108 protein-coding genes and 4 tRNA genes (1 of these 112 running past the window's edge) are annotated in these 112,511 nt (G+C 67.2%); 43 read left to right on the top strand and 69 right to left on the bottom strand.

The window, feature by feature from the left end:
* The 3 genes in view from ACK4SC_RS04040 to pcaH are tightly spaced (each overlapping or abutting the next) and all read right to left on the bottom strand, a layout consistent with a single transcriptional unit that may run on beyond the window.
* Positions 1-718: the 5' portion of a lyase family protein gene (locus ACK4SC_RS04040; protein ID WP_409615041.1), read on the bottom strand. It extends 563 nt beyond the left edge of the window; the window shows 718 of its 1,281 coding nt (coding positions 1-718); its start codon is at positions 716-718; its stop codon lies beyond the left edge, outside the window.
* Entirely contained in the window at positions 708-1,295 is a 588-nt protein-coding gene (gene pcaG, locus ACK4SC_RS04035; RefSeq protein ID WP_409615040.1) for a protocatechuate 3,4-dioxygenase subunit alpha, read from the bottom strand. Before pcaG ends, ACK4SC_RS04040 begins: the two co-directional genes overlap by 11 nt.
* Positions 1,292-2,104: a protocatechuate 3,4-dioxygenase subunit beta gene (pcaH, locus tag ACK4SC_RS04030; protein ID WP_409615038.1), complete on the bottom strand. Its 813-nt coding sequence runs from the start codon at positions 2,102-2,104 to the stop codon at positions 1,292-1,294. The genes pcaG and pcaH overlap by 4 nt, the downstream gene beginning before the upstream one ends.
* 100 nt (positions 2,105-2,204) lie before the next feature.
* On the opposite strand from pcaH, the gene ACK4SC_RS04025 reads away from it, so the two are divergent.
* The 5 genes from ACK4SC_RS04025 (at position 2,205) to ACK4SC_RS04005 (ending at position 8,986) form a co-directional block, all read left to right on the top strand.
* Positions 2,205-2,957 carry an IclR family transcriptional regulator gene (locus tag ACK4SC_RS04025; protein WP_409615036.1) on the top strand — a complete coding sequence of 251 codons (753 nt, stop codon included), beginning with the start codon at positions 2,205-2,207 and terminating at the stop codon, positions 2,955-2,957.
* A 126-nt stretch (positions 2,958-3,083) separates the two neighbouring features.
* Complete coding sequence (locus ACK4SC_RS04020) at positions 3,084-4,259, top strand: 4-hydroxybenzoate 3-monooxygenase (RefSeq protein WP_409615034.1); 1,176 nt, start codon at positions 3,084-3,086, stop codon at positions 4,257-4,259.
* Positions 4,260-4,344: 85 nt separating this feature from the next.
* Complete coding sequence (locus tag ACK4SC_RS04015) at positions 4,345-7,248, top strand: aminotransferase (protein WP_409615032.1); 2,904 nt, start codon at positions 4,345-4,347, stop codon at positions 7,246-7,248.
* 524 nt (positions 7,249-7,772) lie between these two features.
* The gene (locus ACK4SC_RS04010) at positions 7,773-8,039 is read left to right on the top strand and encodes a hypothetical protein (protein ID WP_409615031.1); all 267 of its coding nucleotides are present in this window, start codon (positions 7,773-7,775) and stop codon (positions 8,037-8,039) included.
* A 323-nt stretch (positions 8,040-8,362) separates the two neighbouring features.
* Positions 8,363-8,986 carry a DUF1349 domain-containing protein gene (locus ACK4SC_RS04005; RefSeq protein ID WP_409615029.1) on the top strand — a complete coding sequence of 208 codons (624 nt, stop codon included), beginning with the start codon at positions 8,363-8,365 and terminating at the stop codon, positions 8,984-8,986.
* Between the two features lie 118 nt (positions 8,987-9,104).
* Here the strand turns inward: ACK4SC_RS04005 and nagA are convergent, their stop codons facing one another.
* The 10 genes from nagA to ACK4SC_RS03955 all read right to left on the bottom strand — a co-directional run bounded on the left by nagA (position 9,105) and on the right by ACK4SC_RS03955 (position 19,095).
* On the bottom strand, positions 9,105-10,250 hold the full coding sequence (gene nagA / locus ACK4SC_RS04000) for an N-acetylglucosamine-6-phosphate deacetylase (protein ID WP_409615027.1): 1,146 nt from the start codon (positions 10,248-10,250) through the stop codon (positions 9,105-9,107).
* 101 nt (positions 10,251-10,351) lie between these two features.
* A complete protein-coding gene (locus tag ACK4SC_RS03995) occupies positions 10,352-11,314 on the bottom strand; it encodes a sugar kinase (protein WP_409615025.1) in 963 nt (320 codons plus the stop codon).
* Positions 11,311-12,012 (bottom strand): bifunctional 4-hydroxy-2-oxoglutarate aldolase/2-dehydro-3-deoxy-phosphogluconate aldolase, encoded by a 702-nt coding sequence (locus tag ACK4SC_RS03990; RefSeq protein ID WP_409615023.1) that lies wholly within the window; start codon positions 12,010-12,012, stop codon positions 11,311-11,313. Before ACK4SC_RS03990 ends, ACK4SC_RS03995 begins: the two co-directional genes overlap by 4 nt.
* A 40-nt stretch (positions 12,013-12,052) precedes the next feature.
* The gene (gene nagB, locus ACK4SC_RS03985; protein ID WP_409615021.1) at positions 12,053-12,823 is read right to left on the bottom strand and encodes a glucosamine-6-phosphate deaminase; all 771 of its coding nucleotides are present in this window, start codon (positions 12,821-12,823) and stop codon (positions 12,053-12,055) included.
* 51 nt (positions 12,824-12,874) lie between these two features.
* The gene (locus tag ACK4SC_RS03980; RefSeq protein WP_409615362.1) at positions 12,875-14,299 is read right to left on the bottom strand and encodes a xylulokinase; all 1,425 of its coding nucleotides are present in this window, start codon (positions 14,297-14,299) and stop codon (positions 12,875-12,877) included.
* A gap of 17 nt (positions 14,300-14,316) precedes the next feature.
* A complete protein-coding gene (locus tag ACK4SC_RS03975; RefSeq protein ID WP_409615019.1) occupies positions 14,317-15,261 on the bottom strand; it encodes a sugar phosphate isomerase/epimerase family protein in 945 nt (314 codons plus the stop codon).
* Between the two features lie 75 nt (positions 15,262-15,336).
* Positions 15,337-16,068 (bottom strand): SIS domain-containing protein, encoded by a 732-nt coding sequence (locus tag ACK4SC_RS03970; protein ID WP_409615359.1) that lies wholly within the window; start codon positions 16,066-16,068, stop codon positions 15,337-15,339.
* Between the two features lie 20 nt (positions 16,069-16,088).
* Complete coding sequence (locus ACK4SC_RS03965) at positions 16,089-16,952, bottom strand: carbohydrate ABC transporter permease (RefSeq protein WP_409615017.1); 864 nt, start codon at positions 16,950-16,952, stop codon at positions 16,089-16,091.
* Complete coding sequence (locus tag ACK4SC_RS03960) at positions 16,949-17,824, bottom strand: carbohydrate ABC transporter permease (RefSeq protein ID WP_409615015.1); 876 nt, start codon at positions 17,822-17,824, stop codon at positions 16,949-16,951. Before ACK4SC_RS03960 ends, ACK4SC_RS03965 begins: the two co-directional genes overlap by 4 nt.
* 83 nt (positions 17,825-17,907) lie before the next feature.
* Positions 17,908-19,095, bottom strand: a complete 1,188-nt coding sequence (locus ACK4SC_RS03955) for an ABC transporter substrate-binding protein (protein WP_409615013.1) — start codon at positions 19,093-19,095, stop codon at positions 17,908-17,910.
* Positions 19,096-19,411: 316 nt separating this feature from the next.
* On the opposite strand from ACK4SC_RS03955, the gene ACK4SC_RS03950 reads away from it, so the two are divergent.
* Positions 19,412-20,110, top strand: coding sequence for a GntR family transcriptional regulator (locus tag ACK4SC_RS03950; RefSeq protein ID WP_409615011.1), 699 nt, complete (start codon positions 19,412-19,414; stop codon positions 20,108-20,110).
* A gap of 32 nt (positions 20,111-20,142) precedes the next feature.
* Here ACK4SC_RS03950 and ACK4SC_RS03945 read toward each other — a convergent pair whose 3' ends face one another.
* Positions 20,143-21,375 carry a pyridoxal-phosphate dependent enzyme gene (locus ACK4SC_RS03945; RefSeq protein ID WP_409615357.1) on the bottom strand — a complete coding sequence of 411 codons (1,233 nt, stop codon included), beginning with the start codon at positions 21,373-21,375 and terminating at the stop codon, positions 20,143-20,145.
* A gap of 29 nt (positions 21,376-21,404) precedes the next feature.
* Between ACK4SC_RS03945 and ACK4SC_RS03940 the strand changes: the two genes are divergently transcribed.
* Genes ACK4SC_RS03940 through ACK4SC_RS03930 form a run of 3 tightly spaced genes read left to right on the top strand, consistent with a single transcriptional unit; the run spans position 21,405 to position 23,874 of the window.
* On the top strand, positions 21,405-22,691 hold the full coding sequence (locus ACK4SC_RS03940; RefSeq protein WP_409615009.1) for a M20 family metallopeptidase: 1,287 nt from the start codon (positions 21,405-21,407) through the stop codon (positions 22,689-22,691).
* A complete protein-coding gene (locus tag ACK4SC_RS03935) occupies positions 22,688-23,122 on the top strand; it encodes a RidA family protein (protein WP_409615007.1) in 435 nt (144 codons plus the stop codon). Before ACK4SC_RS03940 ends, ACK4SC_RS03935 begins: the two co-directional genes overlap by 4 nt.
* Positions 23,119-23,874 carry an MBL fold metallo-hydrolase gene (locus tag ACK4SC_RS03930; protein ID WP_409615006.1) on the top strand — a complete coding sequence of 252 codons (756 nt, stop codon included), beginning with the start codon at positions 23,119-23,121 and terminating at the stop codon, positions 23,872-23,874. Before ACK4SC_RS03935 ends, ACK4SC_RS03930 begins: the two co-directional genes overlap by 4 nt.
* On the opposite strand, the gene ACK4SC_RS03925 is transcribed toward ACK4SC_RS03930, so the two are convergent.
* The 3 genes from ACK4SC_RS03925 to ACK4SC_RS03915 form a co-directional block, all read right to left on the bottom strand.
* The gene (locus tag ACK4SC_RS03925; RefSeq protein ID WP_409615004.1) at positions 23,864-24,901 is read right to left on the bottom strand and encodes a Gfo/Idh/MocA family protein; all 1,038 of its coding nucleotides are present in this window, start codon (positions 24,899-24,901) and stop codon (positions 23,864-23,866) included. The genes ACK4SC_RS03930 and ACK4SC_RS03925 overlap by 11 nt on opposite strands.
* Position 24,902: 1 nt before the next feature.
* Positions 24,903-25,709, bottom strand: coding sequence for an IclR family transcriptional regulator (locus ACK4SC_RS03920; protein ID WP_409615002.1), 807 nt, complete (start codon positions 25,707-25,709; stop codon positions 24,903-24,905).
* A gap of 382 nt (positions 25,710-26,091) precedes the next feature.
* Positions 26,092-26,460 carry a hypothetical protein gene (locus ACK4SC_RS03915; RefSeq protein WP_409615000.1) on the bottom strand — a complete coding sequence of 123 codons (369 nt, stop codon included), beginning with the start codon at positions 26,458-26,460 and terminating at the stop codon, positions 26,092-26,094.
* A gap of 173 nt (positions 26,461-26,633) precedes the next feature.
* Between ACK4SC_RS03915 and ACK4SC_RS03910 the strand changes: the two genes are divergently transcribed.
* From ACK4SC_RS03910 to ACK4SC_RS03890, 5 genes are all read left to right on the top strand, one after another.
* Complete coding sequence (locus ACK4SC_RS03910) at positions 26,634-26,747, top strand: helix-turn-helix domain-containing protein (protein WP_409614998.1); 114 nt, start codon at positions 26,634-26,636, stop codon at positions 26,745-26,747.
* 155 nt (positions 26,748-26,902) lie between these two features.
* Positions 26,903-27,943 carry an adenine-specific methyltransferase EcoRI family protein gene (locus ACK4SC_RS03905; protein WP_409614997.1) on the top strand — a complete coding sequence of 347 codons (1,041 nt, stop codon included), beginning with the start codon at positions 26,903-26,905 and terminating at the stop codon, positions 27,941-27,943.
* A complete protein-coding gene (locus tag ACK4SC_RS03900) occupies positions 27,940-29,022 on the top strand; it encodes an HNH endonuclease family protein (protein WP_409614995.1) in 1,083 nt (360 codons plus the stop codon). The genes ACK4SC_RS03905 and ACK4SC_RS03900 overlap by 4 nt, the downstream gene beginning before the upstream one ends.
* Positions 29,023-29,126: 104 nt before the next feature.
* Positions 29,127-29,651 (top strand): SLATT domain-containing protein, encoded by a 525-nt coding sequence (locus ACK4SC_RS03895; RefSeq protein ID WP_409614993.1) that lies wholly within the window; start codon positions 29,127-29,129, stop codon positions 29,649-29,651.
* Entirely contained in the window at positions 29,629-30,519 is an 891-nt protein-coding gene (locus tag ACK4SC_RS03890) for an SMODS domain-containing nucleotidyltransferase (protein ID WP_409614991.1), read from the top strand. The genes ACK4SC_RS03895 and ACK4SC_RS03890 overlap by 23 nt, the downstream gene beginning before the upstream one ends.
* A 157-nt stretch (positions 30,520-30,676) precedes the next feature.
* Here ACK4SC_RS03890 and ACK4SC_RS03885 read toward each other — a convergent pair whose 3' ends face one another.
* From ACK4SC_RS03885 to ACK4SC_RS03850, 8 genes are all read right to left on the bottom strand, one after another.
* Entirely contained in the window at positions 30,677-31,345 is a 669-nt protein-coding gene (locus ACK4SC_RS03885; protein ID WP_409614989.1) for a hypothetical protein, read from the bottom strand.
* Entirely contained in the window at positions 31,342-32,022 is a 681-nt protein-coding gene (locus tag ACK4SC_RS03880; RefSeq protein ID WP_409614987.1) for an HAD domain-containing protein, read from the bottom strand. The genes ACK4SC_RS03885 and ACK4SC_RS03880 overlap by 4 nt, the downstream gene beginning before the upstream one ends.
* Positions 32,023-32,140: 118 nt before the next feature.
* On the bottom strand, positions 32,141-32,749 hold the full coding sequence (locus ACK4SC_RS03875) for a hypothetical protein (protein ID WP_409614985.1): 609 nt from the start codon (positions 32,747-32,749) through the stop codon (positions 32,141-32,143).
* A gap of 98 nt (positions 32,750-32,847) precedes the next feature.
* Positions 32,848-33,459 carry a hypothetical protein gene (locus tag ACK4SC_RS03870; protein ID WP_409614983.1) on the bottom strand — a complete coding sequence of 204 codons (612 nt, stop codon included), beginning with the start codon at positions 33,457-33,459 and terminating at the stop codon, positions 32,848-32,850.
* A gap of 67 nt (positions 33,460-33,526) precedes the next feature.
* Positions 33,527-34,114: a hypothetical protein gene (locus ACK4SC_RS03865; protein WP_409614981.1), complete on the bottom strand. Its 588-nt coding sequence runs from the start codon at positions 34,112-34,114 to the stop codon at positions 33,527-33,529.
* A gap of 48 nt (positions 34,115-34,162) precedes the next feature.
* A complete protein-coding gene (locus ACK4SC_RS03860) occupies positions 34,163-34,516 on the bottom strand; it encodes a hypothetical protein (RefSeq protein WP_409614979.1) in 354 nt (117 codons plus the stop codon).
* Between the two features lie 330 nt (positions 34,517-34,846).
* A complete protein-coding gene (locus ACK4SC_RS03855) occupies positions 34,847-35,146 on the bottom strand; it encodes a hypothetical protein (RefSeq protein ID WP_409614978.1) in 300 nt (99 codons plus the stop codon).
* A gap of 236 nt (positions 35,147-35,382) precedes the next feature.
* Positions 35,383-35,754, bottom strand: a complete 372-nt coding sequence (locus tag ACK4SC_RS03850; protein ID WP_409614976.1) for a hypothetical protein — start codon at positions 35,752-35,754, stop codon at positions 35,383-35,385.
* A 240-nt stretch (positions 35,755-35,994) separates the two neighbouring features.
* Here ACK4SC_RS03850 and ACK4SC_RS03845 point away from each other — a divergent pair, with 240 nt between their 5' ends.
* The 3 genes from ACK4SC_RS03845 (at position 35,995) to ACK4SC_RS03835 (ending at position 39,890) form a co-directional block, all read left to right on the top strand.
* Positions 35,995-36,921 (top strand): hypothetical protein, encoded by a 927-nt coding sequence (locus tag ACK4SC_RS03845; protein ID WP_409614974.1) that lies wholly within the window; start codon positions 35,995-35,997, stop codon positions 36,919-36,921.
* Between the two features lie 141 nt (positions 36,922-37,062).
* Positions 37,063-37,965: a hypothetical protein gene (locus tag ACK4SC_RS03840; RefSeq protein WP_409614973.1), complete on the top strand. Its 903-nt coding sequence runs from the start codon at positions 37,063-37,065 to the stop codon at positions 37,963-37,965.
* Positions 37,965-39,890 (top strand): hypothetical protein, encoded by a 1,926-nt coding sequence (locus ACK4SC_RS03835; RefSeq protein ID WP_409614971.1) that lies wholly within the window; start codon positions 37,965-37,967, stop codon positions 39,888-39,890. Before ACK4SC_RS03840 ends, ACK4SC_RS03835 begins: the two co-directional genes overlap by 1 nt.
* Positions 39,891-40,124: 234 nt before the next feature.
* Here the strand turns inward: ACK4SC_RS03835 and ACK4SC_RS03830 are convergent.
* Positions 40,125-40,215: transfer RNA gene (locus ACK4SC_RS03830), tRNA-Ser, on the bottom strand.
* Positions 40,216-40,287: 72 nt separating this feature from the next.
* Here ACK4SC_RS03830 and radA point away from each other — a divergent pair.
* Positions 40,288-41,634 carry a DNA repair protein RadA gene (radA, locus tag ACK4SC_RS03825; protein WP_409614970.1) on the top strand — a complete coding sequence of 449 codons (1,347 nt, stop codon included), beginning with the start codon at positions 40,288-40,290 and terminating at the stop codon, positions 41,632-41,634.
* A 74-nt stretch (positions 41,635-41,708) separates the two neighbouring features.
* Here radA and ACK4SC_RS03820 read toward each other — a convergent pair whose 3' ends face one another.
* The 4 genes from ACK4SC_RS03820 to ACK4SC_RS03805 form a co-directional block, all read right to left on the bottom strand.
* On the bottom strand, positions 41,709-42,182 hold the full coding sequence (locus ACK4SC_RS03820; protein WP_409614969.1) for an SseB family protein: 474 nt from the start codon (positions 42,180-42,182) through the stop codon (positions 41,709-41,711).
* A gap of 55 nt (positions 42,183-42,237) precedes the next feature.
* A complete protein-coding gene (locus tag ACK4SC_RS03815) occupies positions 42,238-42,900 on the bottom strand; it encodes a hypothetical protein (RefSeq protein WP_409614968.1) in 663 nt (220 codons plus the stop codon).
* 80 nt (positions 42,901-42,980) lie between these two features.
* The gene (locus ACK4SC_RS03810; RefSeq protein WP_409614967.1) at positions 42,981-43,493 is read right to left on the bottom strand and encodes an amino-acid N-acetyltransferase; all 513 of its coding nucleotides are present in this window, start codon (positions 43,491-43,493) and stop codon (positions 42,981-42,983) included.
* Positions 43,494-43,591: 98 nt separating this feature from the next.
* Entirely contained in the window at positions 43,592-46,090 is a 2,499-nt protein-coding gene (locus ACK4SC_RS03805) for an ATP-dependent Clp protease ATP-binding subunit (RefSeq protein ID WP_409614965.1), read from the bottom strand.
* On the opposite strand from ACK4SC_RS03805, the gene ACK4SC_RS03800 reads away from it, so the two are divergent.
* Positions 46,089-46,220 (top strand): hypothetical protein, encoded by a 132-nt coding sequence (locus tag ACK4SC_RS03800; protein WP_409614963.1) that lies wholly within the window; start codon positions 46,089-46,091, stop codon positions 46,218-46,220. The two genes, ACK4SC_RS03805 and ACK4SC_RS03800, sit on opposite strands and share 2 nt — an antisense overlap.
* Positions 46,221-46,261: 41 nt before the next feature.
* Complete coding sequence (locus ACK4SC_RS03795) at positions 46,262-47,257, top strand: pirin family protein (protein WP_409614961.1); 996 nt, start codon at positions 46,262-46,264, stop codon at positions 47,255-47,257.
* Positions 47,258-47,260: 3 nt separating this feature from the next.
* Here the strand turns inward: ACK4SC_RS03795 and glsA are convergent, their stop codons facing one another.
* From glsA to tilS, 16 genes are all read right to left on the bottom strand, one after another.
* Positions 47,261-48,538 (bottom strand): glutaminase A, encoded by a 1,278-nt coding sequence (glsA, locus tag ACK4SC_RS03790; RefSeq protein ID WP_409614959.1) that lies wholly within the window; start codon positions 48,536-48,538, stop codon positions 47,261-47,263.
* Between the two features lie 68 nt (positions 48,539-48,606).
* Entirely contained in the window at positions 48,607-48,792 is a 186-nt protein-coding gene (locus tag ACK4SC_RS03785) for a hypothetical protein (RefSeq protein WP_096423197.1), read from the bottom strand.
* An 86-nt stretch (positions 48,793-48,878) separates the two neighbouring features.
* Entirely contained in the window at positions 48,879-49,457 is a 579-nt protein-coding gene (locus ACK4SC_RS03780; protein WP_409614957.1) for a hypothetical protein, read from the bottom strand.
* Positions 49,458-49,666: 209 nt separating this feature from the next.
* A complete protein-coding gene (locus ACK4SC_RS03775) occupies positions 49,667-49,831 on the bottom strand; it encodes a hypothetical protein (RefSeq protein ID WP_409614955.1) in 165 nt (54 codons plus the stop codon).
* 19 nt (positions 49,832-49,850) lie between these two features.
* A complete protein-coding gene (lysS, locus tag ACK4SC_RS03770; protein WP_409614953.1) occupies positions 49,851-51,380 on the bottom strand; it encodes a lysine--tRNA ligase in 1,530 nt (509 codons plus the stop codon).
* 655 nt (positions 51,381-52,035) lie between these two features.
* The gene (gene panC, locus ACK4SC_RS03765; protein ID WP_409614951.1) at positions 52,036-52,908 is read right to left on the bottom strand and encodes a pantoate--beta-alanine ligase; all 873 of its coding nucleotides are present in this window, start codon (positions 52,906-52,908) and stop codon (positions 52,036-52,038) included.
* Positions 52,905-53,651 (bottom strand): Rossmann-like and DUF2520 domain-containing protein, encoded by a 747-nt coding sequence (locus ACK4SC_RS03760; RefSeq protein ID WP_409614950.1) that lies wholly within the window; start codon positions 53,649-53,651, stop codon positions 52,905-52,907. The genes panC and ACK4SC_RS03760 overlap by 4 nt, the downstream gene beginning before the upstream one ends.
* Positions 53,648-55,303, bottom strand: coding sequence for a PH domain-containing protein (locus tag ACK4SC_RS03755; protein ID WP_409614949.1), 1,656 nt, complete (start codon positions 55,301-55,303; stop codon positions 53,648-53,650). The genes ACK4SC_RS03760 and ACK4SC_RS03755 overlap by 4 nt, the downstream gene beginning before the upstream one ends.
* Entirely contained in the window at positions 55,300-55,863 is a 564-nt protein-coding gene (locus ACK4SC_RS03750; RefSeq protein ID WP_409614947.1) for a PH domain-containing protein, read from the bottom strand. The genes ACK4SC_RS03755 and ACK4SC_RS03750 overlap by 4 nt, the downstream gene beginning before the upstream one ends.
* A 13-nt stretch (positions 55,864-55,876) precedes the next feature.
* On the bottom strand, positions 55,877-56,344 hold the full coding sequence (locus ACK4SC_RS03745; protein WP_409614945.1) for a DUF3180 family protein: 468 nt from the start codon (positions 56,342-56,344) through the stop codon (positions 55,877-55,879).
* Positions 56,341-57,231, bottom strand: coding sequence for a 2-amino-4-hydroxy-6-hydroxymethyldihydropteridine diphosphokinase (gene folK / locus ACK4SC_RS03740; protein ID WP_409614943.1), 891 nt, complete (start codon positions 57,229-57,231; stop codon positions 56,341-56,343). The genes ACK4SC_RS03745 and folK overlap by 4 nt, the downstream gene beginning before the upstream one ends.
* Positions 57,228-58,070, bottom strand: a complete 843-nt coding sequence (gene folP, locus ACK4SC_RS03735; RefSeq protein WP_409614941.1) for a dihydropteroate synthase — start codon at positions 58,068-58,070, stop codon at positions 57,228-57,230. The genes folK and folP overlap by 4 nt, the downstream gene beginning before the upstream one ends.
* Positions 58,067-58,651 (bottom strand): GTP cyclohydrolase I, encoded by a 585-nt coding sequence (gene folE / locus ACK4SC_RS03730; protein WP_409614939.1) that lies wholly within the window; start codon positions 58,649-58,651, stop codon positions 58,067-58,069. Before folE ends, folP begins: the two co-directional genes overlap by 4 nt.
* Before the next feature lie 6 nt (positions 58,652-58,657).
* The gene (gene ftsH / locus ACK4SC_RS03725; RefSeq protein ID WP_409614937.1) at positions 58,658-60,688 is read right to left on the bottom strand and encodes an ATP-dependent zinc metalloprotease FtsH; all 2,031 of its coding nucleotides are present in this window, start codon (positions 60,686-60,688) and stop codon (positions 58,658-58,660) included.
* 82 nt (positions 60,689-60,770) lie between these two features.
* Positions 60,771-61,322 (bottom strand): hypoxanthine phosphoribosyltransferase, encoded by a 552-nt coding sequence (hpt, locus tag ACK4SC_RS03720; RefSeq protein ID WP_409614935.1) that lies wholly within the window; start codon positions 61,320-61,322, stop codon positions 60,771-60,773.
* Positions 61,323-61,372: 50 nt separating this feature from the next.
* Entirely contained in the window at positions 61,373-62,392 is a 1,020-nt protein-coding gene (gene tilS / locus ACK4SC_RS03715; protein WP_409614933.1) for a tRNA lysidine(34) synthetase TilS, read from the bottom strand.
* A gap of 91 nt (positions 62,393-62,483) precedes the next feature.
* On the opposite strand from tilS, the gene ppa reads away from it, so the two are divergent.
* Positions 62,484-62,975: an inorganic diphosphatase gene (gene ppa, locus ACK4SC_RS03710; protein ID WP_096423209.1), complete on the top strand. Its 492-nt coding sequence runs from the start codon at positions 62,484-62,486 to the stop codon at positions 62,973-62,975.
* A gap of 83 nt (positions 62,976-63,058) precedes the next feature.
* On the opposite strand, the gene ACK4SC_RS03705 is transcribed toward ppa, so the two are convergent.
* Positions 63,059-64,492 (bottom strand): NlpC/P60 family protein, encoded by a 1,434-nt coding sequence (locus tag ACK4SC_RS03705; protein ID WP_409614932.1) that lies wholly within the window; start codon positions 64,490-64,492, stop codon positions 63,059-63,061.
* Positions 64,493-64,501: 9 nt separating this feature from the next.
* On the bottom strand, positions 64,502-65,902 hold the full coding sequence (locus ACK4SC_RS03700; RefSeq protein WP_409614930.1) for a M23 family metallopeptidase: 1,401 nt from the start codon (positions 65,900-65,902) through the stop codon (positions 64,502-64,504).
* A 239-nt stretch (positions 65,903-66,141) separates the two neighbouring features.
* On the opposite strand from ACK4SC_RS03700, the gene ACK4SC_RS03695 reads away from it, so the two are divergent.
* From ACK4SC_RS03695 to ACK4SC_RS03685, 3 genes are all read left to right on the top strand, one after another.
* A tRNA-Glu gene (locus tag ACK4SC_RS03695) sits at positions 66,142-66,214 on the top strand.
* A gap of 32 nt (positions 66,215-66,246) precedes the next feature.
* Positions 66,247-66,320: transfer RNA gene (locus ACK4SC_RS03690), tRNA-Asp, on the top strand.
* An 82-nt stretch (positions 66,321-66,402) separates the two neighbouring features.
* Positions 66,403-66,475 (top strand) — tRNA-Phe (locus ACK4SC_RS03685).
* 3 nt (positions 66,476-66,478) lie between these two features.
* Here ACK4SC_RS03685 and ACK4SC_RS03680 read toward each other — a convergent pair.
* Positions 66,479-67,483 (bottom strand): tyrosine-type recombinase/integrase, encoded by a 1,005-nt coding sequence (locus tag ACK4SC_RS03680; RefSeq protein ID WP_409614928.1) that lies wholly within the window; start codon positions 67,481-67,483, stop codon positions 66,479-66,481.
* A 96-nt stretch (positions 67,484-67,579) separates the two neighbouring features.
* On the opposite strand from ACK4SC_RS03680, the gene ACK4SC_RS03675 reads away from it, so the two are divergent.
* Positions 67,580-67,993: a helix-turn-helix domain-containing protein gene (locus ACK4SC_RS03675; protein WP_409614926.1), complete on the top strand. Its 414-nt coding sequence runs from the start codon at positions 67,580-67,582 to the stop codon at positions 67,991-67,993.
* Positions 67,994-68,018: 25 nt separating this feature from the next.
* Here the strand turns inward: ACK4SC_RS03675 and ACK4SC_RS03670 are convergent, their stop codons facing one another.
* Positions 68,019-68,348: a hypothetical protein gene (locus ACK4SC_RS03670; RefSeq protein ID WP_026095586.1), complete on the bottom strand. Its 330-nt coding sequence runs from the start codon at positions 68,346-68,348 to the stop codon at positions 68,019-68,021.
* A 345-nt stretch (positions 68,349-68,693) separates the two neighbouring features.
* Entirely contained in the window at positions 68,694-69,689 is a 996-nt protein-coding gene (locus tag ACK4SC_RS03665; RefSeq protein WP_409614924.1) for a replication initiator, read from the bottom strand.
* A 213-nt stretch (positions 69,690-69,902) separates the two neighbouring features.
* On the opposite strand from ACK4SC_RS03665, the gene ACK4SC_RS03660 reads away from it, so the two are divergent.
* Complete coding sequence (locus ACK4SC_RS03660; protein ID WP_409614922.1) at positions 69,903-70,349, top strand: iron chaperone; 447 nt, start codon at positions 69,903-69,905, stop codon at positions 70,347-70,349.
* 30 nt (positions 70,350-70,379) lie between these two features.
* Here ACK4SC_RS03660 and ACK4SC_RS03655 read toward each other — a convergent pair whose 3' ends face one another.
* Positions 70,380-71,165, bottom strand: coding sequence for a hypothetical protein (locus ACK4SC_RS03655; protein WP_409614920.1), 786 nt, complete (start codon positions 71,163-71,165; stop codon positions 70,380-70,382).
* A gap of 198 nt (positions 71,166-71,363) precedes the next feature.
* Between ACK4SC_RS03655 and ACK4SC_RS03650 the strand changes: the two genes are divergently transcribed.
* Positions 71,364-72,125, top strand: coding sequence for a DUF554 domain-containing protein (locus tag ACK4SC_RS03650; protein ID WP_409614919.1), 762 nt, complete (start codon positions 71,364-71,366; stop codon positions 72,123-72,125).
* Between the two features lie 30 nt (positions 72,126-72,155).
* On the opposite strand, the gene ACK4SC_RS03645 is transcribed toward ACK4SC_RS03650, so the two are convergent.
* Positions 72,156-72,641: a rhodanese-like domain-containing protein gene (locus tag ACK4SC_RS03645; protein ID WP_409614917.1), complete on the bottom strand. Its 486-nt coding sequence runs from the start codon at positions 72,639-72,641 to the stop codon at positions 72,156-72,158.
* An 89-nt stretch (positions 72,642-72,730) separates the two neighbouring features.
* Here ACK4SC_RS03645 and ACK4SC_RS03640 point away from each other — a divergent pair, with 89 nt between their 5' ends.
* Positions 72,731-73,003 carry a glutaredoxin family protein gene (locus ACK4SC_RS03640; RefSeq protein WP_409614916.1) on the top strand — a complete coding sequence of 91 codons (273 nt, stop codon included), beginning with the start codon at positions 72,731-72,733 and terminating at the stop codon, positions 73,001-73,003.
* A gap of 113 nt (positions 73,004-73,116) precedes the next feature.
* A complete protein-coding gene (locus ACK4SC_RS03635; protein ID WP_409614914.1) occupies positions 73,117-73,854 on the top strand; it encodes an SDR family oxidoreductase in 738 nt (245 codons plus the stop codon).
* A gap of 19 nt (positions 73,855-73,873) precedes the next feature.
* On the opposite strand, the gene ACK4SC_RS03630 is transcribed toward ACK4SC_RS03635, so the two are convergent.
* Both ACK4SC_RS03630 and ACK4SC_RS03625 read right to left on the bottom strand, forming a co-directional pair.
* Positions 73,874-74,353, bottom strand: a complete 480-nt coding sequence (locus ACK4SC_RS03630) for a methyltransferase family protein (RefSeq protein WP_409614912.1) — start codon at positions 74,351-74,353, stop codon at positions 73,874-73,876.
* Positions 74,354-74,414: 61 nt separating this feature from the next.
* A complete protein-coding gene (locus ACK4SC_RS03625; protein WP_409614910.1) occupies positions 74,415-76,541 on the bottom strand; it encodes an acyl-CoA dehydrogenase in 2,127 nt (708 codons plus the stop codon).
* A 279-nt stretch (positions 76,542-76,820) separates the two neighbouring features.
* Between ACK4SC_RS03625 and trxA the strand changes: the two genes are divergently transcribed.
* Complete coding sequence (gene trxA, locus ACK4SC_RS03620; protein WP_409614908.1) at positions 76,821-77,219, top strand: thioredoxin; 399 nt, start codon at positions 76,821-76,823, stop codon at positions 77,217-77,219.
* Between the two features lie 6 nt (positions 77,220-77,225).
* Here trxA and recQ read toward each other — a convergent pair whose 3' ends face one another.
* The 5 genes from recQ to ACK4SC_RS03595 form a co-directional block, all read right to left on the bottom strand.
* Positions 77,226-79,220, bottom strand: coding sequence for a DNA helicase RecQ (recQ, locus tag ACK4SC_RS03615; protein WP_409614906.1), 1,995 nt, complete (start codon positions 79,218-79,220; stop codon positions 77,226-77,228).
* Between the two features lie 93 nt (positions 79,221-79,313).
* The gene (gene epsC / locus ACK4SC_RS03610) at positions 79,314-79,877 is read right to left on the bottom strand and encodes a serine O-acetyltransferase EpsC (protein ID WP_409614905.1); all 564 of its coding nucleotides are present in this window, start codon (positions 79,875-79,877) and stop codon (positions 79,314-79,316) included.
* Entirely contained in the window at positions 79,878-80,813 is a 936-nt protein-coding gene (gene cysK / locus ACK4SC_RS03605; RefSeq protein ID WP_409614903.1) for a cysteine synthase A, read from the bottom strand.
* Positions 80,814-80,963: 150 nt separating this feature from the next.
* A complete protein-coding gene (locus ACK4SC_RS03600) occupies positions 80,964-84,977 on the bottom strand; it encodes an ExeM/NucH family extracellular endonuclease (protein ID WP_409614901.1) in 4,014 nt (1,337 codons plus the stop codon).
* Positions 84,978-85,183: 206 nt separating this feature from the next.
* Complete coding sequence (locus ACK4SC_RS03595; RefSeq protein WP_409614899.1) at positions 85,184-86,698, bottom strand: DEAD/DEAH box helicase; 1,515 nt, start codon at positions 86,696-86,698, stop codon at positions 85,184-85,186.
* A 39-nt stretch (positions 86,699-86,737) separates the two neighbouring features.
* Between ACK4SC_RS03595 and ACK4SC_RS03590 the strand changes: the two genes are divergently transcribed.
* Positions 86,738-87,202, top strand: a complete 465-nt coding sequence (locus ACK4SC_RS03590; RefSeq protein ID WP_409614897.1) for a GNAT family N-acetyltransferase — start codon at positions 86,738-86,740, stop codon at positions 87,200-87,202.
* Here the strand turns inward: ACK4SC_RS03590 and ACK4SC_RS03585 are convergent.
* Complete coding sequence (locus ACK4SC_RS03585) at positions 87,199-90,396, bottom strand: efflux RND transporter permease subunit (RefSeq protein WP_409614895.1); 3,198 nt, start codon at positions 90,394-90,396, stop codon at positions 87,199-87,201. The two genes, ACK4SC_RS03590 and ACK4SC_RS03585, sit on opposite strands and share 4 nt — an antisense overlap.
* Positions 90,397-90,460: 64 nt before the next feature.
* Positions 90,461-91,900 carry a PLP-dependent aminotransferase family protein gene (locus ACK4SC_RS03580; protein WP_409614893.1) on the bottom strand — a complete coding sequence of 480 codons (1,440 nt, stop codon included), beginning with the start codon at positions 91,898-91,900 and terminating at the stop codon, positions 90,461-90,463.
* A gap of 61 nt (positions 91,901-91,961) precedes the next feature.
* On the opposite strand from ACK4SC_RS03580, the gene ACK4SC_RS03575 reads away from it, so the two are divergent.
* The 3 genes from ACK4SC_RS03575 to ACK4SC_RS03565 all read left to right on the top strand — a co-directional run bounded on the left by ACK4SC_RS03575 (position 91,962) and on the right by ACK4SC_RS03565 (position 94,513).
* Positions 91,962-92,660, top strand: coding sequence for a YczE/YyaS/YitT family protein (locus ACK4SC_RS03575; protein ID WP_409614891.1), 699 nt, complete (start codon positions 91,962-91,964; stop codon positions 92,658-92,660).
* A 354-nt stretch (positions 92,661-93,014) separates the two neighbouring features.
* A complete protein-coding gene (locus tag ACK4SC_RS03570; protein ID WP_409614889.1) occupies positions 93,015-93,821 on the top strand; it encodes a DUF4097 family beta strand repeat-containing protein in 807 nt (268 codons plus the stop codon).
* Positions 93,818-94,513 (top strand): PadR family transcriptional regulator, encoded by a 696-nt coding sequence (locus tag ACK4SC_RS03565; RefSeq protein WP_409614887.1) that lies wholly within the window; start codon positions 93,818-93,820, stop codon positions 94,511-94,513. Before ACK4SC_RS03570 ends, ACK4SC_RS03565 begins: the two co-directional genes overlap by 4 nt.
* Here ACK4SC_RS03565 and ACK4SC_RS03560 read toward each other — a convergent pair.
* A complete protein-coding gene (locus ACK4SC_RS03560; protein ID WP_409614885.1) occupies positions 94,510-95,160 on the bottom strand; it encodes a hypothetical protein in 651 nt (216 codons plus the stop codon). The two genes, ACK4SC_RS03565 and ACK4SC_RS03560, sit on opposite strands and share 4 nt — an antisense overlap.
* 30 nt (positions 95,161-95,190) lie before the next feature.
* Between ACK4SC_RS03560 and ACK4SC_RS03555 the strand changes: the two genes are divergently transcribed.
* From ACK4SC_RS03555 to ACK4SC_RS03545, 3 genes are all read left to right on the top strand, one after another.
* Positions 95,191-95,664, top strand: coding sequence for a fluoride efflux transporter FluC (locus ACK4SC_RS03555; protein ID WP_409614883.1), 474 nt, complete (start codon positions 95,191-95,193; stop codon positions 95,662-95,664).
* The gene (locus tag ACK4SC_RS03550) at positions 95,661-96,038 is read left to right on the top strand and encodes a fluoride efflux transporter FluC (RefSeq protein ID WP_409614881.1); all 378 of its coding nucleotides are present in this window, start codon (positions 95,661-95,663) and stop codon (positions 96,036-96,038) included. Before ACK4SC_RS03555 ends, ACK4SC_RS03550 begins: the two co-directional genes overlap by 4 nt.
* A gap of 125 nt (positions 96,039-96,163) precedes the next feature.
* Entirely contained in the window at positions 96,164-99,679 is a 3,516-nt protein-coding gene (locus tag ACK4SC_RS03545) for a carbohydrate binding domain-containing protein (RefSeq protein WP_409614879.1), read from the top strand.
* Between the two features lie 67 nt (positions 99,680-99,746).
* Here ACK4SC_RS03545 and ACK4SC_RS03540 read toward each other — a convergent pair whose 3' ends face one another.
* The gene (locus ACK4SC_RS03540) at positions 99,747-100,847 is read right to left on the bottom strand and encodes an NAD(P)-binding domain-containing protein (protein WP_409614878.1); all 1,101 of its coding nucleotides are present in this window, start codon (positions 100,845-100,847) and stop codon (positions 99,747-99,749) included.
* Positions 100,848-101,005: 158 nt separating this feature from the next.
* On the opposite strand from ACK4SC_RS03540, the gene ACK4SC_RS03535 reads away from it, so the two are divergent.
* On the top strand, positions 101,006-101,197 hold the full coding sequence (locus ACK4SC_RS03535) for a DUF3073 domain-containing protein (protein ID WP_409614876.1): 192 nt from the start codon (positions 101,006-101,008) through the stop codon (positions 101,195-101,197).
* A 49-nt stretch (positions 101,198-101,246) separates the two neighbouring features.
* On the opposite strand, the gene purM is transcribed toward ACK4SC_RS03535, so the two are convergent.
* Positions 101,247-102,353 (bottom strand): phosphoribosylformylglycinamidine cyclo-ligase, encoded by a 1,107-nt coding sequence (gene purM, locus ACK4SC_RS03530; RefSeq protein ID WP_409614874.1) that lies wholly within the window; start codon positions 102,351-102,353, stop codon positions 101,247-101,249.
* Between the two features lie 103 nt (positions 102,354-102,456).
* Here purM and purF point away from each other — a divergent pair, with 103 nt between their 5' ends.
* Positions 102,457-103,914, top strand: a complete 1,458-nt coding sequence (gene purF / locus ACK4SC_RS03525; protein ID WP_409614872.1) for an amidophosphoribosyltransferase — start codon at positions 102,457-102,459, stop codon at positions 103,912-103,914.
* Between the two features lie 12 nt (positions 103,915-103,926).
* Here the strand turns inward: purF and ACK4SC_RS03520 are convergent, their stop codons facing one another.
* The 4 genes from ACK4SC_RS03520 to ACK4SC_RS03505 all read right to left on the bottom strand — a co-directional run bounded on the left by ACK4SC_RS03520 (position 103,927) and on the right by ACK4SC_RS03505 (position 108,478).
* Positions 103,927-105,570: a sigma-70 family RNA polymerase sigma factor gene (locus ACK4SC_RS03520; protein WP_409614871.1), complete on the bottom strand. Its 1,644-nt coding sequence runs from the start codon at positions 105,568-105,570 to the stop codon at positions 103,927-103,929.
* Between the two features lie 105 nt (positions 105,571-105,675).
* Positions 105,676-107,625: a choice-of-anchor G family protein gene (locus ACK4SC_RS03515; protein ID WP_409614869.1), complete on the bottom strand. Its 1,950-nt coding sequence runs from the start codon at positions 107,623-107,625 to the stop codon at positions 105,676-105,678.
* Positions 107,626-107,730: 105 nt separating this feature from the next.
* Entirely contained in the window at positions 107,731-108,096 is a 366-nt protein-coding gene (locus tag ACK4SC_RS03510; protein WP_409614868.1) for a hypothetical protein, read from the bottom strand.
* A 4-nt stretch (positions 108,097-108,100) separates the two neighbouring features.
* Positions 108,101-108,478: a sterol carrier family protein gene (locus ACK4SC_RS03505; protein ID WP_409614867.1), complete on the bottom strand. Its 378-nt coding sequence runs from the start codon at positions 108,476-108,478 to the stop codon at positions 108,101-108,103.
* A gap of 55 nt (positions 108,479-108,533) precedes the next feature.
* Between ACK4SC_RS03505 and purD the strand changes: the two genes are divergently transcribed.
* The 4 genes from purD (at position 108,534) to ACK4SC_RS03485 (ending at position 112,447) form a co-directional block, all read left to right on the top strand.
* Positions 108,534-109,793: a phosphoribosylamine--glycine ligase gene (gene purD / locus ACK4SC_RS03500; protein WP_409614865.1), complete on the top strand. Its 1,260-nt coding sequence runs from the start codon at positions 108,534-108,536 to the stop codon at positions 109,791-109,793.
* A 77-nt stretch (positions 109,794-109,870) separates the two neighbouring features.
* The gene (locus ACK4SC_RS03495; protein ID WP_409615354.1) at positions 109,871-110,677 is read left to right on the top strand and encodes a phosphoribosylaminoimidazolesuccinocarboxamide synthase; all 807 of its coding nucleotides are present in this window, start codon (positions 109,871-109,873) and stop codon (positions 110,675-110,677) included.
* A 61-nt stretch (positions 110,678-110,738) separates the two neighbouring features.
* On the top strand, positions 110,739-111,641 hold the full coding sequence (locus tag ACK4SC_RS03490; protein ID WP_409614864.1) for a VOC family protein: 903 nt from the start codon (positions 110,739-110,741) through the stop codon (positions 111,639-111,641).
* Between the two features lie 11 nt (positions 111,642-111,652).
* Complete coding sequence (locus tag ACK4SC_RS03485) at positions 111,653-112,447, top strand: SGNH/GDSL hydrolase family protein (protein WP_409614863.1); 795 nt, start codon at positions 111,653-111,655, stop codon at positions 112,445-112,447.
* The last annotated feature ends 64 nt before the right edge of the window (positions 112,448-112,511 follow it).

The raw sequence follows: 112,511 nt of genomic DNA, 5'->3' as shown, positions 1-112,511 counted from the left end.
CGAGGGCGAGCTCGTCTGCGAGGGCCGCCGCCACCTCGAGCGCCGAGCCCCGGGGGTCACCGTGGCCGGCCATGCGGGCGTGCTCAACGGCGGCGGCCAGGGTGCCCGCGGCACCGCCGAACTGCGCAGGCAGGGCCGCGGCGGCGGACTCCACCTGGCTCCGCGCGCGACGCAGCGCCACCAGCCGCGGCGCCAGGCGCAGGCCGATCGTGGTCGGCACGGCGTGCTGACCGAGGGTGCGGGCCACCGCGGGCGACGCGCGGTGGGTGTCGATGAGGCGGGCGAGGGCGCGCTCGGCGGCACGTGCATCCGTGACGATGCGCTCGGTCGCCCGACGCACGATCAGCATGAGGGCCGAATCGAGCACGTCTTGGCTGGTCGCGCCGCGGTGCAGCGCCGCCCGGTCGGCGCCATCGAGCCGCTCGCGCAGGGCCCCGACGAGCGGAATGACCGGGTTACCGCCCGCCGCACCCTGAGCGGCGAGCGTCGCCACGTCGAGCCCGTGGCCGGTGGCGAGATTGCCGCGGCCGGCCCAGCCGAGAGCAGCGGACGCCCGGTCTGAGGCCTCGGGGCTGACCCCCTGCCGAGCCCAGGCGCGGGCGAGCGCGAGCTCGACCGTGACGAGCGCGTCGAGCACGGCCGCGTCGCCGATCAGCTCGGGCCCGTCGGGGCCGAGCGGGGCGAGCAGGCCAGCGTCAACGACGTCGTCAGTAGGCAAGGAAGACGGTCTCCTTTTCACCCTGCAGGCGAACGTCGAAGCGGTAGCCCGACGCCGTGCGGGTGGCGATGAGCGTAGCGCGTTCTTCGTCGCTGAGGCCCGCGAGCACGGGGTCGGCGGCGAGCGCCTGCTCGGCAGCCGCGTCGCCGGGCGCGGCCGGCAGGTACGCGCGGGTGTGCAGCTTGTTGGGCAGGCCGCGCGCGTAGACGATCAGGCTGAAGAACGCGGGGCGGCCATCGCGAGCACCCGGCTCGAGGGTCCAGAAGTGGTACCCGCCCTCGTCGTCGGTGAAGGCACGACCGAAGCCGGTGAAGGCGCGACCGTCGCGGCGCAGCGTGCCGCGCGCGGTCGGGATGGACCCGTCGGGGTTGGTCTGCCACACCTCGAGAAAGGCATCGGGGATGGGCGAGCCGAGCCCGTCGCGCACGGTGCCTTCCAGCACAATCGCGCCGGGCGAGCGCGGCGGCACCAATTCGTTCTTGCGGTCGAAGCCCACGCCGAACGCGAAGAATGGTCCGACGGTCTGGCCGGGCGTTGGTGCGAGCGTGCGGGCCGGAGCGGTGCGCTGGGTGGTCATGCGTGGTCTCCCTCGGGCTCGAACCAGGTGCCGTCTGGACCGTCAACGACGATGTCGAAGCGGTAGCCCATCGAAAATTCGGGCACGGTGAGGTCGTGGTCGTAAACCCCGATCAGCCGGTCGCGGTCTTTCTGGTCACGGATGGTGTTGTAGATCGGGTCGAGCGCGAACAGCGGGTCACCCGGGAAGTACATCTGAGTGATGAGGCGGTGCGTAAACGACGACCCAAAGATTGAGAAGTGAATGTGCGCGGGCCGCCAGGCGTTGACGTGGTTGCGCCACGGGTACGGCCCCGGCTTGATCGTGGTGAAGCGGTAGCGGCCCTGGTCGTCGGTGATCGCGCGGCCGGCGCCGGTGAAGTGGGGGTCGAGCGGCGCGGGGTGTTGGTCGCGCTGGTGGATGTAACGCCCCGCGGCGTTGGCCTGCCAGATCTCGATCAACTGGTTGCGCAACGGCCGCCCCCACGAGTCGGTCAGGCGCCCCTCGACGGTGATGCGCTCGCCCTGCGGCTCCCCCGAATGCTGCTTCGTCAGATCGGACTCGATCGCGGCGACGTCGCGCTGCCCGAAGGCGGGCGAGTAGAGCTCGATCGTTTCGGGATCCACGAGTCTCGGATTCTTGGTGGGGTGGCGCAGGATGCTCGACCGGTACGCGGGGAAGTCGTACAGCGTGGCGGGCAGGTGCTCGCCCGCGGCGACGCGAGCGGCCGCGGCCTCGTGCGCGGCAACAATCTCGGCGGTGATCTGGGCCTGCGGCGCCTGGTCGGGCGCGGCCAGCAGTGTTTCTGGCGCAGCGGCGGTGTCAGACATGCGGTCTCCTTCGACGGGGATGCTGGGGGTCAGTGTGCGCGGACGTCGCCCCACGCGCATCCTCATTCCCATCCAATGGGAGTCGTGTCATCCTTGTCCCGTGGCGAACTCCCCCTCGGGCGACTCGGTGACCGATCGCCTGCTGCGCGTGCTCGAGACCTTCACGCCCACGCGCACGGCGCAAACGGCCGCCGAGATCGGGCGCCGCGCCGGCCTTCCGCCGTCATCGGCGCACCGCATCGTGTCTGAACTGGTCGCCGCCGGCCTGCTCGAACGCGACGACGACCGGCGCATTCGCATCGGCATGCGGTTGTGGGAGCTCGCGACCCGCTCCTCGCACGCACTGCGGATGCGTCAGGCGGCGATGCCCGCCATGGAGCGTGTGCAGTCACGCATTCGCGAGCACACGCAGTTGGCGATTCTCGAGCAAGACGAGGCGTTGTTCCTGGAACGCCTGAGCGGCCCGGGGGCCGGCTCCAACGTGACCCGTGTCGCCGGACGACTGCCCTTGCACGCGTCGTCGTCGGGTCTCGTGCTGCTCGCCTACGGTCCGCCCGATCTGCAGAACAGGATCCTCTCGGGACCACTTCCGGCCTTCACCCGCGAGACGATCACCGACCCGTCGGCGCTGCGCAGAAAGCTCGCCGAGGTGCGGCTGATCGGTCACGCGGTCGCGCGCGGCTCGATCGAACTGGTGTCGACGGGCGTCGCGGTTCCCGTGCGCGATGAGACAGGCCGCGTCGTTGCCGCGCTGTCGGTCGTGCTGCCGCGCGAGGCGGCCGTCGAGGCCGCGCTCATCGAACTGCACGCCGGCAAGCGCGACATCGAGCAGTCGCTCGGATACCGCGGCTAGGGCCCGGTCCGGGTGACCCGGGCACAGACCCGCCGAAACGGAATACTTCCCGTTCAATGAGAACGAGCCGGGATGCGCGGGGCGCGTCAGCGCACACTGACCGCACCGAAGCATCCAGGAGGAACCATGACCGCAACGGCACGCACCCAGGTCGCCATCGTCGGCGCCGGCCCCGCCGGCCTGCTCTTGTCGCACCTGCTCGACGCCTCCGGCATCGCGTCGATCGTCGTCGACCAGCGCAGCCGCGACGACATCGAATCGACCATCCGCGCGGGCATTCTCGAGCAGGGCACCGTCGAGTTGCTTGACACTCTCGGCGAGCACTCCCGCGCACGCACGGTGGGCGCCCGGCACGACGGAATTCTTCTGCACTTCGACGGCGCGAGCCACCGCATCGACTTCCCCCGCCTCAGCGGCCGCAGCGCCTGGCTCTACCCCCAGCACGAGGTGCTGCGCGACCTGATCGCGGCCCGCGTTGCGGCCGGGCAAGACCTGCGCCTCGGGGTGACCGTGACCGCCGTCGACGACAGTGACCCGCAGCGCCCGCGCGTCATTGCCACCGACGCCGATGGCTCAGAGCTCGTGATCGAGGCCGACGTGGTCGTCGGGGCCGATGGCTCCCGCAGCGTCGTGCGCACGACCGTGTGCGGGGATTCCCGGGCCGGCTACTTCCGCGAGTACCCCTTCGCCTGGTACGGAATCCTCTGCGAGGCCCCGCCCAGCGCCGATGAACTCATTTACTCGAACTCGCCCGACGGCTTTGCGCTGATCAGCCAGCGCAGCGACACCGTGCAGCGCATGTACTTCCAGTGCGACCCCGAGCTCGACCCGAACAGCCTGAGCGACGAGCAGGTGTGGGAAGAGATGGGCAAGCGGGTGCCCGGCGTGACGCTCAACGAGGGCCCGATCTTCCAGCGCGACGTGCTGCGCTTCCGCAGTTTCGTCGCAAGCGAGCTGCGCAAGGGCCGCGTCGTCATCATCGGCGACGCCGCCCACACCGTGCCTCCGACCGGAGCCAAGGGCATGAACCTCGCCGTCGCCGACGTCGCGGTGCTGCACGAGGCGCTCGTCGCCCTGCTCGCCGAAGGCGATGAACGCTTGCTCGATGCCTTCCCCGAGACCGCGCTCACACGCATCTGGAAGGCGCAGCACTTCTCGTGGTGGATGACCTCGATGCTCCACGTCACCGATGACGCCAGCGAGTTCGACAAGCGACGTCAGCTGGGCGAGCTGCGCTCGATCACCGACTCCGAGGCCGCGCAGACCTACCTCGCGGAGGGATACACCGGCTGGCCGCTGTAGCCCACTGACCTCCCCGCTCAGCAGCAGCACGGCGACCGTCTGCCCCGCATAAACTTTGCGCAGGGGGCAAGCAAAGGAGCCACGGTTGCCGGACGCGATCTTCGACTACTTCACTCAGGTCGAACTACCCACTCCCACCCTCGGCCCCGATGAGGTCACGCGCCTGTTCGCCGAGCACTTCGGCGTCGACGTCGACCTCTCGCCGCTCGGGAGTCAGCAGGACCAGAACTTCCGCGTCACCGCCCGCGGCGAGTGCGAGCCGCTCGGGGTGCTGAAGCTCAGCAACCCGGCTTTCAGCGAGGCAGAGATCGCCATGCAGGACGCGGCGGCCGCGCTGGTCGCCGAGCGGCAGCCGACCCTGCGCATCCCGAAGCTGGTGACCGGCCCCCGCGGCCCGATGTCGGCCTGGTGGGAGTCGAGCGAGGGGCGCATCCACGCGCGCGTGATCGAGAACATCGCCGGGTCGACGCTGACCGGCTCGCGCTACCTTGCCCCCGACGTCGTCGCGCACATGGGTGACCTCGCCGGACGGGTGAGCGTCGCGCTCGCCGACTTCCGCGACCCCGCTGACGGGCGCGTGCTGCAGTGGGATCTGCGGCACGCCGAACGCGTCATCGAGCTGCTGCTGCCGCGCGAGCCCGACGCCGATGTGCGGGCGACCATCTCCGCCGCGATCGAGCCGGCGCTGCGGGTACTTGCACCGCTCGCCGAGCGGCTGCCGGTGCAGGCCGGGCACTTCGACATCACCGACGACAACATGCTGCGACCGCCGGGCGGGCGCCTGCCCGACGCCGTCATCGACTTCGGCGACGTCGCGGCCTCGTGGGCGGTCGGCGAACTGGCCACCACGCTGTCGTCGGTACTGCACCACGACGGCGCCTCCCCCGCGGCGACGCTGCCCGCAATCCGGGCGTTCCACGCGCTGCGCCCCCTCGGCGAGCACGAGGTCGACGCGCTGTGGGCACTCGTCACCCTGCGCGGCGCCGTCCTCGTGCTGAGCGGTCGCGAACAGGTGCGCCTGGACGCCGCGAACGAGTACGCCAGCGGGGCGCTCGAGCGCGAGTACCGCGTGCTGGAGCGGGCGGCCTCGGTGCCGCCGGAGGTCATGGCGCAGGTGGTGCGCCGCGCGCTCGCGCTGCCGGCCGCCGCCCCCAGCAGCGGGCCAGACGCGTCACCCCTGCCACCGTTCACATCGCCCACGGCCCTCGACGCGGGCACCGTTGCGCCCCTCAACGACGAGGGCGCCTGGATGCACGCGGGCACCCTCGACGACGCCGCTCTCGCCGCGCTCGACAGAGGATCCGACGTGGCGTTCCTGCCGCCCTGGCGCCCCGTCCTGACCGGGGCGCCGCAGCGCACACCGTCCGCCCCGGCCACGATTCCGACCGGCGTCACCCTGTGGCTGGCGGAGCCGACCCCGGTGCTGGGCTCGGTCGCCCGCGACGGCGACGCGCTCGTTGTGCACAGCGAGGGCGCAGCGCTGGTGTTCGCGGCGCAGAGCGGTTTCGGGCCGGAGCCGATGCTGCCGGCGCGCACGCGCATCCAGGTGACGCGGCGCCCGGAAGGTGCGCCCGCGGCTCCCCCGCTCGTCGAGGCGGCCTACGCCGACGGGTGGCGCGCCGTCGTGGGCGACGCGCTCGACGCGCTGGGGCTGGCCGGCCACGTCGCCGACGTGACGGGCGCGGGCGACGCGGGCGAGCATCCCGATCCGGCGGCCGTGTTGGCCCGCCGCGAGCGCCACCTCGCTGAGGTGCAGGAGCACTACTACGCTGCTCCCCCGCAGATCGAGCGCGGCTGGCGCGAATACCTGATCGACGTCGACGGCCGGGTGTACCTCGACATGCTCAACAACGTCACGTCCGTCGGCCACGCCCACCCGCACGTCGTCGAGGCGGCGCACCGGCAGATGCGGCTACTGAATACGAACTCGCGCTTCCACTACGCGGCGATCGCCGAGTACGCCGAACGCATCGCCGCCCTGCTGCCCGAGCACCTCGACACGGTGTTCTTCGTGAACTCCGGCTCGGAGGCGACCGACCTCGCGATTCGTCTGGCGATGGCGGCGACCGGGCGACGCGACATCGTCGCCATGCGCGAGGCGTACCACGGCTGGACGTACGCGAGCGATGCCGTCTCGACGTCGATCGCCGACAATCCGAACGCGCTCGAGACGCGCCCCGACTGGGTGCACACGGTTGACGCGGCGAATTCCTACCGCGGCACACACCGGGGGGCGGATGCTGACCGCTACGCCCCCGAAGCGGTGGCCGTCATCGACGCCCTCGCCGCCGACGGCCGGCCCCCCGCCGGGTTCATCTGCGAGCCCTACTTCGGCAACGCGGGTGGAGTTCCCCTGCCCGAGGGCTACCTCGCCCAGGTCTACGAGGCCGTGCGCCGCCACGGTGGAGTCGTCATCGCCGACGAGGTGCAGGTCGGCTACGGCCGGCTCGGCGGCTGGTTTTGGGGGCACGAGCAGCAGGGCGTCGTGCCCGACATCGTCGCCGTCGCCAAGTCGGTGGGCTCGGGCCACCCCGTGGGCGCCGTCATCACGACGCGCGCGATCGCCGACCAGTACCGCACCGGCGGCTACTTCTTCGCCTCAACCGGAGGCTCGCCCGTGTCATCGGTAATCGGCATGGCCGTGCTCGACGTGATCGAGAACGAGGGCCTGCAGCAGAACGCGTGGCGGGTCGGTCAGCACCTGCGCCAGCGCCTTGAGGCGCTCATGGAGCGCTACCCGATCATCGGAGCCGTGCACGGCTCGGGCCTCTACATGGGTCTCGAACTCGTGCGCGACCGGTCGACGCTGGAGCCCGCGACGGAGGAAACCGCGTGGATCTGCGACCGCCTGCGCGAGCTCGGCGTCATCATGCAGCCCACCGGCGACTACCAAAACGTGTTCAAGATCAAGCCGCCGTTGTGTGTGACGATCGAGTCGGCCGACTACTTCGTCGACCAGGTCGAACGGGTGCTCGCCACCGGGTGGTAGCTCGGGCCGTGGCGGCCCACGCACCGATCGCAAGGACCGCGGTCAGGTGCAGCGGTGTCCAGGCACCGCGAGCATCCGGAATCAGGGCCACGAGCGACGCGGCACCTGCCGCCGCGAGCAGGGCTCCAGGGAGGGCCGCCCACCAGTAACTCTCCTCGGCAGCAAACAGCGTCCAGTAGAGCGCGCTTGTCGCGGGAAGCATCGTGACCCACGACACATCGAGCTGAGGTGGTCTCGGCACTTCGTTCAGTACCAGCAGCGCTGCACTGAGGGCGAGCGCGACGACGAGCGCAGGCTCGAGTCGAATGGTGAGCATGATCGGCCTCCCGCGATCGCTCATGTCGGGGTTCGGGTTCCCCGTCGGGTGCAGTCATGCTGGCACCCATTCGGGTGGGCGCACACGTGCCGAAAGTCCCGAGATTCGCCGATGGCGAGGCGCCACACGGCGAAGGCGCACGACGGGCACGAGTCATCCGTCGGCGCGAGACTGCGCCGCGATGACCGTGAGGTTCTATCGTGCAACCATGAACCCGACGAACAACTACTCGACGGCCCTGTTCCTGATGGCCCTCAGCTGCGTCGTGGGCGGGGGCATCCTCTGGCTGGTGGGGCTGAACCCGAGCGAGCCGCTGTACGAGTATCAGGCGCCCGACGCGGCCGCCATACAGCAGGCGATCGGCGCGACTCTCGTCGGGTTCGGAGCAGTCGCCTTCCTCGTGTGGATGGGCGCGCGTGCCGTGATCGCGCAACTCGTGCACCAGCAAGCGCAGGGTGCAGACTCGGCCCCCTGACGCGGCGCGCACTGCGCCTAAGGCACCCGGGGAACGAGAAAACCCCCGGTCAACCGGGGGTTTTCGTGGCGGGCTCCTTGCGAAACTCGCCTGCACCCAGCAAATCAGCGACTGCGCGTACCACTAACGAAAGTCATCCTCCGGTGAGGCGAAAATAATCCTCCGCCCCACCATTCACTCGTCTTGCGGTTGCCGCCCCCACAGAACAAGGTTGAGCATGACCGGTGCTCTCGACGCCCCATCTTTCGTGACCGAATGACGAGCGCCACTTGAACATTTGGAACGCCTCCCGTGCGTCCCGACCCAGTCAGTAGAGTGTTGTTATGGAGTCTCAAGCGATGAAGCAAACGTCATTGCCATTTGCTCTCACCCCGGTATCGGGCAGCAGATGGATAACGGATTTTGACTCAGCGACGACAACAGCGCTACCCCAAACCGATCTATTTATTCGTCCGGGCACGAGACGAAAGCCTGGTGAAGATTCCGAAATGAATGCGCCGATGCTCCTGGGGCACCAACCTGACGGGGACTTTCAATTTTCCGCACGAGTAAAGGCCGAACTCGCATCGACATTCGATGCTGGGGCTCTGGTCATCTGGGTGGACGATCGGAATTGGGCCAAGTTGTGCTTCGAGTACTCTCCTTCGGGCGAGCGGACGGTGGTCAGCGTCGTTACACGAGATGTCTCTGACGACGCGAATTCATTCGCCGTTGATGAAGATCACGTTTGGCTTCGGATCAGTCGTCTTGGCAACGTCTTGGCCTTTCACGCTTCTTTCAACAGCAAGAAATGGATGCTCGTAAGGGTCTTTGAGTTGGCCGCCAGTTTGTCAAGCGCCGCAGTCGGTTTTGTCGCGCAGTGCCCCATGGGCGACGGATGTCGTGTCGATTTCGACCAGTTGTCGTTCACTGGAGAGAAGTTGCTGGACCTTCGCGACGGGAGCTGACAAAACCAGAGTTTGGGATGCTGGCGATCGAGGGTTGGTGCCAGCCTCGGATCCGCCTTCGTGCGTTATTGCTCTTATGAGTAGCGGCTCGGCGCCTTTGGACGGGAAGGTGCATCTTTCAGCGGAGAAACTTTCCAGCAGCCATCACTCGCTCGACATCAAGCGAATTGCTGAGAACGACAAGATCGCCGAAAAAGCCTGGCGCCAACAAGCCCAACTCACTCTGGCGTCGAATCGCTCGCGCAGGTGTAACCGTGAGCGCGCCAACGGCCTCAATCAGGCCCACGCCTGCACCCACCGCGCCGCGCAGGGCAGCGTCAAGGGTCAGCACCGACCCTGCGAGCGTGTTCGAATCCTTCACGGTTGCGCAGCCCTGTTTCACCTCCACTTCGAGGTCTCCCAGCGAATAGCTTCCATCGCCGACGCCAGCACCCGCCATGGCATCCGTGATCAGAGATATCCGTCCCGGCGCATTGGCGAACGCCAGACGCACCACTTCCGGCCTAACGTGAAATCCATCTGCGATGAGTTCGAGCGTTACGCGCGTGTCATCGAAGGCCGCGACAATCGGACCAGGCTCTCGATGGCCGATCGCAGGCATCGCGTTGAAGGCGTGCGTCAGAATCCGAGCGCCTTGGTTGAACGCGAGACGAGCTATCTCGTAGCCGGCGTTAGTGTGGCCGAGCGCCGAAATGACGCCCGCACGAGCGAACCGCTCGATCGCATCGAAGGCGCCACTGAGCTCCGGCGCGATAGTCACCTGAGTCAATGCAACAGGCGCTGCACGAAGCAGCGCCTCAACCGCTTCCTCATCTGGCGCGACCAAATACTTCTTGGCGTGCGCACCCCGCCTTGACGGTTCCAGGAATGGCCCCTCTAGATGAGCGCCAAGCAGCAGGGGGTCAGATTCGGCGAGTTGCTCAATCTCCCTTAGCCGAGCGATCGTGTCGGGGATCGGCGACGCGACCAGAGAAATAACTGATCGGGTAGTGCCATGTTGCCGATGCGCGGCGAGAGCCGCTCGAATCGACGTGCCGCCGTCTTCGAAAGAGTGCCCACCGCCTCCGTGGCAGTGCAAGTCGATAAAGCCCGGCACGAGCAATCGGTCCGCGAGGTCGAGCACCGTTGAGGCCTCCACGAGGTGCTCACGCCAACCGTCCCCAATGCCCGCTCTGACGATCCGATCTCCTTCGACGAGGAGCCAGGTTTCGTCCCGTATTCCCGAAGCGTCCACTGCACGGGCGTTGTGATAAAGCGCTGTCATTGGCGTTCCTCTCACTGGTGCTCGCGTCAACTGGCGACGGAATATGTGGCAATCAAGATCCCGAATGCGGGTGGCAAAACGAAAGAAGAAGGAGCGGGAAACTAACGAGAGACCTCGCCCTGTACCAGGTATTGCAGTTCGTCGCGCCGAGGAAGGCCCTCCCAGTCCCCCGAATTCAAGCAGGCATAGGCTCCCGCGGTGACCGCCGTTAGTAGCCGTTGCTGTACATCTCTGCCGCATGTCAAGTCGGCAAGATAACCAGCAACGAACGCATCGCCCGCTCCGACCGTGTCGACAGGCTCTATTGGGATCGCTTGCTGCTCGTAGGAGGCACCCTCAGCCCGAGCTACAGCGCCTTTTTCCCCTAGCTTGATTACCGCCTGGCTTGGCCCCATGTCTGCGATTCGGACCGCCAGGTCGAGCGGAGATGAGCTTGAGTCTTCGCCTAACGCTATGCAAGCCTCGTGTTCACCTGCGAATACAACGTCGCACAGCGGAATGATGAGCCCATAGGCCGCGGACGCTGTTTCAGGAGCCCAGAGCTTGCTGCGATAGTTCAAATCAAACGACACGACCACTCCCGCGGACCGCGCGATGGCAACCGCGTCCATGATCGTGGCGGCGAGGGTGTCGGACAGTGCGAGAGAAATCCCAGTGACGTGCAGAACCGACGCCCCCTTGATTTCGTCAAGATCGATTTCGTCAGCCCGCAGTCTGGAGCCAGCATTGCCCCGGCGGTAGTACCACACGGACGTCCGGTTGGGAGTCCGGCGCTCCTTGATCATGAGAGAAGTCGGTGCCTCGTCGTCGCGAGAGGCGAGCACGCGCACCCCTTCAGCCGCGATCTCCCGCACAACAAGATCCCCAAGCGGATCGCATCCAAGTTTGCCGATCCAAGTTGCGGGCACACCCAGCCGTTGAACGCCGATGGCCACGTTGCTCTCGGCGCCGCCCACTCCAAGATCGAGACAGTCGTTATGTGGGAACGGCCCGAAACCGCGAGTCGACATGCGCACCATCGTCTCGCCGATAGTGACAACACTTCCGCTGGGTGCCGCCCTCATCGGTCGCTCCCGTATTGCTCAGCGATTGCTCGAAAGCGTGCCGCCCTCTCCGCAAGCGCATTGAGCGAACCTCCTCGAAGCGCATCGCCGAGCAGTGGGCTGCCGACACTAACGGCCACAGCACCAGCACGCAGCCATTCTTCGACGTCCATTTCGCCGATGCCCCCTGATGGGAGGTAGGCAAGGTCCGGAAAAGGTCCGAGCAGATGCGATCCGTAGTTTGCCCCGACCGCCTGCGCGGGGAAAATCTTCACTGCCGTGGCGCCAGCGCTCCAGGCCGCGAACACCTCTGTTGGAGTGAGCGCCCCCGAGAAAATCGGCACTCCCGCATGAACTGCCACTGTGACGACCTCAGGAAGGGTGATCGGAGTCACGAGATATCGCGCGCCCTGATCGATAGCTTTCACTGCTTGGACGGGGCTAGTGATGGTCCCGACTCCGATGTCAGCTGAGTCTCCGACCCGACGAACGATACCTGGCACCTTCTCCAAGGTGCCAGGCGTCGTCAAAGTGAGCTCGATCGAGCGGACGCCGTTGGAGATCAAGACGTCCACGACGGCGTCGTAGTCGTCCGCCGAGGGCGCTCGGAGAACTGCGACAATTTTGGTTGCCGCAAGCAAGGACGGTACTGAGGCGCGGTCGAGCATCCCCGTCATCGGACACTCACTTGATCTGGAGGCGTAGCGGGATTCGGGCAAGAACCTACGGAAGGATCATCAATGTTGCGACTACGGACCATCATTCTTGCCAGTCCGGGCGATTGTCGTAGGCGAATCGGTAATAGTCGACAAGCGTGAGCCCAGACGCCGCAGCTTCATCGACCAGAATCGTGGCGTCGGGATGCATTTGCAGGATGGAACCGGGGCACATGCTTGCAACAGGACCCTCAACAACCCTGGCAACCGGAGCTGCCTTCGACTCTCCGTGAGCTACGAGCAAGATAGACCGAGCCGACATGATCGTTCCCAGTCCTTGCGTGATGCAGTGAATCGGGACCTTGTTCGGATCATCGAAGAAACGAGCGTTGTCGGCCCGGGTAGCTTGCGCGAGAGTCTTGATTCGGGTGCGCGACGTGAATGATGACGTCGGTTCGTTGAATCCGATGTGGCCATTCGTGCCCACCCCGAGGATTTGCATATCGATTCCCCCAGCGGCCTGAATGTCTGCCTCGTACTGACGGCACGCCTTCTCGAGGTCAGTCGCCATCCCGTCTGGCACATTCACTCGATCCCGCTTCAATCCGAGCGGGACCGTTACCTCCTTGTCGATTACTGAGTGGTAGCTCTGCGGGTGCTCGAACGGTAGGCCAACGTACTCGTCGAGTGCGAACACAGTTAGGTCGCTCAAGCGACCAGGCCTCCGGTGCGCCAGTGACTGGTAAATGGGCACTGGAGAACTGCCAGTCGCAACCCCCAACACTGATAGATCCCCCGCCTCGACACGACGAGCGATTATGCCCGCCGCGATCTCACCGATCTCTGTGGCATCTCTTCCTACGATCACCTGCAAGTTCGATCTCCAATTCACTCTTGCTTGTTGGTTCTCCGGGGCTGGCTAAGCTCAGAGCACCCGGTCACACCATGCGCGATAACGATCACGCGCCAGTCGGTATTCATCTCTTTCACCCCCTTCAGGCCGCGGTTCTGGGAGGGCGGAGACGGCGTCAGCGGCATCTGAAACCGACGAGTAGGCACCGGTTCCAAGTCCAGCAAGAACCGCCGCCCCCAGACAGGAACCGCCGTCGGGCACAACCTCTAGCCGAGCATCCACGATGCTGGCGAGCGCCCGCCGCCAGCGTGAGGAACCGGTGACGCCCCCAACCAGATGCACCGACTCCGGTTCACCAGTCACCTGTGCAACTGCCTCGATCGCATCTGCACAAGCAAACGCGATGCCCTCCAGCACCGCTCCGGCGAATTGTGGGATGCCATGCCGTTCGGTCTGTCCTAGAAACGCGGCCCGAGCAGAGTCATTCTTGCGCGGCACCGTGGAACCGAACATGAAGGGTAAGTAGGTTAGACCGCCTGCGCCCGGTGCAGCAGCAGCTGCCGTCTCATTGATGTCAGCTCCCCTGAGGATGGATTGCTCCGCCCAGCGAACGCTGGCACCCGCGGCGTATAGAGATGCCATGGTCACGTAGCCATCCCCGGTTGCGGAACCGAATAGGAAGCCTTTACCGGGGTCTGGGGTTGAACTTATCCCCATCACTTGCGCCGCTGTACCAACGTTGAGGCACATCCGACTGTTGTCCACTACGCCTGCACCGATCACGCACGCGGAGACATCTCCGGCTCCCATGACTACGGGCGTACCCGCCGGTAGGCCGGTGGTTGCTGCTGCTCTTGCATGCACTACCCCGCGAATTGCGGTCGACGGGAGCACCCCTACTCCGAGTGAAGGAGATGCGCCGACCGCGTCGAAAAGGCTGGTGCTCCATCGGCTCTCTCGGTGGTCGTACAGGAGAGTCCCCATTGCATCTGTCTCATCGGTCGCCCACTCGCCGGTGAGACGGTGGCCAATGTAGTCCTTTGCGAGTACCAGCCGGCGCGCAGACGCGACGGCATCCGGATGCCTTTCGATAGCCCATGCCAACTTCGGTGCAGTGAAGGCCCCTACCAAGTCGTTTCCCCCGACCTCACGAAAAGTGGAATTCTTCGCGAGGCGGGCAGATTGGTTCGCTGCCCTTCGATCTGCCCAGGTCATCGCTGGCAATACGGGGAGGTCATCTGCACCCACAAGAAGAAGTGAGTGCATGTGACCCGCAAGTCCGATGCCCCAGATGGCCCGCCCGGGAAGCCGGTCCATGACCTCCCGTGTGCATTGAGTTACAGCCGCCCACCACTGGCTCGGGTCTTGCTGATGAGTGCCATCGGCATCGGTGTAACTGGGATACTCGCGGGCCGCCTTGACCAGAACCGCACCAGAGCGGGGTTCGAGGCACATGACCTTGACCCCCGTGGTGCCTACGTCAATGCCAATGAGCACCGCGCTAAGCGGAATTGTCACGCACGCTCTCTCGCGGTGGTGAACCCATACTCACGCAGAAACTCCAGGGACTCCTCAGCCACCCTGTCAAAATTCGCGAGGCCAACGCCCGCGGGCTCGCCGACGCCGATGTTGCCCCCGACCTGCCAGCCCTCCCACTCCACGCTGACATATCCGTCGAACCCGATGTCAGTAAGAGCGTCGAATGTTTCACGGAAGTCAACCAGGCCACCACCGAACCAGATGTGGTTCGTGTTCACGATTGTTGGCAGTCCAACTTCGTCCTTGATCTGGACGATGTCGATGTACTGTGCCAGACGCTTGATTCCTTCGGGCACGCTCATGAACGGCTTCACAGCAACGTAGAACGCACCTGTATCCATGGTCATGCGCAAGTTCGCGGCGCCGATTTCGTCAAACATTCGCTCAACAGACTCGACTTTGTTGAGAATGGTGCCTTGGAGGAGCTCGATGCTGACGTTGAGATCGAGTTTGGAAGCGTAATCGCAAACTTCCGTGATGGCTTCCCGAGCCTGACGCCACGCTTCCTTGCGCGTCATGAGCACGTTCAGTGGGGGGTCGTAGAAGCCGTCACCAAGTAGCGTGCACGCTGACTTTGCACCCAGCGCCTTCGCCGCGTCGAGCGCCTTCTTGAAGCTTTCGATTCCGCGCTCCCGGTCATACTCACGCGGACTCACGAATGTCGTGTGGTTCGCGACGTACCCAATCTCAATCCCCGCTTCGTCAGCGGCTGCCTTGGTGCTTGCCAGGTTTGCGTCGTACTCGCTAGAGGGACCGTTCATGAGGTGGCCGAGGAGAAAGTCCACAGCGTCATATCCGTAGTCCGCGACCTTCGTCACAGTCTCTGCCGAAGAGAGATCTCCCCATGAGTTCCAGGCCGGTCCCGCCGCCTCCAGACGTCCCCAGGGCATGTTCGGCCACACTTCGAAGCTAAGTTTCATGTTCGCGTCCAATCTGTTGCTGATGTTTTATGCAACGGTCTACTGCCTATGTCGATAAGGTGAATGAAGTGGTCCTCAGATGTGCGGATTCCGTTGGCGAAACAGTTCCGCCAACTGATGATTGTGCGCACGCGCGTCGGGCATGCCGGCGCTGAGATATATGTCTGGCCTGGACCCAAGCGCGCATTGACGAGCGAGCGCGTCGACAATCACCGCGTTGAGAAGTGCTAGCCCGACGACGCTTGACGCGGGGCCGACTCTTGGTAACTTTTCGCCCAAGCTCACCAGGGCGTCGCCGGGAGGGCACAAGTTGTCCAACACGACGTCCGCGACCTGATGTAGGCGTGCCCCTGGATTTGTCGAGGCGTTGGCGTATGCCACAGACGTAATTGCGATTACTGGGACGCCCCGAGCACGCGCTGTCTGGGCCACTTCCACAGGGAGAGCATTTGCACCCGAGTTCGACACCACAAGGAGCACGTCGGAGCTCTCATCGATTGAATAGCGGTCAAGCAGATCACCTGCAAGGCCAGTTTCCCGCTCCAACTCGGTGCTCTGGATGGCACCCTCGTGCAGCATGTGTCGAGGGACCAGAATCGGGCAGACACGCGCGGCTCCTCCCGCACGGTAGAAGGCCTCTTCAGCAAAGATGTGAGAGTGGCCGCTTCCGAACACATAGAGTAGGCCATCGCGATCGAAGCATTCAGACACTATTCGGCCGGCGGCGCTAATGGAATCGGACGCCCGCTCTATCGCGGAATGGAGCGTATGCTCCGTCATGTCTAAGTACTCGCTGGTTTCATTCATAACCGCGGTGGTACGACTCGTCATTTCGTTGCCCCTGCGATAAGTCCGCCGACGAAATAGCGCCCCACAAGAAGAAAGAGCACAAGTGTCGGCAGGAGTGTGAACAGTGTGCCTGCCATCACTAGCCCCCAGTCCACGGTGTATTGCCCGATGATGGCGCTGAGTCCAATTGGAAGCGTCTGCAATCCACTGCTGACGATGAACTGGGACGCAAACACAAACTCAGTCCAGGAGTAAACGAATGAATACACGGCGACGGTGGCGATCCCGGGAAGTAGCAAAGGAAGCACGATCTGAAACATCGTTCGCGCGGGACCTGCTCCATCGATCGCCGCTGCCTCGTCGATATCTCGAGGAACAGCAAGTATGAATCCGCGCAATAGCCAGGTGCAGAAAGGCGCCGTGAACGCGACGTTGACGAGCACGAGGCCAGCGTGCAGGTCAATCAGTCCAATACCCGCGAGGGTGCGGTAAAGCGGCACGATCAACAACGTTCCGGGAATCATGTATGAAAGCAAGATGATGCCCGCGATCTTTCCACTTCCGGGCACCTTCAATCGGTACAGGCCGTAAGCGGCGGCGAGCGAAACAACCACGGTCACGACCGTAGTCGCCACCGACACGATGATGCTGTTCGTGAGAAACACCGAATACTGAGTGGATGCAAAGAGCCTCTCGAAGTTCGAGAGAGTGAAGGTCTCAGGCCAGAATGTCGGCGTTGTCCGGATAATTTCCTCTCGCCCCTTGAAAGCCGAGATCGTGATCCAATAGAGCGGGCCGATAACTATAACCGTCAACAGGGTCATCGCCACAAAACGCGGAACAGCATTCAGTAGTCGGCGCGCCGAAAAGGAGGATCGACGCGTCGCCGTGGAGTTGGTCACATTTCCTCCTTCGGGCGAGCAAAACGGACGAAGAGCATCGCCGCGACACCTAGCACGACGACAGTGAGGACGCTCGCCGCCGCGGCCTGACTTGAACGGAAGGCACTGAAGGCAGTGTCGTACACGAAGACCGGCATGGTCGTCGTAGACGCAACCGGGCCACCTCCGGTGATCAGATATACCGTGTCGAATACGTTGAAGGACCAGAGCGAGCCGACAAGCGCGAGCGCGAATAGCACCGGTTGCAAAAGCGGGAAGGTGATAGCCCAGAAAGAACGCCAAGCGCCGGCGCCGTCCATCTTCGCAGCCTCCAACACCTCATGTGGGATGGTGGAGAGTGCCCCATAAATGACTACCGCACTCAGGGGAAACCAGTGCCAGCTGTTCACAAGAATGACGGCAATAAGCGCTACGCTCGGGTCCCCAAAAGGCGAACCAAGATCGATTCCTACGCCGCGAAAGAGGTAGGCGATGACACCATAGTTGCTGTTGAGCATCCACTCCCAAACCACAGCCACCGCAACCGTCGGAATTACCCAAGGCAGCACAATCCACGTTCGCGCGGTTCTGGACCAGCGGCCTTTGCGCTGCAGGAGGAGCGCCGTGGAGAATGCAAGGACTGACTGCACGGCCATATTGAGGATCAGCCAAATGCCAGATCTTCCAAGCGCATCCCAGAAGGCACTGTTGCCGAGGACTGTGGCATAGGTTTCCAGTCCAACAAACTCAGCGGGACTACCAATAGTTCGCTCGTTTTGAAGGCTAGTCGTGAATGCGTTGACGAGAGGGAACGCGATTACAACCGCCATGACGATGACGATTGGCGAGATAAGGAGATAGCCCATGACGCGTTCACGCCGGGTTTGCCTCACTCTTTTCCTTGGAGCCGAGGTCGGGCGGCGCTGACGGGGGGCCGCCAGCGCCGCCTCGGGGCTCGTTACCGAGCTACTCATCGTTAGTCGATCGCTGCCTGCATCTGCTCCTGAGCCCAGGCGGCAGCTTCTTCAGCACTCATTCCGTTGACGTACATTTGCTGAACTGCTTGAGCTAAAAAGTTCTGTCCAGAGATTTCTCCGATGCTGTCGATGTACTGGCCGTCCACGAAGCCGAACAGGGCTCCGGTCGTGGACTGATCCAGCATCGCGTCCACACACTGCGCATACGTAGTCAGGATTTCGTTCGAGCGCCATTGCTCCAGCTCTGCTCCGCCACTCGTGACAGGCAGGAAGAGTCCGGGCTCAGCGTTGAGGAAATCGCCGTAGTTCTCGGGCTCGAGAAGCCATTTGAGGAACTCCCCTGAGCCGGCCTGCCGACCCTCGTCTTCGCTCAGGACCATTGCTCCGTTTGAGTAATAGATGCTCCCGGGCTGACCGTTGTCCGGTACTGGGATCGGAGCGCAGCCGAGCTGGTCGGGGCTGAGGCCCGACTCAGAGGCGAACGGTGCGAGATACTGGCCCTTCTCGATCGCCATCGCCGCCGCTCCACTGTTGAACGCTGCTTGAGGCTCGCCCCACGCGTAGCTCGCCGAATCTTGCGGTGAGTACTGCAGAAGTTCTTTGTAGATGTCGAACGCGGCGACGGTTTCAGGGGTGTCGAGTGCTACCGCGCCGTCGTCGGTGAAGAAGTTCGCGGCACCGCCCGTGATCATCAGGCTGTACAGAACCTGGTCAGTGGCGAGATTCCTGCCTGCAGGAAGCGCGATGCCGCTCCGGCCGTCGGTGCTGAGAGCTTCTGCTGCATTCAGGAGCTCGTCCCACGTGGTCGGTGCCTCAAGGCCTGCTTCTGAAAGCATGTCCTTGCGGTACCAAAGCATCTGCACCATGCCGTAGAGCGGCACTGCCCAGAACTCGTCGTCGTCCTGGTAGGCGGCCTTGGCAGCGTCGATCAAACCATAGTCACTGTCCAGGCTTCGCACGACATCTGTAACCGGTTGCCCCAGCCCAAGATTGCGAACGTAGGTGGCGAAGTCGGGGATAGCGAACAGCATGTCGGGCTGTAAACCCGATTGTGCCGCGCCCGCGATCTTCGTGTAGATCTGATCCCAGTCCTGAACCTCCATGGTCACCCTGTACTCAGGGTCGGTAGCGTTGTACCGCTCTGCTAGCGCCTCAAAGGCAGCGACTCTCTGAGGAGTCCCTTCCATGTGCCAGACAACTAGCTCGTTGTTTCCGCCGCCCTCAGGGCCCGAAGCTCCCGAAGCGCAGGCGCCAAGTATCAGAGCGGCCGCTGTTCCGAGCGCCGCGACTCCAATTGATGTAGATCGCATTTCACCACTTTCTGCTTGATTCGTTCTGCCAAGCGCCTTCGCTAGTGGCAGTATGGGGGAATGTGGAGCCATCGTCTTCGATGACTCGGAGCGAGACTAACACAATGCGCTCTAGAACAATATACTTTTTGTTACGTAACGATTTCGCAAAGATTGCGGACCGATGTCGGCCGGAGAAGGAGTGCAACCCGAGATGGCAAAGGCGAAGTACTTGGAGATTCTGGATTCGCTGCGCACCCGTTGCGCGAGCATGCCGATCGGCGCTCGACTCGATTCCGAGCGCACACTTGCTGGGCAGTTCGGGGTCAGCGTCATGACGGTTCGCCATTCACTCGACCACCTCGTCGAAGAAGGGTGGGCGAAGAAGCTTCCCGGGAGCGGGACCTACGTGAGCCGCCCAACAATCTCAATGGGCCCAAGTCTCACCTCCTTCAGCGAAGATATGCGCCAGCGAGGATTCACGCCGAGTTCACGCGTCATGCGCGTCGAGACAGTTCGCCCAGACGTCGCGACGATCGGCGTTCTGAGTCTTCGACCCGGGGAGTCGGCGGTACTCGTTGAGCGGCTTAGGTCCGCGGACAATGAACCTATGTGCCATGAGGTGAGTTTGTTCCCTCCCTCCCTGGCCCCCTTCCTGCTCTCTGCCGACCTTTCCGGTTCTATTCATGAGCTCCTTGCGGGCCACAGCATCACTCCGCATTCTGTCGAGCGCGCAGTGCGGGCCGTTCAAGCCTCGAACAGAGAGAGCGACCTCCTGGAGTTGCCGAGAGGCTGTCCTGCGCTTGAAATCGTGGACACCTTCTACGACAGCCTTGGTCGGCCGATGCAGCACGTACTTTCGCGATACCGCTTCGACCGCTATGAAGTCCGTTCGGATATCCACCGAGCGTGACGACATCACGCACTTGACAAAAGTTTCCGGCCCTACTCAGACAGAGAGGGCGCCTTAGCGCCATGGCCAGTCAACATGAGTACTACAGGAGCGTCGCTGTCCGGAAGCCCGCCGACGTCCTGACACCAAGCCAACCGAGTGACGCCTGCTACGTCCGACCCTTGCTTCCGAGGTCTCTCGTTACCCCAATGCTCGAGCGCTGCAAGAGCCGTCGCGGCCGAGGGCTCCACCCAGATGCCGGATGCTGCCAGCCGCTTAGTGTTCTCGATGATCTCCTCTTCTTCCACCGCTACCACTTCGCCTCCTGATCGTTCGATGGCGGCGATTGTGATGTCACCATGCATCTCGTATCCCTTGAGCCGATCCGCAATAGCCGTGGCAATTGTGGGTTCATTCTCGAGTCTCGAGACGCGATAAGGGGGACTCGAATCTCGTGCCAACCAGGCCGAATAGATCGGGGCGACACGCGCAGCCTGAACGCCGATCAGTGCGGGCTGCCACTGGGCAAGCCCGACGCGCACTGCGTCAGCGAACCCGCGTTCGATCCCTCGAAGCAAAGGTCCGGCGCCGATCGGCACAACTACGGCATAGGGGGTCTGACCCAGTTGTTCAAGCAGTTCGAAACCGATCGATCGGTAGCCCTCCGCCAGGAGAGGATTTCGGTACGTCGTGGAGACGTTCATCCATCCTCTGCCCTCCATTTTTGTCGCCCGGGCGTAGGCACTGCTGTAGTCCCCCTGAACCTCTTCAACGTCAGCCCCCAGCGCGCGGCAGGCATCCAGCTTCTTGCCTGCTTTCGACTCTTCTCCCACGATGACGCGGCATGCGAGTCCGGCCGCCGCCGCGTAGGCCGACGCGGACACCGCCGCATTGCCGGTCGAAGCAACGACGAGACCGTGAAAGCCAAGGTCAACGGCTGCGGACACGCCCACCGCCATGGCGCGATCCTTGAAGGACAAGGTCGGGTTCAGCGATTCCATCTTTGCGAAGACAGGTCTGCTCCCAGATTGAGCGAACGATAGCGGTACTAGCGGCGTGTCGCCTTCGCCAAGGGTCACGCACGATTCACTCCTTGGCAACAGTTCCGGGAAACGCCAAATGCCGCGCGCGCCGGCATGCGGATGCCCGATATCAGTGGGCACGAGGGGGGTCGCATCGACAACAACGGGCCCACCGCATTGAGGGCAGTCATACCTGAAGACGTCGTCAGCGTCCCCGCATTTCACGCATTCGAAGCCGTGCTCTCGCAAACCTCCATGTGACATCTCGACCACCGCTAACTCTCCGCCAGATTGTGGAAGGCTATTCTGAAAGCTACCATCAGTTTGCACAAGCCCTCCTTAGCCGGATCAACGATGAACGAGGCGTACTCATGGATGTGTTGGATCTCACTCGCGAGCTGGTTGCTATTGACTCCCAGAATCCGGGGCCACAGGAGTCGAAGATTGTCGAATTCATCGAGGCATGGGCTAGGGCTCAAGGTTTCGAGACCGAAGTTCTTGAACCCGTGGCCGGCCGTCCTAATCTTCTGGTTACTGTCGATCGCGGGGGCGATGGGCATCTCGGTTTATCTGGCCACCTAGACACGAAGCCCGTGGGCGATGCGCTGTCCCAATGGAATACGCCGCCCTTGGAGCTGACGGTCATCGGAGACGACGCGTTTGGACTTGGGAGCACCGACATGAAGGGCGGCGTGGCCGCCATGATGCTCTCGCTTGAGGACTTCGCGGCCGGCCGAGTTGCCCACGCCGCAGAGCCTGCAGGACGCGTCTCCCTTGTGCTCACCGCCGATGAAGAGCAGGGTTCAGACGCGGGCGCCAAGATTCTTGCCTCGGAGGGTCTACTCCCGGACATAGACGGCATTGTGATCGGTGAGCCGAGCGGGATCGGTGACCCGTGGGAAGCCGTGTATCTAGTTTCTCGCGGCATCTGTTGTTTTCACGTTGATGTCTTCACTCGCCAAGGCCACAGCGGCCTGTCCCACACGCTCGGACGAAACGCCACGCTTTACGCCGCGGACCTGCTGCATGCTTTTGAGACCTTCATTCCATCGGTTGACACGCCTGGGGAGGTTGAATGTGCACCTACGGTAAACCCGGGAATGTTCATTGGCGGCGGAGTGAGTTTCGGTACCTGGCCAGGACAATGCCGCGTGAGCATGGAGGTTCGACTCGTCCCGGGGATGACCAAGCAGACTTTGCACAGGGAACTCGAAGACCTCGTTCGCAATAACCTGCCTCCGGATGTGGGTTTTCGGATTAGCTACCTTGACAGCGGCCAAGGATGGATGCCCGCAGTCGAGCTTTCGCCGACCGATCTGGTTGCGCGCGCTGCACAGGCTTCCGCTGAAGCAATTCTCGGCCGCCCAGTCCCTTTCGCCGCATTCCCAGGCGGCACTGACGCGACATACTTCATGGGCTCGGGTGGCGTCCCCACTATCGCAAGCCTCGGGCCGGGCTGGATAAGCCTTGCCCATGGTGCCAACGAGAAAGTCGGCGTGGAACAGCTTGCCCAGGCGCAGAAGCTTTACGGCGCTCTCATCGAGGAATACTTCACACTTCGCAGACAGGAATCGAATTGACCCACATAGCCCACACCAGCGACACACTGCCCAATCCAGCCGGACCATATAGTCATGTGATCGACTGTGGGTCGTTTGTTGTGACGGCCGGATTCGGCCCGCAAGATCCGGAAACAGGTCTGGTGCCCGAAGGGATCGAGGCCCAGACCGAGCAGGTAATCACCAACCTGGAAAATGCGCTTGCTCTGGCAGGACTGACCCTCAAGGACGTCGTTAGGTCGACTGTGCACCTAGAACACCTGGACCGCGACTACGCCGTGTACAACGCTGTCTACGCCCGCCGTTTCGTGGAGCCCTACCCTGCGCGAACAACCGTGGGAAGTCGACTTGCCAGTATTCTGGTAGAAATCGACGTCATGGCTGTGCGAACCTCTCCAGAATCTCAGAGGAATTCCGCGGACGGCGCGGGCGCTAGAGCCCGAGCGGCATGACTGCCGTTCGCCTGACCTCCAACGTTTGGCTAGTTGGGACGGCGGACCAATCGAGCCCTGCCTTCACAAGCATCTACGACTGCAACCAATACCTAATTTGGGACGGACAGCGAGGTGTGCTCGTTGACGCAGGCACGGGACTCGGGGCAGAGGACTGGACGGCAAACGTAAGCACGGTCGCCGACGTGGACTCAATTGAAGCGCTGTTTCTCACCCACTATCACGGAGATCACGCTGGAGGGGCTGCGGCAGCGGGCGAGAAGGGTTGGTCAATCGCCGCCGACATAGTCACTGCAAACGCGCTCTCGAACGGTGACGAAACTGTCACACAGGTGAAAAGAGCCCGCGAGCGCGGCATATATCCCTCGGACTTCTCCCTGCATCCTCAGTCAGTGGATTGGGTACTAGACGACGGGGACTCGATCCAACTCTCGGGGTTGAACTTCACAAGCATCCAAGCCCCTGGGCACTGCGATGGGCACGTCGTGTTCTTGCTGGAAGACAGCGAAGGAATACGAGCCCTGTTCACAGGCGACGTTCTCTTTGCAGATGGGCTAGTGAGCATGCAGGCGATTCCGGATTGCAGACTTGACCTTTATGCAGAGAGCGTCATCCGAATCGGGACGCTCGGCATTGAGCAACTGTTTCCAGGGCACGGACGACCCGTCCTGAAAGGCGCTAACGCTGATGTCGCACGTGCAGCTGAGTCGTTTTCTCGTCTCGTTCCGCCGCGAAACGCACTCAATCCGTGAGCAAAGCCTCGGGCCGGCCGCTCTCAATCGACTTGATGAGCGCCTCCGCGGTCGCGACGCTCCACAGCGACTCGCAGTGAGGCATCCGATCGTTCGGGATGGACCCTGAGAAAACTTTGATCGCGTACTCAATCTCCTCGCGGAGGGCACCACCGACGAGACCCTGCCGCTCCGGCCAAAGGGAAAGATCCGGGACAGAGACTCCAGCCTGATTCCATTCAACGATCGCGTCGCTCAGCAACCGCTGTTTGACCGTCCCATTCGAGCAAATCAGCTCAGCCTCGCCCGAGATCGTCCCGTCAAGTGCAAGCGCACCGGCTAGAGACTGCGGGGCGCGGTCAGTAATGTTCCACGCCGATTCCAGAGTCGCAGTGCGCCCCGAGGGGAAGCGAAGCAAGGCTGCGATCGATGCCGGGAGGCCGGTGCTGTCCTCTATGACCTGTGTTGCGTAAACCGACTCCGGTCGTTCACCGGTAAAGAATATGGCGAGGTCGATGTCGTGGATACTGGACTCCCACGCGGGGTGGACACGGTGTCCAAAAGCAGCCAGCCAGGATCGCGTGAAATCGCGTCGTAATCGGATGCTCCACAGCTCACCGAGCCGCCCGCTGCCGAGAGCCTCTCGCATGTATCCATAAGCCTGTGCGAATCGCGAGATGTGGCCGGTGATGAGGTGAAGACCAGCCGACTCGGCAGCCTTGACCGTCATTGAAGCTTCGGCACTGCTTAGCGAGAACGGCTTCTCCACAAAAACATGGCATCCGCTTTCGATGGCCTGGTTGGTCAGCAACGTGTGCGATCTTTCGTCGCTAGCGACAATCACTACGTCGATGCCACCGTTGGCGAGAACTTCGGACAGGTTCGTTCCGAATTGGGCCGATTGGTATTCGTTTGCAAGCGCCTGAGCGCGTCCGTGGTCAACGTCAGCCGTCGCGACAATCTGGGCCCCGCACTCATGCCAGGCGCGCGCGTGAAGGGAGCCAAAGCGGCCAGCGCCAGCCACAGCCACGCGAAGTGGATTCGTCATGTCACCCTGCATTCGTCTCGTGGAGTCCTTCGGAGCTGTGACCCAACGCTTGCGAGATCCTGTCTGCGCTACGTCGGACCAAGGCCCCGTGTTCTGCAAGTCTGGAGTTATCGAACCTCTCGCTCGGGAACGAAAGCCCAATCGCCGCTACGGGCTTACCCTCCTCGTCGAAGACCGGGGCGCCGAGGCAAGTAACCCAGGGCTCGTTTTCACCGAGGTCCTGGCTGTACCCCTCATCTCGAGTTCGGGCTAGCTCGGCCGAGAAGGCACTTAGATCAACCTGCGTACCCAACTGCGTCAGCGTAGACGCGAGCACTGCCTCGACAACGTCGGGGGTCGAATAGGCCAGAATCGCCCGCCCAGCGGCAGTACTTACAGCTGGGGCCGTCGAACCGATGCGCGAGGCGACCCCCACCGATCGGGTGCTGTCCAACTTGTCGACATAAACGAGATGCGGGTTTGCCAAGGTCCCGAGGTGACACGCCTCATCAGTGGCGTCACGAAGTTCGGCAAGCACCGGAAGGGCTTCGACGCGAAAATCAAGGCCACCGAGAAAGCCCCGCGCCAGAATGAGCGTCCCAGGTCCAAGCGCGTGGCGGCCATCAGGCGTCTCGCGCGTTAGTCGGTGCCCTCGAAGCGCCGCAATCATGCGGTGCACAGTCGGGAGCGACAGGCCAGTCTTGCGACCGAGGTCCGCAAGACTCAGCCCGCCAGGGTTCGCCGCGAGTTCGAACAGTATTGACGTAGCGCGAGACATCGCTCGCAAGCCCTCCGGTCCACGTCGCTTCGAGTCTTCGGTGTTTGTCATGGTGAGCTCAAATGTCTTCAGCTTGGTCCCGGACGCCTCGCGGCCTCACGGTTACGGAATGGCATTCCAGTTTATCCATGCCGCGGTCGGGTGCACCAGAGAACGCTGTGATGTCCGCCTTGCCCTAATCTGTATCACCTTTCAGATTTAGGCTTTGGGTCGCCAGGCATTGGCACACGGCAACATGTCAGGACCTGAATACAGGGGCTTCTTCAGAATCCAAGGTTTTCGGACAATTCCAGAGAGCCTTTGAAGACCCTCGAGAACACGGGGTTCAGGCCGTTGCAGAACTCGTGTCCGCAATCAGTGTTCCGTCACCACCGATTACGGACAGGAGCACGGATCGGTGAACGCCCTAAGAAGTGCTGAACGTGGTAGGCGATCACCCTCGGGACAGACGGTTCCAATAGGCGAACAAGAAGGCCGTCTCCTTTTCAAGGACGGTGTTGATCGAGCGTTGTGTCGGGCCGCCGACGTGAATGGCGATGTGTGCGGCGTACTGCGAGCTCGTCGACAGAACGCCGCCGCACGCGGCCGCCATCAACGGCGCGAATACCGCGTCCCGCTCGGCCGGCAGAATGATTTCCCCCAGGTCGCCGACCGTGTGCACGTGCTCGAACCGATCGGCCGTCAGGTGAAGCCACGCTGGGTTCTGCAGGGCCAGAGGGTCGCGGTCGAGCAAGATCGCGGTGGCGGTGCCGAGGGACGGCAGGCCGGGCTTATCAATGCGGGGGTCGAAATCGTGAGTCATGAGAGGTTTACCTTTCGATGAGAGGGCCCTCACCGCTTGCGGGTCGGGTCGAGGCGACTGCCGAGACGCCGTCAACCTCACAAATGCGGCGAGACCTTCCTCGGCCCTCTGAACACTGCGCGAGACCAGCACAAGGTCGCCTCAGTGGTCTACCGCCGAAGAATGATGCGAAGATGCGCGAGCGCATTCGCAAGCTGGCTGGCAGCGGCGACTACACGCGCGGGGAAATCGCCGAGATGGTGCAGGTCAGCCGGGCGACGCTCTACCGGGCGCTCCAGTCGCTTTGACAATGTGCCGATTGTGATGACGCAGGGTCGGGCGCCGGGCGTGGACACACCCCAGCAACATTGCCGCTCGAGCTACTCGACCCTCCGCGCCACGGCAGCCCGGTCGGTAGACTCCTATCCGTGGAGAGAAACTCTCTTCGGGTCAGGGTTGAAACGTGAGTTCGACATCCAAGAACAGCAGCTTGAGCGCGGCGAGGGCCGCGAAGCAGGATGAGTTCTACACACAACTCGCGGACATCGAGCGCGAACTCAAGCACTACAAGAAGCACTTCCACGGCAAGACGGTCTACCTCAACTGTGACGATCCGCGCGTGAGTAACTTCTTCCACTACTTCAGCTTCAACTTCGAGCGGCTCGGTTTGAAGAAGCTCATCGCCGCTTGCTACAAGAGCCAGGAAGTTGACCTGTTCAGCACCGGAAACTCCGAACGTGCAATTTGGCTTGAATACGAAGGTGACCGGAACGGAAGCGGCGTTCCCGACCCCGAAGAGATTGGTGTTCACCACTTCGACGGCGATGGTGACTTCCGAAGCGCCGAAAGCATCGAGCTGTTAAGGCAGGCGGACATAGTCGTCACCAACCCACCGTTCTCACTCTTTCGTGAGTACGTGGCTCAGCTCATGGAACATGAGAAGAAGTTCATCCTTATCGGGCCGACGGGCGCGATCACATACAAAGAGCTGTTTCCGCTTTTCAAGGAAGACAAGATCTGGCTTGGGAACGGCTTTCAAGCTGGCAATGCGTTCTTCGCCACCCAGCGCACACCGGACGACTACGCCAAAGGCGTCTATAACGCAGCCACAGGGCTGGTGAAGTTCAGGAACGTCAGCTGGTTCACCAACCTTGACCTGGCTAAGCGACACGAGGAGTTGGTCCTCTACAAGTCATACGATCCTCAGAGCTACCTGACTTACGACAACTACGACGCAATTGAGGTCAGTCGCATCAAGGACATCCCAGTGGATTGGGATGGAGCGATGGGTGTGCCGATCACATTCATGGAGCATTACAACCCCGATCAGTTCGAGATCCTAGGTATCACTGATCGGGACAACAACTCTGGCTTGAAGACGAAAACCTACTCGAGCGCCGAGGTGCCGAACGCTGGCGATCTCAATCGACGGGGCGCACTCCTTGTGGACGGGAAGCTGAAGTCCACGTTTGCCCGGTTGCTCATACGGAAGAGGGTCCCGTGAGGATCGAGTTGAGGGAAGTCACCGTTCGCGAGCTGGCCAAGGGGTACTCAGACGACGGCGAGGGCGGTGTCGTGGGGTACGACGGCGACCTAGATATCCGACCTCCCTATCAGCGAGAGTTCATTTATAAGGACAGGCAGCGCGAAGCGGTTATCGACACCGTGACGAAGGGCTTCCCACTCAATGTCATGTACTGGGCAGTGCGGGACGACGGAGGTTTCGAGGTCATCGACGGCCAACAGCGCACGATCTCTCTGTGTCAGTTCGTCGAGAGCGAGTTCGCATTCAACAACCTGTACTTTCACAACCTCCCTAACGACAAGCAAGAGCTGATCCTCGACTACAAGCTCATGATCTACCTCTGCTCTGGCACCGACAGCCAGAAGCTGGAGTGGTTCAAGACCATCAACATCGCAGGGGAGAAACTCACTGACCAGGAGCTTCGCAATGCGGTTTACTCGGGCTCATGGGTTTCGGACGCAAAGCGGTATTTCAGTAGGTCCTCCGGCCCGGCATACGGCCTCGCGAGTGACCTTCTGAACGGGTCACCGATTCGCCAGGACTACCTGGAAACGGTGGTCGAGTGGATCAATGACGGTGACATAGAGGCCTATATGGCCACGCACCAGCGCGATCCGAACGCCAACGCGATCTGGTTGTACTTCCAGCAAGTCATTGCTTGGGTTCGTGCGACGTTCCCTTCGTACCGCCGAGAGATGAAAGGTCTGCCCTGGGGTGGGCTCTACAACACCTTCAAGGACAAAGCCCTGGACTCGGCGAAGCTCGAAGCCGAGGTCGATCAGCTTATGGCTGACGAGGACGTAGAGAACAAAAGGGGGATCTATACCTACGTTCTGACCCGCCAAGAACGGCACCTCAACATTCGGGCATTCTCAGCCAACGACAAGAGGGAAGCCTTCGAGCGCCAAGCGGGCGTGTGCGTGAAGTGCGGTGAGACGTTCACCATCGAAGAGATGGAAGCCGACCACATCACGCCGTGGCACGAAGGCGGAAAAACCATCGCCGACAACTGTCAGCTCTTGTGCACGTTTGACAATCGAAGCAAAGGCAAGAAGTAGCGGGACACTCGCACCTCCTTTTCTTCCCGGGATCCCCTTACCGGCGTCGTCATCGAGGCCGCCCCGCTGCTTTGAAATCAGCGGCGTCCCGATATTCTCTCGCTATGGACCGCGACGAAGACACGCGACGCAGTGCGCTTCTGAGGGAGCTCGCAGAAATAGAGAACCGGACGATGTGGAGTTCACAAGGTCAGTTCGAGCAAGCGAAAGCATGGCACAGACTGAATCTCTGGCTCGGGTCGCTCGCAGCGGCAGCCGCTGCAATTTCGGGGGCCCTGGTTCTCGCTTCCGAAGGCTTGAACATCCTGGGTGGGTTGCTTGCCATCTTCGCAGCGAGCGGAGGGGCAGTGCTCACTGTCGTGAACGCCTCGCAGCGAGCGACGGTCGCGACCGCCGCGGCGAATGCGTACCTAGAGATCCAGAACGCCGCGCGGCGTGCTCGTTTCGTCGACACCCCTTGGATGGAGCTCGAGGAAGGGCGATCGATCTTGCAAGGACTAACTGAGCGGATGGAAGAGCAGAACAGGTCCGCCGAGCCCATCTCCGAGCGGGCACACCGTAAAGCTGGCCGGAACATCAGAACCGGAGGCCAAGTGGCGACCCTAGATGACTTGGGCGGCAGTGCCTGAGCGCACAATCGCGACTGCATTTGAGGTCCTGCACTCGCGAAACGTGCCTACGGAAGCTGAACGGTCCGCTGCGGTTCGACACCGGGCATCCATCGAGAAGTCGCTTTCGGCGCTGGAGAACTTCGGGCTACGGGAAACTGGATCGTTTCGACACGCAACTGCGGTGCGAGGGCACTCGGACGTTGACGTTCTTGTTAGCCTCGCTGGAGGCCGTCCAGCCAGCTCCGACACCGCGCTAGACCGCGTGAGGCTGGCGCTAACCTCGTCCTTCCCGTATACGACTATTCGCGTCAGCAGACCTGCCGTGGCGGTCAACTTCGCCGGCGGCAACGAGCGGTGGGAGATCATCCCCGGCTACTACCAGCGGGCAAGCGGAGACCACGCGATATACAGCATCCCCGCACCCGGCGGCGGATGGATGGAAACCGCACCGACCGCTCATCTTGCCTACGTCACCGACGTCAATCGATCCCCGTCCGGCGGAGCAAAAGGACTCGCACGGTTACTGAAGACTTGGAAGTACGCCAACCCCGGCCAGGCCAAGGTCTCATCCTTCTACTTGGAGATGCGCGCCGCACAACGTATGGCGGGCGAGTCTTCATTTATTCCGCACCTTGACTTCGCATACTCGATGAACTCGTTGGTCAGGCACGGGCTAAGTGACATGAATGATCCCACCGGTCTGACGGGTCGCATCCGTGCGACTTCGACAGAAAGCTATAGATCAGCCGCTGTCGCAGCGCTGGCTTCCGATGCAAAGCGCGTTGCCGATGCCATTGACCTCGAGACTGCTGGTCGACGCGCTGACGCATTCGCAAAGCTTGCCTACGTGTTTGTAGGCACAACTTTCCCAGCACAGTTCTATTGACGCGGCTGGCCAGCGTGCACTCAGCGTCCGGCGCACGATCATTCGCGCAACTACGCGACTCGAGGGACACAGTCGGGCTCACAGAGCTGCCGCGGTGGCGCGAAGTGCACGTTTACCTCGCGTAAGGGCGAGTACTCGTGTCGCGCAAGCCCGTGACTTACGCTCCTCGGGATTTGGCACCCGGGCTTTCCCAGCCCAGGTTTTCCTGGTTAGCGAAGACGGCGATGTTCTCGCCCTGGCCCCACCCGCCGATCAGGTCGACGTGAGCGGGCACGAGGCCGAACAGCGTGTTTGGGGCGATGACGCTGATGCGGTTTGTGGCGGGGTTTGCGGCCGGTTGGAGCTGGTCGTCGATCCAGAGCACCCGTGCATGTTCTGCGTGGTGTCGGGTGAGGGCTGTCTTCCAGTGGGCGTCGTTGTTGTAGAGCAGGGCTTGGTTGAACGGGACGATATTGCCCAGCTCTGGAATCTCCACCCCAGACAAGCCGATGCGACTTGCGACGTGAGCGAGGCGGTCGGGTGCGATCAGCCACGTGGTGTTCCACACGAATTGCACATCACCTTCCAGTGTCATCGCGGTCAGGGCGGTGACCACGCTTCGGCGGATCACCCCGTAAACGGGGTTCCCGTTCAGGCCCGGCACGGTGACGCGTTCAAGGTCGGCAGGGGCGCCGTGTTTGAGCCAAGGGAACTCGTGGTCGCCTGTGGGGTGTTCGCCGCGGAGGAGCGCGCGGTGTTCGATGTCGGCGCGGAATCGAGGCAGGAGAATCACCCCGTCAAGGTCGAGCATGACAACCGGTGTTTGCGACTTGATGGCGTCGTTCACGAGCCCGATTCCCCTGACGTGCTGTGTCCGGTGGTGTTGTGCCAGCCGGGGAAGGCGCGGTTGTCGAACACGGCGAGTTTGTCGCCGCGCAGCCAACCGCGGATGAGTTCGCAGTGGGCAGGGTTTAAGCCGAAGAACAGGGACGGTGCGATCACGTCGAGGTGCTCCAGGTGGGGCCTCGTCGGTCGTTTTTCGAGCTGGTCGTCGATCCACAGCACTCGCGTCCCGGTGTCGACGTGTCTGTAGGCGAGGTCGAGCTTCCAATGGCGCATCCACTGGTCGAGGGGCGCATTCTGCGGCACGATGTCGCCAAGCTCCGGGAACTCGATGAAACCCAGCGACGCCTGCTCGGACACGTCGCGGAGTCGTTTGGGCTCGGTCAGCCAGTTCGTCGCCCACACAATCCGCGCGGCTCCGGCCTCAGCGATGTCGCGGAGCTCGGCGATCACCGAGGCGCGAAGCGCACCCCACACCGGCGCCCCTCCCATGCCACAGAACGTCATCCGCATGATGTCGGCCGGCGCCTTCTTCATCCACGGGAACTCGTCCCGTGCCGACGGCTCACGCCCCTGCGCGATGAGCAGTCGTTCCACGTCCTCGGGATGACGGGGCATGTTGAGCACCCCGTCGAAGTCGATGAGGATCACGCGGTCAGCTCGGGATGCTTCAACCGTCATGCGTGCACACTGCCCGTGCTTGATTGGCGGTTTCGCCGAAGTGGTGCACGGCGGCAGCTCAGCATGGCACATGAGCAGAGTCGACTATGGAGTCGAGGGCGGACCGTCGGGCGTCTTGTTAGCGTTCGGTTTCCACCCAGGGGTGCAGGCCGTTGAGCTTGTTCGTGTGCTCGTAGGTGGACTCGAAAAGGCTCTCCATCTCCTCTTCCGTGAGGACCCGGGGGACGGTGTAGAGGAGGAGGTGGTCGGTGTCGTCGAACAGTTCGTCGCGAAGCTCATTGAGGCCGTCAGGCGTGATGGTGTCTTGGGCCATTTCTGCGGCGAAGGCAGCTTCGTTGAGGATGAGTTCCATGGCGAGAGCTCCGAGGGCGGTCTCCGGCGGTGTGTATCCGTTAGTGAATGCTGCTGCGTGGTCGCTGACGAGCACCAGCATGATGCCGGGAAGGCGCTCCCAGTCGCGCGAGATGCATTCCGGCAGCTCAGACAAGGGCTCCCACGGGTTGTCGTAGCCGCTGTGCGGTCTGATGATCGGCGACAGGAGTTCCTCCATCACGGACACAGCGGCCGACAGGAGAAGGATGCTGAGCTCTCCGGTCGGGTCACTCTTGCCCAGGAACGTCCGAATGCCGGCGGTCTGCTTGCCGTAGAACTCCCGCCATTCGGTGGCGTCGGTGCGCTGGGTCGGTTCGTGGCGAACAATGAAGCGGCGCGTGGGTGACTGTGTCATGGGGTGAGCCTCGTCGAGGCGGCCGAAACATTTCGCCCATCTAGTGCCATGCACGCACCCTGGGAGGGAAGCGGCTGTGGGCGGGCGCCGGTGGCCGGTCAGCGTTCGGTTTCCACCCACGGGTGCAGGCCGTTGAGCCCGTTCTCGTGGTCGAAGTACGACTCGAACAATGAGTCAAGTCCCTCTTCGCCTAAAGGTTCTGTGCGGAGGTAGTACAGCTGGTGCTCGGTGTCGTTGTACATCAAGTCACGGACCGCATCGATGTCTGCAGGGTTTACGGGCCCGATCCAGTTTTCGGCGATGAAGTCAGCCTCTTCAAGAATCAGGTCCATGGCGAGTGCGCCGAGGACGGTGTCTGCGGGGCTGAATCCTTTGCAAAACGACGAGGCGAGGTCGCTGACCGTGGTGAGCATGATCGCGGGGAAGTGCTGCCAGCTTTCCGCGATGCACGACGGGAGCAGATCGAGTTGAACTCGGAGGCGTTCTCCGCTGAAGGGTTGCGTGATCGGTGAGAGGAAATCGTCGAGCACCTGCACGGCAGCCTGCAACATGACCGCGCTGATCAGTCCTGTCGGGTCTGCGTCCGATCGGGCGAAGAATTCGCGTAGACCGACGGCTTGCTGCCGATAGAAGTCGATCATGTTGGTGACAATGACGATAGGTTCTGGCTCGTCGCTCACGGGCGGCGGGGAGTTCTTTGGCTGTGACATGAGCCCACCCTCGCCCCGTCGGGTGTTGCGTTTCGCCGAAATAGTGCTGGGCGAGGACGACACCGAGTTACCGCGCGAGTCGCCGCACGAGCGCGTCGAGTTGCCGCAAGAGGCTTTCTCGTTCGTCATCGAGTCGCCCCTCAGCCAGTCGTTGGCTTTGGTTTCGGTGCCAGATCGCAAGGCGCGCCTCCAGCGGGTCGTTGCTGCTGCGCCGTGGTCGCCGTCGGGTTTGGCGGACGAACTGTTCGTACTCGGTGAGCCAGTCCAGCCAGCGTTCCTCGCGCGGCTCCCACGCCCAGCCGGGCAGAAGCTCTAGCCGGCCCCGCTGATAACCGCTGAGACTGTCCTGGGCGCGGCGCTGGTAGCGGATCCAGTGCGCCAAGCGACGCTCGGTGGTGCCGTTGTGGCGGCCGTCGGTGTGGGGGAAGGTTCCGAAGCGTGCGACGTGGTCTTCGACGTCGGCGCACGTGCGGACCCATTTGCGTTCGCGTGCTCGGCCAGAGGCGGGGTCTGCCCAGGCTCGGTAGTGGTCAACGGATCGGGTGGGCGCGAATCGTCGACGCTGGGCGATTCGTTTCCACTGTTCGTGAAACGTGATGAAGGCATCCTGGTTGGGGTGCACCGTGCACCGGTCCTTTCCGGGTGACGAATGCACCCGGAAGCCCTATGCGCGGCACACCCCATCCGGGGTGCTGGCAGTCGCCTACATCCAGCTCAACTGGATGGCGATCTGGCGAGGCCGCACGTCAGCCCACAGCCCTGCAGCGACCAACTCGTGGTGCTTCATCACCAGAGCGACGGCGTCGAGCTCGCGAGCGTCCAAGTGGACCGCGACCTGGGCGAAGTAACCCCAGCCAGCGGGCCAGACATCGCGGCGCGCGGCGAGCAGCGAGTCGTCGATCTGGTCGATGACCCGCGAAACCTTCGACGGAGCGAGCTTCTTCAACTCCTCGGAAACGAGCAGGAGGTGAGCGGAGTTGACGACGAGGTCACCCTCCGATCGATCGAGGATGCGCAGCGCATCCGTGCGGGACGGGACAGGGGGCAAAGCGGGCATGGAATGCCTTTCCTTTCGAGAGTGCACACCGGCCGTGCGGCAGGTGCGGGGCGACGTCATGTCGCCCTGTCCTGCCTCTATGCGGGCCCGTCGGGCGAGCCGGGATCGACTCGACACGGCTCCACCTATCGGACCTACGGGCGGCGACAATGCGGCGTTCTCGAACCCGTCGGCGTTGCCGGCCCACCCGCAGATTGGGAAGCAGTCCGGTGCAGTGGAAGTGGCAAACGACACCTCCGGAAAGACACCGCTACCCAGATCGAGTGCTGTTGACGTCCGCGCCCCGCAGAGCGTGTCGCGTTGGTTGCCGGCGAGTTCTTCGCGCGTAGGTCAGTGTTCGTCAGCAAGCCTTGGCGCACCCGATGCGTCATCTGGGCCCGCGTTGGTTGTCTTGGATGCCGCCGGTCGGGCAACTCGAACGGCGGTCGCGCTCGTGTACACCAGGAGGTTGTCCTGGCGTGCGATGCGCCGAATGATCGGCATGTCCATGGTCTTCGCTTTGGCGGAGGTGGTGACCACTTCACGTCCCTGTCCTCGAAAGTCGATCACGGTGGTGAAGGTCGCGCCAGGATCCAGCAGGGCGATCTGGTCACGTGGGCAAAGGGACTGGAACTTTTTGATCGTCGTCATGACCTCCCTATGCGCGGCACGTCCGGGTCCCCGTCTGTGCGCGCCGCCAGCGAGGGGCGCGTGTCGCCGGTCGCTAAGCGGGGTGATCTAGATGAATCGCGACGAGTTGGTCTGCAACGACGTGGGCGGAAATGTCGTGGACGTAGCTGGTGAGCACGAACTAGTGGTAGTCCAAAACCACCTCGTCCGCGGCTGAAAGAACGAGCGAGCAATCGCATCGCGCAGGGCGCCGTGCTTCAGCAGACCATGTCCATCTGGACGGCGATGATCTGCTCGGAGACGGTCTCTGCGGGCACGTTGTTGACGTAGCTGACGTAGATGAGAGTGCCGTTTTCCAGAACAGCCTCCTCCGGCATGCCGAGCAGCTCGTGCAGGCGGATGGCGATGCGCGCGGTGTACCTCCAGATGTTCACCGAACCGAGAGCGGTCTCGTAGTCGTTGGGCTTCCTCGCCTCGGAAAAACTGTGGAAGAAGTACTCGTTCATGTGCTGGGGAAGGCTGTTGGCGACCTTGAGCTCGCGGGCGAGGGTTCGCACCTCGTCGGGGTGGCGCATGGCCAGGTAGGTCTGTGCCTGCTTCAGCGAGGGGGTGGGTGCAGCGAGAGACATGGGTAGCTCGATTCCTGAGAAGTGATGCCGTGGTGACCCGCGTGAGGTGGCGGCGGGTCAAGGGCCAAGTGACCCTCGCTGCAGACAAATGCGGCGAAACGGTCGCGCGCCTTTGTGGTGGTCGGCGGGCTGGTCGATCTGGAGCACTGCAGCGGTGAATTGTGCACCGGTGCCCGCCTACGGTCTTCCCTCGTCGTCTCCGCATCGAGTGACGACAAGGACTAGGAGGGGAGTCAGTGGATGGGCGCAACGATCGCTGAGGCGCTGGCCAGGTACCAGCCAAAGATGGACACCGCGTATTGGCGGCAGATTGGCCCGTTCGTGGTCGACTGCGTTGACCTGGCATCACCGGATACTCGCTACTCAGACAAGGAGCTCTTCGCCGCTGCCGCACCGTTGACGCTCTGGGCGTGGCAAAGCGCAGGCATGGAGCTTGAGCGGCACCAGGTGTTTTCGCGCGCCACGATCGAACGGTTTATCGATTCGGGGCTGACGGGATACTCGACCTCGGCCAGTCGAAACACGCTGCGGTCGCGGCTGAATCGGATGAGCGAGATCCTGCACTCCAGCCAAACCATCACCCGCGCGCTTCGGCCGTTGGGCAACAGCGATCCGATGACCCCTTACACGCCCGCCGATGTCGTACAGCTGCGCAGCTGGGCGGCCGCGCAACAAACCGAGTCACGACGCCGCAATGCGCACATACTTCTCGCCTTGGGGCTGGGAGCTGGTCTGACCGCCAAAGAACTGCTCGCGGTGCGAAGCGATGACATCACCTGCACAGACGAAGGCGTCCACGTCGCCGTTACCGGCGCACGCCCCCGCCAGGTGACCGTGCTTCGAGAGTGGGAGACACACCTGCTGGACGCGCAGGAAGACGGGTGGCTGTTTCGGCAACGCCGCCACGGACACAACCGAAACCTCATCACCGACTTCGTCTCCCACAGTGAACAGCGCGTGGATCTGCAAACACGGCGCATGCGATCAACCTGGATCGTTCACCACTTCACCGTCGGCACCCCCACCCTGGTGCTCCTCGCCGCATCGGGGGTGCAATCCCTGGTATCACTTGACCGCTTCGTGCGATTCGCGCCCCTTCCCAACCCGATCGAGGCCTCACGCCGCCTTCGCGGACCAACAGATGTAGCCGCAACACGCCCGAGCTGAACCACCTCATGCAGCGCCTGACCGGGTCTTTTCCGCAAGTCACCGGCAGAAAGGTCGAATCCGCGCATAGAAGGAGCGACCAACTCGCGTTTGGCCCAAGAACCTCCCGGCTGGGAAAACTTCGCCGCATAGGTAATGGGCATGAGCGCAAAACCATTGCCCCGAGAGGTAGAACACACCATCTCCACCTACATGCCCCGTCTACCGATGCAGCATTGGAGCACCGTTGCGGACTTCACCCGCACGGTGGTCACCTCGGCGCGCCCCGCGAACCGTCCCATCGCGGTGAAGATGATGTATTTCGTCAGTCGACTTGCGGTGTGGGCATGGCAGACCGCGGGGGTGGATCTCACCATCCCCGCAGTGATGCGCCAATCCGTCATCGACCGGTTCGTCACCGACGTCCACCGTCACAGCGCAGCTGCCACGCGCAGTCGCGCCGCGACCATGCTTTCCCACATCGCCGGGGTGGTGTCGGGAACCGAACGACCACGCACGGACGTGAAGTACGCCGTATCCTTCGGCGCCCCCTACCTGCCCAGCGACGAGCCGTGGCTGCGCAGTTGGCCAGACAAGCAATCCACTGCCAGCCGTCGCCGAAACGCCCACGGTGTTCTGGGTCTTTGCAGAGGTGCGGGGCTCAGACGTTACGAGGTGGAACTCGTTCGTGTCCGCGACGTTCACGTGAACGCAACCACCCCGCATGTCCTCGTTCGCGGGACCAGGTCCCGGACCGCTCCGATCAACCCCGCGTGGGCCCGCCACCTGGAACTGGTGATGGTGACCGCCGGTGATCCGGAAGACTTCCTGCTCGCACCGGCAGCCACCGCTGCGCGACGCTCCCTGATGTCCGAAATCACCAGCCGACCAGATGCTCAGGGTCCACAGCCACACCGGCTGCGTTCAAGCTGGATTGTCGAGTGGCTCCACCAGGCTCCCGCCCCCTACGTGCTCACCATTGCCGGGCTTACCGCTTTCAAGGCACTGGACATCCATTTGCCGTACGTCACGTTCGGCGCCACCGCGCACGGGGGTGAGCTGTAGTGCAGGTCAACAGCAGCACTGGCGAAATCCTCGACGACGGTTTCGACGATGAGGAATGGACCGACGTCGAGATCGACTCGTTGCCGAACTTCTTCTCCCCCGCACGTGTCCTCAATGAGGGTAACGATGTTCGCAAGTTCAGTGCAGAGGATATGGCGCACATGGCAGCGCATTTGGAAGCATCACCGATCCTGCCGATGTTGGAAAACTGGCGTCGAATCGACACTCTCGACAAGCACGCCGGCGGACGACCCCCGGTGCTTGGAGACCGGGAAATTCTGCTCCTGTGTTTCCTTCTGCGAAGTGCTGGCACAGGGTTCCTCATCCGGGAGCTCGCCAAGGCCGTCGCCCACAACTTGGACGACTCCGCTCGTGAACTTCTTGGCATCGACAAGATCAAGATTCACAACGACGCCACACTCGAGGAAGAACGCTGGTACTACCGTTGCCGGCGCGCACTGGTCCGGCTGTTGAAATTGATCGACAGCCACCCGGGCAAGCGGCTCATGTACACACAAGAAGAGCGTCGCGAACTGGAACTGCAGCGCGACCCTGACGATCAAGAGATGCGTAAGGAACGCGCAGCACAGTTCAACGCCGCGGTACTGCAAATGACGTTCAACATGCAGCCTCGGTGGTTGCGGCGCAAAAAGTGGAGCGGCGTTGCCACTGTTGATCAGACTGCGCTGCGCGCTGTGAGCCAGTCTCGGCGGCGCAAGATCGTCAAAGGCAAGGAACTGGTCGTTACCCGTAAGTCGGATGGCTCCTTGGTCGAGCGATACGTTCTGGAACCTGACGCCGGACTCTACCCGCGGAAAGACTCACGAATCCTCCGCGAGGATGCCGCCGCGAGCGAGGCCGTCGAGCTTGACCAGGTCTACATGCTCTCGGTGACGATGATGAGCCAATCGGAATCCGGAAAGGAAAAAGAGCACGCCAACCTCGTCGTCGCCTCCTCCGTCACTGCGCCGAACAAGGAAGTCGGCGCCCAAGTCGTTCGCGGCCTGCGGCACGTCGTGTCCAACGGTATTTCCGTCGATGTGCTCGTCGGCGACGGCGCATACGCAGCGGGCCAAGCGGTGGAGAACTACCACGAGCCACTACGCCAACTCGGAATCGGAATCGCCACCGGATACAAAGGCGGCGGCGACAACCAAACACAATTCGGGCCCAAGGGCGGACATGCCGGTGCCATATTGACCGAGGGAGAGTTCTTCTGCTGCGCGACCCCAAAGAACCTCCTCCATGCAGCCCGCGACCACAACCAGGGCCTCATCGATGAAGAGACCATGCTCGCCCGCCTGGAGGAACGACGCCAATACCGACTCCGAGCCAAGGAGAGCCCCGCCGCTGACGGAAGCGTTCCGATGATGTGCCCGGCGTATGGGCCTCAAGCGACGCTCGAGTGTCCGTTGCGTGCCATCCATCCGAAGTCCTCCAAGAAGCTCAAGCCAGTCGTCGAAGACAGCAACCTTCCGGTGGCGCCAGACAAAATCTGCACGCAGAGCTCGGTGAAGTTCGACGCGAACATCGGGCAGAAGTACCGGCAGAAGTACTCCTACAAGTCCGAAAAATGGGAAACGACCATGAAGGTCGGCCGAAACACCGTCGAGGCGCTCAACGAAGATTTCAAAGCGAAATCGGGAACGATCGTCGACCCGCGGATGCGTCGCATGCGCGGACTCACCGCCCTCTATTTCATGACCACCATCGCGCTTGCCCACTTCAACATCCAACGCATCGCGATCTTCCTCAAGGCACAGTTGGCCAAAGACAATGCGCTGAAACGCGGGGCGAAGCCGCCCCGCAAGAAGATCGTCCGTGCCCGCGACCGGCTTCGCAAGAGCGGCTACTTCAGCGCTGACAAGTATCGAAAAGACGAAGTCGACCTGTCATTCGATCCGCCCCCACCACTGCGAAGATGACGCGCTAAGCGACACCAATTCTCATCACACTCAAGCTGTACCGAAGGCTCCGCCATGCCCGAAAACGGGTTCGCGGGGCCTTTTGCCGTCTCTGGGGGCAAAATCGGGGTCTCCCAGATCGATCGAGAGCTCCACCAACCGGCAGAAACGCGAAAACGCCGCCGATTTCTCGGCGGCGTTTTCATTTGGCCCCAGTTTCGCAAAGAATCTCGAGGAGTTTCGCAAGGAGCCCCGTGGCGGTGACGGTGGGATTTGAACCCACGGTAGGGGGTTACCCTACACAACTTTTCGAGAGTTGCACCTTCGGCCGCTCGGACACGTCACCGCCGACGAGTGTAGTACAGCGCGGCATCGTCGTCGAAACGGCACTGTCGGCGCTCGCCCCTACCCTTGACCCATGGCCCGTACGACCGCGAACTTCCGCTGCACCGAGTGCGGGTGGACGACCCTCAAGTGGGCCGGCCGCTGCGGCGAGTGCCAGCAGTGGGGCACCGTCGTCGAAGCGGATGCTCCCTCCCGGCAGACAGCCCCGGCCCGCGTCCCCGAGGCACGCGCCGCCCGCCCCATCACCGAGGTCGAGCAGGGCGAGCAGAGCCACACGCCCACGACGATCGGTGAGTTCGACCGCGTGCTCGGCGGAGGCGTCGTACCCGGTGCGGCCATCCTGCTCTCGGGTGAGCCGGGAGTCGGTAAGTCGACTCTCTTGCTCGAGGTCGCGGCCCGTGCGGCGCGGTCGGGGCAGCGCGTGCTCTACGTCAGCGCCGAAGAGTCGGTCGCCCAGGTGCGGCTGCGCGCCGGCCGCACGGGGGCGCTGAGCGACAACCTGTACCTCGCCAGCGAGACCGACCTCGCCACGATCCTCGGCCAGCTCGATGAGGTGCACCCCAGCCTGCTTATCGTCGACTCGGTGCAGACGGTGGCGTCGGCGCTCATCGACGGGCTCGCCGGCGGCGTCGCGCAGGTGCGCGAGGTCGCAGCCACGCTCATCCGGGTCGCGAAAGAGCGCGCGCTGCCCGTGCTGCTCGTCGGGCACGTCACGAAAGACGGCACCATCGCGGGGCCACGGATGCTCGAGCACCTCGTCGACGTCGTCTGCCAGTTTGAAGGCGACCGGCAGACCAGCCTCCGGTTCGTGCGCGCGCTGAAGAACCGCTTCGGCCCCACCGACGAGGTGGGCTGCTTCGAGATGACCGGCGACGGCATCGCGGAGGTCGCCGACCCGAGCGAGCTGTTCCGCTCGCACGCGAGCGCCCCGGTCAGCGGAACCTGCGTCGCCATCGCGCTCGAGGGTCGGCGCGCGCTCCCCGTCGAGGTGCAGGCGCTCGTCGTGGCCAGCTCGGCCCCACAGCCCCGGCGGGTCGTCAACGGCGTCGACTCCTCCCGCGTCGCCATGCTGCTCGCGGTGCTTGAACGACGCTGCGGCATCGCCCTGTCGAGCTACGACGTGTACGTGTCGACGGTCGGCGGTATCCGTCTCACCGAGCCCGGCGCCGACCTCGCCATCGCGCTCGCCGTCGCCAGCGCCCGGCGCGATAAGGCGCTCGACTCACGCCTCGCCGCCGTCGGCGAGATCAGCCTCGCCGGCGAGATCCGCGGTGTGACCTCCGCCCCGCAGCGCGCCGCCGAGGCGAAGCGCCTCGGCTACACGACCCTCGTCGACTCGAGCGCCGTGCACTTACGCGAGGCGGTGCGGGCCGCGTTCGCGACCGCCCGAGACGAGAAGGTCGACATCCCCGAGTTCTAGGCCGCGCTGAGGGTGGCGCGTGCGGGCCGGGGTCCGGGAGGTGGGCGCGGGCCGGGCGGTGCGGGCGAGCCGCGCTATTCGCCCCCGAGCTGAAGCGCCGCGAGCACCTCACGCGGGTCGGCCTGCATCGAGTGCGGGCCCGCCACGTCGAACACGACCGCCTCGAGGTTGTCGACGTTCTGCTCGAGGAAGTCGCGCAAGGTGGGGCCGTCGTAGGCCAAGAAGCGGTGCGCCGGCTCCTGCGGCACCATGTCGACGTATCGCTCCGGGCTCGAGAACAGCAGCAACATGAACTTCTCGGCCCCCTCCGCGCGGAACACGCGAATCTGCTCGGGCCCGCTGCCGGGCAAGAGCGGCACGATGCAGTAGTCGTTGCGCAGGGCGAACGCCACGGCGGCCGTGTCTTGCCGCTCGAGCGCGGCCGCCAGCTGCTGGTCCTCCGGCACCCGGTGCGGCGGCATGCCGCGCGTCATCTTCGGCGCCGACACGCCCCCGGGGCGACCGCTCGGCCGCCCGCCCGACTTCTTGCTCGACTTCTTCTTCGGCATCGCCTCAAGCCTACGCGGGACACCCCACAGCCCGCCCCGATCGGGATGCTCGGGCTCAGTTCAGCAGGAATGGCCGGTCGCCGTCGCCCGCGAACTCGCCCACCGACACACTCAGGCGATAGGTCGCCCCGCCTCCCGGCACGGGAGTGCGCTGCACGTCACACACTCCAGGCTCGCTGCGGGTGCGGTTCCACGGAATCGCCGGCGTCGACCGCTCTTCGCCCGGCTCGAGCACGACGGTCGCCGCAACGGGGTCGACCTGGCAGTCACGCGACGACCAGATGCGGTCGGGCCCAGAGGTGATCAGAAACTCTTGCACGTCGCTGCCGGCCTCGATGATGCACGGGCGGGTGCCGGTGTTGAGCAGGCTCAACGACAGCTGCGGCTGAGACTCGGGCCCGTAGCTCTCGGCGTCGGTGAGGGGCGTGACCTGCACCTGCTCGCTCGTGCAGGCTTGCGGCGCCCCGCCCCCTTCGGCGGCTGCCTCCTCGGCAGCGGCGTCGAGGTCGCTCTGCTCGTCGTCGCCGTCAGCCCCCTCGGCACTGTCCGTCGCGGCAGGGGTCGGCTCGGTCGACCCGGTCGGCTCAGCCGTTCCCGGCCGCACCACGATGAGAATGATCACGACGATGACCGCAATGAGGCCGAGCCCAACCACCGCGCGCCGCCGCCAGTAGACGCTGGGCGGCTGCGGTCCGACGGGGTGTCGCAGGCTCGACATGGTGCGAGAGTAACCCCGGGGATGCTCGCGACCCGGTCACACGCGCCGCGAACGCCCCGACTCTCAGCGGCTGACGAGCGTCAGAGCGACTTCAGCATGCGCGTGTTGCCGAGCGTGTTCGGCTTGACCCGCGACAGGTCGAGGAACTCGGCGACACCCTCGTCGGGCGAGCGCAGCAGTTCGATGTACACCTCGGGGTCGACGACGAGTTGCTCGTCGATGGGGGCGAAGCCGTGGCGCGAGAAGAAATCGACCTCGAACGTCAGGCAGAACAGCCGGTGTAAGCCGAGCGCCCGCGCCTCGCCCTCGAGGTACTCGAGTAGCGCGTGCCCGACGCCTCGACCCAGCCAGTCCGACCGAACGGCGAGCGTACGCACCTCGCCCAGGTCTTCCCACATGACGTGCAGGGCGCCGCAGCCGATGACTTCACCAGCGCCGTCAACCGCCACCGCGAACTCTTGTAGCGACTCGAACAGCACGACGAGTTCCTTGCCGAGCAGGATCCGCTGCTGCACGAGCGGCTCGACGAGCTCCTTGATCGCCCGCACGTCCCCCGTGCGCGCCCGCCGCACCTCAAAACCCTGCCCGGTCATGGCGACCAGCCTAGGGGCGTGGGCGCACCGCAACGAAAACCGGCCCCGCGCATCCCCCATTCGGATGCGCGGGGCCGGTAATCGTGGGCCCGGTCGCGTTAGTCGGCGGCCGGCAGCTCCGGGGCGCCGGCGGCGGGGCCGGCGTCGACGGCGGCCAGCTCACGCTGGGTCGTCGTGAACACGAACTCGCCTCCGACGAAGTCGACGGCGATGTGGTCGCCGGCGTTGAGTCGGCCGTGGAGGATCTCCTCCGACAGCTTGTCTTCGACCTCGTGCTGCACGGCGCGGCGCAGCGGGCGGGCTCCGAGGGTCGGGTCCCAGCCGACCTTGATGAGCTGCTCCTTCGCGGCCTGCGAGACCTCGATCGTCATGTCGCGGTCGAGCAGGCGCTCGGCGAGACGCTTCATGAACAGGTCGACAATCTGCAGCAGCTCCTCCTGGTTCAGCTGCGGGAACACGATCGTGTCGTCGACGCGGTTCAGGAACTCGGGCTTGAAGTGCTTCTTCAGCTCTTCGACAACCTTGGCGCGCATGGCGGTGTAGGTCGCCTCGGTGTTGCCTTCGATCGTGAAGCCGACGGGGCCGCCGGTGATGTCCTTCGTGCCGAGGTTCGTGGTCATGATGATGACCGTGTTCTTGAAGTCGACGACGCGACCCTGACCGTCGGTCAGGCGACCCTCTTCGAGCACCTGCAGCAGCGAGTTGAAGATGTCGGGGTGCGCCTTCTCGATCTCGTCAAAGAGCACGACACTGAACGGCTTGCGGCGCACCTTCTCGGTGAGCTGGCCGCCCTCCTCGAAGCCGACGAAGCCGGGAGGGGCTCCGAACAGCCGCGAGACGGTGTGCTTCTCGCCGTACTCCGACATGTCGAGCGAGATCAGCGCGTCTTCGTCGTCGAAGAGGAACTCGGCGAGCGCCTTGGCGAGCTCGGTCTTTCCGACGCCGGTGGGGCCGGCGAAGATGAACGAGCCGCTGGGGCGCTTCGGGTCTTTCAGGCCGGCGCGCGTGCGGCGGATCGTCTTGGCGAGCGCCGAGATGGCCTCGTTCTGACCGATGACGCGCTGGTGCAGCGCCTTCTCCATGAAGATCAGGCGGCTGGACTCTTCCTCGGTGAGCTTGAACACCGGGATGCCCGTGGCCTGTGCCAGCACTTCGGCGATGACGCCCTCGTCGACGGTTCCGCCCGCGGCGACCTCGCCGGCACGCCACTGCTTCTCGAGGCGCAGCCGCTCGCCGAGGAGCTTCTTCTCTTCGTCGCGCAGGCTCGCAGCCTTCTCGAAGTCTTGGCCCTCGATCGCCTCCTCTTTTTGCGTGCGCACGGCGGCGATCTTCTCGTCGAACTCGCGCAGCTCGGGCGGCGCCGACAGGATCGACAGACGCAGGCGCGCGCCGGCCTCGTCGATCAGGTCGATGGCCTTGTCGGGCAGGAAGCGGTCTTGCACGTAGCGGTCGGCGAGGTTCACGGCGGCCACGAGCGCGCCATCCGTGATCGACACCTTGTGGAACGCCTCGTACTTGTCGCGCAGACCCTTGAGGATGTTGATCGCGTGCGGCAGCGCCGGCTCGTTGACCATGACGGGCTGGAAGCGACGCTCGAGCGCGGCGTCCTTCTCGAAGTGCTTGCGGTACTCATCGAGCGTGGTCGCGCCGATGGTCTGCAGCTCGCCGCGGGCAAGCAGCGGCTTCAGGATGCTCGCAGCGTCGATCGCGCCCTCGGCGGCGCCCGCACCCACCAGGGTGTGGATCTCGTCGATGAAGACGATGATGTCGCCGCGGGTGCGGATCTCCTTCGTGACCTTCTTCAGTCGCTCCTCGAAGTCACCGCGGTAGCGGCTACCGGCAATCAGCGAGCCGAGGTCGAGCGAGTAGAGCTGCTTATCTTTCAGCGTCTCGGGCACCTCGCCCTTGACGATCGCCTGCGCGAGACCCTCGACGACGGCCGTCTTGCCGACCCCGGGCTCACCGATCAGCACGGGGTTGTTCTTCGAGCGGCGCGAGAGGATCTGCATGACCCGCTCCGCCTCCTTCTCGCGGCCGATGACGGGGTCGAGCTTGCCCTCGCGCGCGGCGGCGGTGAGGTTGCGGCCGAACTGGTCGAGCACCTGCGAGCCCTTGTCGCTGGAGGTCGACTCGCCGCCGACGGCGACCGCTTCCTTGCCCTGGTATCCGCTGAGCAGCTGGATGACCTGCTGGCGCACCTTGTTCAGGTCGGCGCCGAGCTTGACGAGCACCTGCGCGGCGACGCCCTCGCCCTCGCGGATGAGCCCGAGCAGGATGTGCTCGGTGCCGATGTAGTTGTGGCCGAGCTGCAGGGCTTCGCGCAGGCTCAGCTCGAGCACCTTCTTGGCGCGCGGCGTGAACGGGATGTGCCCGGTCGGCTGCTGCTGCCCCTGGCCGATGATGTCTTGCACCTGCTCGCGCACCGAGTCGAGCGAGATGTTGAGTGACTCAAGCGCCTTCGCGGCGACGCCCTCCCCCTCGTGAATCAGCCCGAGCAGGATGTGCTCGGTACCGATGTAGTTGTGGTTGAGCATCTTGGCCTCTTCTTGGGCCAGCACGACAACCCGACGGGCTCGGTCGGTAAAGCGTTCAAACATGTCGTCACTCCTCACGGCGGCGGAATGGGATGCCTCCGGTTACATCGAGGGTAACCACGGCGGGTGCCGCATCCTGCCCCTGTTCGCCGTGGGCGTGACGGGGTTCGGCGCCCTCACAGAAACCTCGTGACGGGACCTCGAATCGTAAGGGACGCGGCGTAGGGTGAGCGCGTGAGCAACCTCGAGGTCGAGCCGGCCGAGCTGCTGTGCGACGACACCACCGCGCCCCGGTTCCAGCTGCTCGAGCCGCGTGAGGTTCCGCTCGGCGGGCCGCGCGCGATGACCGTGCGCCGCACTCTGCCGCAGCGCGGGCGCAGCCTCATCGGGGCGTGGTGCTTCCTCGATCACTATGGCCCCGACGACATCACCGAACGGGATGCCGGCATGGTCGTCCCTCCCCACCCCCACACCGGACTGCAGACCGTCAGCTGGCTGTTCGAGGGTGAGATCGAGCACCGCGACTCGACGGGCGCCCACCAGATGGTGCGGCCCGGCGAGCTGAACCTGATGACGGCGGGCTCGGGCATTCAGCACTCGGAGGTGTCGACGCCGACGACCACCCGGTTGCACGGAGCGCAGCTGTGGGTGGCGCTGCCGGACCGCGACCGGCACATCGCGCCGTTCTTCGAGCACACGGAACCCGTGCCGGTGCGGCTCGGTGACGCGACCGTGCGGGTGTTCGTCGGCGAGCTGCCCGAGCTGGCTGATCACGCGGCGGTGGCCCGCACGTTCACACCACTGCTCGGGGCGCAGCTCGACCTGCCGGCGGGGGCCGTCATCGACCTGGCGCTCGACCCGGCGTTCGAGCACGGCGTGCTCGTCGACTCCGGCCACGCGACGCTCGACGACGAGCACGAGGTGGCGGCTACGCAACTCGGGTACCTCGCGCCGGGCGCCAACTACCTGCGTATCGAGGCGGGGGCCGACGCGCCGCTGCGCATCCTGCTGATCGGCGGAACCCCGCTCGGCGAGCCGATCGTCATGTGGTGGAACTTCATCGGCCGCGACCACGACGAGATCGTCGCATTCCGCGAGCGCTGGCAGACGGACGTCATCGACGACGCCGACCGCGCGGGTCGATTTGGCCACGTGGATGGGTATGACGGGCCCGCGCTTCCCGCGCCCGCCCTGCCGAGCATCCGCCTGAGGCCCCGCGAGCAGCCGTAGCGCCTAGCGCGCCGCGCACCACTCCTTCGCCTCCTCGAGGCTCGCAACCTCGACCGCGCCCGAGACGATTCCGCGCTGCGCCCCATCCACAATGACGACGGCGTGATCGTGCTGCTCGAGCCGATCAATCGCCTCCTGCAGAATCCGCTCACCCACCTGGTGCACGCGCGTCACCCGGTCCAGGTCGAGCACCAGCACCCGGTCGGAGGACTCCAGCACATCCTCGATCGCGTTCAACACTCCGCGCATCGACGCGAACACCAGGTCGCCCTGCACCGACACCACGCCGGCGCCGTGCTCGGGCCAGCGCTCCTCGCTCTCACGCACCACCGGCAGATTCCCGCCGGGCAGGGTCAGCGCGTGCAGCTCGTAGCGGTTCGCGAGATCCTGCGAAGCGGAAACGGCTCGCACCGAGTTGCCCCGCGCATCCAATTTCGGGCTGAACAGGCCCATACCGAACTGGCCGGGACTCGCCGTGATCAGCCCCCCAGAAACCCCACTCTTCGCCGGCGTCCCGACCGTGAGCAACCACTCGCCCGAGTAGTCGTACATTCCACACGTGGCCATGACCGTCAACACGTGCCGGGCCACCGTGCCGCTGAAGACCCGGTCACCCGTCAACGGGTTGACGCCGCCCGACGCGAGCGTGGCGCCCATGACCGCGAGATCGCGAGTCGACACGAGCACCGAGCACTGCTTCAGGTACACCTCCATCGTCGGGTCAACCTCGTCGGTGAGCGATCCTGCACTGCGCATGAAGTGGGCGAGCGCACGGTTGCGGTCGCTGGCGCCCTGCTCCTCCTCGTACACCGTCTCGTCGAATCCGAGCGGGCGGCCGGCAGCGGCCTCCATCAACGCGTGGATGCGCTCATACTTCTCATGCGCGTCCGCCCCGTCAACGAGGGCACACGTCACGATCGCCCCCGCGTTGATCATCGGATTGTCGGGGCGCCCCGTCTCCTCCTCCAGGCTGATCGCGCTGAACGCTTCGCCGCTCGGCTCGGCCCCCACGTGCTCGTGCACCGACTCCAGCCCGCGATCGTTCAACGCCAGCGCGTACGTGAACGCCTTCGAGATCGACTGCACCGAAAACTCGACGTCGGTGTCGCCGGCTGCCGACACGTAGCCGTCGGGAGTGCAGACGGCGAGCCCGAAGAGTCGGTGGTCGGCGTTTGCCAGCGTCGGGATCGACGCTGATACCTCGCCGCGATAGTCGTGTCGCAGCCGCTCGTGCAATTCGCCGAGCGCCCGCCCGATGGGGTCCCCGATCAGACTCGCCACGCCGTGCTCCCCCCTCGCCGCCGTTCGAGCTCACGAGCGGACAGAGTCGTCCGCGCCGCCGCCGCTTCTCACTCGTGCGGGTCGGCACCCTGCTTCTCGATGCGCGCCCGCTCTTCAGCCTCGATCTCGCTGAACGTCTGTCGTTCGGCGCGGTCGGCGCGAATGATCGCGCGCATCGCGAACCAGAACAGCAGCCCGAGAAGGATCGTGGGCGTGACCGAGAAGATCACATTCCCCCAGAACGATTCAGGCATGCCCACATGGTACGCGGGGATGCTCGGAGCGGCCCCCACGCAGACCGTCGCGCCCGCGGCGCGCGGCCGGGCGAGCGCGACGGCTCCTACGAGTCCTGCAGCTGACGGCGGCGGTAGACCAGGCCGACGGACAGGACGACCACGCTAACGGCGGCAACGCTGCCGAGCGCGATGGGGATGATGACGGCCGCGTCGGAGCCCGTCGGAGAAGGGCCACGAGCATCCCCGCCGTCGAGCGGCAGGGTCGGCAGCTGGAAGCCATCGAGCTCACTCAGGCCCGGCTCAATCGTGACGTCGCCGACTGCGGCCGACAGCCGACCCTCGTCGGCGACGGCGACGACGCAGTACCTGCCCGCGTCGAGCCCGGCGGTCACGATGGTGACGGCGAACGGCTCGCCCGCACTCACCGTGACAACGCGATCCAGCACAGACGGGCGGCAGTCGCCCAGCACCTGAGGAGCCAGCGACAGCGTCACGTCAACGTCACCGGCGCCGCCCACAATGCCCTCAACCCGCAGATCGCCGGCAACCGTCTCACCCTGCGCGGGGGACGTGATGCGCAGCGAGTCAACGGCGAAGGCGCTGTCGGCCCAGGCGATCGCGAAAACGATCGCCATGCCAGCGATGAAGCTCGCAGCCGTGCGCAGGCGCAACTTAATAGCCATGGGGGTTCGCCGTTCGGGTCGGGCGAAGGTCGTCGGCGCGGGTACGCCAGACACATCGGGTTCGGGTCGGGTGCTGTCTGAACGAACCGCCGTCGGGGTGTCGGCCGGGTAGCCGGGTGCGGTCCTTTCGGACAGCCTCAGGCTAGAGCCGTACTGGCGCGAGTCGCTCGCCCCAGTACGGGGGTGATGCCGCGTGCGCGGCGCGGCCGCTACTGGCCCGACTTCTCGATGATTCCGAAGATGCCCGAGAGCAGCAGATAGGCGCCGAACCCGCCAACGACCAGCCACAGGGCGAAGCGGTTCATCGACACGCCCTGCTTCTTCTTCTCGTCGTCTCCGGGGAGCTTCAGCTCGTCGTCGCGGTTGAACACCATGGTGTGAGGCTACTCCGCGCTACTTGACCAGCGGGAACAGGATCGTCTCGCGAATACCGAGACCGGTCAGCGCCATGAGCAGGCGGTCGATGCCCATACCCATTCCGCCCGACGGGGGCATGCCGTGCTCGAGCGCCGTAAGGAAGGCCTCGTCGAGCTGCATCGCCTCAAGGTCGCCGCCGGCGGCGAGCTTCGCCTGGGCGACGAACCGCTCGCGCTGAATCACCGGGTCGACGAGCTCGGAGTAGGCCGTCGCGAGCTCGAAGCCGCGCACGTAGAGGTCCCACTTCTCGACGACGCCCTTCTTCGTGCGGTGTTCGCGCACGAGGGGGCTCGTGTCGACCGGGAAGTCCATGACGAAGGTCGGCCGGGTGAGCGAGCCCTTGACGTAGTGCTCCCACAGCTCTTCGACGTACTTGCCCGGCAGCGGGTGGTCGATCTCGATGTCGACAGCGTCGGCCAGCTTCTTGAGCTCGGCCATGGGGGTTTCGGGGGTCACCTCGACGCCCGCCGCCTCGCTCAGCGACTCGTACATGCTGAGGCGATCCCACTCGCCGCCGAGGTCGTATTCGGTGCCGTCGGCCCAGGTGACGACGTGCGACCCGGCGACGGCGAGCGCCGCGTTCTGGATCATCTCTTGCGTCAGGTCGGCCATCTGGTGGTAGTCGCCGTACGCCTGGTAGGCCTCGAGCATCGCGAACTCGGGGCTGTGGGTCGAGTCGGCGCCCTCGTTGCGGAAGTTGCGGTTGATCTCGAACACCCGCTCGATGCCGCCCACGACGGCGCGCTTCAGGAACAGCTCGGGGGCGATGCGCAAGAACAGTTCGGTGTCGAACGCGTTCGAGTGCGTCACGAACGGGCGGGCCGAGGCGCCGCCGTGCATGGTCTGCAGCATCGGCGTCTCGACCTCGAGGTAGCCGTGGTTGGCGAAGGTCTGGCGCAGGCTCGCGACCGCGAGCGCCCGGGCTCGGACCGTCTGGCGGGCCTGCTCGCGCACGATGAGGTCGAGGTAGCGCTGGCGCACGCGCGTCTCTTCGCTGAGTTCTTTGTGCAGGGTCGGCAGCGGCAGAATCGCCTTCGCCGCGATCGCCCAGCTCGACACCATGATGCTGAGCTCGCCGCGGCGGCTCGTGATGACCTCGCCCTCGACGAAGACGTGGTCGCCGAGGTCGGTGAACTCTTTCCACTGGGCGAGCGACTCGTCGCCGACTTCGGCGAGCGACACCATCACCTGGATGCGGGAGCCGTCACCCGACTGCAGCGTGGCGAAGCAGAGCTTGCCGGTGTTGCGGCTGAACACGATGCGGCCGGCAAGCGCGACGCGCTCCCCGGTCTGCACGTCGGCCTCGAGCTCAGGGAACCGCTCACGCACGGCGGGGATGCTGTCGGTCACCTCGAGACCGATCGCGTACGGTTCGATGCCGGCCGCGAGCATCCGCTCACGCTTGTCGAGGCGCACCTGCTTCTGCTCGGCGATCTCCTCGATCGTCGGCTCGTCGCTCGCGTCGGCGGGCGCCGCGCTCGTCGGCGCTGCGGTGTTCTCGGTCATGCGTGGGGCTCCTCGGTCAACCGCTCTAGCCTAACGGCGCGCGTACGCACCCTGACTCGACGCGGGCCCCCGCGCAGGTGTCGTCCCCCTGCCCCGCGCGCCCCGCCCCGCGGCGCGGCGCCCCGCGGCGCCCCGCGGCGAACCGGAGCCGCTGCATTGAACGAGAGCCCCACCAAGCGGGCTCCGGTTCACCAATGCGGCTCCGGAAGGGCGGGGCGAGGGCGAGAGGTGTGCGAGGACGAGTGTGCGTGGGGGCGAGTGCGCACGGAGGCGAGTGGGCACGGGGGCGAGTGCGCACGGGGGCGAGTGGGCACGGGGGCGAGTGCGCACGGAGGCGAGTGGGCACGGGGGCGAGTGCGCGCCCAGGACGCGGGCACCGCCGCACAAAGCGACGCAGGACATGCACCCCCTCGCGCGACTACTCCGGTGGAGGAAGTCCTACACAAGCGTAGGGACACACATCGCGCAGCTATCTAGCTCCGGTGTAGGAAGTCCTACACCGGAGTAGTGGCGGTGAACCCCGCATGCTTCTCGGCAGCCCCCGGCAGCGGGCACCGCGGGCGCGGCAGCACGAGCCTCGCAGCACCGCGAACCCAACGGCTCAACGGCCCGACGGCCCAACGGCCCAACGGCCCAACGGCCCAACGGCCCAGGATCAGCCGAGCGCGATCGCGGCCGTGTCGATCAGGCGCGTGCCGCCGACGCGCGCGGCCACGAGCATCCGGGCGGCGCCGCGGTGGTCGTCGGCGACCGGGTCGAACGTCGCCGGGTCGACGAGAGCAACGTAGTCAACGTCGACCTCGGGGTGACCGGCGAGCGCCGACTGGGCCGCCGCCAGGGCCGCGTCCACCCCACCGTCAGCGGCCGAGCGGGCCGCGTCGAGGGCCGCCGGAATCGCCAGCGCCACCCGGCGGTGGGGCTCGTCAAGGTAGGCGTTGCGGCTCGACAGGGCCAGCCCATCGTGGTCGCGCACGGTGTCGACGACCTCCACGCGGGTGTCGATGTCGAGGTCGCGCACCATGCGGGTGACGAGAAACACCTGCTGGGCGTCCTTCTCGCCGAACAGCACGACGTGCGGGGTGACGATACCGAGCAGCTTCGCGACGACGGTGAGCACCCCGTCGAAGTGGCCCGGGCGCGAGGCCCCCTCGAAGCGCTCGCCGACATCGCCCGCGGTCACCCGGGTCGCGACGCCGCCCGACGGATACATCTCGTCGGCACTCGGCGCGAACACCGCGTCGACTCCGCGCCCGGCGAGCAGCGCACGGTCGGCCTCCAGGCTGCGCGGGTAGCGCTCGAAGTCTTCGCTCGGACCAAACTGCAGCGGGTTGACGAACACCGACACGATGACGCGGTCGGCCAGTTGCGCAGCGCGGTCAACGAGCGCCAGGTGGCCGTCATGCAGCGACCCCATGGTCGGAACGAGCGCGACCGACTGACCGGATGCTCGCCACGCATCCACGGCCGATCGCACGCCGGCGACGGTGTCGATCACGACCGGCGGAGCGGGGGCAGCGTCGTGGGTCACGGTGCCCCATTGTGGTCGTTGTCGGCCTCCGGCACGAATCGTTCCGGGTCGATGCGGCTGCCACTCGCCTCGCGCAGGGCATTCTCGACCGCGGAGCGCACCACGGCGCCGAGCACGCGACCCGGCTCGTCGACGCCAATGCTGCGCAAGCCGTCGACCGCCTGGTCGACAACGGCACGCGAGAACTGCGACGCGGCCGCGATCGCGTCGGCGTACGCGGGCCGGTCGGCTTCGTCGATCACGATCGGCTCAGCGCCCATCTCGACGACGAGCGCCTGGGCGATGGGCAGCACGGGGGCGGGAGCCGTCACGGCGCACCACGCCTCGCGCAACCGCATCAGATCCATGGATGTGCCGGTGAAGTCGAGCGCCGGATGCACGGCCAACGGAATCGCACCGGCCGCGCGCGCCGGGTCGAGCACGCCGACGCCGTGGCCGGGCGCCGTGTGCAACACCAGCTGGCCGGGCTGCCACGCACCAGCCGCGGCCAGCCCCCGGACGAGGTCGGGCAGCTCGTCGGAGGGCACGGCCAGCACAACGAGCTCGCTGCGCTCAACGATCTCGGGCACGCGCGCGACGGGCGCGCCGGGCAACAGCGTGTCGACGCGGTCGATCTCGTCGTCGCTCACGGCCGAGACACCCACGATGGCGTGGCCGGCTCCGGCAAGCGCGGCGCCCAACACGGGGCCGACCCGCCCCGCGCCGACGATGCCGACGCCGAGGCGCCCGTCGCGTGCGGTCACGACGCGCCCTCCCGGGCCGGAGGTTCGTCGGCGGCGCGAGGGGCCAGCGCGATCTCCGCGGCGTCGGCTCCCGCGGCGTCGGCCCCCGCCGCGGCACCCCAGCGGTGGCTCGTGTCACGCTCGGCCGCGGCGATCGCCCGCCCGCTGACGTGCTCGAAGAAGCTGAGCGCGTGGTCGCGGTCGAGGGCGCCGATTCCGGCGCTGATGGGGCCTGCGACGGTGTGCACGTCGACGGCTCCGAGTCGCAGCGCGCGCAGGATCGGCCCCTGAGTGAGCGCAACCGATTGGATGCGCGGGTACGGAACCAGCGTGAGGGCACGCCAGATCGCGCCGGTGCGCAGCATGACGAGTTCGGGCGTCAGGGCGGTCGCGTTGCGCTTCACGGAGAACCAGCGCAGCGGCCGGGCTCGGCGCGGCGAGGGGACGAATCCCCCCTCGTCGCCCGAGCCGGTGAGGCCGAGGTCGATCATCGGCATCGAGTCGTCGGTGACTCCGGCGGGTAGCAGCAGGCGCAGCACGGTGCGCACGTCGTCGGCGTTGCCGACGGGGAGGATCGTGGTCTGCGCCTGGCCTCCCGCACCCTGCGCCGACGAGCGGGAGGCCCGGTTGACGGCGATCTGCCACCAGCCGAACGGCCGCCACAACAGCGGCTGGCTCACCTTGACCGAGTGAATGCGCCCCGGCGGCAGCGTCTCGTTCGAGGTTGAGAGCAGACCGAATCCGACCCGCACGCCGTCGGGGGTCGCCGCGATCGAATAGCGCAGCGATCGGGTGATGCGGCTGATGAGGAAGCCGCCGATACCGATCATGGCGGGAATGAATCCCGCGATGAGGGCGATCTCGCCCGTCAGCGTGATGCCCGTGATGAGGCCGGCGGTGAGCAGCACGAAGATGATCGCGGGGCCGCCGAGCACCGTCGAACCGATGAGCCGCCCCGGGTCCATGTGCACGACCGACTCGGGCTCGGCGAGGTTCGGGTCGAGCTCGGGTGCGAGAAACTCGTGCACCCGCTGATCGATGACGTTCGAGCCAAGCGTGAGGGGGGCGCCCGGTGGCACCTCGGCGCCCTCGTTGCTGCCTCGTGCGTTGCGTCGCGCCCCCGAGGCGAGCAACAGGATGTCGCGGCGCAGAGCGTCGGCCTGCGCGCCGGTCAAGTACTGCAGCGGAACGTTCGCGTCGTTGCCCGCGACCGAGATCTCGAGCTTCGCGGCCCCAAACAGGCGCGGGATGAACGGGCGAACGATGTTGATGCCCTGAATGCGATCGAGGCGCCCTTTTCGGTTAGTCCGAAACAGGATGCCCGACCGCACCTCGACGACCTGGTCTGTGATGCGGAACGAGTGGAAGCGCCACGACAGCCAGAACCCGGCGACGATCAGGAGCAGGAGTCCGAGTAGCGCCGCCGCCGCTTGCAGGATGAGGTTCTCGGCGAGGATGTACTCGAACAGGGGGTCTTCGGGCGTGAACTCGCCGCTGCCGGGAAGGATCGCGTCGAAGAAGCGCTCGCGGAAGTTCGCGACGATGATGCCGACGATGATGAGCAGAGTCAGTCCACCGCGAAACAGCGGCGTCGCCCGGTGCAGGCGGTGCCACTCACCGTCGGTGAAGTCGGTCGCGGTGGCCTCCCGCTGCGGCGCGAGCTCGTCGCTCACAGACCCGCCCGGCGCGTCTCGGCGACCGCGACGAGGTGGTCGCGCAGCTGTTCGGCACGCTCGAGCGGCAGCCCGGGAATCAGCACGCCGCTCGAGGCGGCCGCCGTCACGAACTTCAGCTCGGCCAGACCCAGCATGCGCGCGACCGGTCCGCGGCTGATGTCGACCAGTTGCATTCGCCCGTAGGGCACCGCGACGAACCGCTGAAAGAGGATGCCGCGGCGAAACAGCAGGTCGTCGTCACGCAGCGCGTAACCGATGGCCCGCACGCGGCGGGGGGTGAAGGCGATCACGAGCAGGAAGATCGTGCCGAGGGCAACGGGCAGAATCCAGCCGAGCGACCAGCCGATCCAGTACGGGGTGAACGAGGCGACGGTCATGATGCCGCCGAAGATCAGCCAGCCGACGATGTCGACCACGATATACTTCGGCGACACGCGCTGCCACTCGCCGGGCTCGACGGGCAGCTCGATTCGGGCGGAGGTCGACGACTCGGGAGCGGCGGTCGGCGACTCGCGATCGGCGGTCGGCGTCTCGCTCGCGGGTGTCGGGTCGGTCACGCGGTTGTCTCCCTCAGCCGGCAGCGGGAGCCGCGTCGGCGTCATCATCGTCGGCGGGCGGCGGCACCGAACAGAAGTGTTCGGCGACGAGCGCGGCGCCCAGCAACACGACCGCGCCCACGAGGGCCGCCCCCGTGGTCAGCGCAGAGCCTACCGGCACGACCGTACGACTCAACAGGTAGATCAGGATGCCCGCGGCTGCGCCCGCGAGCAACGCACCGCCCAGCGCGCTCGCCTTCGCGAGCACGACGATGCGGGTCGCATAGAAGGGGTCGATGCGCCGCTCTCCGGCGGCCGCGCGGCGCACCGGCCAGGCTCCGGCGAGCAGGGCGGCCGCGATCAGCACGAGGGCGATGGCGAGCGACACCGGCGGCACGAAAACGGGCCGGCCCTGGCCGGCGAGCAGCGTGTCGGCGATGAAGCCGACGACCGCACCCACGACGGCGAGCGCAAGCAGCGGGCCGGGGGTCGTGCGCGTCACGGCGCACCCCCGGTGTCGGTCGCATCTGCGGCGGCGCGGTCGGATGCGCGCAGCGCGGCGAGCAGGTCGGCGACCCGTCCGCGGGCGCCGAGCCGAGCATCCGGGTCGATTTCGAGCCAGGGTTCGAGCACGAACTCGCGCTCGTGCGCGCGGGGGTGCGGCAGGGTCAGACGGGAGTCGTCACGCGTGACATCGCCGTATTGGATCAGGTCGAGGTCGAGGGTGCGGTCGGCCCAGCGGGCGACGTGGGCGCCGCGGTCGCGCCCGTGCTCGCGCTCGATGCGCAACAGATGGTGCAGCAGGTGCGTGGGGGCGAGCGCCGTGTCGATGAGGGCAACACCGTTCAGGTAGCCGGGCTTCGACGGGTCGGGCCCCTCGGGCGTGAGCGCGATCGAGTCGTGCCAGCGCGAGCAGGCGACGACCTGCGTGGCGGGCAGCGCGGCGAGCGCCACGAGCGCGTCGTCGAGCGCGGCAATGCGCTCACCGAGGTTCGCGCCGAGGGCGATGACGGCGCGCGTGAGCGGCGCATCCCGGGTGACCGTAACGGCCACGTCGCCAAACGGAACCGCGATGGGCGCCTGGGGCTTGTGCACCGTCACGGTCGCGCGATGCACGCCCTCGCGCGCGAGGCACACGGCGGCCAGCCGCTCGGCGAGCGTCTCGATGAGATCGACCGGGTCGCGCTCGATGGCGGCGACGAGGTCATCGGCAAGCTCGCCGTAGTGAACGGTGTCGGCGACATCGTCGCTCGCTGCCGCGGGGGACAGGTCGAGGTGCAACACGACGTCGACGACGAAGGGCTGGCCGTCGCGGCGCTCGTCGGGGTAGACACCGTGGAAGCCGGTGGCGGTGACGCCCGTCAGGGTGATCGTGTCGGCGGTGGTCACGCCGCGCCCCCGCGCCAGGCGCGCCACACGGCGAGCGCCTGCGCGTTCGCCGTGACGTCGTGCACGCGCACGGCGGCAACCCCCGCGTCGGCGCACAGGACGCTGACGGCGGCGGTCGCGACATCGCGGTCGCTCGGCTGCTGGGTGCTCGGCAGCAGAGCGCCGAGGAACCGCTTACGCGAGGCTCCCACCAGCAGCGGGTGGCCGAGTGAGCGCAGCGTGGCGAGCCCCCGCAGCAGCTGCCAATTGTGCTCCGGCCCCTTCGCGAAGCCGATTCCCGGGTCGAGCCACAGCCGCTCGGGCGCGATCCCGGCGGCCAGCAGCGCGTCCCGTCGAGCGCGAAGCTCGGCCGTGACGTCGGCGACGACGTTGCCGTAGTCGCTGACCTGGTCCCAGCGGTGCGAGTGGCCGCGCCAGTGCATGGCGACGTAGTCGGCGTCGAGCCCTGCGACCGTCGCCGCCATGGCCGGGTCGGCGAGCCCACCCGACACGTCGTTGACGATCGTCGCCCCGGCCTCGACGGCGGCTGCGGCGGTCGAGGCGTTCATCGTGTCGATCGACACCGGGATGCTCGCGGCGGCGAGCGCGCGGATCACCGGCAGCACGCGCCCCTGCTCAACCTCGGGGCTGACGCGTTCGGCCCCGGGACGCGTCGACTCGCCACCCACGTCGATGACCGTGGCGCCGTCGGCGACCATGCGCTCGGCGTGCCGGAGCGCGACCTGCGGGTTCACAAAGCGGCCGCCGTCGCTGAACGAGTCGGGAGTGACGTTCAGGATGCCCCAGATGGCGGGGCCGGCGAGCGCGGGGCCGGCGGGCGTGCTGCTCGTGTCCGTCACGCAGCACCCCGGCCGATGAGCGCCATGACGGCGGCCTGCTGGTCGGGGGCCGCCAAGGTGCCGCGGGCCGCGACCGTCACGGTTGAGGAGTCGGCGTAGCGTACGCCGCGGGCGGCGACGCAGCCGTGCCGGGCATCCACGACAACGAGCACGCCGTGCGGGCGCACGGCGGCATCGAGCGCGGCGGCGACGTCTTCTCCGAGCCGCTCTTGCAGCTGAGGCCGTGCCGACACGATCTCGATGAGCGCGGGAATGCGGCCGAGGCCGATGATGCGCTCGTCGGGCACGTAGGCGACGTGGGCGACGCCCGTAAAGGGCAGCAGGTGGTGTTCACACATCGAGCGCAGGGCGATGTCGCGCAAGACGACCAGCTCTCCCCGCTCACCGGGGTCGGTCGCCATCTCGGCCGAGTCTTCCAGCATCGGCACGGGGTCGACCCCGACGCCGGCGAAAAAGTCGGCGTAGCTCGACGCCACCCGCTGCGGCGTGGTCGCCAGCCCCGGGCGGGCGGGGTCGTCACCGATCGCGGCGATGATCTCAGCCACCGCCGCCTCGATGCGTGCGGTGTCGATCGGGCTCATGGATGCTTAGTCTGTCGCAGAATCGGGGGCCGCGTCGTGGTGCGCCACACCGGCGCCGGCGCGCTCGTCGGCGTCGCTGTGCGCCGTCTCGGCGGCGACCGCGTCTTCGATCTGCGGCTTCTCGGGCATCGGCACCGGCGGAATGTTCGGCAGGGGCCGGCCCTCGCTCGACAGCCACTGCGGACGCTCGGGCAGCTTCTTCACATCGGCGAAGATCTCGGCCAACTGCACGTGGTCGAGCGTCTCCTTCTCGAGCAGCTCGCTCGCGAGCCGGTCGAGGATGTCGCGGTTGTCGTTGAGCACGCGCCAGGCCTCGTCGTGCGCCTGCTCGATCAGCGCGCGCACCTCCGCGTCGACGCGCTCAGCGAGCTTCTCGGAGTAGTCACGCTGATGACCCATGTCTTTGCCGAGGAAGACCTCGCCGCTCGACTGGCCGAGCTTCACGGCGCCCACTTCGGCGCTCATGCCGTACTCGGTGACCATGCGGCGGGCGATGCTCGTCGCCTTCTCGATGTCGTTGCTGGCGCCCGTGGTCGGGTCGTGGAACACGATCTCTTCGGCGACGCGGCCACCCATCGCGTAGGTCAGCTGGTCGAGCAGCTCGTTGCGGGTGACCGAGTACTTGTCGTCGATCGGCATCACCATCGTGTAGCCGAGAGCGCGGCCGCGGGGCAGGATCGTCACCTTCGTGACGGGGTCGGTGTTGCGCATCGCCGCCGCCGCGAGTGCGTGCCCGCCCTCGTGGTAGGCGGTGATGAGCTTCTCGTGGTCGCGCATCACGCGGGTGCGGCGCTGCGGGCCGGCCATGACGCGGTCGACGGCCTCGTCGAGCGCCTCGGCGGTGATCTGCTCGCCACCCTGACGCGCGGTGAGCAGCGCAGCCTCGTTCAAGACGTTGGCGAGGTCGGCCCCGGTGTAGCCGGGAGTCTTGCGCGCGACGACCTCCAGGTCGACGCCCTCGGCAACCGGCTTGCCCTTCGCATGCACCTCGAGAATCTTGCGACGGCCCTCCATGTTCGGAGCATCCACCTGAATCTGCCGGTCGAAGCGTCCGGGCCGCAGAAGCGCCGGGTCGAGGATGTCGGGGCGGTTCGTCGCCGCGATCATGATGACGTTCGTGTTCGGGTCGAAGCCGTCCATCTCGACGAGCATCTGGTTGAGGGTCTGCTCGCGCTCGTCGTGGCCGCCGCCCATGCCGGCGCCGCGGTGGCGGCCGACGGCGTCGATCTCGTCGACGAAGATGATCGCCGGCGCGTTCTCTTTCGCCTGGGTGAACAGGTCGCGCACGCGGCTCGCGCCCACGCCGACGAACATCTCGACGAAGTCGGATCCCGAAATCGAATAGAACGGCACGCCCGCCTCACCGGCGACCGAGCGGGCGAGCAGCGTCTTGCCGGTCCCGGGAGGACCGTAGAGCAGAACACCCTTCGGGATGCGCGCCCCCACCGCCTGGAACTTCGACGCATCCTTCAAGAAGTCCTTGATCTCGTGCAGTTCTTCGATGGCCTCCTCGGCACCGGCGACGTCGTCGAAGGTGACCTGCGGGCTCTCCTTGCTGACGAGCTTTGCGCGCGACTTGCCGAACTGCATGATGCGTCCGCCGCCGCCCTGCAGGCGCGTGAGCAGGAAGTAGAAGATGATGCCGATGATGAGGAACGGGATGATCAGCCCGAGGATCGAGGCGAAGAAGTTCGTCTGCGGCACCTCGTCGGTGAAGTCCTCGATGCCGGCCGCCTCGACGGCCGCGATGAGCGCGTCGCCGCGCTGCGACACGTAGTAGAACTGCACCTGGGTGCCGAACTCCTCGTACTCCTCCGCGAGGGTGACATCGACGCGCTGCTGGCCGTCGATGATCGTGATCGACTCGACCTCGGCGTTCGCGATGACGTCGAAGCCCTCGGCCGTCGAGATCTCGCGGAACCCGCCCTGCGTGAGCAGGCTAAAACCGACAATGAGTGCGACCGCGCCCAGCGCGATGTAGAGGAAGGGGCCTTTGAACAGGCCCTTCCACGAAAACTTCTTCTTCGCCTTCGCCATGATCCCTTGAGGCTACCTTTTGCGCCGCGTGCGGCCGCTGGATGTTCGCCGGAGGCGCACCGAGAGCCCCGAGGTGGCTGGTCTACTGGTAGACGTGCGGGGCGAGCACCCCGATGGCGCGCAGGTTGCGGTACTTCTCGGCGAAGTCGAGGCCGTACCCGACGACGAAGGCCGGCGGAATCTCGAAGCCGACGTACTCGACGTCGACCTCGACCTTGGCGGCCTCGGGCTTGCGCAGCAGGGCGAGGATCTTCACGCTCGCCGCCCCGCGCGACTCGAGGTTTGCGCGCAGCCACGACAGGGTGAGCCCCGAGTCGATGATGTCTTCGACGATGAGCACGTCGCGGCCCGCGATCTCGGTGTCGAGGTCTTTCAGAATGCGCACGACGCCGCTCGACTCGGTGCTGGCGCCGTACGAGCTGACGGCCATCCAGTCCATCTCGACGTGCATCTTCAGTTCGCGCGCGAAGTCGGCCATCACCATGACGGCGCCCTTGAGTACGCCCACGAGCAGCGGCGGGTTGCCGGCGTAGTCGGCCTCGACCCGGCGGGCCAGCTCAGCGAGCTTCGCGTGGATCTCCTCCTCGGTGATGAGCACCTCGGTCAGGTCGGAGCGGATCTCGTCGACGTCCACGGGCGGGTCCTCCAGGGGTCAGAACTGGTGTCAGATCGGCGGTCGGCCGGTCACTCGGCGGCGGTGAACACGATGCGTGTGCCCGCCCGTCTCACCCTAACGCCGCGAAGGTGCACCGCGCCCTGGCCGTGCCAGTCGGTGGCGAGCCGTAGCACCTCGAGGGTCTGCTCACGGGTGAGGGTCAGCCCGAACTCGACGCGAACGACGAGGCGCACGAGGCGGGAGCCGAGCGCGCGGGGGTTGGCGACGAGCCACGCGACGGGCACCGAGCATCCGCCGTCGTCGAGGTCGACGAGCTCTTCGGCGACCTCGTCGACCATGCGGTCGAGCGCGTCGGCGTCGTCGCGCACGAGCTCGGCGGTGCGGGCGAGAGCCTCGACGACGCCGGGGTCGAGTTCTGATTCGAGCAGCGGTAGCACGCGGTCGCGCACGCGCACGCGCGTGAACGCGGGGTCGGCATTGTGCGGGTCGCTCCAGGGCGCGAGGCCCTGATCGCGGCAGGCCTGAACCGTGGATGCTCGCCGCAACCCCAGAAACGGCCGCCGGTAGACCCCGTTCACGGCCGCCATGCCGCTGAGACTGGCGGCCCCGCTGCCGCGGGCGAGCCCGAGCAGCACGGTTTCGGCCTGGTCGTCGAGCGTGTGCCCGAGCAGCACGGTGGACGCCGAGTGGCGCCGCGCGGCCTCCGCGAGCGCGGCGTACCGGGCGTCGCGGGCCGCGGCTTCCGGGCCGCCGCCCGCGCGGAACGGCGCGACGTCGACGCGCACCACCTCGACCGGGTCGAGCCCGAGCACGCGGGCCTGCTCGGCGGCCCGGGCGGCCACCTCCCCCGAGCCCTCTTGCAGCTGGTGGTCGACGATCACAGCGCCGGCGCGCAGTCCCGCCCGCGGCGCCTCGAACGCGGTGGCGGCGGCGAGTGCGAGCGAGTCGGGGCCACCGCTCAGCGCGACAAGCGCGACGAAACCCGCCTCGAGGTCGGCGAGAGATTGGCGCACCGCGCGCCGAGCATCCGCCATTGCGGGGGTGAGCCGGGGGCGGCGGTCGCCGTCCTCCGGGCGCTCGGGAGCCATCTACTAAGGTTAGAGCCGCCGATTTCCGGGCGTCGCGCCCGGTCGTCCCGCGGGCGATCGACCCGCACCCACCGACTTCAGGAGCAACCACATGGGCGCCTACCCCGCCGTCATCGAGATTCCCCGCGGCAGCCGCAACAAGTACGAGGTTGACCACGCCACGGGCCGCGTGTTCCTCGACCGCGTGCTGTACACGTCGTTCGTCTACCCGACCGACTACGGCTTCTTCGAGAACACGCTGGGCCTCGACGGCGACCCGGTCGACGTGCTGGTGCTCACCGAGTACCCGCTGTTCCCGGGCGTTGGTCTGACGGTGCGTCCGGTCGGCGTGTTCAACATGACCGACGACGGCGGCAGCGACGCGAAGGTCATCGCGGTGCCGGCGAAGGACCCGCGCTGGGACCACATTCAGGACGTCGACTCGATCCCCGAGTACACGAAGAAGGAGATCGAGCACTTCTTCGAGCACTACAAGGACCTCGAGCCCGGCAAGTGGGTCAAGACCGAGGGCTGGGGCAACGCGGCCGAGGCCGAGGCGATCATCCAGGCCGGCATCGAGGCCTACGTGCCCCACGAGCACTAAACCACATCGACTGAGGGGCGTTCCGTTCGCGGGCGCCCCTTTTTCGCGCCCTTCGGCCCGATTCGGGATGCTCGCGGCCGGCTCTACGGCGTCGGTCGCGCCACGAAGGGCACCCGTTCGAAGTGCCGCACGGCGACGATGCGCACCGGGTTGCCGGGTGACGGCGCCTCGATCATCTGGCCCTGCCCGAGGTACATCGCCACGTGGTACTTCGAGGCGGTGGCCGAGCCGCCGGTCGAGTAGAAGATGAGGTCACCGGGCAGCGCCTGCGAGTAGGGCAGGGTGCGGCCGCGTTGTGCGGCGACCGCGTACTGCATGGTCGCCGAGTGGCCCCCGATCGAGTACCCGGCGGCCGCGTAGGCCATCATCGTGAGGCCCGAGCAGTCCCACGCGTCGGGGCCGCGCCCGCCGAAGAGATACGGCTTGCCGAGCTGCTGGCGCGCGAACGCGATGGCGGTGTTCACGGCCGCCTGGTTGGGCGCGGGAACGCTGCTCGACGGCGGCGGCGTGGGGGTCGGCGTCGGGGTCGGCGTGGGGCTGGGCGCCGGAGCGGGAGGGCTCGGGCTGGGGGCGGGCGGTGTGGGCGACGGCGCCGGCGGTGTCGGTGACGGGGACGTGGGCCGCGGCGTGGGCGCGGTCGGCGTCGGGCTGGGCGACGGCGCTCCCGGTGTCGGGCTCACGGTCGGTCGCGGCGCGGGCGCGCTCGGTGTGGGGCTCGGGGATGGCGGTGCGGGGGTCGCGGGCGGAGCCGGAGGCGCCGGCGCCGGGTCTTCGGCGCGGATTGCGTCGAGGTAGGCGCGCTCGAGTTCGGCGCTGCGGCCGGTGAGTACCGCGAGGCGCTCCGAGAGTTCGAGTACCTGGGCCTGCTGTTCGGCGACGCGCTGCTCGGCGATCACGGCGGCGTCCATCGCAGTGGTGAGCGCCGCGTCAGCGTCGGCGACGAGCCGCTCCCGCTCGCCCCGCGCCACCTCGGCCTGCTCGGCGAGCGAGGCGGCGAAGTCGCGGTCGGCGATGGCCTGGTCGAGCAGCGAGCGACTCGACTGGGTGAGCTTTGACAGCGAGCCCAGTCGCCAGAGCAGCCCCTCGGCGTCGGTCGAGATGAGCAGCGAGGTGGTGATGTCGCCACCACTGGCCCGGCTCAACTGGGTCACCAGTTGCGCCGCGCGCAGCGCCGATGCGGTGGCGACCGCGTCGGCGGCGTCGCGTCGGCGCTCGAGTGCGTCGAGCATCCCGGTGGTCTCGTCGAGCGCGATGACGGCCAGTTGGTAGTCCTCGCCGGCGATGAGTGCCTCGCGGGCGGCGGCGGCCGCTGTGGCCTCGCCGTCGCGCACGGCGTCGATGATGCGGGCGATGGCGGCCTCGGTCGCGCGCACGTCACCTTGGGCGCGCTCGACCTCATCCCACGAGGGGGCCGACGGCGGGGTCGGCTGCGCGGTGGCGGTAATGGCCCCGGGGGCGAGCGTCAGAGCCGCAACCACGGCGGCTGCGGCGACGCTGCGACGCCCGGGGCGACGCATCAGCGCCGCCTACCCAATACTGACGCCCTTGCTGCGCAGGAACGGTACGGGGTCAAACGCGTTGCCCCAGGTGCGGGTCTCGAGGTGCAGGTGGCAGCCGCTCGAGTTTCCCGTCGTGCCGACGAGCGCAATGAGCTGACCCGCCTGAACGAATTGGCCGTTCGCCACGAGGATTCCGCCGTGCTGGATGTGCCCGTACGAAGTGGTCAGGCCGTCGCCGTGGTCGATGCGCACGAAGTTGCCGTAGCCGCCGTTCCAGCCGGCGTAGGTGACGGTGCCACTGGAGGCCGCAAACATGTGGCGGCCACAGGGGGCGCCGATGTCGACGCCGGCGTGCAGGGCGACATAGCCGAAGACGGGATGCACGCGGTAGCCGAAGTTGGACGTGATCGGGCCGTTGAGCGGGTTCGACCAGCCGTTGACGACCTGGCCGGCGCCGCTCGCGCTGCCGCCGCCCCCGCCGCCGCTCGGCCCGGGGCCGGGCTGCTGCGCGGCCCGTCGCGCGGCCTCTTCCGCGGCGAGACGTCGCGCCTCCTCCTCGGCGGCGAGGCGTCGCGCTTCTTCTTCGCGGCGTTTGCGCTCCTCTTCCTCCTTGCGGATGCGCTCGCCCTCTTCCCACTGCTCTTCCGTGGTCTGGAGGACACCCTGAAGGACGCCCAGCTGCTCTTCGAGTCGCCGCTGGTTTTCCTGCTGCGCGGCGAAGGCTTCTTCGGCAGCGACCTGCGCGGCCTGCGCCTGTTCGAACGCGCGCTCGGCCTCCACGCGCAATTCTTCGCGGATCTCGCGGGCGATCTGGGCCTGCTCGCTGAGCGACTGGGCCGCGTTCTGGTCGGCAAGGGCAACGGCGTAAATGCCTTCGGCCTGCTCGCTGATCTTGCTGGCGTAGCCGAGGCGCGACAGCAGGGCTTCGGCCTCGCCGGGGTTCGTGAAGAGCGAGGCCGACAGGTCTCCTCCGCCGGCGCGCGACAGCTCGGCGACGAACTGGCCGGCCCGCAGGCGCGACTCATCGGCGATGGCCTGCGCCTCGTCGGCCTGGCGCTGCAGCTCGTCGGCACGGAAGGCAGCCTCGTCGAAGGCGAGCTGCGCCTCGTAGTAGATCGTGCCCTTTTCCTCGGCCTCGGCCTGGGCTTCCTCGACGGCGGCGGCGAGGCTCGCGATCAGGCCGCGAATCTCGGTGATCTTTGCCTGCTGCTGGTTCACGTCGTCGCGGGCCGCGAGCACGTCGTCCCAGCTCGGGTAGGTGTTGGCGCGCGCGGCCGTGTCGGCGGCGGTGATGCCGGTCGTCAGCAGCATGAGACCGGCGGCGATGGCGGCCACGGTGGCGAGCGTGCGGGGTCGTCGAGAACGCGGCCGCGCATCCGTGGATGTCGCGGTCGTGGCTCCCCCGAGCCGGGCGAAGAAGTCGCGCATGTGCCTGTCCGATTCCGGTGCGAATGCGTTATGTCACATTTTCCCCACGCGCACCATTGATCACAGTACCAACGGATGCACGGATCGGCTAGGGCGCCGCTCCGCACGGCAAGTGCGGCCCCACCTCGCGGGTGGTGCCGTATCGCTGCGCTGACCGTAACCCCGGGCCGCGCCACGGTTTGGCAGAAACGCGGCGGTGGCCCTATGCTTGCGTACCGGTCGCCTCGTCGATTCGCTTAGGCCCCATCGTTTAGCGGCCTAGGACGCCGCCCTTTCACGGCGGTAGCGCGGGTTCGAATCCCGCTGGGGTCACAACGAGGCAACCAGTACAATTTCATAAGCAAGGCCCTGTGGCGCAGTTGGTTAGCGTGCCGCCCTGTCACGGCGGAGGTCGCGGGTTCAAGTCCCGTCAGGGTCGCGGTGTGAAGCCTCATCCAGTGCAACAGCACGAGGTGGGGCTTTTTCACTAGGCAAAGCGTTTCGGCCCTTTGCTGCGACAAGGCTCTGTAGCTCAGTTGGTAGAGCGTTCGACTGAAAATCGAAAGGTCACCGGATCGATGCCGGTCGGAGCCACTTTCAAATAACCAGGTCAGAGGCGGTTTTTGCCGCTTGGTCACCTCCCTCGAGTTGACCTCTCGACTGGGCACTCAAGTACTGCGACAGCGCCGGTACAGCTCGCCTCGCGGCGAGTTGCCTGGTGTCCGCATACAGCTGCGTAACAAGCAACGATGAGTGCCCCAGGATCGCCTGAACATCGGGCGCGGGTAGCCCCGCCTCGAAGAAGAACACCGCCGCCGTGTGGCGTAAGTCGTGCCAGTGGAGTGCGTTCTCGTCCGGACCGAATGTCTTGATCTGGTCGCGGATCGAATGCCAGTCAAGTGCGCGACTGAGGTTCTTCGAGTTGATGAAGCCGCCACGCGGACCCGTGAAGAGGTATTCGTGCGCTCCTTTTCCTTCCGCCGCCTCGAGCAGCAGCGGCAGTAGTTGATCGACCACAGGGACATTCCGAACACGACGCCCCTTCGTCGGGCCGACGCGAACCTCTCCCCGGACACCCGCCGACGCCGTGCGACTGACGCGGACAGTGCGAGAGTCCCAATCGACATCAGCGACGCGGAGCCCGGCGACTTCCCCCAGGCGACAGCCGGTGTAGGCCATGGCAAGAACAAAGCGTCGATATGGGCCCGAGGATGGAAGAAGTTCGAGCAGTCGACGGAACTCACTCGCGGTCAACGCCCGCGCCGCAACATCAGGCGCCTGGTCGCGGCGACGATCAACACCGGTACAAGGGTTAGATGCGATGAAGCCGCCCTTCACGGCGAGGCGACAAAGCGCGGAGAGCGCACCGAGAGCGTCGGCTCGAGTTGATTCCGATCCAGTCCACTTCGCGAAAGCAACCTCGACGTCAAGAGTTGTGAGCGAGCCAATGGCGCGATCGCCGAACACGGGAGCGACCCGCAGGCGCCAGGCAACGGAATAGGCGCGTTGCGTACCGGGGGCGATCTTCGTGAACAATGCGGGGCTCAACCCGTCCCACAACACACTGACCAGAGTCTCGGTGTTGTACTCGTTCGCGAACATGTACGCACTCTACACGAGTCGTTCGCGTTCGCGAACATGATCCGTGTTTGTTCGCGAACGAGTGCAGATGTCGCAGCGGGCTAGTACCTTGAGGGAATGGCGCAGGAACGATCAGCAGACAACGAGGAGATCGTGCGAGAAGGCCGCCAAGTCGACGATGTCGGTCTTCATGAGCTTGGCGCGCGGTTATCCGACCTCGGCGAGGAGCTGCGCGTTATAGGCGGGCACGCCACGTCCCAGAAGATCGCAGATGCATGGGAAACAGTCGAGCGATCCGGACAGCATGAACACGCCGTCGACGAGTACGAACAGCGAGTGCGGGAGGCCGTTCGTCGCACATTGGCCGGGATGGGGAGCTTTCGCAAGGACTATGCGAACTGGGAGCGTCTCGTCGTCGAGTACGCCCTCACGAAACAGGGCTTCACCCAGCGTGAAGTTGCGCGCCTATTGGGTGTTGGGCTGAGCACCGTCAATCGATGGGCGCAGCACCCCCTGACCTACGAGGAATAGCTCTCCCGAAATTTCCCCCACAAGATCAAGACCGATCTCCGCTGAGCGCTTCGCGCTCCTGCAGCGTGCGCTCAAGCTGTCCCACCGTCGGCGCACCCGCAAAGCCGCGCTCGGTCAGATAGACCCTGCACGCCAGGTCGGCAGTGTTCCCCTGGGACGGGAACAAGTCCTGACCGTCCAGAAGAATCGTGGGCGAGCCCGCGAAACCAGAGCTCACCGCCTCAGCCTCGGTGCGGATCAACACGAACTCCACCGGAACATCGCCCCGTCCGATCGAGTCGAGCACCAGCCGTACTCGATCGCCCGCCTCCTGCCAATTCGGGCAATCCTCGATATGCAGCACCTGGATCTTCACACGCCCATTCTCCCACGCAACTCGCGGCGGCTGGCCACCCCGCACCTTCTTGATCAACACGCCCTAGGCGAGTCTGGCCACCCGCCGTCGCTCGTCGCGGTGGTCGACCCGGGCGCACTCGGGTTGACCACCGCGCGCGAATTCCTGCGGAATTCACCCGCCTCGAGAGTCGGGTCGGCTCGAGCAGGCCCCGCCCGTGATCCACTTCCGCCGCACCGGGCCCGCTCACGGCGCCCCGCCGTCGGGCCCCTGCGGGGCCCCCTCCGGCGGATGCCCCGCAAGCCCGCCCCAGCGCCGACGCAAGACGAACCCCCGACCGAACGCCACCAGCGAGAACGCACGCCGCTATGGGATCGCGACAACCCGCGCCCGCAGCTCGCGCTCCGCGCGCACCGCGCCCGCCTCGAGCACCGCGACCACACGCTCAGCCGGCGACGACTCCGCACCAGCCGCTCGAGCCGCCACCCACTCCCGCCGCAGCTGACGCTGCTTCTTGCGCGTCATACCCGTGAACGACCACCCCACCCGATGCCGCGTGCGCCGCGACGCGCTCACCACGTGACCGCGCGCCCCGTATCGCTGATGCGTGCGACTCACACAATCCCGAGGCGCACACTCCCGAGAGCAGCGCATCGACCGCGCCGCAGCCGACAGCCGCGACAGGTGCGCCCACGCTCGAGCACCGCCGCCCGATGCCGTCACCGCATCCTTCAGCACGTAATTCAGCGCCTTCGACAGATACCAAATCGTCTTCGCCGCATCCCCGTCAGCGCGAAACGCCTGGCAGTTGCCCTGCTCACCCCACGACACCAGCGCCCCATCGACCAACGAGAAAGCCGACGCCGTGCGCGCCGCATCCCCCAGCCGCTCAGGACGCGGCGCCTCAGTACGCGCGATCCGCACCAGCGCGTGCAAGTGCAGCGCGCCGCGATCCTGCCACTCCCGCACCACGAAGAACTCCACCGACGGCCAGTAGTCCCGAAGGCGCCGCCGCGTGCGATCCCACAGCAGACCAGAGTCCCGATTCCACGCCACGAGGCCCGCGTAGTCGTAGGAGGCCATATCCAGCGGCACGCCCCGCAGGTCAGCATCCGCGACCGTGTGCGTGGCGTCGCAGCCGCACTGCCCGACCTTCGCGCCCTCGACCTTTGGCACGCGATGCACGCGACCGAACGAGGGAGCCGTCAGCGTCAGCAGGTAGAAGCGGAAGTCACGCACCGGCCCATCGAACACACCCGAGCGAGCAATCGCCGCCCAGTCCCCCCGATACAGCTCGGCGCACGACGGGCACACGCTCCGAATCCGCGACTGGCAGCGCACCGCAACGCCCGCCTTCGTCATGAACGGACGAACGCACCCCGCAGGAGCGGAAGCAGTAGAAGTCTCGGAAGGGCGCTCCATGCGAGAAACGCAGCACTACGCCCTCGCCTGAAAATCGAAAGGTCACCGGATCGATGCCGGTCGGAGCCACCACCAGAAACCCCCGCTGATTGGCGGGGGTTTCGTCGTTAACGGGTCTTCCGTCGCTCGGCGGGGCCTGACACGATCATCGGTATGGCCACCACGACTGAGGGTTTCAGCGACGCCGAGCGCGCCGCGATGAAGGCGCGAGCCGAGGAGCTGCGCGCCGAGGGGCGCAAGACGAAGGGCGCCACGAAGGCGGCCGCCGACCTCGAGAAGCTGCTCGAGGCGATCGCCGCGATGCCCAACGATGAGCGGGTCATTGCCGAGCGCATCCACCTGATCGTCAGCGAGGCGGCGCCGCAGCTGCAGGGCAAGACCTGGTACGGGATGCCCGCATGGGCTCTCGACGGAAAGGTTGTCTGCTTCTTCCAGACCGCCTCGAAGTTCGAGTCGCGCTACAGCACCTTCGGCTTCCAAGACCCGGCCACCCTCGACGACGGGTCGATGTGGCCGACGTCGTGGGCGGTCACCGCGATCGGGGAGGCGGAAGAAGCGCAGATCCGCCACCTGGTCGAGAAGGCGGTCGCCGAGGACTGAGTCACAGCGACTCCGACGCAGTCCGCACGCTCACCACCCGAAACGCTGGGCGACGACGTCGGCCGCGCGCCTCGGAAACTCCGGCCAGCCCGGCTCCAATTCGTCGCGCATCAGTGCGTGGAGCGCCCGCGCCGCCGGCTCGACCGGCAGCTCAAGCGCTGCGGCGAGCGCCGCCGCCTGCCGCGGCAGCACGCGCTCGAGCCGCCTGGTTGGCTCGAGCAGATCGCGGTGTGGCTCGTCGGGGTCGAGCAGGCGCCCGCGCAACGCCCGCACGAGGTGCTGCAGCGCCCACGTGCGCACGAACAGTCCGCCGCTGACGACCTCCCCTCGCCGCGCGCGACCGACCCCGATGCGCAGCTTGATCAGCGCAAGTCCGGCCTCCAGCGCAGGGTCAATCGCCGTCGTCGCCGATGCGCGCGCCTGCGACTCGGCGATCAGCGTCGCGACGGTGCCGGCCTCGTCATCAACGGTGACGGTCGTGAGTCCGGCGAGCGCACCCTCCAGCTCGCCCGGATGCGCCGCCGCGAACTCGAGCAGGTGCCCGTCGTCGTAGAGCGCCACGACGCCCGCGCCGCCCTCCGGCAGGGCGAGCACGAGGTGCTCCTGCCGCGGCAGCCACGACAGGTCGGCCCGCACCCGCGGGCCCGCCCCGTCGGAGGCGATGGCGAAGAAGTCGTGGTCGCTCCACTCGTCGCGCCGGTGCCGGCCGGCCTCGCTCGCCGAGCCCATGAGGGCAAGGCCCACCAGTTCGGGATGCTCGCGCACCGCCCGAGCCAACTCGTCGGACAGGTCATCGAAGCGCTGGGCGTCGCCCATGGCGCACCTCCTTTGCGAGACGCGCCACGCGCATCCCGAAATCATGCGAGCGGCCACCGGCCGTCGCGTCGACAGAAAGCAACGCGGATGCGCGACCAGCGTCGCGACAGGGCCGTTCGATTGTGGGGCGCCCGCTACGGAGCGCGCTCAGTCTGCCACCGACAATCGTGGCGCGCCAGAGGTGCGAAGATTGCGGCTGTGATCGGGCTCGGAACAGTCATCAACGTCGTCGCGATCGTGGTGGGAGCCGCGACCGGCCGCCTCATCGGCCACCGCCTGCCCGAGCGCACCAACCGCCTCGTCACCGACGTGCTCGGCCTCGTCGTACTCGTGCTCGGCGGACTGAACCTCGCGTCGCTCGCCGACCCCGACTACGTCGCCACCGTCACACCCGGAGGCACGCTACTCGTCGTGCTCGCAGCGCTCCTCATCGGCGGCATCACCGGCTCGGCGCTGCGCATCGAAGACCGACTCGAACAATTCGGCGGGTGGTTGCAGTCACGATTCACCCGCGCCGACGCTGTCGCCCACGCCGACAAGCGCGCCCTGTTCATCACCGGCTTCGTGAACGCCTCGCTCGTGTTCTGCATTGGCCCGCTCGCGATCCTCGGCGCCTTCAGCGACGGCACCGGGCAGGGCATCGACCAGCTCGCCCTCAAGTCGGTGCTCGACGGATTCGCGTCGGTCGCGTTCGCCGCGACCCTCGGCTGGGGCGTCGCCCTCTCGGCCCTGCCCGTCGGCATCTGGCAGGGCCTGCTCACTCTGCTCGCCGCGACCCTCGGAGCCGTGCTGTCGAACGCGGCCATCGCCGCCCTCACCGCAACCGGCGGCGTGCTGCTGCTCGGCGTCGGCATCCGCATCATGAACATCCGCGCGATCGCCGTGGGCGACCTGCTGCCCGCGCTCGTCGTCGCACCGATCCTCACCATCGTGGTGGGGAGGGTGCTCGGCACGGCCTAGCGCCCGCTCAGCCGAGGGCCGAGCGTCGCGTCAGCAGTCGCAGCTGATCGCGGCGCCGCCGACGACGGGCGCCGTGAGCGGGTCGGCGGCCCGGTAGATCGGCCCGCTCGCTCCCTCAACCGGTAGACCCTCCCGCGCCCAGTACTCAAACCCGCCGAGCATCTCTTTCACCGGCCGGCCGAGGCTCGCCAGCAGGTGCGCGGCTTTCGTTCCGCCGTTGCAGGCGGGCCCCCAGCAGTACACAACGATCGGGATGCTCGCATCCAACTCCGCAAGACGCCCCGCCAGCTCGCCGCGCGGGATGTGCGTGGCGGCCGCCGCGTGCCCCTGATCCCAGGCCTCGCGCGACCGCACGTCGATGAAGTGGAACCGCTCGCCCGCCTCGAGCGCCACGGCCACGTCGGAGGGGTCGGTCTCGTGGGCCAGGCGCCGCGCGAAGTGGGCGGCGGCCTCGGCCGGCTCGGCGAATCCGCCGAGCGCGCTACTCGTCACCGGGGTGGAAGAAGCTGCGGTCATGGCGCCATCGTAGGACGGCGTGTGAGCGGGACGCACCCATCGTTCGCAGCGCAGGGAACAACGACGCGCATCCCGCTGTTGCACCCACCATGTCGAACACTGTCGAGACCCCCGACCGCGTGACCATTTACGGCGCTGACTGGTGCCGCGACTGCCGGCGTAGCGAGGCGCTGCTCAACGAGCTTGGCGTCGACTGGGTGAAGGTCGACGTCGAGCAGAGCGCCGACGCCGCGCAGACCGCGCAGGCGATCAGTGGCCGCATGAACATTCCGGTGGTGCACTTCCCCGACGGCAGCCACCTGGTCGAGCCGAGCAACGCCGACCTGAAGGCGAAGCTCGACGCGCTCGAGATCACCTCGTAGCGCGCGGTAAACGCCACCCAAGCACCCGCTGAGTAGGGCCGTTCGGCCCTGGCGGGTCGCTCGCGCGCCTCGATACCGTCGACGAACCTCAACCACCGATTCAAGGAGGAATCATGGGAAAGCTCGACGGAAAAGTTGCCCTCATCACCGGCGGTGCGCGCGGTATGGGCGCCGCGCACGCGCGACTCATGGCGTCTGAGGGAGCGAAAGTCGTCATCACCGACGTGCTCGACGACGACGGCAATGCGCTCGCGGCCGAGGTCGGCGGCGTCTACCACCACCTCGATGTAACCGACGAGAACGCCTGGGCCAGCGTCGTCGCAGACGTGCACGACAACGTCGGCCCGATCGGCATCCTCATCAACAACGCCGGCATCGTCGGCTTCAGCCCGATCGCGACAGCCGCGACCGAGGAGTGGAACCGCGTCATCGGCATCAACCTCACCGGCACCTTCTTCGGGATGCGCGCCGTCGTCGAATCCATGACGTCCGCCGGCGGCGGCGTCATCATCAACATCTCGTCCACGGCGGGCCTGCAGGGCTACTCGAACCTCTCGGCCTACGTCGCGAGCAAGTGGGGCGTGCGCGGTCTCACCAAGTCGGCCGCGCTCGACCTCGGTCAGCACGGAATCCGCGTCGTGTCGATCCACCCCGGGCCGATTCGTACGCCCATGACCGACGGCTTCGGCGACGAAATGACGGCGCAGCAGGCGATCCCGCGCTTCGGCGAGCCCGACGAGGTGGCGAAGATGGCGCTGTTCCTCGCTGCCGACGCCACCTACTCGACCGGCACCGAGTTCGTCATCGATGGTGGCGCGACCGTCGGAGCGGCGCTGCAGCCTCCGCAGTAAGCGCCGGGTGTGCCGGGGGTCAGCGGCTACGCCGCCCGACCCCCGGCACAATGCGGCCGGTGCGTGCGGCGTAGTCGGCGTATTCCGGAAACCGGGCCGCGAGCATCCGTTCTTCAAGCCGAGCCTTGAGCGAGAGCAGCGCGATCAGCGCGAGCAGGAGCGCGCCGTGCCACCACGACGCGCCGATGAGGGCAAGGCCGGCGCCGAGCAGCACGAGTCCCGAATAGATGGGGTGGCGCACGAGGCGGTAGACGCCGGCCGTGACCAGCTGCGAGCCCTCGCGCGGAATCGGTGACGGCGTGAGCGCCCGCCCCAGAGTGATGCCGGCCGCCACCCCGACGACGACGCCCGCGCCGACGAGGGCGATGGCGATGCCGACGACGACGGCCGTCCGCACCCACAGGTCGCCGCGCGGCGCGACGGCGAGCGGGATCAGCAGCGCGAACTGCGCACCGACAAGACCCCACGCGAGGGCGGGATGCACGGATTCGCGCGTCATGCGGGAAGAGTACGCCCCCGCCGTGAGCGAGGCACGGCGGGGGCGCCTTGGGGGGTCAGAGTTAACTGCGCGACTTCTTGCCGGCGATCAGGTCCTTCTCGTCGATGGGCGCGAGGCCGCGAGCGCGAAGGTCGGCGTAGTGGGCACGCGCCTCCTCCTGACGTTCCGCCTCGACCCCGGTCGCGATCTCGGCGCGGATGTGCGCATCCTCAAACAGGAAGGCGTCGGTCAGCGCTCGCGCGTGCGGTCGAAGGCGCGGCAGCAGGCGACCGTCGATGTAGTCGGTGATCGCCTGAGCGCGGTGCGACGAGAGGCGCCCGTGCATGAGATACCAGGCGAGGTTCTTCTCGATGAGCGTGAAGCCGAACAGGTCGCGCAACCAGGTGAGCACGGTCTTCGTGCCGGAGTGCTCGACGCGGTCGAGCGCCTCGGTGAAGGCCTCCCACTGCAGCAGCTCGCCGTGCGCGCGGGCGGTCTCGATCAACTCGTTCTGGTGGCGGTTGAACAGCTCGGCCGCGTCCTTCTTACTGAGCTTCGACGCCCCGCGGAGGCGACCGGCGAGCTCGGCGACCATCGTCTCGACGCGGTCGGTGAGCAGCTGGCGCTGCGACGCGGTGTCGCGCACGTAGCCGACCGAGCGGGCGGTCGAGCCGAAGTCGGCGACCGACTGGGCGAGACGGCGTAGCCCCGACTTGTGGAAGGCGCGGTCGCCGACCTGCTCAACGACGTAGCCGGCGAGCGCCCCGGCGTCCGCCTTGGCGAACTTCTTCGAGTAGTCGGTAAGCAGGCGTTTGGCCACCAGCTGCAGCAACACGTTGTTGTCGCCCTCGAACGTGACGTACACGTCGAGGTCGGCGCGCAGCTGCACGAGGCGGTTCTCGGCGAGGAAGCCCTGGCCGCCGCACGCCTCTCGGGCCTCCTGGATGATGTCGAGCGCGGCCCAGGTGCTCAGCGGCTTCAGTGCCGCGGCGAGCGTCTCGAGGTCTTGGCGCGACTCGTCGGTGTCGTCCTTCCCCGAGAACACGGCGTCGAACTTCTCGAGGAACACCTCGTGGGCGAACGACATCGCGTAGGTCTGAGCGAGGCGCGGCAGCAGGCGGCGCTGGTGGCGCTGATAGTCCATCAGGACGACCTCGTCGCTGTCGCCACCGGCGAACTGTCGCCGCTCGGTGCCGTAGCGAATCGCGATCGTCAGGGCGAGCTTGCTGGCGACCGTGCAGGCACCATCGAGCGATACGCGGCCCTGCACGAGCGTGCCGAGCATCGTGAAGAAGCGACGGCCGGGGCTCTCGATGGGCGAGGTGTAGACGCCGTTCTCGTCGACGTCACCGTAGCGGTTGAGCAGGTTCTCACGAGGCACACGCACATCGGTGAAGTGCAGGCGTCCGTTGTCGATGCCGTTGAGGCCGCCCTTGAGCCCGTCGTCTTCGCCGCCAACGCCGGGCAGGAACTCGCCGTTGTCGTCGCGGATCGGCACGTAGATCGCGTGCACGCCGTGATTGACGCCACGCGTGATGAGCTGCGCGAACACGACGGCGGCCTTCGCGTGCAGGGCGGCGTTGCCGAGGTAGTCCTTCCAGGCGGCGCGGAACGGGGTGGTGATGACCCACTCGTCGGTTGCCGGGTCATACGTGGCCGTGGTGCCGACGGCCGACACGTCGGAGCCGTGTCCCGTCTCGGTCATGGCGAAGGCACCGGGAACCTCGAGGGTCAGGGTCGGGGGGAGCAGCGTCTCGTGGTGCTTCTCGGTGCCGAGGTGCTGAATGGCGGCGGCGAAGAGGCCCCACTGCACGCCCGACTTGATCTGCATGCTGGGGTCGCCGAGCACGAGCTCTTCGAAGCTCGCGATGTTGCCGCCGTTGTCTTCGTCGCCGCCCACCGACTTCGGGAAGGCGCGGTGCACCGAGCCCGCCTCGACGAGCTTGTGGAGTTGGCCGAGCACACGCTCGCGGTGGGCGTCTTTGCCGAGCTCGGGGTCGCGGTGGAATTCGGGGCGCGTCATGAGTTCGCGCGCGTGCTTGCGGGCGTAGGACCACTGCCCGAGCAGCTGTTCGCCGAGCGCGGCGACGTCAATCGCGAGCGGCAGGTCGACCTCTCCCGTGGCCGGGGCGATGCCGGCGGCGTCTGCGGCCACGGCATCCTCGGTGGGCGCGGCGGGGCGGGTGCTGCTGTCGGTGAGCTGCGTCATGGTGTGTGTTCCGTTCGCACGTGATGGGCCGGCAGCAGGTCGCGCCGGCGCGTGGTAATGCCCACGGTAGATCTCGGGGAATCGTCGCGCTCGTTCGTGGTGGCTGGGCCACCATCGGCGCGGGATGCACGCGGTCGCGATTGTGGGGAATCTCACATACCTGGGGACTCCCTTAGTGGGGCACCACCTATTGGCGGGAAGCGCCGCGGCAACGCCGACCCGCGTTCGCCCTGTGTGAATACCCGGTGGGGTATGAGTGTTGTATGCGAGGATGGAGGCATGGCGACCATTGACCTGACCACTGCTGACTTTGAACAGACCGTCACGAAGGACGGCATCACGCTCGTCGACTTCTGGGCCGACTGGTGCGGGCCGTGCAAGGCGTTCGCCCCGGTGTACGAGCAGGCGAGCGAGCAGCACCCCGACGTGACGTTCGGCAAGGTCGACACGGAAGACCAGCAGGCGATCGCAGCGGCTGCGAACATCCGCTCGATCCCGACGCTCATGGCGTTCCGCGATGGCATCCTCGTGTTCGCCCAGCCCGGCGCGCTGCCGGCACCCGCGCTTGAGCAGGTCATCACCGCGGTGAAGGGCCTCGACATGGATGACGTGCGCAAGCAGGTCGCGGAGGCTCAGGCCCAGCAGGGTGCCGACGAGACGCCCGAGGAGCTGCGCTAACTCAGATCACCAGTCGTCCGGCGGGGGCGGCTCGTCATCCGGCGGCGGTTCGTCGAAGAACGGCGGCGGTTCGGCAGCCGCAACCGGCCGGCCCGTTCGCGACGCGCGCGCCCGCGCCGACAGCGCGGCGGGGTCGCTCGGGGTTGACACCTCGACGACCGGCGGCTCGTCCCCTCGCACAACCGCGAGGACGGCCTCGCCGAACTGCTCGAGCTTCTTCTGGCCGACCCCGCTGATCTGTGCCAGTTCGTCGAGTGTCGACGGGGTCGTGAGCGCGATGCCCCGCAACGTGGCATCGCCGAACACGATGTACGCGGGCACTCCCGCCTCGCGAGCGGTCGAGGCGCGCCAGGCGCGCAGCCGCTCGAACAGCCCTCCGGCCTCGGCCGGCAGGTCGGAGGCGGCGGCTGACCGCTTCGACCGCGAACCGCCGGCACCTCCGGCCGCACGCGGCACCTCCTTCCGCAGGCGCACCTCACGCTCGCCGCGCAGCACGGCCCCGCTCGCCTCGGTGATGCCCAGCACCCCGTACTCGCCTCGCACCGCGATGAGGCCCTGGGCGAGCAGCTGGCGCACCACTCCTCGCCACTCCTGCTCGCCGAACTCGGTGCCGAGGCCAAAAGTCGACAGTTCGTCGTGCCTCTGCTGCTGCACTCGCGGTGTCTGCTTGCCCACGAGGATGTCGACGAGGTGCCCCGCGCCGTAACTCTGACCACGCTCGCGCTCCAGTCGCACGATCGTCGACAACAGCTTCTGGGCGGGCACGGTGCCGTCGATCGCCTCCGGCGGCGCGAGACACGTGTCGCAGTTGCCGCAGCGGCCGCCGGGCAACTGCTGACCGAAGTAGTCAAGCAACTGCGCTCGACGGCACTCAACCGTCTCGCAGAGGGCGAGCATCGCGTCCAATAGCTGCGACTGGCGGCGCTTGTGCGCCGGGTCGCCGTCGCCGCGGTCGATCAACTGCCGCTGCTGCACCACGTCCTGAAGGCCGTAGGCCAGCCACGCCGTCGACGGCAGGCCATCGCGGCCCGCACGGCCCGTCTCTTGGTAGTAGCCCTCGACGCTCTTCGGAAGATCGAGGTGGGCGACGAATCGCACGTCGGGCTTGTCGATACCCATGCCGAAGGCGATCGTCGCGACCATGACGATGCCCTCCTCGCGGAGGAACCGCGACTGGTGGTTCGCGCGCACCGACGCGTCTAGCCCTGCGTGGTACGGCAGCGCGGAGATGCCGTGGTCGGCCAGCTGCTGCGCCGTCTTCTCGACGCTCGCGCGCGACAGGCAATACACGATGCCCGCGTCACCCGGGTGCTCGGTGCGAATCAGCCGCAGCAACTGCTGCAGGGGCTGGTTCTTCGGCTCGATGCGGTACTGGATATTCGGCCGGTCGAAGCTCGCCACGAAGTGCCGGGCGTCGCCCAGGTCGAGGCGGGTCGCGATCTCGCGGGCGGTCGCGGCCGTCGCCGTGGCGGTCAGCGCGATGCGCGGCACGTCGGGCCACCGCTCGTGCAGCATCGACAGCGCGAGGTAGTCGGGCCGGAAGTCGTGCCCCCACTGCGAGACACAGTGCGCCTCGTCGATCGCGAACAGCGCGATGTCGAGCCGCGACAGAAGCTCGGCGGTCGCCGGCACCGTGACACGCTCGGGCGCCAGGTACAGCAGATCGACCTCGCCCGCGGCGAGCGCCCGCTCGACCGCACGCCGCTCGTCAGGGCTCTGCGTGGAATTCAGGAACGCGGCGCGCACGCCGACCGCGCCCAAAGCATCCACCTGGTCTTTCATCAGGGCGATGAGCGGCGAGATGACGACGCCGACGCCGCGACGCACGAGCGCCGGAATCTGGTAGCAGAGGCTCTTGCCGCCGCCCGTCGGCATCAGCACAAGCGCGTCGCCGCCGCCCACAACGTGGTCGATGATCTGCTGCTGTTCGCCTCGGAACGCCGGATACCCGAAGACCCGCTCGAGAACCTGCTGGGGGAGGGCTTCGGCGGTCGACGTCACCGACCCAGGCTAACGGCCACGGCCGACGCAGACCCCGGGGGTCCACGGAGCTGTGACCGGATGCGCGGGGCGCGGTGCTGTGGACGGGGACGCTCAGATGTGGATGGCCGGGTCGATCCAGAACCCGTCGGCGCCGGCCGTTGCGGCCGCGCCGCGCGGCTTTGACACGGCCGGGATTCCCGTCGCCACATGATTCGGCGGAACGTCGCGGGCGACGAGTGCGAGCGCCCCCACCTGCGCGTCATCGCCGATCGTGACCGGCCCAAGCACGGTGGCGTTCGCTCCGATGAGCACGTTGTTGCCGACCGTCGGGTGGCGCTTGCCCTTCTCGAGCGAGCGGCCACCCAGGGTGACGCCGTGGTACAGCATGACGTCGTCGCCGATCTCGGCCGTCTCGCCGATCACGACACCCATGCCGTGATCGATGAAGAAGCGGCGCCCGATGGTCGCGCCGGGGTGAATCTCAATGCCGGTGAGCCAGCGTGAGAACTGCGAAATGAGCCGCGCGAGCAGGCGCAGGCGGGCTCGCCAGAGCCGGTTCGCGAGGCGATGCCACCAGATGGCGTGCAGGCCGCTCGAGGTGATGAACACCTCGAGCGCGGAACGCGCGGCGGGGTCTCGCCGCCGCGCGTTCGCGATGTCTTCCCGCAGTGGCATCTACGCCCGCAGGTCTTCGTACAGCACGCTCGAGAGGTAGCGCTCGCCGTAGCTGGCGACAATCACGACGATCGTCTTGTCGGCGTTCTCGGGCCGCTTCGCCAGCTCGACGGCGGCGTGCACCGTGGCGCCCGACGAGATGCCCGCGAGGATGCCCTCCTCGGCGGCAAGACGGCGCGCCATCGACACGGCCTGGGTGATGTTGACGTCGACGATCTCGTCGTAGATCTCGCGGTCGAGCACGGCCGGCACGAAGTTGGCGCCGATTCCGGCGATCTTGTGCGGGCCGGGGTTGCCGCCGTTCAGGATCGGGCTCTCTTCCGGCTCCACGCCGACGATCTGCACGTCGTCTTTCTTGCCCTTGAGGAACTGGCCGGTACCGGTCAGCGTGCCCCCGGTGCCGATTCCCGAGACGAAGATGTCGACGGCACCGTCAGTGTCGTTCCACACCTCCGGGCCGGTGGTCTCACGGTGGATCTGTGCGTTCGCCTCGTTCTCGAACTGGCGGGCGAGCACGGCACCGGGCGTGTTCGCGACGATCTCCTGGGCCTTGCCGACGGCGCCCTTCATGCCCTCGCTGCCCGGCGTGAGGACAAGCTCAGCGCCGTATGCCTTGAGCAGCATCTTGCGCTCCTCGCTCATGGTTTCGGGCATCGTCAGCACGACGGTGTAGCCGCGCGCGGCGCCGATCATGGCGAGTGCGATTCCCGTGTTGCCGCTCGTGCCCTCGACGATCGTGCCGCCCGGCTTCAGCTCACCGCTCTTCTCGGCGGCATCGATGATCGCGACGCCGAGGCGGTCTTTCACGCTCGCCGACGGGTTGTAGAACTCGAGCTTCGCGAGCACGGTCGCCCCCGCGCCATCGGTCACGGCGTTCAGCCTCACGAGCGGGGTGTTGCCGAAGACCTGGGTGATGTCGTCGTAGACGCGGGCCATGATGCTCCTCGAAGTCGTAGTGGATCGGTGATGCAAGCGTAGAGGTCGCGTCGCCGGCGCGGTCGGCCGGCGAAACCCCCCGACACAAACGGAACGGGGGCGGCGGGTATTCCCCGCCGCCCCCGCGTCATGAGCGGATGCTCGTGTGGGCTACTGCGCGCTCAACGCGGCGATCGCCTTCGGCCCGCCCGGCACCGCCGGCGGCACGCGCCGCGCGTCGGTGAGGACGGTGAGGGTCTCGTAGCCGTCAGCGGTCACGGTCACCTCGACCGTGAGCGAGGCGCCACGGTCCTCGAGACGCACCGTGTACTGCGCGTCGGTGGCTCCGTCGATGGCGACGCCGTCGCGCATCCACTGGAGGCTCACCTCGGCGCCGTTGACGCTGAAGCGTCCGACGTCGACCGTGGCCGTCTTGCCCACCACCACCGGGCCGGTGATCTTGGGCGCCTTCACGACCTCGATCTCGGGAAGCGGCTCGCCAGCCTCGATGAGCACCGGGATGCTCACCTCGGTGCCGTTGTCGGCGACCGTGATGACGACCTCGGCGACGCCGTCCACGCCGTCCGGCACGGTGAACGTGACGGTCGCGCGACCCTGTTCGTCGGTGTTGTCGACGATCGTCGGGTCGATGGCGGCCTCGGCGAGAACCTGACCATCGATGCTGACCGTGACGACAGCATCCCGGTCGCCGGCGTTCGTGAACAGCAGCGAGCTGAGCTGCAGCTCGACCGTGTCGCCCGGCGTCAGCGTGGTACCCGAGATGTCGGGGCTGACTCCGATCGAGCGCTGGGCGACGTCGGGGGCGATCGGCGAGAACTCCGCGAAGTAGTCGACGAACGCCTGCAGGTCGATACGGCCCGAGTCGGCGCGGTTCGAGCCCTGCGCGAGGGTCGTGAACCCGTCGCCACCGCTCGCGAGGAACGAGTTGGTGACGATGCGGATCGTCTGCGCGTCGGTCACGGTCGACCCGTTCAGCGTGATGGTGCTGATGCGCTCACCGCGCGGAGCGGTCGGGTCGTACGTGTACTCGAGCCCTGCAGACAGGCCGAGCTTCAGGAACGGACGGGTTGCGCCGTCGGGCTGCCACTGCTCTTCGAGCACCGAGCGCAGCTGGGCGCCGGTGAGTTCCATCGTGAAGAGACTGTTCGCGAAGGGCTGCACGTTGGCGGCCTCCCGGAACGTGACGTTGCCGTCGGGGTCGCCCGCCCCGCTGCCCGCGAAGAGCAGGTCGGCGCGCAGGCCACCCGGGTTCATGATCGCCACCTCGGTGTTCAGGTCGCGCGTCGCCCAGAGCTGAGCGTCGGCGACCAGGTTGCCGAGGGTGGAGGAGCCACCGCGGTTCTCGCTGCCATTGCCCTGCACGGCACGACGGATGTCGCTCGTGATTTTGCCGAGGCTCACTGCTCCGGCGACCTCCGCGAAGGCGACGGCCTCAGCGACGATCGATGCGACCGCCGGATCGGGCTGCGCTGCTCCGGGCAGAGGGGCAACCGTCGAGGCGATGTCGACCAGCTGGCCCGACTCGCGGTCGACCGAGAGCGTGAGGCGCCCGTAGTGCGACCCGTACTCGCCGCCCTGCGTCACGACCAGCGGCAGCTCACGGCCGTCGACCGGAACCTCGTGGTTGTACACGCGGTGCGTGTGCCCCGAGACGACGGCGTCGACGTTGCCGGCGATGCCGGTCACGAACGACCCGAACTCGGAGTCGTCGGTCACCGACGCGATGTTGGCGGTGGCAGCACCCTCGTGCACGAGCACGACGATGACGTCGGCCTCGCCGTTCGACTCGTCGCCGTCGCGCAACTGCGTGGCAACGCGGTTGACGGCCTCGGTCATGTCTCCGAACTCGAGCGACGCGATGCCCGCCGGGGTGACGAGCGTCGGCATCGCCTCGGTGATGGCACCCACAAAGCCGACGCGCACGCCGTCGAGCTCGGTCACCCAGTACTCGTCGTACGCGGGCTCACCGGTCTCACGCTCGTAGATGTTCGCCGCGATGTACGGGAAGTTCGACGCGGGAATCACGCGGTCGTCGAGGTCACTGCGACCCAGGTCGAACTCGTGGTTTCCGATCACCGTGACATCCATGCCGATCGCGTTCAGCACGTCGATCGTCGGCTGGTCCTGCTGAATGAACGAGGTGAAGGTCGAGGCTCCGATGTTGTCGCCCGCCGAGACGAACAGGGTGTTCGGGTTCTCAGCGCGAACGTCGTTCACGAGGCCGCCGAGCACAGCGGCACCGCCGACGCCCGAGCCGGCCTCGATGCGGCCGTGCAGGTCGTTGATGGTCACGATGTCGATCTCGACCGGTGCGGCCTCGGTCGACAGGCCGACGACGATCGGGTCGTGGTCGCTCGAGCGGTACACCGAGGTGCCGTCCGTCGCGCCGAAGCGGTACTCGCGGTCACCCCACTCTGCGGCGTTGATGTCCCACACGCCCACACCGGTCACGTTCGCGGCGATGGCCGGGCTCGCGATGATGTGGTCGAGCGAGCCGAGCTCGCCGTTGAAGGTGTAGGTGTACTGCCCCTCGGTGCGCTCGTCGACGAGGCTGGTCCAGCCCGCGTCGGCGAAGACCGCGATCGGGTCTTCCTGGCTGTAGGCGTTGAAGTCGCCGAGCAGCAGGATGTTCTCGCCGCGCTCGTCATCGGCGGCGATCTCTTCAGCGAACGACTTCAGCGCCTGCGCCTGGTTGACGCGGTCAGCGTTGAAGAAGCCCTGGCCATCGGCCGGCTCAACGCCCGACCCACTCTTCGACTTGAAGTGGTTCGCCACGACGGTGAAGCGGTAGCCATCGGCGTCGAAGGTGGCGGCGAGCGGCTCGCGCGCGTTGAACCACACGCTTTCGTCGACCTGCGTGATCATGTCGCCGACGAGGTCGACCGACCCCGGCTTGAAGATGATCGCGTTGGTGATGAAGTCGGTGATATCAGGGTTGTCGAGCGCCGCCGCGGTGGGCACGTAGTCCCACGTGCCAGCGCCAGCCGCCGCGTTGAGGGCGTCAACCAGCTGGCCGACGGCCTGGTCGAGCGGCTTGCCGAGCTTCACCGAGTTCTCGATCTCCTGCAGTCCGACGACGTCGGCATCGAGCGCGTTGATCGCCGCGACGATCTTCGCCTCCTGCCGCTGGAACTCGGCGGCGGTGCGCGCACCACGGGCGTTCGAGTTTTCGCTCGTCAGGGTCGTGAAGTAGTTCAAGACGTTGAACGCGGCAACGCGCACGTCACCGCCGACCTCCGGGGCCGACTCGGGGCGCGGGTTGCGGGTGTCGAACTCGACGCCGAAGCCGTCGGGGCCCTCGCTCGAGATCGGCACCTGCGGCTGCAGGCGCCACTCATCGAAGCCGTACTGCAGCACCATACCCGCCTCGGGGAAGACGACGGCGTCGCCGTTGCGCACGATCTCGTCGGCGGTGAAGTAGGGCTGGGTTCCGGGGTAGCGGCTGTTGTCGACGCGGATGTTGTACCCGTCGTCGAGCAGGATGCGCGCGGCGCGGTTCTCGGCAGCGATCGCGTTCGCCTCGGGGCCGGGGCGCACCTGCTCCGTGCTCTTCACGAGCTCTTCGCCGGGGGCGAGCCACAGGGTGCCGAAGTTGAACAGCTGGTGCGTGGAGGCAACCAGGTAGTCGCCGGTCGGGATCACCAGCATGTTCTCGAACTGCTCGCGGTCGTCGCCGATCACGTCGGTCGGCAGGGGCGTCGGCTCAGGAAGGTCAACGCCGGACTCAACGAGCACGACAGAGCCCGCGCTGCTGGCCGTGATCTGCGTTTGGCCGAAGTACTCGCTCACCGGCCCCGTCACATCGACCAGGTCACCGATGGCGACGGACGGGTTGTTGCTCGACAGGAAGATGAAGATGCCGTCGGAGGCACCGGGCGTGGCGTCGTCGACACCGCCGGAGCCCTGCGTCTGCACAACGATGCCGTTGTAGCCGCTCAGTCCGCGGTAGTCAGCGGTCACGACACCGCGCACGGTGACGGTCTGGCCGACCATCGGCGACACGTTGCCCGTGCCCTGGACGTCGGCGATGGGGGTGAGGTGGGTGTCAGCAACGGCGGGCGCGACAGCGACGACGCTGAGGCTGAGGCCCACCGCGAGGGCGGTGCCGAGGGCGGCCGCCCGGGCTGGCGCTGTTCGCCTGCCGGAGGGTGTGAGTTGTCTCATCGGTTCGGTGCTCTCCTTGGATAGCGTTGGTGGCGCTTCGTGGATCGACCCCCAAACGGGGGTCGACAAGAGAGTAAGCACAGAAATGTCTGTGAACCAAGCGCTCAGATGAGTAGTCACGCAGAGTTCACACGGGCGTCAGCCGCGCTCGCAGACGAGGCAATCCGGGTGAATTTTTCGGGAGCGCGCCCCGAGCATCCCCGGGGTCAGGCGCGCTGGGCCAGCTGACGGATGAGTCGGTCGCCGGGCCGCACCGCGTCGAACCGAGCGGTGATGTCGGCGCGGCCGAGCAGTTCTTCGAGCGCCGGACGGCGACGCTGCGACACGAGGGTCACGACGAGCCCGCGGGCGCCGGCGCGGCCGGTGCGGCCCGCGCGGTGCAGGTAGGCCTTGTACTCATCGGGGGCATCTGCCTGCACGACGATCGCGATGTCGTCGACGTGGATGCCGCGGGCGGCGACGTCGGTAGCCACCAGGGCCGTCACGCGTCCGCTCGTCAGCTTGTCGAGGTTGCGCTGACGGCGCTCCTGCGACAGGTCGCCGTGCAGGGCCAGCGCGGCGATGCCCGCGTCGTCAAGGTGGTCGGCGAGCTCATCGGCGAACGTCTTCGTGCGCGTGAACACGAGAGCCTTGCCGTCGCCCGAGACGAGCTCCTCGACGACGGCGCGCTTGTGACGCGGGTCAACGACGAGCACCCGGTGTTCGGTCGTCGACGTCTTCTGCGTCTCGCCCGCGATCTCGTACACCGCCGGGTCGCGCAGAAACTCGGCGACGAGCGCGCCGACGCGGGTGTCAAGCGTCGCCGAGAACAGCAGCATCTGCGACTCGCTTCGGGTGCGGCGCAGGATGCGCTGCACCGGCTCGAGGAACCCCAACTCGCACAGGTGGTCGGCCTCGTCGACGACCGTGACGAGCACCTCCGACAGGTCGAGCTTGCCCTGCTCGATGAGGTCTTCGATCCGGCCAGGGGTCCCGATGATGATGTCGACGCCGCGCTTGAGCGCGCCCGTCTGACGACCCTGCGGCACACCGCCGTAGATCTGCGTCGTGAACAACCCGACGCTGCGGGCGATCGGCTGCACGGTGTCGTCGATCTGCAGGGCGAGCTCGCGGGTCGGCGCGAGAATCAGCGCACGGGGCTTCCGACCCGGCAGTAGCTTCTTGGCGCCCCTGTTCTGCAGGAGCCGTTCGACGAGCGGCGCACCGAACGCGATGGTCTTGCCCGACCCGGTGCGGCCGCGGCCCAGCACGTGCCGGCCAGCCAGCACGTCGGGGATCGTCGCCGCCTGGATCGGGAACGGCGAGGTCGCGCCCTGCTCGGCGAGCGCCCGCACGATGTTCTGCCCGAGCCCGAGGTCAGAGAAGCTGAGCCCCGCCACCGACGCCGGGTCGACGAGGGTCGCCTTCAGCTTCTTCAGCACGACATCCGGCTGCGGCACGCGCGGCGTGCGCGGGGCCGCATCGCGGGTCGCTGGCCGGGATGCGCGGGGCTCGGCGTGTGCGCGGTCGCGGCCCCGAGCATCCTCACTGCGCTCCTGACGCTTCTCGCTGCCGGGCTTCGCGTGGCGCCCCGGTCCGCCCTTCTTGCCGCGCTTATGCTCGGGCTCGAAGGGCCGCCAGTCGGGGCGGTGCGTCTTCTTGCCCGTGCCGGTGCGACCGGACGACGCAGCGGCGCCGCGGCGCTTGCGCGGGTCGCGAGAGGATGATGAGGGACGGGCCATAGCCGCCCGAGCCTATCCCACGCCCATTACGCTGGCCCCGTGACGACCGTCGCCATCGAGCCCGCCGAGCAACCGGACGTGCAGGCCATGCTCGACGAGGGCACTCGCTACGCGCTGAGCCTGTACCCGCCCGACTCGTGCTATCTGCTGAACGCGTCCGAGCTCGCGGCCGACGGCGTGACCGTCTGGGTCGCCCGCAGTGACGGCGGTGCCGCGCTCGGTATGGTCGCGCTCGTCGACGGCCGCGACGGCACGGCCGAGATCAAGCGACTCTTCGTGCGCGACGAGGCCCGCGGCCTCGGAGCCGCCACGATGCTGATGGATGCGCTGGAACGGCACGCGCGCACGCTCGGCGCCGCGCGCATCCTGCTGGAGACCGGCCCCAAACAGCTCGCGGCGATCAGCCTGTACGAGCGGCGCGGGTACGTGCGGATCGAGAACTTCGGCCCGTACGTCGGCGACAACTTCAGCCACTGTATGGCGCTCGAGCTCGACGGCTGCTAGTCGGAGGTCATCGCGCGTTCCGCGGCGAGCGCCGCCGCCTCGCGGGCGGCACGCTTCTCATCGCGACGTTCGCGCGCACCCTCGACGAGCCAGTACAGCGCCGGCAGCACGACGAGGGTCAGCAGCGTCGACGACACGAGTCCGCCGATCACGACGACGGCGAGCGGCTGGGAGATGAAGCCGGCCGTGCCGGTGATGCCGAGGCCGAGCGGCACGAGCGCGAAGATCGTCGCCGCCGCGGTCATCAGCACGGGGCGGAGTCGACGCACCGAGCCCTCGATGACGGCCTGGCGCACCGTCATGCCGCCCTCGCGATACTGGTTGACGAGGTCGATGAGCACGATCGCGTTGGTGACGACGATGCCGATCAGCATGAGCACGCCTACGAGGGATGGCACGCCGAGCGGAATGTCGGCGATGACCTGCAGGAGGATCGCGCCCGTCGCGGCGAACGGCACCGAAACGAGCAGGAGCAACGGCTGGCGGAGGCTCTTGAACGTCGCGACCAAGATCACGTAGGTGATCAGCAGGGCGACGAGCAGGGCGAGGCCCAGCTGCTGGAACGCATCGGCCTGCTGAGCAGCGACACCGCCGAGCTCGGCGCGGGCGCCGTCGGGCAGCTCGATGTCGTCGAGGGCCGTGGCCACCATGGCGGAGGCGCTTCCGATGTCCTGCGTCGACGGGGTGACGCTGACGGTGGCGCTGCGGATGCCGCGGATGGTCGTGATCGACTCGGGCCCGAGGGCCTCCTCGACCACCGCAACCTCGCTGAGGGCGAGCGGCCCGGTCGCCGTGGGCAGCGTGAAGTCGCGCAGCTCGGCAATCGTGACGGGGGCATCGTCGTTCGGCAGGAAGACTTCGAGGGTCGTGTCACTGATGACGACCTCGCCGACGGGCGCGGGGAACATCGCCTGCGCCACGAGCCCGCCGATGGCGGCCTCGGTGAGCCCCACCTCGGCCGCCGCCTCACGGTCGACCTCGATGGCGATGTACGGCTGCGTCTCGGAGAGGTTGCTGGATGCTTCGGCCGTCACCTCGAGGTCGCGCACCGCATCGAGTACCCGCTCTGCGGACTCGCGCAGCGCCTCCTGGTTGGGCGCGAAGATCTCGACATCGATCGTGGAGGAGGCGAAGCCTTGATCGGCCGAGCGGACGGTGAGCTCGCCAACACCGTCGAGGGCAAACAGCCGATCGCGAACCTCCTGCTGCAGCTCTGCCTGGTCGGCACGCTCGTCGGTCGTGATCGAGTAGGTGATGTCGCTGCCTCGGCCGAGGAAGCCGAAGATGCCGCCGCCCTGACCGATGGACGACTGCACCGTCTCGATGCCCTCGATCTCGAAGAGCGTCTCCTCGACCACGGCCGCTGCCTCGTCGAGCCGGTCGAGGCTGGCGGCGGTGTCGACGCTGTGTCGCACGGTCAGCGTGTTCTGCCCGCTGTCGCCGATGAAATTCGTCTGCAGCTGGGTGGCGAGCGCGCCCGTGCCGCCGAGCACCAGCAGTGCGAGCAGCAGGGTCGCGACCGGCCGGCGCACGCTGAACCGCAGGGCCGGCAGGTAGCCGCGCTGCAGCGGGGTCGGGTTCGCCGACTCCTCCTCGAAGCTCATGGCGGGTGCCTGCGACCCCGCCTTCGGGGTGCGCAGGAACCAGTACGAGAGCACCGGCACGATCGTGAGTGCGGTGAAGAGGGAGGCGCCGAGCGCGATGGCGGTGGTCAGGGCGAACGGTCGGAACAGTTCGCCCGTGATGTCGCCGACGAGCGCGAGGGGAAGGAACACGGCGATGGTGATGAGCGTCGACGAGGTGATGGCGGTCGCCACCTCGCGCACACCGTTGGTGATCGCCTGCATGCGTTCTTCACCGAGCGCCATGTGCCGCTTGATGTTTTCGACGACGACGATCGAGTCGTCGACCACGCGGCCGATCGAGATGGTGATGGCCCCGAGCGTCAGGATGTTGATCGAGTAGTCCGCGACCTGCATGCCGATGAAGGTGAGCAGGATCGACGTGGGGATCGCCACGGCCGTGACCAGCGTCGAGCGAACCGACAGCAGGAAGACGAGGATCACGATGACGGCGAAGACGAGGCCGAGCGAGCCCTCGATCGCGAGCGCCTCGATCGAGCTTTCAATGAACGGCGCCTGATCGAAGACGACGGTGAACTCGGTGCCCGAGCCGATGGCCGCGGCGATCGCCGGCAGGGCATCTTGTACGGCGCGCGAAACGTCAACGGTGTTGCCGTCTGGCGTCTTCGTGATGCCGAGCGTCAGCGCAGGCTCGCCATTGATGCGCGACAGGTTGTCGACCGGGTTGCTGACGATCGCCACGTCGGCGACGTCGTCGATCGTCGTGACGACAAAGGTGCCGTCGGCCGTGATCTCGGGCTCGTCGGCGAGCAGGGGAACGGCCGCCAGAGCGTCGACGCTGTCGATGCGCACGCCCGTCAGCACCGCGAGGGTGCGGTCGTTCTCGGTGATCGTGCCGGCGGGCAACAGCACGCCGTACGCGTCGAGCGCGTCGACCACGTCACCGCGGGTGAGGCCTCGTTCGGCGAGGGCGTCGTCGTCGATCGTGATCTCGACGCGGTCACCGACCGCCCCGAACACGGTGACCTCGCGAACGCCCTCAATGTCGGTGAGTTCGGGCACGGCCTGCACGTCGAGCGCCGCGGCCAGTTCGCCTTCGCTGAGGTCGCTGGTGACGCCCACTTGCACGACGGGCAGATCGTCGATCGATCCCGTGATGACCTGCACGTCGGCATTGGACGGCAGGTCGAGGCGATTGACCGCCAGCTGCACCCGCTGCTCCGCGCGGGCGATGTCGGTGCCGAAGGTGAACTGCGCCGTCACGATCGAGAACCCCGTCGATGACGTCGCATCGGATGCTTCCAAGCCGTCGACCGCCTGAATCGCGTTCTCGATCGGCGTCGACACGTCTTGTTCGACCGCGTCGGGGGCTGCGCCGGGGTACTGGCTGATGATCAGCACCTGCGGGAACGCGATCGACGGGATCAGTTCCTGCTTCAGGCTGGTGAGGGCGATACCGCCGAAGATGCCCACGACGATCGTGACGAGCGCGATGAGCGCCCGGTTACGCAGGCTGAAGGCCGACAGCTGGAACACGGGCGACTCCGGGTGAACACGTGGGGTGGTGGCGGGGATTGCGGCGCGCGACGCGCGGTCATCGCCGGTCAGCATCCCAGTAGTTACTGGACGTTGCCAAAGCGGCGCGTGAGTGCGCGCCGCGAATTCGACCGATCGGTCAGACGACCGCGTCGACGAGGGCGTCGGAGGGGAGTGCTCGGTGCGCTCCGCCATCGAGCCGCAGCCAGGCGCGTTCCAGGCCGTCGACGGCCCGGCGGATCAGCGGTTCGGGGTAGCAGAACGGCAGCCGGATGTACCGCTCGAAGGCTCCGTCGACGCTGAAGCGGGGGCCCGCCCCGATCTGAACGCCCTCGGAGCGGGCGAGCAGAGCGAACTCACTTGCGACCGGCCGCCCCAGATTCGTCCACAGCACGAGCCCACCGTCGATCTGCGGGAGGTGCCAGTCCGGCAACTGGCGCGTGACGAGTTCGCGAAGCAGGGCCTCGCCGCGGCGCAACAATTCGCGGCGCTCGCCGACGAGCTCGTCGTAGCGCGGCAGGAGTTCCAGCAGCAGCAGTTGCTCGAGCGTCGGAGAGCCGAGGTCGCCCGGCGGGCGGGCGCGGGCCAGCTCAGAGATCGTGTCGCGGTCGGCGCGGATCCACCCGAGCCGGATGCCGCCCCAGACGCTCTTGCCGACCGAACCCACCGTGATGATGCGCGAACTGTGCACGGCCATCGGGGGGCGGCTGATGCCGTCGAACGCGAGGTCGGCCATGGTCTCGTCGACGATGATGCGCGTTCCGTGGCGCTCGGCGAGCGCCGCGACGCGAGCGCGCTGCTCGTCGGGCATGATGCGGCAGGTGGGGTTGTGCACATCGGGCATGAGGTACGCAACGCTCGGCGCCGAACGGGGAAAGAGTTGCGCGAAGGCGTCGTCATCCCATCCGGCGTCGGCGCTCACTGGCACACCCACGAGTCGAGCGCCCGCCGCCGTCAACGCTTCGAGCGCGTGCGGGTAGCTCGGGTTCTCGACCAGCGCGCGGTCGCCGCGGCCAATCAGGGCGGTGGCAATGAGCGCGATCGCGTGTTGCGCGCCGAGGGTGACGAGGATCTGCTCGGGCGTTGTCGGGAGGCCGCGCGCGCTGTAGCGGTCGGCGAGGGCGGCACGAAGCTCATCGAGCCCGAACAGGTCGAACCCGGCCAGACCGAGATGGTGAGGAAGTCGTTCGACCGCCGCGGCCGCGGCCTCGACGACCGCCGGCAGGGCGGGCAGCGTGGCTTTGGAGAAGTCGAGCAGGTCGGGGCGGTCGACGATGTCGAATGCCGGGGCGTCACCGGCGGGCAACGCCGCGACACTGCCGGAGCCGCGACGGCTGACGAGGTAGCCGAGATCGCGCAGGCGCGCGTACGCTGCGGCGACCGTGGTGCGGCTGACGCCCTCGTGATCGGCAAGCTGGCGTTCGGCGGGCAGACGCGCGCCGAGGGCAATGCGTCCGTCGAGAATGAGCAGCCGCACGCGGTCGGACAGCGCCTGCGCCAGGGTGCCGCTGTGCGAGCGCCATTCCCCCAGCAGGGCGCTGAGCGCCCGCGCGCTGAGCGTTGTCGTCATGGTCGCCATGCGGCCACCTTAGCGTGATTGGCCTCTTGAAAACAGGCCAATAGTGCTGTGGACTGCTGGCATGGCCTCGATACCCACAGCGACAGTCCCGGCGCGCGCCGTGCATCCCGCGCGCCGCTGGTCGCAGTTGGTGATCGGCCTCGTTCTGTACGGTGTCGCCATCGGCCTGATGATCTCTGCCCACGTCGGGCTCGACCCCTGGACGGTCTTCGCCCAGGGCTGGTCGGTGACGACGGGTGTTCCAATTGGCCTGATGACCGTGCTTATTGGCATTGTCGTGTTGCTGCTCTGGATACCCCTGAAGCAGCGGCCCGGCATCGGCACGGTGCTCAACGTCATCGTGATCGGCCCCGTCATCGACCTCACCCTCCTCGTCGTCGAGACGCCCGAGTCGCTGATCGCGCGCTGGGTCGTGTTTCTCGGAGGCCTTGCGCTGCTCGCCCTCGCCACCGGGCTGTACATCGGCGCCGGCTTCGGGCCCGGCCCACGCGACGGCCTCATGACGGGGGCGCACGCCCGATTCGGCTGGCCCATCTGGGCGGTGCGCACGGGGGTCGAGGTCACCGTGCTCGCCACGGGGTGGATGCTCGGGGGCACGGTCGGGCTCGGCACGGTCGCCTTCGCGCTTCTCATCGGCCCGATGGTGGGTGTCACCCTGCCGCGTCTGCGCCTGCCGGACGCGCCGCGGCGGCAGCGCGGAAGCGTGCGCGCCTCCGCCGCCAGCCAGCCTGTTCCGGGCGGGAGGGGAGGAGGAGCATGACCGTGGTCGTTGCCCTCGTCGCGCTCAGCGCGTGGGCCATTGTCGCAACATTCGAACTCGTTGAACGGGATGGTTACGGGCGCGTACCTACCCGATTGAGCTAGCATCACGACTCCGCCGCGGGGTGCTCCGCGCGGCGGGCGGCCCGGTTCAGGCGGGTCGCACCCCGGCGGGGGTGAGGGTTCCAGGCCTCACCCCCGCCGGTTCTGCGTGCGGGGTCTTGTGCGGGGGTCTTGTGCGGGGGTCTTGTGCGGGGGTCTTGCGCGCGCTCGACACGCGATATATCGTGTTTCGCACAGACGCGATATATCGCGATATGAGCATCCCGAGTGGGAACGCCGGAAGGAGCCGCGCATGGCGCAAGAAACCTGGATCGTCAGCGATCCGACCACGATCGACCTCGAGCTCGTGCGCAGCGTCAAGGTGGGCCTCATCGGGGGGCAGGTCGACATCGTCGCCCACGACGAGCCCGGCGCGCGCATCGAGGTACACGGCGTCACGGGACGTGATCTGAAGATCGCACTCGAAGGCGACCGGCTGGTCGTCGACCACCTCGACAAGCGCTGGACCGAGTTTCTCGACATGTTCCGCAGCTACCGCGGCTCGTCGAAGGCCGAAGTCAGCATTCTCGTTCCGCGAAGCGCGGCCCTCACCTTCGGCGTCGTAACGGCAACCGCGCTGATCAGCGGATTGCACTCCGACGTGTCGATCAGCACGGTCAGCGGCGACGTCGTCGTTGACGGTGTGGTCGGCGACCTCAACGTCAACGCCGTCAGCGGCGAAGTGTCGGTGCGCGGCCACCACGGCGACGTGTCGGCGAAGACCGTGTCGGGTGACCTGACGGTCAGCGGCGAGGTGTTTCGGTTCCGTGGCAACACCGTCTCGGGCGACACCTTCGTCGACCTGCACGGGCTGCCCGACATGGTCTCGCAGAAGAGCGTCAGCGGCGACCTGACCGTGCGCCTCGATGCGGACGTGCCCACGCAGTACCGCATCACGACGCTGTCGGGCGCGCTGCAGCTCGACGACGCCCGCGTCACCGGTGTGCGGGGGCAATACGAGGGCCGCTTCGGCGAGCTGCATGGGCGCTTCACCGAGGTGGTGGCGAGCACCGTGTCGGGCGACGTGTCGGTCGTGCACGCGGAGCGGGTCGCCTCGTGAGCCCGCCCGTCTTCGGCCACGGCCACCTGCGCCTCTACCTCCTGTCGGTGCTCGACGAGCGCGACATGCACGGCTACGAGATCATCCAGGCGATCAGCGATCGCTTCGGCGGAACCTACGTGCCGTCGGCTGGCACCATCTATCCGCGGCTCGCGAAGCTCGAGGCCGAGGGCCTCGTCACCAAGGCCGACGCCGACGGACGCCGCACCGTCTACTCCCTGACGGACGCGGGTCGCGCCGAACTCGACGCGCGCCGGGCCGAGCTCGACTCGATCGAGGAGGGGGTGGGCGATAGCGTGCGCCGTCTCGCCGACGAGGTGCGCGCATCCGTGTCAGACGCGATGGCGAGCCTGCGCGCCGAGCTTGCCGCCGCGGCCCGCGAGGCCCGCGATGAGACGCGCGGGGCAGCGCGAGCCGCCGCCGACGCAGCACGGGATGCACGCGGCACTCCCAGCGCGCCCGACGCGCCGCCCGCATCGTCGACGCCGCCGAGCGGCACGACGGAGGTGCGCTCCGAGTCGAGGGCGCAGCTGGCCCGCGCCGAGGCGTTGCTCGCCGATTTCCGTCAGGAGGTTCGGGCCGACCTGCGTCGCGCGATCGCCGCCGGACGCCCGCTGGACGCGGCCGCCGTCGACGCGCTCGCTGCCGCACTCTCGACGCTGCGCGCCGAGGTGTCGGAAGGCCTGCGCTAGTCGGCCCAGGCCACCGGCAGGTACAGGTCTTGCACCCGGTCGGTGGAGGCCGTGTGGTCGTTGCGGGTGTAGATGCCGCACTCGACGACGGCGCAGTCGACGGCCTCGTCGGCGGGCGGTCCAACGAGCAGATACGCGGTGAACGAGCCGGAGTCGCGGTCGTCGAAGGCGCGGGCGCCGAAGATGCGCCAGGCGAATTCGTTGTTGATCCAGTTCGAGGGGGCCCACTGCACACTGCCCTCGACGAGGTCTTCTTCCGTCTGGTCGGGCACGCCGCCGAGGCACGGGCCGGGTCGGCCGTCGACCTGGGCCGGGATCGCGCAGATGGCGACGTAGATACCCCGATTCGGCACGTACCCGTCGCCGGTGACGACGATGCGGTCGCCCTCGGAGATGGCCGAGAGGTCGATCGCTCCGCCCGTCTCGCTGGCCGCGCTGAGCGTGCGCGTCAGGCCGTCGTCGCCGGTGGCGGTGACGCTTGTCGGGAACCCGTCGACGCGGGCTTGGCCGCTGGAGCCCTGCGGGGTGTGGAACAGGATGGGCAGCGCGACCCAGGCGACGAGAGCCCCCAGTACCAGCGCGACCGTGCCCGTGATCACCCATCCCCAGCGCACCGGACGGCGGCGAGGTAGGCGACGCGAACGCATGCCGCCAGTGTACGAGGCGAGACCGCGCGCGTGGCTAGGCTCGGCAGCATTATGGATGCCCGCTCGGCGCCCGCACGGAGGGCGCGTCCGCTGTCACCGGCTGCCGTCGTCGCGGTGCTCGCGGGCGGCTTTGTCGGCACGGGTGCGCGCCTCGGCGTCGACCTGGCGATCGCGCACACTCCCCAGCAGCTGGCGCTCAGCACCCTCGTGGTGAACGTCGTCGGCTCGTTTCTCTTGGGGCTACTGATCGCGGCGACCTGGGGTCGACTCCCGGTCTGGGGCCGCGCGGGGCTCGGGGCCGGCCTGCTCGGCTCATTCACCACCTTTTCGGCGCTGACCGACTCCCTGTGGGCCCTGGTGCTGTCGGGCGCCGTGCTCGAGGCGGTCGTGTCTGTCGTCCTGACGCTGACGCTCGGCCTCGGCGCCGCGGTCGCGGGGCTCGCGCTCGGTCGGCGACCCGGCCACGTTGGCTCGTCGGCGGTCACCGACGGGAGCGACGAGTGACTCCCGCCCTCGCGCTCGCCGTGGCCGCGGGTGGCGCCCTCGGCGCCGTGCTGCGCTACGTCATCACGGTCGCGCTGGCGGGGCGTGAACGCCCGCCGGGCCCCGTCGTGCTGGTGAACGTCGTGGGGTCACTGATCTCGGGTGCGGCGATGGGCGCGATTGACGATCCGGCCGTACTGATCGTGGTGGTGACGGGGTTCTGCGGGGGGCTCACGACGTTCAGCACGCTCAGCGTCGAAACGGTGCAATTGGTGATGGACGGCCGCGCCCGGCGCGCGGTGGGCGGGATGCTCGTCAACCTCGTCGCGGGAACGCTGGCCGTTGCGCTCGGCGCCGTCGCCGTCGGCACCGCCAGCGCAATTTTCGGAACCTGACCCGTCAATTGTCCCCCATTCGGGGGACAAAGTCCCCCAAAATGCGGACTGTGAGAGCGCTCTCATTCTGCCTACGGTAACTCGCGATGTCCAACGAGGGGCATCGAGAACAACGGAGTTGCTGCATGTCACATCGAACGCGAACCTTCCGGCGGCGAACCCTCGCCACCGTCGCGGCGGGTGCCCTCCTCGCACCCATCGCTCTCGGCATGACCCCGGCCGTCGCCGCAACGACGGCCGTGATCGCCGACTACGACACCGTCGTACCCTCCGGCGGCTTCGAATTCGGTGACGCCGGGTCGGGCATCGTCGAGATTCCCGAGAGCGATACGCGCGCCAAACCGGGGCAGTCTGGCACCAACCGAGCCCTGTCGTACGGGTGGACGGTGAACGGCTCCTTCGGCTTCGGGGGGATCGGCTACGCGTTCGACACTCCGCAAGACTTCTCGGTGTTCGACGGCATTCGCTTCTCGTTCCGCGGGGCCGGCGACGGCGAGCAGTTCCGCTTCGAGATCTCCGACGGCAGCGCGGGCAATCCCGTCGTCGAACGCTTCGACTACGTCATCACCGACGACGTCGCCCCCGCGGGCCGCGACGACAACGGATGGCGAACGGTCGAACTGTCGTGGGCCGACTTCCAGCGGTCATCGTTCTTCCAGGAGGACGGCGCCCCGAACGACGGCTTCGGGCTCGACCTCGTACAGGCCATCGCATTCCCCGCCATCACGGGCGAGCAGACCATCCTTCTCGACGACATCGAGTTGTTCTCGGCAGACGACCTTGCTCCGGCAGTAACCATCACCCCCGCGACCGCCACCGTCGTCGAAGGCGGCACGGTCACGCTCGACGTCGTGCTCGGCTTCGCCACGGGTGACGATGTCACGGTCGCGGTAGACACGGCCGACGGCACGGCGACCGCCGGCGATGACTACGTGGCCGTCTCGGAGACCGTGACGATTCCGGCGGGCTCGACCCGAGCATCCGTGTCGGTGACCACGATCGACGACGACCTCGCCGAGGACACCGAGACGTTCACCGTCACGATCAGCGACCCCGTGAACGCCACTCTCGGCACGACCGTGACCGCCACGGTGCAGATCATCGACAACGACGGCGAGGTCGTCGGGCCTCCCGCGGGCCGCACACAGCTGGTCGACGACATGGAGGCTCCCCTCGACCAGGGCCGCGACGGCACGATCGACATCGGCTGGCTGCAAGCCCAAGACGGCGGCACCACCATGAGCTACGGCCAGTCAACGACCCCGCCCGCGCCGGTTCCCGGCAGCGACGAGGGCAACACGGTGCTGCGCGGCACGTTTGCCGTCAACGCCTTCGGCGTCGTCGTGCGGGCCTTCCCGAACGACGCCCTCGACACGTGGGTCACGCAAGACTGGAGCACCTTCGAGGGCATGGGCTTTTGGATGTACGGCAACGGCACCGGCACGAGCCTCTTCGTCGACGTGATCGACAACCGCACCCCCGACTCGACCCGTGACGACGCCGAGCGCTTCAGCGTCGCCTTCTCGGACGACTGGACGGGCTGGCGCTTCCTGACCTTCAACTTCGACGACTTCACCCGCAAAGAGATCGGCAACGGAGCGCCCAACGACGGCTTCACGCTGACCGAGATTCACGGCTACGCCATCGGTGCGCTGCGCACGCCGGGTGAGGTGACCTACTACGTCGACGACGTGCTGCTGTACGGCGAGCGCGCCGAGGCGCCCCTCGCGGTCGCGTTCGACCGTGCGGGCTACGTCGTCACCGAGGGAGACGACGCGACGGCGATTGTGCGCCTCAACCGCGTCACCGACGAGGACGTTACGGTCGACTTCGAGGCGCTCGAGACGACCGCCCGCACGGCGACGGAAGACCTCTCGGCGACCGCGAACCGCGACTTCGTGCCGACGAGCGGCACCGTCACGATCCCGGCGGGTGAGCAGACGGCGACCATCACGGTTCCGACGATCGACGACGACAAGTGGGAGGTCGACGAAACGTTCATCATTCGCCTGTCGAACCCGTCGATCGAGCTGGGCCGCATCTCGACGGCGACCGTGAGCATCCGCGACAACGACGAGAAGGACCCCTTCCTGATCGACGACTTTGAGAGCTTCCCGTGGCTGCTCGACGTCGACGGCGGCGCGCTCATCGACCAGCGCGAGATCGCCTCCACCGATCCCGACGCGGTGCCCGGTCAGGGCGCGTTCGAGGGTGTGCTCGACATCGACCACGCGCCGGGTAGCGGCATCACGCGCAGCTTCCCGGCCAGCCAGGACTGGTCGAGCGCCGACGGCCTCACCTTCTGGCACTACGCCACAGAGGGCGAGCGCGAGGTGACCGTCGGACTGACCACCGGCTCGGTCACCTACGCCGGAACGACGGCCGACGACTGGGAGCTCGCGTGGAGCGACGAGTTCGACGGCCCGGCGGGCGCGCGCGCCAACCCCGAGAACTGGACGTACGAAACCGGCGGCTGGGGCTGGGGCAACGACGAGTTCCAGTACTACACCGACTCGACCGACAACGCCGCGCTCGACGGCGAGGGCAACCTCGTCATCACGGTCCGCGAGGTTGACCCGGCGACGACCGAGCTCGAGTGCTGGTACGGACCGTGCACGCACACCTCGGCGCGACTCATCACGGAGGGCAAGCAGGAGTTCCAGTACGGCCGAATGGAGTCGCGCGTCATGGTTCCCGGCGGCACCGGAATCTGGCCGGCCGTCTGGAGCCTCGGCACCGACTTCCGCGAGGTGGGCTGGCCGCAGACGGGTGAGATCGACATCATGGAGTTCGTTGGCCGCCTGCCGAACGAGATCTTCGGAACGATCCACGGCCCCGGCTACGCCGGCGGACAGTCGTTCGGAAACGTCTACGACTTCGGCGAGCCCGTACCCGGACGCTGGTTGACCTTCACCGTCGACTGGACCCCGGAAGAGATCGTTTGGTACGTCGAGGGCATCGAGTACCACCGCGCGACTCCGGCCGACGTGGCGCCGAACGAGTGGGTCTTCGAGCACCCGTTCTCGCTGCTGACGAACGTCGCCGTGGGGGGCAACTTTGGCGGACCGTTGGGAGACGACCTCGAGCTTCCGGCATCGATGCTCGTCGACTACGTGCGCGTCTACCAGGCACCGCCGGTGACGGAACAGTGGGAGGCAACCGTCGAGGTCGACGGCGCGGGATGGCAGCAGGTCGTTGTGCCGTTCAGCGCCTTCGGCCCGGTCGGCGACGTGCAGCCGGCCATCTCGGCAGGCGGGCTCACGGCGGCGAGCAGTCACGTGCTCGACGCGAGCGCCGTGCTGGGGTACGCGTTCACGTTCGCCGCCGCGGGCGAGACGAGCATCGACCAGATCGCCCTCACCGACGTCATCCCCGCGGAGGATGGGGCCGGCGATGACGGCTCGGGCGACAGCGACGGCGGCACCGTCGGCGGCGACGGCGATGGATCCGGCGGCACGGATGGCACCGGCGGCACCGGTGGAACCGGCGGCACCGAGCAGGCCGACGCCGGTAGCGCGACGCCGCTTCCCCGCACGGGCGCCGAGATCGGCGGCCTCATCGCCCTCGCGCTCGCACTGCTCGGGCTCGGCGGCCTGGCCGCGGCTCGCGCCGCCCAGCGTCGGCGGGGCGCCATCGGGTAGCTCGTCGAGCAACCGCGAGTGACGGACGGGTCGGGGGAAACCCCGGCCCGTCTGTCGTGTCGCGGCCTCAGCGGCCGATGCGGCTCAGCTGGGCGACGACCTGGCGGGCGATGTTGCGGCCGGCGCGGTTGGCACCGATCGTCGACGCCGCAGGGCCGTAGCCGGCGAAGAACAGGCGCGGGTCGCGGGCGACGCGATAACTGTCGACCGTGACACCGCCCTCCTTCTCGCGCAGCTTGAGGGGCGCGAGGTGCCGCAGCTCGGGCCGGAACCCGGTCGCCCAGATGATGGCGTCAGCGCGCTGAAAACTGTCGTCGGGAAAGCGCACGCCATCGGGTTCGATGCGCGCAAACATTCCCCGTGTCTCCAGGATGCCCCGATCGATCGCCGCCTGGATCTTGCGGGTGCGGGGCACCCCCGTGCCGCTGACGATGCTCGGCAGCGCGCGTCCGGCGCGAGCCGCCTCGTCTTGCATGCCCACCGCTTTCTCGGCGCCCTCAACATCAAGTTCTGCACCGTCGAGGAATTCGGGCGGACGCCGCGTGGCCCAGGTGATCGAGTTCGCCACCCCCTCGAGTTCGAGGATGAAGCCGATCGCGGAGGTGCCGCCGCCGACGACCACCACGTCCTGGCCGTCGAAGTCACGCGCATCCGTGTAGGCGCTCGTGTGCACGTGCCGGCCAGCGAAACTGCGCACGCCCGGGTAGTGCGGCACGAAGGGGGCGCCCCACGTGCCCGTCGCATTCACAATGGTTGCGCCGCGCAACTCGAGCTCACCGGCCTCGGTGTCGAAGGTGACGATCAGGTCTTTGCCGAGATCGGTCACGCGCGTCACATCGGCGGGGCGCACCACCTGCAGCCCGTAGTGCTCTTCGTACGCGGCGTAGTACTGCGCGACGACGTCGCGCGCGGGCACGCTGTGGTCGGCGGTCGAGAAGCTCAGGCCCAGCTCGTCCATGCCGGGCAGATCGTTCACTCTGTGGGCCGAGCCGAGCTTGAGCGCCTCCCAGCGGTGCTGCCACGCTCCACCCGTCGAGGGGCCGCGATCGAGCAGCACGAACTCTTCGCCCGGCTCGAGGCCGAGGCGGCGCAGATAGTAGGCGACGCTGAGGCCGGCCTGGCCCGCCCCGATGACGATGCACGAGGTGCTGAGTTCGGCGTCCGTCACGGGCTATACGCTAGTCGTTCGCCCTCAGCGGATGCTCAGCGATCCCCCGGGACGAGCATCCCTCCGTGGTAGAGTGCTCGCTAGTTTTCATCCAGTCCCACGTCGGCGCTGCGTTGCGGAGTTCCCGCCCGCCGACCAACCTGTGAGGGGGGTCACGTATGGGGCGCGGTCGCCAGAAGGCAAAGCACACCAAGGTGGCGCGTGAGCTGAAGTACTTCAGCCCCGACACCAACCTGAGCGCGCTCGAGCGCGAGCTCGCGTCGAAGAACGACGACCCGTACGTCGACAAGTGGGCCGACCAGTTCGACGACGAAGACGACGACCTCGACGAGACGCCGCGTACCGCGTAATCGCGTCGCCGTCTCACGCGTCAGGGCCCGCCTCGGCGGGCCTTTCGCGTTAGCCCGCGTAGCTGCCGACGAGGCGCACCGCGCCGCCGTCGACACCCTTGGCGCCCTGCTCGAATCCACTCAGGTCGTGTGAGGACGTCGAGACGACCCCGACCTGCCAGGTGGGCAGGCCCCGGGCGGTGAGGGCAGAGGTGATCGCGGACGCGTGCTCGGCGGGAACGACCGCGAGCATCCCGAGCCCGAGGTTCCACGTTCCCTCGGTTGATTCGAGGCTGTCGCCCGCGAGGTCGGCCAGCACGCGGAAGACCGTGGGCGGGCTCCAGGTCGACCGGTCGACCTCGACCCAGGCACCCCGCGGCAGCACCCGCGCGAGGTTCGCGGCGATGCCGCCGCCGGTCACGTGGCTGAGCGCGTGAATGCCGCCGGGATGCTCGCGGAGCGCCTCGAGGATCGGCGCCGTATACAGCCGGGTCGGCTCGAGCAGCGCGCGGCCCACGACGCCCCCGAACTCGGCGAGCTCGTCGTGGAACGCGATGGAGCGCTGCGCAAGGATGTGCCGCACGAGCGAGAAGCCGTTCGAGTGCAGGCCCGAGCTCGCCATCGCCAGTACGACGTCGCCGTCGGTGACCCGCTCGGGGCCGAGCACCTCGTCGGCCTCCACCACCCCGACCGCGGCGCCCGCAACGTCGTAGTCGTCGGGGCCGAGGAGCCCGGGGTGTTCGGCGGTTTCGCCGCCGACCAGAGCCGTGCCCGTTGCCGCGCACGCATTCGCGATGCCGCGCACGATGTCGGCGATGCGCTCGGGGTGAACCTTGCCGCAGGCGATGTAGTCGGTCATGAACAGCGGCGTGGCGCCGACAACGACGATGTCGTCGACGACCATCGCGACGAGGTCCTGCCCGATGGTGTCGTGAATGTCGAGCGCCTGCGCGATCGCCACCTTCGTGCCGACGCCATCCGTGCTCGTGGCAAGCAACGGCTTGCGGTACGCGGTCAGCGCCGAGGCGTCCCAGAGGCCGGCGAACCCGCCGACCCCGCCGAGCACGTTCGGCCCGTGGGTGGCGGCCACCGCCGACTTCATCAGTTCGACCGCGAGGTCACCCGCTGCAGTGTCGACTCCGGCGGCGGCGTAGCTACTCGATGCGCTCTCGGTCACCCGGCCAGCGTACCGGCGGCGTGCGCGGATGAGCGCGTGTGCGAGACTGGAGCCGGCCCGCTCGGGCCGAATCCCCGGTCTTTCCAGGAGCGCGCGAAACTCCATGTGCGGCATCGTCGGCCTCGTCTCGTCGGGCCCCGTCAATCAACAGGTCTACGACGCTCTGGCGCTGCTGCAGCACCGCGGCCAAGACTCGACGGGTATCGCGACCGCCGAGGGGCGCGTTCTGCACATGAAAAAGGCCAAGGGTCAGGTGCGCGAGGCCTACCGCACCCGCGACATGCGCTCGCTGCTCGGCACGATGGGCCTCGGGCACGTGCGCTATGCCACGCGCGGCACCGCCTCCAGTGAAGAAGAGGCGCAACCGTTCTACGTCAACGCGCCGTACGGCATCATCCTCGTGCACAACGGAAATCTCACGAACACGCGAGAGTTGACCCGCGAGCTGAACGAGATCGACCGTCGGCACCTGAACACCAATTCCGACACCGAACTGCTCGTCAACGTGCTCGCGCACGAGCTGCAGCAGCAGGTGTCTGGCGGCGACCTCGACCCCGACCAGGTGTTCGCCGCCATCACCCGCGTGCACGAGCGGGTCGAGGGGTCGTACGCGGCCATCGCCCTCATCGCCGGGCACGGACTGCTGGCCTTCCGCGACCCGTTCGGAATCCGCCCGCTCGTTCTGGGCCGCCGCACCTCGGGGCTCGCCGGCGACGAGTGGGTCGTGGCGAGTGAGTCGTTGGTGCTGGAGGCGGGCGACTACGAGGTCGTGCGCGACCTCGCTCCCGGCGAGGCGGTCTTCATCTCGCCGGACGGCCAGATGGTGTCGCGCCAGTGCGCCGCGAACCCCCGCCTGATCCCCTGCTCGTTCGAGTACGTGTATCTCGCCCGCCCCGACTCGATCATGAACGGCATCTCGGTGTACGAGGCGCGGCTGCGGCTCGGCGATCGGTTGGCGAACACGATCGCGCAGTACGCGCCGACGGGAAACATCGACGTGGTCATGCCGATTCCCGACTCGTCGCGGCCGGCAGCCATGCAGGTGGCCCAGAAGCTCGGCATCGAGTACCGCGAGGGCTTCTACAAGAACCGCTACGTCGGCCGCACGTTCATCATGCCCGGGCAGGCCGAGCGCAAGAAGAGCGTGAAGCAGAAGCTGAACGCCATGTCGAGCGAGTTCCGCGGCAAGAACATCCTCATCGTCGACGACTCGATCGTGCGCGGCACCACCTCGCGCGAGATCGTGGAGATGGCGCGCGCCGCGGGCGCGAACGAGGTGACCTTCACCTCGGCGGCTCCCCCCGTGCGCTACCCGCACGTGTACGGCATCAACATGCCCACGTCGCGCGAGCTGGTCGCGCACGGCCGCAAGATTCCCGACATCGCTCGGGAGCTCGGAGCCGACCACCTCATCTACCAGGAGGTCGCCGACATGCAGGCGGCCATCGTCGAGGGCACCGACATCAGCGAGCTCGAGATGAGCTGCTTCACGGGCGACTACGTCACGGGAACCGTCAGCGCTGAGTACCTCGACTGGGTCGAGGCGAACCAGAACAGCTAGTCGTCGGGTCGCTCAGGGCCCCACGTCGATCGTGATGCCCGGTGCGCTCTGCGTGACGACCGTGATCGGAGCGATGAGGGCATCCAGCGCCCCGTCGAGGGCTCCGAGGACGCCCCCGAGAAGCCGGCCGGCGTCGGGCAAGAGTCTCTGCAGGTAGGCGCGGTCGACCGCCTGCACGAGGTCGAGGCGTTCGATTCCCGTCGGCAGCGCCGTCGCGTGAAGCGTGAAGGTTCCGTCGGCGGCCACGGTCGTGGTGGCGTACACCTGGCCGGCTGCCTGCAGCGAGAGCGCTGCCCCGGGTGTCGCGGTACCCGTGAGATCAAGCGTCACGTCGGCACCGACGATTCCGCCGGGTGCCGTGTGGCCGGGCGGCGGTTCGCCGCCAACGACGGTCGACAGTGCCCCGTCGACAACCTCCCGCAGCGCCTGAGCCTCGCGCTCCGCGGCGGTGGTGGGGGCCTCCAGCGTGTCGCCCGTGGGGGGCCGGCCGACCACGCCGTCGACGACGGGCGTCTCGTCACGGTCGGCGACGCCGTCACGCGCGTGCGCCTCGTCGCCAGCGCGGGGGTCGCGTTCGGGCACCGCGGTGAGACTCTGCGGCTCGGCGGGCGCCGCATTTTCGTCGTGCGCGGCGCTCGTCACCGCTGGCGGAGACACGGCCGCGTCAGGAGCGACGATGCTGACCGACGCCACGACGAGGCTGCCCACGAGCAGAGCCGGCGCGGCGAGACCGGCCACGGTGCTCGACCCGAAACCCGCTGCCGAGCCCGCTGACGCGCTTGCCCACAGCACAGAGGTGTCTGGAGGAACCATGGCCCCCGCCGGCGTCGCGAGTGCCGCGACCTCGCCCGTTGCCCGCGACGTCAGCCAGGCCGCCCCCGCGACGCCGCCCAGCACGAGCGGCACCGCGACGAGCGCCAGTCGAGCCCCCAGATCGTCAATCTCTTCGGCGATGATGGCGCAGCGCGCGCACTCAGCGCGATGATCGCTCAGGCGTCGCGCCTCGGACGCGCGCAATGCCCCGCGGGCTCCGCGCGCGGTGCGCTCGGCCGCCCACCGGCACTCTCCGCTCAAACCGTCGCTTGTCACGTGCGCCTGCAGCCACGCCGTGCGCAAACCGTCGCGCGCGCGGTACGCCAGGGCCGCAACCCCGTTCGCGGTCAGGCCCAGCAGGGGTGCTACCTCGTGGGGGTCCATGCCCTCGATCTCGGTGTACCAGAGCACGGCCTGCCACCGATCGGGCAGGCTGCGATAGGCGCGCGCCGTCAGCGTGCGCTCGATCGCCGCGTCGGCGGGGTCGTCGGTGCCGAGGTCGCGATCGTTCGCCTCCAGCGCCTCCCACTCGGCGTCGTCGCCCACCGTGATCGCCGACGGCGTTCGCAGCCAGTCGACGGCGACGTTGTGCACGGTGCGATACAGGTAGGGCCGGAACGCTTCCCGCGGCCCCTTTCCCGAACGGATGCACACCACAATGCGCAGGAACGCCTCGTCAACGAGGTCATCGGGATCCAGACCGCGGAAGCCGCGAGCGGCCGTCCGGGCCGCCCCGTGGTGGCGCCGATAGAGCTCGGCGAAGGCGGACCGGTCGCCGCGCCGCACACGGGAGATCAGCTCGGCGTCTGACCGGGTGATGCTCTGCACTCGACGGGAGGGCATGAGCGCTCCTTTCGCGGAAATCGAAGAGTACTCGTCGTCGCTGAGGGTCGTGCGCGTCATCCCCAGGTGTGTGGGGGCGGCAGGGCGCCCCCACACACGCCTGGGTTAGGCCAGCGCGAGCGCCGATGCGCGTCGCATTCGGCTGAGCGCGGCCCCTCCGAGCAGCAGGCCAGCAGCAATGAGCAGTGCCAGGAGGATCGATGCGCCGGTCATGGCGAGGCGGTCAGAACTGGACCCGAACACGGGCACGGGCGTCGCCCCATCAGCGGGCGAGCCGGGCAGGCCGGGGCCCGCTGCGTCGCCATCCCCGGATCCGGGCCCACCCGGACCCCCGGGGCCGCCATCACCGTCGTCGCCAGCCGGCCCGGCCGCTGCCACCGAGGCCGTTGCCAGACGCAGATCGAGCACCGAGCCGCCCGCCACCGCGACGCGCACCGCCGTTTGGGTGACGGCCGCGCCGGTCGCCGAACGGTCGACCACGTTGACCTGCACCGAAAGCAGCTGCGCGAGCGCGTGCGCGCCCGTCGAGCCGAGCAGGGCATTGAGCGCCGGATCGACGAGGTCGCTCTGCAGGCGCCGTTCGAGCGCAACGATCGCTCCGTCCGGCCCGAACAGCTCGGCTCCGACAACGGCGCCGATTCGGGCGTCGATGACGGACACGGGCAGGGCGACGCTCGCTCCCAGCACGGTCAGCTCGGCACGAACCACGGAAAGCTGACCCTCGCGCGCGGTCGCGAGGCGGGCTTCGAGAAGCAGGTCAAGCGCGGTCGTGAGGTCAGCCCGCGGAACGACGATGGTTTCGCAGACCGTGCGCGTCACCGTCTCAAGGGTGTCGTCGACGATGTCACCGACACCTCCAAGCACACCCCCGAGGAGTCCCCCGACCAGGCCACCCGACGATCCGCTCGTGCTCGACGACCGGGGAACTACCGAGGTGACGTCACGGCACTCGTCACGCGAGGTGGGTTCCTGTGGGGTGAGCAGGTGCGCCGTTGCGCTCACGGTGAGGCGTGCGTCATCGAGCTCTGCGGCAACCGCCGCGACGATCTGGTCGGCCAGGTCGGCAAGCGATCCGGTGACCCCTGACAGCACGGGGGACAGCGCCTGCGCGGACACGAGCTCGGTGTGCGGAGGCAGGTCGTTGAGCGTCCCCCCGGCGAGCGCCTCGAGGTCGAGCACAATGTGGCCACTCTCGAGATCCACCGTGATGCCCTGTGCGGAGTACCGCGACTGCAGCAGGGCAGCGACAGCGCCCCGCAGATCAGCGTCAATCGAGACGTCGACGTCGGCGCGAACTCCGACGGGGGCAAGAACGCCGTCAAGCGAGGCCGCCACCTCGGCGGCGATGAGACCGTCACGACCGCTCAGTCGCTGCAGGCGTGACGTAACGGCGTCAACGGCGGAGTACACGGTCGCGCCGAGGTGCGCGACTGCTGGGCTAGTGAGACGCAGCTGGGCTCCCGCGAGGGAGTAGTCACTGTCGGCGACCCCGCCGGTCACCTCGGCGCTCGCCTGGATCGCGCGCAGCCGAAGGTCGACGTCGGCGATCGCGTCGGCGAGCGACGCGCCGAGCGCGGCACGCAGGTCGAGCGTGAGATCGCCGGTCACGCCGTCCGAGGCCGGGCCGAGTCCAACGGCCCCACCGGAACCGATCGCCCCACTGGCCGCTGCGGCGAACCCGTCGGGTGCGGCAACGGCGGCCTGCCCGACGACCCCGCCCGAGATGATCGACCCGATGTCGACGGATACGCCGTGCGGGAGGTCGACGATGGTCGTTCCGAGCGCCCCAATGGTCAGCGGGTTCACCTCGCGCGACTCGGGCTCGGTGCCGTCGTTGCTGGCCGAGGCGGAGCCCAGAGTCACCAGCCGATCGAGATCAATTCCGGCGACGGTGCCGGAAAGGAATTGAGCGTGGACGCTCACCGCGGCCTCCGGCTGGTCGTTTGCGGCCGCCGGGCTCGCAGCACCGGTCGCGACGAGCACTGCCGCGAGTGCGCTCGCGGCCACGGGGGCCGCGACCTGTCGGCGCCTGCGCGCCGTGGTTGTTGTCGTCATCATCGTCTCCCTGCACCAGCGGGGTGACGCCATCGCCACCCCTCTTATGGGGGTAGACGAAATCGTGCGCCAACTATGACGCGCGAGACGAGAAAAATTTTTGGACTACGACCTGCGAGGCTCGTCGGTGTCGTCAGCCTCATCGAGCTGCGCCTCGATCGGCGCGGGGTCGACGACCTCGTGCACCGCCTCGAGGGTGCGGGCGCGCTTGCGCGACACCCGGTCGAGGGCGATGCCGATCAGCGCGCCGACGACGACGCCGGCGGTAATGCCGTAGAGCGAGAAGTAGGCGACGAGCGTGCCCAGACCCACCTGCGATGTGGGGTCGGTCGGCACCGACACGGTCGCGATGAGCGTCGCCACGAATCCGAGAAACCCACCCACCACCATGAAGGCGCCGATCTTCGGGGCGCGGCGCACGCTCAGTTGTTCACGCTCGCCGGGTTCCGGCGCGGGGGTCTGGTCGCTCACGCGCCTATTGTGGCTGATTCACCTGGGCGATCGGGAACAGGGCCGAGAGGTCGCTGCGCGATCCGGAGGCGTGGATGCGAGCATCCCGAACGGCGCCTGCCCACTCCTCGCGACCAGAGGCCACCGCGATCAGGGTGCGCGCATCCATTTCGACGACGTTCGGCGGAGTGCCGCGGGTGTGCCGCGGGCCCGCGATGAGCTGGACGGCTCCGAATGGGGGGACGCGCAATTCAACGCTGCGACCGGGATGCTCGTCGCCGAGCACCTGCAGCACGTACCGGCTGGCCGTCGCGAGCGTCGCGCGATCAGCGCCGTCGAGGTCGGCGAGCGCGGCCGCGAGCGCGGCCTCGCCATCGAGCTGCGGGATGCGCGGGCGGGGCATGCGACGAGGCTAACGGCCCAGCGCTGGTCGCGCCCCGCGTCGGTAGGCTGACCGGGTGAAGATTCTCGTTCTCGGCTCGGGTGCGCGCGAGCACGCCATCATCACCGCTCTGCTCCGTGAGGACGCTGGCCACGACATCGTCGCCGCGCCGGGCAACGCCGGCATTGCCGAGGCGGTCGACACCGTCGCGCTTGACCCGACGAAGGGCGCCGTTGTCGCCGACTACGCGATCGAAAACGACATTGAGCTGGTTGTCGTCGGGCCCGAAGCGCCGCTGGTGGCTGGCGTTGCCGATGCGCTGCGCACGCGGGGTATCGCCGTGTTCGGGCCGAGCGCCAAGGCCGCGCAGCTGGAGGGGTCGAAAGCGTTCGCGAAGCGCATCATGGAGGCCGCGGGCGTGCCGACCGGCCGCGCCGTGCGGGCCGCGACGATCGCCGAGGTCGAGGACGCGCTCGACGCCTACGGCGCGCCCTACGTGGTGAAGGCCGACGGGCTGGCCGCGGGCAAGGGCGTCATCGTGACCGACGACCGCGCCGCCGCCCTCGCGCACGCGCAGCACTATCTGCAGCAGGGCGGGGTGCTCGTCGAAGAGTTCCTGTCTGGCCAAGAAATCAGCCTGTTTCTGCTCAGCGATGGGTCGACCGTCGTGCCGCTCAGCCCGGCGCAAGACTACAAACGCATCGGCGAGGGAGACACGGGTGCGAATACCGGCGGCATGGGCGCGTACTCACCGCTGCCCTGGGCCCCGGAGAGCCTCGTCGACGAGGTCATTCAGTCGGTTGCTCAACCCACGATTCGCCAGCTCGCCGCTGAGGGCACGCCGTTCATCGGGCTGCTGTACTGCGGCCTCATCCTCACCGCCACCGGCGTGCGGGTCATCGAGTTCAACGCCCGGTTCGGTGACCCCGAGACCCAGGTCGTTCTGCCGCGCCTGACGACGCCACTGTCGACCCTGCTGTTCGCCGCGGCGACAGGAACGCTGGCGAGCGCTCCCGCCCCGCAGTTCTCGGACGACGTTGCGGTGACGGTCGTGCTGGCGAGCGAGGGCTACCCTGACACGCCGCACACGGGCCGACCGCTGACCGGGCTTGCCGAGGCGGCCGCCGTTGAGGGCGTGCACCTGTGCCATGCCGCCACCGCGCACGGAGACAACGGCTTCGTTGCCACCGGCGGGCGCGTGCTCAGCGTCGTCGCCACCGGCCCCGACTTCACCGTCGCGCGCGAGCGGGTCTACCGTGCCATCGATCTGATCGGGCTGGAGGGCGGCCAGGTGCGTCGCGACATCGCCGCCCGCGTGGACCCGGCCGCGTCGTGACCGTCGGTCACGCCGTCGCCGCGGCCGAGCTTCCGGGGTGGGTGCACGCGTACAGCGGCAAGGTGCGCGATCTCTACATGCCGGAGGGCGCATCCAGTCTCGCCGAGGCCGACCGCGTCCTAATGGTCGCGAGCGACCGCGTGAGCGCCTTCGACCACGTGCTCGAGCCAGGGATCCCCGGCAAGGGGGCGCTGCTGACCCAGCTGAGCCGCTGGTGGTTCGCGCAGCTGCCGATGGCCAATCACCTCGACCCGACGGGTGTCGTCCCCGAGGCTGTTGCCGACCGCGCCGTCATCGTGCGGCGCCTGCTCATGCACCCGGTGGAATGTGTTGTCCGCGGCTATCTGGTCGGCAGCGGCTGGGCCGAGTACCGCGAGCGCGGCACCGTCTGCGGCATCGAGCTTCCCGCCGGGCTATCGAACGGCGACCGGCTGCCCGAGCCGATCTACACCCCGGCCTGGAAGGCTCCGTACGGCGAGCACGACGAGAACATCACCTTCGATCGCTCGGTCGAACTGGTCGGCAGCGAGGTCGCCACCGCGCTGCGGGATGCGTCGCTCGCGATTTTCACGCGCGCATCGGCGGTCGCCGAATCGCGTGGCGTGATCCTCGCCGACACGAAGTTCGAGTTCGGCGACGACCCCGACACCGGCGAGCTCACCCTCGCCGACGAGGTGCTGACGAGCGACTCGTCGCGCTACTGGGACGCGACGCTGTACGCAGCAGGAGGCCCCGACCGCCTAGCGAGCTTTGACAAGCAGATCGTACGCGACTGGCTCGCCGCCAACTGGAACGGTGAGGGCGTTCCGCCGCGCCTGCCGGTCGAGATCGTCGAGCAGGCCGCCGCGCGCTACCGCGAACTGATCGACCGCCTCACCGCCTAACAGCCCGGCGCGTCGACGGCGCGGCGCGGAATACCCCGGGGGTGTACAGCGTTACCCCCGCATGCCCGATCAGCACATCCTGCCCGCCGAGCTATCGATGGGCGCCGTCACCCTGGACGTCGCGAACCTCGACCTCATGACCGGGTACTACCGCGACGCGGTCGGCCTGGAGGTGCTCGCCGCGTCGAGCGACACCGTCAGCCTCGGGCGCCCGGCCGTTGTGGCCAACACGGCCACGGGAACCGTCGTCACTCCGCCGAACCCGGTCGTGGTGCTCCGTCACCGTCCGAGCCTGTGTCACGCCGGCCCGCGCGAGGCGGGCCTGTTCCACACGGCGATTCTGTTCGCGTCGCAGGCCGCTCTCGCCGGCGCGGTGTACCGCACGGCGACGGCGCATCCCGATCGGTTTACCGGCTCGGCCGACCACCTCGTGAGCGAGGCCTTCTACTTCGACGACCCCGAGGGCAACGGCGTCGAGCTGTACTGGGACCGCCCGCGCGAAGCGTGGCAGTGGACGGGCGACCGGGTCGCCATGGCGACGCTGCCCCTCGACCCGAACGCCTTCCTGCGCGAGCACCTGACCGAAGACGCGCTCACGCACTCCACGCCGGGATCGGTCGGCCACGTGCACCTCTCGGTGGGCGACGTCGGCACGGCGCGCTCGTTTTACTCCGACGTGCTCGGATTCGACGTGACCGCCGAACTCGGCGGTCAGGCCGTCTTCATGAGCGCTGGCGGCTACCACCACCACATGGCGATGAACGTGTGGCGCAGCCGCGGCGCCGGCGTGCGTCAGTCCACCCTCGGGCTCGGACTCGTCGAGATCGTGCTGCCCCACGACGACGCCGTGGGTGAGCTCACTGAACGGATGCGCGACAACCGTCTCGACGTTGCCGACGACGGTCGCTCCGTCACCGTGCACGACCCCTGGGGCAACCTCCTGCGCGTCACCGCAACCCCCTAGAATCGGGCGCCGTGAGCGATCCCCACGACCAGCACGACCGGCCGACCTTCTCTCGCGACGGGCTCGCGGTGAGTCGCGCCGTCGCGCTGGCGCTCGCGCCCGTGATCGTGCCGCAGTCTCGCGAGTTGCGCGAGCGCATCCCGATCCTCCCCGAAGCCCCTGGACCGTGGCGCGGAGCGACCGGCGACAAGAGCGACGCGCATCCCGTGCGGATGCTCGTGCTCGGCGACTCGACGGCGGCGGGCGTGGGGGTCGACGACGCCGCCGCCGGGCTGGGCGGCCAGTTGGCGCGCGCGCTCACCGAGGCGACGGACCGTCGGGTGCTGTGGCGTGCATCCGGTCGATCGGGAGCGACGGCGCGCGACCTGATCGGGCGCTACCTTCGGCCGGCGCTGCGCGAGCAGACGACGCTCGTCTTTCTGAGTGTCGGCGCGAACGACGCTCTCGCGGTGCGCAGCGCCCGAGGCTTTCGCCGCGACGTTGCGCACATCGTCGACCGCGTCTTCGACGCCCATCCCGACGCCGTGCTGCTGATGTCGTCGCTGCCCGCGTTCTTCCGCTTCCGGGGGCTGCCCGAGCCGTTACGCTCGACCCTGTACCGGCACTCGCAGGCGCTCGAACATGAGGCGCGTGACCTGATCGACGCGCACCCGCGCGCCCACATGTCGCCGCCCCCGCCGCCCTACACGGAGGGCTTCTTCGCCGTTGACGAGTTCCACCCCGGCGCGCAGGGCTACCGAGAGTGGGCCGATTTCGCGGTCGCCGACGCGCTCGCCTCGCCCGTGGCTGACCTCCTAGATGATTGATTCCAAGGGGTGACCGGCGGCGCGCCTGTCTCAAGCAGTGGTTGAGGGTGTCCAGGATCGAGGT

Source organism: Microcella sp., from assembly GCF_046293215.1.
Lineage (GTDB): Bacteria > Actinomycetota > Actinomycetes > Actinomycetales > Microbacteriaceae > Microcella.
The sequence above is the reverse complement of the archived record's forward strand: the minus strand, read 5'-3'. Positions and strand labels throughout refer to the sequence as shown.

Excerpts from the sequence above, each read along its gene's own strand:
- pcaG (WP_409615040.1), bottom strand. The coding sequence starts at position 1,295 with ATGACCACCCAGCGCACCGCTCCGGCCCGCACGCTCGCACCAACGCCC.
- pcaH (WP_409615038.1), bottom strand. The coding sequence starts at position 2,104 with ATGTCTGACACCGCCGCTGCGCCAGAAACACTGCTGGCCGCGCCCGAC.
- ACK4SC_RS04020 (WP_409615034.1), top strand. The coding sequence starts at position 3,084 with ATGACCGCAACGGCACGCACCCAGGTCGCCATCGTCGGCGCCGGCCCC.
- ACK4SC_RS04010 (WP_409615031.1), top strand. The coding sequence starts at position 7,773 with ATGAACCCGACGAACAACTACTCGACGGCCCTGTTCCTGATGGCCCTC.
- ACK4SC_RS04005 (WP_409615029.1), top strand. The coding sequence starts at position 8,363 with ATGGAGTCTCAAGCGATGAAGCAAACGTCATTGCCATTTGCTCTCACC.
- nagA (WP_409615027.1), bottom strand. The coding sequence starts at position 10,250 with ATGACAGCGCTTTATCACAACGCCCGTGCAGTGGACGCTTCGGGAATA.
- ACK4SC_RS03995 (WP_409615025.1), bottom strand. The coding sequence starts at position 11,314 with ATGAGGGCGGCACCCAGCGGAAGTGTTGTCACTATCGGCGAGACGATG.
- ACK4SC_RS03975 (WP_409615019.1), bottom strand. The coding sequence starts at position 15,261 with ATGAAACTTAGCTTCGAAGTGTGGCCGAACATGCCCTGGGGACGTCTG.
- ACK4SC_RS03970 (WP_409615359.1), bottom strand. The coding sequence starts at position 16,068 with ATGAATGAAACCAGCGAGTACTTAGACATGACGGAGCATACGCTCCAT.
- ACK4SC_RS03955 (WP_409615013.1), bottom strand. The coding sequence starts at position 19,095 with ATGGAAGGGACTCCTCAGAGAGTCGCTGCCTTTGAGGCGCTAGCAGAG.
- ACK4SC_RS03950 (WP_409615011.1), top strand. The coding sequence starts at position 19,412 with ATGGCAAAGGCGAAGTACTTGGAGATTCTGGATTCGCTGCGCACCCGT.
- ACK4SC_RS03945 (WP_409615357.1), bottom strand. The coding sequence starts at position 21,375 with ATGTCACATGGAGGTTTGCGAGAGCACGGCTTCGAATGCGTGAAATGC.
- ACK4SC_RS03930 (WP_409615006.1), top strand. The coding sequence starts at position 23,119 with ATGACTGCCGTTCGCCTGACCTCCAACGTTTGGCTAGTTGGGACGGCG.
- ACK4SC_RS03925 (WP_409615004.1), bottom strand. The coding sequence starts at position 24,901 with ATGACGAATCCACTTCGCGTGGCTGTGGCTGGCGCTGGCCGCTTTGGC.
- ACK4SC_RS03920 (WP_409615002.1), bottom strand. The coding sequence starts at position 25,709 with ATGACAAACACCGAAGACTCGAAGCGACGTGGACCGGAGGGCTTGCGA.
- ACK4SC_RS03915 (WP_409615000.1), bottom strand. The coding sequence starts at position 26,460 with ATGACTCACGATTTCGACCCCCGCATTGATAAGCCCGGCCTGCCGTCC.
- ACK4SC_RS03910 (WP_409614998.1), top strand. The coding sequence starts at position 26,634 with ATGCGCGAGCGCATTCGCAAGCTGGCTGGCAGCGGCGACTACACGCGC.
- ACK4SC_RS03895 (WP_409614993.1), top strand. The coding sequence starts at position 29,127 with ATGGACCGCGACGAAGACACGCGACGCAGTGCGCTTCTGAGGGAGCTC.
- ACK4SC_RS03890 (WP_409614991.1), top strand. The coding sequence starts at position 29,629 with ATGACTTGGGCGGCAGTGCCTGAGCGCACAATCGCGACTGCATTTGAG.
- ACK4SC_RS03880 (WP_409614987.1), bottom strand. The coding sequence starts at position 32,022 with ATGACGGTTGAAGCATCCCGAGCTGACCGCGTGATCCTCATCGACTTC.
- ACK4SC_RS03875 (WP_409614985.1), bottom strand. The coding sequence starts at position 32,749 with ATGACACAGTCACCCACGCGCCGCTTCATTGTTCGCCACGAACCGACC.
- ACK4SC_RS03870 (WP_409614983.1), bottom strand. The coding sequence starts at position 33,459 with ATGTCACAGCCAAAGAACTCCCCGCCGCCCGTGAGCGACGAGCCAGAA.
- ACK4SC_RS03860 (WP_409614979.1), bottom strand. The coding sequence starts at position 34,516 with ATGCCCGCTTTGCCCCCTGTCCCGTCCCGCACGGATGCGCTGCGCATC.
- ACK4SC_RS03855 (WP_409614978.1), bottom strand. The coding sequence starts at position 35,146 with ATGACGACGATCAAAAAGTTCCAGTCCCTTTGCCCACGTGACCAGATC.
- ACK4SC_RS03850 (WP_409614976.1), bottom strand. The coding sequence starts at position 35,754 with ATGTCTCTCGCTGCACCCACCCCCTCGCTGAAGCAGGCACAGACCTAC.
- ACK4SC_RS03845 (WP_409614974.1), top strand. The coding sequence starts at position 35,995 with ATGGGCGCAACGATCGCTGAGGCGCTGGCCAGGTACCAGCCAAAGATG.
- ACK4SC_RS03840 (WP_409614973.1), top strand. The coding sequence starts at position 37,063 with ATGAGCGCAAAACCATTGCCCCGAGAGGTAGAACACACCATCTCCACC.
- radA (WP_409614970.1), top strand. The coding sequence starts at position 40,288 with ATGGCCCGTACGACCGCGAACTTCCGCTGCACCGAGTGCGGGTGGACG.
- ACK4SC_RS03820 (WP_409614969.1), bottom strand. The coding sequence starts at position 42,182 with ATGCCGAAGAAGAAGTCGAGCAAGAAGTCGGGCGGGCGGCCGAGCGGT.
- ACK4SC_RS03815 (WP_409614968.1), bottom strand. The coding sequence starts at position 42,900 with ATGTCGAGCCTGCGACACCCCGTCGGACCGCAGCCGCCCAGCGTCTAC.
- ACK4SC_RS03810 (WP_409614967.1), bottom strand. The coding sequence starts at position 43,493 with ATGACCGGGCAGGGTTTTGAGGTGCGGCGGGCGCGCACGGGGGACGTG.
- ACK4SC_RS03800 (WP_409614963.1), top strand. The coding sequence starts at position 46,089 with ATGTCGTCACTCCTCACGGCGGCGGAATGGGATGCCTCCGGTTACATC.
- ACK4SC_RS03805 (WP_409614965.1), bottom strand. The coding sequence starts at position 46,090 with ATGTTTGAACGCTTTACCGACCGAGCCCGTCGGGTTGTCGTGCTGGCC.
- ACK4SC_RS03785 (WP_096423197.1), bottom strand. The coding sequence starts at position 48,792 with ATGCCTGAATCGTTCTGGGGGAATGTGATCTTCTCGGTCACGCCCACG.
- ACK4SC_RS03780 (WP_409614957.1), bottom strand. The coding sequence starts at position 49,457 with ATGGCTATTAAGTTGCGCCTGCGCACGGCTGCGAGCTTCATCGCTGGC.
- ACK4SC_RS03775 (WP_409614955.1), bottom strand. The coding sequence starts at position 49,831 with ATGGTGTTCAACCGCGACGACGAGCTGAAGCTCCCCGGAGACGACGAG.
- lysS (WP_409614953.1), bottom strand. The coding sequence starts at position 51,380 with ATGACCGAGAACACCGCAGCGCCGACGAGCGCGGCGCCCGCCGACGCG.
- folE (WP_409614939.1), bottom strand. The coding sequence starts at position 58,651 with ATGAGCCCGATCGACACCGCACGCATCGAGGCGGCGGTGGCTGAGATC.
- ftsH (WP_409614937.1), bottom strand. The coding sequence starts at position 60,688 with ATGGCGAAGGCGAAGAAGAAGTTTTCGTGGAAGGGCCTGTTCAAAGGC.
- tilS (WP_409614933.1), bottom strand. The coding sequence starts at position 62,392 with ATGGCTCCCGAGCGCCCGGAGGACGGCGACCGCCGCCCCCGGCTCACC.
- ppa (WP_096423209.1), top strand. The coding sequence starts at position 62,484 with ATGGGCGCCTACCCCGCCGTCATCGAGATTCCCCGCGGCAGCCGCAAC.
- ACK4SC_RS03705 (WP_409614932.1), bottom strand. The coding sequence starts at position 64,492 with ATGCGTCGCCCCGGGCGTCGCAGCGTCGCCGCAGCCGCCGTGGTTGCG.
- ACK4SC_RS03700 (WP_409614930.1), bottom strand. The coding sequence starts at position 65,902 with ATGCGCGACTTCTTCGCCCGGCTCGGGGGAGCCACGACCGCGACATCC.
- ACK4SC_RS03680 (WP_409614928.1), bottom strand. The coding sequence starts at position 67,483 with ATGTTCGCGAACGAGTACAACACCGAGACTCTGGTCAGTGTGTTGTGG.
- ACK4SC_RS03675 (WP_409614926.1), top strand. The coding sequence starts at position 67,580 with ATGGCGCAGGAACGATCAGCAGACAACGAGGAGATCGTGCGAGAAGGC.
- ACK4SC_RS03665 (WP_409614924.1), bottom strand. The coding sequence starts at position 69,689 with ATGACGAAGGCGGGCGTTGCGGTGCGCTGCCAGTCGCGGATTCGGAGC.
- ACK4SC_RS03660 (WP_409614922.1), top strand. The coding sequence starts at position 69,903 with ATGGCCACCACGACTGAGGGTTTCAGCGACGCCGAGCGCGCCGCGATG.
- ACK4SC_RS03655 (WP_409614920.1), bottom strand. The coding sequence starts at position 71,165 with ATGGGCGACGCCCAGCGCTTCGATGACCTGTCCGACGAGTTGGCTCGG.
- ACK4SC_RS03645 (WP_409614917.1), bottom strand. The coding sequence starts at position 72,641 with ATGACCGCAGCTTCTTCCACCCCGGTGACGAGTAGCGCGCTCGGCGGA.
- ACK4SC_RS03640 (WP_409614916.1), top strand. The coding sequence starts at position 72,731 with ATGTCGAACACTGTCGAGACCCCCGACCGCGTGACCATTTACGGCGCT.
- ACK4SC_RS03635 (WP_409614914.1), top strand. The coding sequence starts at position 73,117 with ATGGGAAAGCTCGACGGAAAAGTTGCCCTCATCACCGGCGGTGCGCGC.
- ACK4SC_RS03630 (WP_409614912.1), bottom strand. The coding sequence starts at position 74,353 with ATGACGCGCGAATCCGTGCATCCCGCCCTCGCGTGGGGTCTTGTCGGT.
- ACK4SC_RS03625 (WP_409614910.1), bottom strand. The coding sequence starts at position 76,541 with ATGACGCAGCTCACCGACAGCAGCACCCGCCCCGCCGCGCCCACCGAG.
- trxA (WP_409614908.1), top strand. The coding sequence starts at position 76,821 with ATGGCGACCATTGACCTGACCACTGCTGACTTTGAACAGACCGTCACG.
- epsC (WP_409614905.1), bottom strand. The coding sequence starts at position 79,877 with ATGCCACTGCGGGAAGACATCGCGAACGCGCGGCGGCGAGACCCCGCC.
- cysK (WP_409614903.1), bottom strand. The coding sequence starts at position 80,813 with ATGGCCCGCGTCTACGACGACATCACCCAGGTCTTCGGCAACACCCCG.
- ACK4SC_RS03600 (WP_409614901.1), bottom strand. The coding sequence starts at position 84,977 with ATGAGACAACTCACACCCTCCGGCAGGCGAACAGCGCCAGCCCGGGCG.
- ACK4SC_RS03595 (WP_409614899.1), bottom strand. The coding sequence starts at position 86,698 with ATGGCCCGTCCCTCATCATCCTCTCGCGACCCGCGCAAGCGCCGCGGC.
- ACK4SC_RS03585 (WP_409614895.1), bottom strand. The coding sequence starts at position 90,396 with ATGCTGACCGGCGATGACCGCGCGTCGCGCGCCGCAATCCCCGCCACC.
- ACK4SC_RS03580 (WP_409614893.1), bottom strand. The coding sequence starts at position 91,900 with ATGGCGACCATGACGACAACGCTCAGCGCGCGGGCGCTCAGCGCCCTG.
- ACK4SC_RS03575 (WP_409614891.1), top strand. The coding sequence starts at position 91,962 with ATGGCCTCGATACCCACAGCGACAGTCCCGGCGCGCGCCGTGCATCCC.
- ACK4SC_RS03570 (WP_409614889.1), top strand. The coding sequence starts at position 93,015 with ATGGCGCAAGAAACCTGGATCGTCAGCGATCCGACCACGATCGACCTC.
- ACK4SC_RS03560 (WP_409614885.1), bottom strand. The coding sequence starts at position 95,160 with ATGCGTTCGCGTCGCCTACCTCGCCGCCGTCCGGTGCGCTGGGGATGG.
- ACK4SC_RS03545 (WP_409614879.1), top strand. The coding sequence starts at position 96,164 with ATGTCACATCGAACGCGAACCTTCCGGCGGCGAACCCTCGCCACCGTC.
- ACK4SC_RS03535 (WP_409614876.1), top strand. The coding sequence starts at position 101,006 with ATGGGGCGCGGTCGCCAGAAGGCAAAGCACACCAAGGTGGCGCGTGAG.
- purF (WP_409614872.1), top strand. The coding sequence starts at position 102,457 with ATGTGCGGCATCGTCGGCCTCGTCTCGTCGGGCCCCGTCAATCAACAG.
- ACK4SC_RS03520 (WP_409614871.1), bottom strand. The coding sequence starts at position 105,570 with ATGCCCTCCCGTCGAGTGCAGAGCATCACCCGGTCAGACGCCGAGCTG.
- ACK4SC_RS03515 (WP_409614869.1), bottom strand. The coding sequence starts at position 107,625 with ATGACGACAACAACCACGGCGCGCAGGCGCCGACAGGTCGCGGCCCCC.
- ACK4SC_RS03505 (WP_409614867.1), bottom strand. The coding sequence starts at position 108,478 with ATGCCCCGCCCGCGCATCCCGCAGCTCGATGGCGAGGCCGCGCTCGCG.
- ACK4SC_RS03495 (WP_409615354.1), top strand. The coding sequence starts at position 109,871 with ATGCCGGAGGGCGCATCCAGTCTCGCCGAGGCCGACCGCGTCCTAATG.
- ACK4SC_RS03490 (WP_409614864.1), top strand. The coding sequence starts at position 110,739 with ATGCCCGATCAGCACATCCTGCCCGCCGAGCTATCGATGGGCGCCGTC.